This window comes from Vibrio azureus (genome assembly GCF_002849855.1).
Lineage (GTDB): Bacteria > Pseudomonadota > Gammaproteobacteria > Enterobacterales > Vibrionaceae > Vibrio > Vibrio azureus.
The window spans coordinates 1959136-2074478 of sequence record NZ_CP018616.1 but is presented as its reverse complement, the minus strand read 5'-3'; the positions used below and the strand labels follow the sequence as shown (position 1 = coordinate 2074478).

The following is a 115343-nucleotide window of genomic DNA, read 5'->3' as shown; positions in this document are numbered from 1 at the left end:
AAAAGTTTACGTGAGTTTTCTTGAAACATTGTATCAAAGGCTTCCTGTCAAAGGATATATAATGAGGCGAGTAAATTTGGTGATTAAAGAATGACCTATTTTTGCCTCAGTTTAGACGTTATCGTTAACTATAGCATTGACAGGCGCACTATTGTTACTTGGTTTTATCAAACTTTGTTTTTATGGGGGGCAATTTGTTGAATTTAGCTAAAGCTCATAAAGTGACTTCGATCTTTAAAACTTAGGGTTGTTCAGTCCTGAGGTGTTGGGTTTTGATGAAGTCGATGGAAAGAAATGTAAGGTTACTTGGGCATAGGTATATTTGGGCTGGGATGAGAGCGTTTTACTCATTGTTAGTTGGACCTCGTTGCATTTGGGACGAGAGTCCCTGTTTAAGTATGTGTTTCAAGCACTTTATATGGCTTGGACACATCTTTTCAAGCAAGGAGTAAAACGCTTATTATTTAACTTGACGGTTTGGCTAAACCCGACTTACTGCAGGACGATGGAATTAGCCTCTGAAAAAACGATTGTAAACAAACAGTAGTACGAAAGCGCCGAGTGTTGCGGTAATAATACTGCCTATATTTACGCCGTCTGCGCCACCTAAGCCGATAAAGCTACCTAAAAAACCGCCGACAAAGGCCCCCGCGATGCCGAGTAACATGGTTGCAATCCAGCCACCACCATCTTTACCTGGCATTAACCATTTTGCGAGTGCACCAGCAATTAGGCCCAGAATAATCCAAGAAAAAAATCCCATAAACTCTCCTTAAGCGAAACACGTGTCGTATTTATCTTAGTCCATTGAGCATAAATGTCGTAGCGAGCCGCTCAATAGCAACGTATTATGCGTGATTAAAATTTGTTGATTCTTCTGCATTGCTTCCATTGACCACCGGATGTTTAGCAAAAAAGTCGACGCAATGTTGTAGGTCTGAGATCAATAAATTGGCAAGGTCACGACTGAAACCGTGGCGGACTAAAATGCGCATGATGACTAAGTCTTCTCGTTCTGCTGGCATCGCGTAGGCTGCAATTTGCCACCCGCGAGAACGAATGCGATCCGATAGGTCATATAAGTTAAAGCCCGGGTTAGCTTCAGCTTTTAAACTCCAGCTCAAAGCAGGAATGCCGCCATGGCCATCATAAATAATGTTGAACATACCCATCTTGTCGACTTCTTTTGCTAAGTAGCGCGCGGTGTCGTAACAAGCTTGGTGAATCTTACGATATCCCTCTCTTCCAAGACGCAAGAAGTTATAGTATTGCGCGACGATTTGTCCCCCTGGACGCGAGAAATTAAGCGCAAAAGTGGGCATGTTACCGCCGAGGTAATTGACATTGAAAATCAAGTCTTTGTGCAGAGCATCTGCGTCTCGCCAAACCACCCAGCCAACACCAAGTGGCGAGAGGCCGAATTTATGCCCTGAAGCGTTGATGGACTTTACTCTGGGTAAGCGGAAATCCCATTCAAGATCAGGGTCACAGAAAGGAGCTAAGAAGCCGCCACTGGCTGCATCAACATGGATAGGAATATCCAGCCCAGTTTCTTGCTGTAATTTATCCAGTGCTTCATGGACCTCTTTGACGGGTTCATATTGACAAGTGAAGGTCACACCTAATGTTGGGACGACACCAATGGTATTTTCATCACAGCGCTTGATCACCTCTTCTGGCGTCATGATCAAACGATCACCTTGCATTGGTATCTCACGCAACTCAATATCCCAGTAACGGGCGAATTTGTGCCAGCAAACTTGGACAGGACCACAAATAAGATTAGGCCGGTCGGTCGGTTTACCCTGTTGCTTCATTTTCTCACGCCAAGCCCATTTCAATGCCATTCCCCCTAGCATCGCAGCTTCACTTGAGCCGGTTGTTGAGCATCCCATTGGGTTCTCTGCGTTAGGAGCATGCCAGAGGTCAGCCAACATATGAACACAGCGAGATTCTATTTCTGCTGTTTGTGGGTATTCGTCCTTATCGATCATGTTTTTATCGATGCATTCGTCCATTAATTTATGGACTTCATCTTCAACCCAAGTCTGGCAAAAAGTGGCGAGATTCTGACGAGAGTTGCCATCGAGCATTAACTCGTCATGCACAACCTGATAGGCATTGGAGGCCGAGTGTTCATTTTCTGGAATTCGGTACTTTGGCATGACAACAGAAAGGTCTTTGGAGGAGTAAATGTCGTCGTAGATAAAACCTTTTAAAGCTGACTTTTTGTGAAGCGGCATCTTCTAATCCTTTATCGAATTGGAGAGGTGATTTTTATTTGTGTGCTTTCAATGAAGTGCTTTTAATGATGCTTATTTTAATGACAAGAGTTTCAATGGATACTCTTTCACTAACGTCATTACATATCATTGGAGCGCAGAATAAACTTAGCAGCTTTTTTCGTGGTATTAGTTTGCGAGCTTGAAGATGAGCGATTTTCGTCGAATTTTGTGCACTGGCGTTGAGTTATTGTAACCATGTATGGCGTTGTTCAAAAAATGGTTGCTAAAGGTAGGTATCTATGTGATCAACCCGTGCGAGTTTGCAAAAGGGATCCTTTTTGGGCTTTAGTGCATTCACTTTACAGAATATAATCTTGGCCCGTTTCTTACGAGTAAAGTTTGTCTCCTACGAGGTCCAAATGACGATATTATCACGGTTTAAAATGCGTTCAGCGCAAGCGATGGCACTATGTTGTGTTGTTCTTTTTTCATTAAACTCGATGTCTGTGAGTGCGACAGAAGATACACAGCCGCCAAAAGTTTCACCTGCAGAGCAAGCAATTGTTCAACTCAAAAATGTGATTGCAGATCTATCGCAAAGCTTACAACAAGCAAGTGGTGAAGAGCGAGATGCCTTACAGTTACAACTTTTTCAAAAGAATGAAGAATTGAGCAACCGTATTGCGAGTGCGATTAGCCACAAGTCTATTCCTCACGAAGAACTGATCGCCTTGGTAAGAACGCAAGAACAGTATTCCGATGGGTCTGTTTCTTACCTTAATGATAAAATAAAAGTCCTCAATGAAGAGATTAATAAGGCAAAGTCAGAAGAAAAACTCACTTTATTAAATAGTTACCGTGAACTACAACAGTACTTAGACGCGAGCTATGAAGCCAGTTGGCAAAATCTCCATTGGTTGAAAACATTAGGTGTTGAAGATAAACAATCGATGGATAGCTTCAAAGAGCGTTTACATCAGCGGATGCGTTTGCTTTCGGCAAGTATTGAATATTTAAATCAGCAACGCGATATTATCGACTCTCAAGTTTCTTCAAGCCCAGAGTCAGAAAAGGCGTCACTGCAACTTAATCAGCTCATACTTAAGCAACGACTTGATATATCAACAGACAGTTTGCGCAATCTGATCACTATTGGGGACAAAGTTGGTTTAGAAACCTCTGAGTATAAACGCCAAGTATTTGAAGTCACCGGCAACATTACTCATGACTTATTAAACACTAAAGTTATCTTGTCGATTTTGAGCCATTGGTCGACCTCTGCTGTCGATTGGTTAGCTGAAAATGCGCCTCAACATATCTTCCAGCTGTTTGTATTTTTCTTTATTTTGATGATTGCCAAGTCACTCGCTAAGCTAACCAGTAAAGTGGTGAGCAAGACAGTCGCATCTAAGAATTTGAAAATGTCACACTTGATGCAGGACTTTTTTGTCTCGATGTCGGGTAAAGCGGTTTGGGTTATTGGTATTATGGTTGGCCTATCGCAAATTGGCCTCAACCTAGCACCAATACTGACTGGTTTTGGTATTGCGGGTGTGATCATCGGTTTTGCTCTACAGGATACCTTATCTAACTTTGCCGCTGGTATGATGCTACTTATCTACCGTCCATTCGATGTGGGTGATTTTGTTTATGCTGGTGGTGTTGATGGCAAGGTGAGTCATATGAGTTTGGTTAACACAACAATCCGAACTTTTGATAACCAAATCATTATCTTGCCTAACAGTAAAATCTGGGGTGATGTGATCAAGAACGTGACTCATGAGCGCATTCGTCGTGTGGATATGGTTTTTGGTATTGGCTATGCGGATGACTTACTCAAAGCGGAACAAGTATTGAATGACATTGTTACTTCACACCCATCAGTACTGCGTACACCAGAACCTAATATCAAAGTTCACACACTCAATACTTCTTCGGTTGATTTTATTGTTCGCCCTTGGGTGAAAACCGATGATTACTGGGATGTATATTGGGATGTGACTAAAGAAGTAAAATTGCGCTTTGACCGCGAAGGTATATCAATCCCATTCCCTCAACAAGATGTGCACTTACATATGGTGGAAAAGGCACAGGTATAGCGAGCTTTTGACAGATTTGTACCCCACACAGGGCACTCGATATTGAGTGCCCTTTAATTATGTCCAGATTGTAGCTCGTCTCTGTACAATCAACAGCGTTAGTGAATTTGCTGCTTTAAATACTCACCCAATTTTGAATGGTGCTGAATTCTGGACAAAGGTAAAATGACTTCAGCAGGCCCCCAAGCAAAGACATTGACAGGCGTATGGGTATGTGTGCCTGTTCCCCAGACAATATTTTGTTTTGTTGCTTGCTCACGAGCTAAGAGATTACCGCGGTCATTGTACGGATAAAAGGCATCAAAATCATTGATAGCAGGGATGGTGTCTTCACCTAAGTACTTGTGACTGGCCAATCGATAAGGATTCGGTTTACTGGCTAGTACGTGCTTGGCTTGCTCAGGTGTGATGGTAAAGTTACTGTTTTTATTAACAATTTCTGAGAATTTCTTCGGTGTCTGCTCTTTTGCATCAAGGGCTTGAAACTCACTGATCATGCCATAGTAACTTTGTTTTTGATGATATAGGCCATCAAGTATATCGAACTTACCAAAGTTGAAGTTTGGTGCGAAATCTCGCTTTGCGAATGCTTCGCCACTTCTTTTCTCTGGTTTAGGTACGTCTGAAGAGGAGTAGCTAAATCCAAAAGATCCTGTTTCATGGTCGGCAGTAACAATAACCAGTGTATCCTCGCGATCTTTTGCCCATTGATACACCGTGTTGACGGCTTCATCAAACTTGAGTAATTCATGCAACATGGTACCAGCATCGTTACTGTGTCCAGCCCAATCGATCTGGCCGCCTTCAACCATCAAGAAGAAGCCATTTTTATTTTGAGATAGTACATTGAGCGCTTTCTCGGTCATTTCAGCAAGTGAAGGCTGTGTACGTGAAGGATCATTTTTACTTTGGCTGTACGTAATACCATCGGCCATACCTGAATTGGCAAATAAGCCCAATAGTTTATTCCCTTGAGAAGACGTGAGCATGGTTCGATTGAATGCGAGGTCATAACCTTGTTGCTCTGCTTCTTTGAGCAAGTTTCGTTCATCTTTACGTTTGGATGTTAGGTAAACATCACCATGAGTTAACTGAGCTAACTCTTGGTAAGTGCTACCTTTATTATTGGTTGATTGTGGAATCCAATGGCGTAATCCTCCAGAAAGCAAGACATCTACTCCTGTGTTTAGCATGTCTACGGCAATATTATTTTCAAGAGAGCGATGTGGCTGATGGGCGGCAAAAGCAGCGGGGGTCGCATGTGTCATACGGGTATCTGACACTAAGCCAGTGGCTTTATTGGCTGCTTTGGCTTTCTCTACGATAGTCTCAATATGATTGCCTTGGCTGTCGATACCTATTACTTCAGATGCGGTTGGAATACCAGTGGCTAACATGGTTGCTGAGCAGGCTGAATCAACCACAATAGCGTCTTCTGGATTTGTCATTGAAGAGCCAATGACGCCTTGCTGAGCCAGTGTATGAATCGCCGTGGGTTTGCCTTTGTAGATAGAATTGGGTGCATGGTTCGCGTACATCTCTAGCAATCCAACTTGCTGTGGCCCCATACCGTCACCGATCATAAGAATGACATTTTTTATTTCTGCTGAGAGCGTGGTAAAGGAAAGGGTCGAAGTGACCGCTAAAGTAATCAGTGGTGTGACCAATTTTTTCATTTGCTTATCTTGTCCTAAGTGTTGAGAGCCATTGAAGTAAAGCAGAAAGGTATGACAAAAATAAGACAATTTACTTTTCAGTAGGATGTTCTGAGTGTTTAGTGAAGTGCGTGTTGATATACAAAAACACAAAAGCTGGCTCACTTTCTGGAGATTCCAGATTGCGAGCCAGCTTAAATTATTGAGTAAGCAATGGAATTAAGTTATACCGCTAAAGCGGGGGCTTGAGTCACGATTTGATTAAACTCTGCTCTGGCTTGTTGTGCTGCTTCCGAAAGCTCAAGTTTTTTATCTTTTGCTTTCATGACATTATCAAGCAAGGTTTGTAACTCATCTTGCATTTCTTGTGGTAAATGATGATCGGCAAAGTTTTGATCATCGCAATGTTCCAGTGCAAAAGCACGGATGCGCTTACGAAGTCTCATCAATTCAGCTAAGGCTTCACGTTCTTCTTCTGCAGCCTCTTGAGCGGAATCTCGTGCTTTTTCAAACTTCGCCATTGCCATTCCTTCTGTTGACCATGGATCAAACTCTGGTAATTCTTCAATATTAATCGTTGGTTCAACGTAATCTTCTTGATGACGAAGGTCGAGTGTTGCCGCGCGGACGGCTGAAACCATCAACATGATACAGATAACCAGAAGTGGTAATCCCCCAACAATGGCTGCGGTTTGTAATGTACTTAATCCACCCATAAACAACAGTACCGTTGGTAGGAAAGACAAAGTGAATGCCCAGAACATTCGGTTCCAGCGCATTGGCTCTTCTGTTACATTATTTTGTACCACAGAGGCCAAGATGTAAGAGATCGAGTCAAAGGTCGTTGCTGTGAAAATAATACACAGAATCGTAAACACAGCAATGACAAGGTAGCTCATTGGTAGTGCATCAAGCATGGCAAAAATAGCGGCGGTTGCACCTTCTGCATTCAAGATGCCGACAACATCTAACTCACCAGAGAGTTGCAGTGATAAGCCATAGTTACCAAGGATCATGAAGAATAAGAAACAGCCAAGTGAACCAAAGAAGATAGAACCCGCAACCATTTGTTTAATCGTACGTCCACGAGAGATACGTGCAACGAATAAACCCATACTTGGTGCGAATACTAACCACCATGCCCAGTAGAAGATGGTCCAATCTTGTGGGAAGTGCGTATTGTCAAATGTACCGTAGCCACCAAATGGTTCTGCCCAAGTCGCCATGACAAAGAAGTTAGACAACATGCGACCAATTGAGTCTAACCCTGTTTCTAGCATAAAAATGGTTGGTCCAACCGCTAACACAAAAGCTAACAGACCCATCGCACCCCAAAAGTTGATATTACTCAGTACTTTAATGCCTTTCTCCATACCTGCATAAGAAGAATAAGCAAAAATAGCGGTACATACTAACAGTACCAATACTTGGCTGAACGTATTCTTAGGAACGCCAAACAGATAGTTTAGTCCTTCACCAATCAATGGTGCCGCTAGGCCAAGACTGGTTGCTGCGCCGCCCAATAGACCAAATATAAACAACACATCAACGATTTTACCCGCTTTGCCTTTACTGCGCTCTTCACCAAGAACAGGCATTAGCGCACTGGATACTTTGAGAACAGGCTGCTTACGCACGTAGAAGAAATAAGCGATTGGTAATGCAGGGATCAGGTAAATTGACCAAGCAATAGGGCCCCAGTGGAATAAGCCATAGGTTGCCGCCCATCGAACCGCTTCTTCACTACCAGGCTCTAGCTGGAAAGGTGGTGATTGGTAGTAGTAAGCCCATTCAATGCATCCCCAGTAGAGAATACTTGCTCCAATACCGCCACAAAAAAGCATTGCAGCCCAAGAAGAAGTAGCAAACTCTGGTTTTTCATCAGCTTCACCGAGCTTAATTTGCCCTATATCACTGAAGATGACATAAATCATGAAAACAAAGGCAGCAAGACCAAGAGATAAGTACAAGAAACCTAGCTTATCGGTCATAAAGCTCTTCGCAACGGCAATCCATTCCGCTCCTTCAGCTGGAAATAAAATAAGGGGGAAGACAATAGAAAGAAGTAGCGCTATTGCGCCAAAAAAAGTGGGTTTGTCTATGAGAGAAAATGCATTTTTCACAGTTCATCGTCCATTAATAGAAATTACTCCATTATGAACATGAGCTGAAAAACCGTTCAAATGCGAATTCTTGTCGTGACGAAAGAAACTATGATTTGAAGTTAAAGCCTAAATGATAGCGAGTAAAATGCCTCCAACGCTTAAGGCTGCTGAGACATATTGACCTGCGGAATACGAGCCGTCTTCGTCTTGTTCCATCTTGTCTGGATGTTCGATACCTAAGGCGCCATGAGCGAAGGACTCAACTTGATCTCCAACGGATTTATCGTCATTTTTATGCGTTTTACTTTCGTGCTCTATTTGTTGCAATGCATTAAGTAGCGCTTTACCTTCTTTGGATAGAGTAACTTGATTTTGTTCAACTTTTAATGGTGACTGTTCGACCGGTGGGTGTTGTTTCGCGGCTTGAGGATGGCTAGCTTGCATTGTATTGCTTCTGCTCTTATCAACAGTATAAGTATGAGCAGATGGTGTCCCTACTGGTTTCATCGATAGCTCCTTGGTTCAAAACGCGCTTCATCTAGAGGGTAAGTGCTGGACAGCTTACTGATTCAGTATTTTGTTGTCTTTTTTATATCGACCAACTTAGGCATAACTTGAGCAAAAAAACATCAGTTTGTGTAAGTCTGTTACAGCAACATATTTAATAGATTACACATGCAACTAGAGCAATAATCAATAAACAAGCTTACTTCTTATAAATTATTGAGAAGTCGTTCACAATTACTTACATATTAGTGAGTTACTACGATGAGAGAGCTGTTTAAAAGCGGCGAGCTGATTGGTCTTTAGTCGATAGCGAGTTGGAATAGGTAAGACATGTAATAGGTAATCTGAACTCTGAGCGGCAATCTCTTTTACAGGAGAAATGATCATGACGCTTAAGTTTGGGTTTCGATCCAAAATAGATTGTTTTATCCCATGGCCTTGCTCAATATGAAAGTTACCCGCGATATGGATGATTTGAGACCCCGGAAATTGACTGAGATAGTCAGTGATCGACTCTGCCATGGTTTCATCCCAAGTGATTTGTGCGGCGTATTGACGTTCGGTTTGCTCGGTAGGACCATGGTGCATAGATGACATAAATTTATCTTTATATGGTCTACTTTGAGTATTGATAGTCCGAGCAACCCATAAGCGCTCCTTCTCATCAAGTTTGTTAAGATAGTCAATACCTTCTCGTCCTATACACCGAACAATATTTTTGGGTGCATTAGAGGCTATCACAGGGATTTGTTTATGTTTGGCCAGTTCGATAAGTGGACGATAATCACTTTCGTAATTTGGCCATGCGCGAGTTTGTTGCTTTAAAAACTGCTCTCCGATTTTGTTATCGAGATAGTGGTTGAGGGGCGTCTGTGTGTCACGACTGAATTGCTCCATTGAAAGTGCAACTTGACGTTGGGCACCAGAAACCTGGTTTAAAAGTTCTGCTTGAAATCGATGTATGCCTGGATGTGTGTGCCATTCGCCGATAAGTATGACGTCAGCTTGCTTCAATTCTGTGGGTAAAGTTTGGAGAGAAACAGCCTCACCAGTGGGTGTATAGAGCTGGTAATCGTAAAAAGTAGTCACTTGGTTTGGTGCAATGCTATGGCTTAATGGTCGAGAAGATAGGCAGCCAGTGAGTGAACCCATCACAAGTAGGCCAATGAATAACACGCGCATTACAACCTCCAAACTTAATTTTCGAACCGCTGACTTCAGGACATGGGATTGAGAGTAATATGTCCTGAAGTCATTTGGGACAAAGAATACCGAAATGGAAAAGTTGAATCAATGTAAATGAGAATTACTTTCACTAAGGTGCGAGTGAGCGCATCGATTGGTTAGTTTTTCGGTAAACACGCAGCATAAAATCGGCTTCACATGAAAAGACGGTGCAACTCTTCAGCTTATTGCGCAATTCATCGCTGGCTTTCCAAGCAAATGGTGTCATTTGAAGTAAGTCAAAAGCGGCACCATCTTTCAGTTCCATCGTGTAGTTGAGCTTTTCTTGATGCTCTAAGGTAAAACCGTCGATGATTTCTGGCTCTTCATTATGCAGGCGGACACTTTGATAAATGTGCTCACGAAGTTGATAAAGATGACGCCCTGCAGGGGTTACTGTAATCACAACACCATCTTCTTTCACCACACGCTGTAACTCTTGTGCTTTGCATGGCGCATAAATACGAAGAATGCTATCCAATGACCCCTCAGCAAATGGTAAGCGGTGACTGGAAGCCACACTGAATGCACAATTAGGGTAACGTTTAGCAGCGTAACGAATTGCCACTTTAGAGATGTCTAAGCCGTAAACAATGGCTTGATCATTTTTTGCGACCAGCGATTGTTGAATTTGTTCGGTGTAATAGCCTTCACCACAACCGATATCTAATAGTTGAGGCTGTACTCCTTGAGTGTAGTGAGCGCATAGCTGTGCCACTTTTTGGCGCATAGGATCATAGTAATTGCCCTCAAGGAATCGACGACGAGCTTGCATCATGTCTTTATTGTCACCGGGATCTTTTGAGCGTTTGTGATGAGCGGGCATCAAATTCACATAGCCTTCTTTGGCAAGGTCGAATTGATGGTTGCTTGCACATTTGAATGTTTTATCGGTCAGTTCAAGAGCCTGATGACATAAAGGGCATTGATAATTCATTGCAATCTCTAGGAGGGGAGTTGGGTTGCAAATTCTATCAAAAAGAGTCGCGTTGCGGAACATCATGAGCCGTCATTGGCGGCTCATGATGTTAAACTGATTCAATTATCGGCTCGAAATCATCGAAATGAGCTCGTGGCTTTCACCAGGTTCTAAGGTTTTGCCTTGCTCAAGGCTAGGAGCATGAACACTGGATTCAACGCAGAGCATGGTCTCGTAACCATGGTCAGTCATATCGGTCATCGCCTTTGCACCTTCAGCCCAAGGGTTCCATAACACCGCAGAATTATGCCCATGGTTAATCACGGTTAGGGTTCGGTTGAACACAGGATCTTCAACCAAAATCTGAGCTTCAGGCTGAGTGTAAACACGATCAATGGTCTCTGTCAGTATCAGAGTGTTTTCACCTTGACATGGCTTACCCGATTGTAAGTTATCAAGGTACTCGTTACCCATACCTGTTGTTTTTGTTTGTCTTACGTCCCCGATGTTAAGGTACGTATGCAGAGCACCAGAGAATGTCCAAGGTGTAGAGTCGGTATTGGTCACTTTAAGTGATAGTTTCAGTTCCTCACCGATCTCGGCAATCAAGCGTGCATCAAATTGATGAGGCCAAAGTTGATGGGTAGCTTGCGTAGCAGGTAAAGCCAGTTCAACAATGACGCCATGCTCACTTTCTCTGTGTTCGACTAATGTCCATTCTGCTGTACGTGCAAAGCCATGTGCTGGGTTAGCGATACGACCAAACCATGGCCAGCAGATTGGAATACCACCGCGCAGGGCAGTCTGATTGTCAAAGATCGCATTGTCACTCATCCAAATAAGGTCATGTTGTCCTGTTGGCTTAAATGATAAGACGTGACCGCCATGCAAAGCGATACCAGCAGTTGCTTTATCATGAATGATACGTACTACTTTGATTTGATCGATCTCTACGATACTGACATGATCGGAAAGAACGGTTAGGGTTGGGAGAGAGTGTAAATCCATCTGGTTTCCTAAGCGAAATACTCTGTTTGACCGAAGTCGAGTATAAACACGTTGATTCAATTCCAAATACAAAAAAGGCGACACAAAGGCCGCCTTTTGAACAAGATTTAGCGCTAAACGCTCATCTTAAGTAATGAATTACTTAGAGATGTGTGCGATTAGGTCTAGAACTTTGTTTGAGTAACCGATTTCGTTGTCGTACCAAGATACTACTTTAACGAAGTTGTCAGTTAGTGCGATACCAGCTTTAGCATCGAATACTGAAGTTTGAACTTCGCCGATGAAGTCTTGAGAAACAACTTGATCTTCAGTGTAACCTAGAACACCTTTTAGAGCGCCTTCAGATGCTGCTTTCATTGCTGCACAGATAGCTTCGTAAGATGCACCTTTCTTAAGGTTAACAGTTAGGTCAACAACAGAAACGTTAGCAGTTGGTACGCGGAAAGCCATACCAGTTAGTTTGCCGTTTAGTTCTGGAAGAACAACGCCTACTGCTTTAGCTGCACCAGTTGAAGATGGGATGATGTTTTGAGAAGCACCACGGCCACCACGCCAGTCTTTCACTGAAGGACCGTCAACTGTTTTTTGAGTTGCAGTTGTTGCGTGAACTGTTGTCATAAGACCAGATTCGATACCGAACTCGTCGTTAAGAACTTTAGCGATTGGCGCTAGACAGTTAGTAGTACAAGAAGCGTTAGAAACGATGTCTTGGCCTGCGTAAGTGTCTTGGTTAACGCCCATTACGAACATTGGAGTTGCGTCTTTTGAAGGACCAGTTAGAACAACTTTCTTCGCACCAGCAGTGATGTGTTTACGTGCAGTCTCGTCAGTTAGGAAAAGACCTGTTGCTTCTGCAACTACGTCAACACCGATTTCGTCCCATTTTAGGTCTTCTGGGTTACGTTCTGCAGTTACACGTACGATTTTGCCGTTAACGATTAGGTTACCGCCTTCAACTTCAACAGAACCGTTGAAACGTCCGTGAGTTGAGTCGTATTTTAGCATGTATGCCATGTATTCAACGTCGATTAGGTCATTGATACCTACAACTTCGATGTCAGCACGCTCTTGCGCTGCACGGAATACGAAACGACCGATACGGCCAAAACCGTTAATACCTACTTTGATAGTCATTATAGTTGCTCCACAACTTAATTTCTGATTAAAGATAACTGGTAGTAAAATTACAGAATCCAGTAAACATCTGCAAGAGATAATCGGACTTAACTTGTTTAAAGTCAAAAAAAAGGTAAGCTTTTTTTAACAATTTATCGCAAGTGCTCACTTTTTAAGCTCTGCAGTGGGTGTTCTTTACTCCAGTTGGCGTAATATAACTGTCGACACGAATGCTCGTATCAAATTAATTACACATGGTGTCCCGGTGAGAAAGTATGTGCTACAACTGTTACGAGAAGCAAGCTTTTTGCTCAAAAAGTCACGGTTAAAAATAAAAAATAAGGAACAGGAATTGATAGAAAAAAATGGATTGAAAATCATAAAGCCAGATGAACATTGGCGTGAACAGCTGTCAGATGAGGAATACCGAGTTTGTCGTCAGCAAGGTACAGAACCGCCTTTCTCAGGTAAGTTACTGCATAATAAAGAGGAAGGGGTTTACCTTTGTACCTGTTGTCAAACACCGTTATTTTTCTCTGATAACAAGTATGATTCAGGATGTGGTTGGCCCAGTTTTGACGCGCCAGCGAACAGTGAAGCTGTGCGATATATTGAAGATCTCAGTCACGGAATGGTGCGTACCGAGATCCGATGCATGGCTTGCGACAGTCATTTGGGCCATGTCTTTGAAGACGGTCCAGCCACAACGGGTGAGCGATATTGTGTTAATTCTGTGTCGTTAATTTTCAACAAATCTGGTCAAGATGGCCAATAATTGCTCAATACTGTTTTATCCTTTCAAAATGACACGATTGAGCTTGGTTAACGATTTTTAATGTTGAACCACGGTGTATTCGTATGACCACCAGCCTGAAAACTTGCTCGCCCTTTGGGAGCGTGTCACTGAGCCGACTTCTTGCGTCAAACAACTTGGAAAGAGCCTACTATTCCGCTTCGTTGTCTTCCTTGAATTCGACTCAGTGGCCTCGCTCTGAATCAAGCATCTTGAGGTCACTTGGGTATAATCGTGACTCTTATTTTTACTGTGGTACAACGGGCGTGTTGATGGTGTCTAAGTAAGCATTGATTTGGTCGGGGGAATATTTCCCTTTTTTGATCGATTTAGCGACGCGTTTTGCTAAATCTTCTAATTGCTCATATTTAGCGGGCTGCTTAAAAGCGAACATCCTCTCCAGTTTGTCTTTGCTGGTAATTGGCATATCGAATTGTTTGGCGACCATGGTCCATAAGTAAGCTTGCTCCTTATTTCCAAGCTCTTGATTCAAACTTGCCAAAGTGTTGAGTATTTCAGGCTTGAGGTTATTTGTGTCGGACATCGAGAGGGCATTATTAAGCAGTTCGACCGTTTTTGCAGCATCTCTTTTAGCGTAAAAGGTCGCGAGGGCATACTGCATTTCAGCAGTGTTGAGTTGTGGCGTGCCTTCCATACGTAAAAATAAACGTCGAGCTTTCATATCACCGGTTTGAGACCACAAGAAATACAAAGTTGCAGGTTGGGTAGAGCCTTGAAGTTCAGCCACGATTCGGTCAAGTTCGTTAATGCTATGGACTAATGCATCAAATCGACTTCTTTTTAATTCACTTTGATCAATAGGTGTAATTTGAGAAGCCAACTCTAAACATTTGCGGTATGCCGCTAACAAGCCATATTCTTTGATCTTACTTGCTTCTGAATGATCTTGGAGTTGTTCGTAGCGATGCCATATCAAATTAGTACGGGGAATCCGACACCGACCGTCATTGATATTGAGCTGTTTGCATTGTAATTCGGGTTGCTTCTGACACAGTTCCTCTGTGGTGACATTACCGTCAAAGCAGCCCGTTAACGTTAAACAAAAAAGTATCGGTAGTCTGTATAGGACATTGACCTTTGGAAGAACTGGGAATCTTGAAAAAGTTATGACTCTTGAAGAAGTCTTCATTAAAGCGTTTTTTCGTTTCATAGATTTTGCTTGTGATCCGTTACACCAATTTATTTTGTAAACCTTGACTCTGTCTGCAATGGCGTTATGTTCTGTGATCAAAATGTTAGTAAGGGGCACATTATGGACGCAGAGCAACTATTAAATGCGATCACACCAGAAGTCTATGAACGGTTGATCTATGCAGTAGAAACGGGCAGATGGCCAGAAGGTACACCGTTATCTCAAGAACAAAGAGATTCATGCATGCAAGCCGTTATGTTGTATCAATCAAAACATAACACGGATGCACAGCATATGACAGTTGCAGCTGGTGGAGAAATCAGTTTTAAATCCAAGCAAGAGCTTAAAAAGCAATTTAATCAAGAAGAAAGCGATATTGTTCGCGTTAACCCAAACCAACATTAATTTTTCTTGAGAGTCGCGTTTGGTCGCTTATTGCAGAGCCCAACATTCAAAATTGGGCTCTGTATCAAGTCTGAAATAGCGTTTAGAGGCTCATTTCACCGCGCAGCACTTGCTGCATGCGCTCCTTGATCTGCTCATAAGTGAGATTTTGGCTCAGCAGGTAATGCAGTTTTGCTAAAGCTGCTTCAGGCGTCATATCGAAGCCACTGATTACACCCGCATCAGCCAGCGCACACCCTGTTGCGTAGCCGCCCATGTTAACTTTTCCTGCAAGACATTGAGTTAGGTTTACCACGATGACACCACGCTCGGAAGCTTCTTTTAAGTGGTTGAGAAGATCCGGATTTTGAGGAGCATTACCCACTCCAAAGGTCAGAAGGATCATCGCATTAACAGGTTGGCGCAATGTGTTACGAATCACTTCGTGTGAAATGCCAGGATACATGGTAATCACACCAATTGGTTGCGGTGTAATATTATGGACTTTGAACTCACCTTGTGGCTTTTCATTAACCTGAATGTTATTGCTGACTTGAATATTGATCCCAGCTTCGAGAAGTGCAGGTAAATTCGGGGATGTAAATGCATTAAAGCCATCAGCGTGTGATTTAGTACTGCGGTTCCCTCGCATCAGCTGATTGTTAAAGAATAGCGTGACTTCATTGATTGGGTAGTTTGCTGCAATATGAAGAGCATTAAGGAGATTTGCTTGACCGTCAGAGCGCAGCTCAGCTAATGGGATCTGAGAGCCTGTAACGATAACAGGTTTGCCCAAGTTCTCTAACATGAATGATAAAGCAGAAGCGGTGTAGGCCATGGTATCTGTACCATGCAAGATGACAAAACCATCATACTTTTCATAGTTGACACGAATATCATCGGCGATTTGCTGCCAGTCAGCTGGCGTCATATCCGACGAGTCAATCAAAGGGTCGTATTCGTGAATGGTGTACTCTGGCATTTCAGGGCGATGGAATTCAGGCATGCTTGCCAATTGTTTTTCCATAAAACCAGCGATAGGGACATAGCCATGCGCGGATTTCTGCATACCGATGGTGCCACCAGTGTAAGCGATGTAGATGTGTTTTCTGGTCATCGTTCTACTTTTTTGTATGTAAGGGAACAGTGGCGGGGATTATAACGGAATCGCATCTAATAAAAAGGGGCATCTCAATGAGAACGCCCCTTTATTGTTTTCTTTATAAATTTTCTAACAAGACAAAGCTTGTAAACAGTCTATTGAACTTGGCAGTTCAAACAAAATGCATAGATTCCCTTTGGATCATTGAAGCTCTGAAGCAAACTTGCATCTTGGTTCAACTGTTTAGCAATCGGTTGAAGGCTCTTAGGTACCAAGCTCATCGCGTCGACACCATAAGAGACTTTCACTTGCTGCATGAACTGCTGTAGGAAGAGTTCAGCAGGTGACAGTGGCTCTTCAATCCAGTTGAGGTCGTATGATTCAAGGTTAGCTAATTGTGCTGCTGCATCAATGGCATCATCAAAATCACCCATTTGATCGACCAGATTAAACGACAATGCATCTTGACCTGTCCAAACGTGACCTTGTGCGACGTGATCGACTTCAGTTAACGGAATGTCTCGGCTAGAGCTGACTAGGGTCGTAAAGCGTTTGTAGCCGTGATTAATGCCAAGTTGGAAAGCTTGTGCTGCACCTGCCGAGAGGCCTGTTGTGATACCGTCACCAGAAAACGGCGAAGTGCCAATACCATCAGTATTGATGCCTAATTTGTGTAAGCTCTTTTCAAAGGTAGTAATCACACTGAAAATGCCAATCGATCCTGTCAGGGTCGTCGGTTGAGCGATGATTTTATCTGCGCTCATTGAAATCCAGTAACCACCTGAAGCCGCTAGGCTCGACATGGATACGACAACCGGTTTACCAGCTTCTTTGAGGGCTAATACTTCATTTCTGATCACTTCAGAAGCAAAGGCGCTACCGCCAGGGCTATCGACGCGGAGTACAACTGCCTTCACTTTATCATCATTACGAGCTTGACGAAGTTTGTTTGCAATTGTGTCACCACCGATGGTCCCTCTTGGTTGCTCACCATCTAAGATGGTACCGCTGGCAACAACCACTGCGATTTCATTGTCTGAGTTCGCTGGGTTAGAAAGTACTGTGGTGCGGTATTCATGGTAATCAATGGCATTAAAACTGTGTTTATCGTCCTGGCCAAAGACATCTATCAGCTGTTTGCGCACTTGTTCACGAGTTGCAAGCTCATCGACTAAGCCTTTGTTGAGTGCGAGTTGAGCAATATCCCCTTCAACAGCTTCTAGATCAGCGAGCAGCTCTTCCATGGTTGGATTAAGCGTGCTGTTAGCAAACTTGCGGTTAGAAGCAACATCATCGACGTAAGCACTCCAAAGTTGAGTGATCCAACGGGTGGTCGATTCTTTTGCTGCCTCAGACATATCGTCGCGAATAAAAGGCTCTATGGCAGATTTATAAGTACCAACACGGAAGACATGCGTTGATACATCGAGCTTTTCAAGCAGAGACTTATAGTACATTGAGTACGCACTGTAGCCTTTAATCATCACTCCACCATCTGGCGCAAGGAAGATTTTATCAGCATAGCTCGCTAAATAGTATTGGCTTTGGTTATAGAAGCTTCCAGTCGCATAGATCGGTTTTTCAGACGTTTTAAACTCATTGAGTGCTTTTGCAATGTAGCGCAACTTGGTTAAATTGGTTTCTTGCATGTTGCCAAGAGCCAGAACCAAACCTGATACTTTTGGGTCATCTTTAGCATGACGAATGGTGTCGACGATATCGAATAAAACGTTTTCTTCAGGTATGTCGCCACCAAAAGCAGACCCTGTAAGGGAATCCATCGCACTGATGTAGTGACTTTGCTCGACAATTGAGCCAGATAGATTCAAAACCAGCGCCGATTCTTTCTCGAGAACAGGTTGCTCAGGTGCACTGTAGGTTAATGCGAAGTAAAGAGTGGCAATGAATACCAGGAAAAGTACGTTTGCCAAGGCCAGTCTGATGAAGGTAATAACTTTCCATATTCCCTTAAAAATCAGACCAATAAGTTTGAAGATGTTTTTCATTTTTTCCCCATAACGGAATAGTGAGCCTTGTCACGAAATAATGAACCTTGTCACAATGGCGCAGTATTTAATCTTCTGAAAGGTAATAACGGTTCAGCATATCATGAGCGTAGGATAATTGGCATATTTTGTAACGAGATTGATTTGTGTTGCAAAAATGTAAACGAGTGTTTGATTTTTATGTTTGCGACGCTTAAAGTGGTCTGACCATAATAAAAATGGATGCTGAATAATGTCTGCCATGTACCCAAATATGTTAAAGCCATTGGACTTAGGTTTTACGCAGTTACGTAACCGCGTTTTGATGGGCTCAATGCACACCGGATTAGAGGAACATAAAGAAGGCCTACAAAAGCTCGCTGCTTTTTATGAGGAGCGAGCTAAAGGTGGCGTAGGCTTGATCGTTACGGGTGGCTTTTCGCCTAACCTTCGCGGTCGACTTCACCCCCTGAGTGCTGAATTTAGCAAACCCAAACACGCTAAAGCACATAAAGTAGTGACTGAAGCTGTGCACAGACAAGGTGGCAAAATTGCTTTGCAGATCTTACATGCTGGACGTTATGCAATGCATCCATTTGCTCAAAGTGCTTCGGACATTAAAGCGCCGATCGCGAAATTTGCGCCTAGTGAAATGAGTGTTCGCCAAATAAAAAAGACCATTGATGCCTTTGCAAACAGTGCAGAGTTAGCACAGCTTGCGGGCTACGATGGTGTTGAACTCATGGGCTCAGAAGGTTACTTGATTAACCAGTTTTTATGTAAGCGCACCAATGTGCGCTATGACGATTGGGGAGGCAGTTATCAAAAACGCATGCGGTTTGCGGTTGAAATTGTCAAAGCAGTGCGTAAAGCCGTCGGAGAAAAGTTTATCATTATTTTCCGGCTCTCGATGTTAGATCTTGTCGAGCAAGGCAGTACCTTTGAAGATGTGATCGAGCTTGCAACAGCGCTGGAAGATGCGGGTGTCTCACTGATTAATACGGGCATCGGCTGGCATGAGGCTCGGATCCCAACGATTGCAACGCAAGTGCCTCGCGGAGCCTTCACTTGGGTGACTGAAAAAGTGAAGCCTCATGTATCAGTACCGATCATTACGTGTAATCGTATCAATACACCAGAAGAAGCAGAACGTATTTTGAGTTCTGGACAAGCTGATATGGTTTCAATGGCACGTCCTTTCCTGGCTGACCCCTATTTTGTTTCTAAGGCTGAGCAGAAAAAATCCAAACTAATTAATACCTGCATTGGTTGTAACCAGGCCTGTTTAGATAATGTTTTTCGTGGCAAACGAGCCAGTTGTTTAGTTAACCCTCTGGCTTGTTATGAAACAGAAATTGTCGTTGAACCCGCATTTAATCAGAAAACCATTGCCGTTGTCGGAGCTGGGCCGGCTGGATTAGCATGTGCTACTACACTGGCTGAACGGGGGCACAACGTTGATTTGTTTGAGAAGAATGATCGTATCGGAGGACAATTCCGCTTAGCAATGCAGATCCCCGGTAAAGAAGAGTTCCGAGAAACAATCCGCTATTTTGCCAATAGGATCGATGAAACAGGTGTGAACCTTCATTTAGATACGGAAGCGGATTTCGATTTACTTAGTGAATATGATGAAGTGGTTATGGCCAGTGGTGTTGAGCCACGTAAGGTTCATATTGATGGCATTGATACACCTAATAAAGTTGTGGACTATCAAACTCTCATTCGTGATAAAACCATTTTGGGTGAAAAAGTCGCAATTGTTGGCGCTGGTGGTATTGGTATCGATGTCGCAACCATGATCACTGAGCCTTCTGAACAAACCTTAGATGACTGGTTGCAAGAGTGGGGGATAGATAAAGAAATGTCCCATCCGGGAGGGTTATTCCCATACCCTGAAGTGCTCAGTGATAAAGAGGTTTGGGTTTTGCAACGTCGTAAAGGAAGAGTTGGGAAAGGTCCCGGTAAAACAACTGGTTGGATTCACAAACGGACGCTTGAAAAACGTGGTGTGCACCTTATTGGTGGTGTCGCCTATGACAAAATTGATGAGCAGGGTTTGTACGTTCATGTAAACGGCCAATCTCAATTGCTAGACGCTGACAAAGTGGTCATTTGTGCTGGGCAAGAATCGGTTCGTCCTTTTGAAGATAAGTGGTCAAACTTTGGTGACAAGCTGCATATTATTGGTGGTGCGGATTACGCAGGCGAACTCGATGCCGTTCGAGCGATTCGTCAAGGGGTAAAATTAGCCGTGGCTTTATAAAGTCTTAGAGTTGGCCCAGATTATAACCCGTTAATAAAGCGCGCTGTAGGCATAGCGCGCTTTTTTATTTCTTTTGTATTTATACCCTTACAAAACCGACCGTTAATCGCAGGGCCTGATTATGCTAGAGTTAAAAAGTACGATTTTATACAGAATTCATAAAGGATATGCTCATGGAAGCTCTTGATCTTTTGCTTAATCGCCGCTCAATCGCCAAATTGTCTGAACCAGCACCAGAGGGTAAAGCATTAGAGAATATTATTCGTGCAGGCCTAAGAGCGCCTGATCATGCAGGTCTTACTCCTTGGCGTTTTGTGATTGCTCAAGGCGATGGCCTGAAAAAACTGTCTGATATTTTAGTGAAAGCAGCACAGGCAGAAAACAGTGATGATGCGATCATTGAAAAAGTAAAAAATGCACCTTTTCGCGCACCTATGGTGATCACTGTGATTGCTAAAGTGACCCCTCATGACAAAGTGCCAGCGTTGGAGCAGCACCTGTCGGCTGGTTGTGCTGTTCAAGCGATGCAAATGGCAGCGGTTGCGCAAGGCTTTCAAGGCTTTTGGCGCTCGGGTAAATGGATGTTCCATCCCGAGGTACATCAGGCCTTTGGCTTGGAAGGGGAAGATGAGATTGTCGGTTTTCTTTATCTTGGTACGCCAGGGTGTACTCCATTAAAAGTGCCAGAACGAGATCTCACTCAGTTTGTTGAGTTTATCTAACCAGTTGTAGAATAGAAGCTGTAAATCAGAGTATCTTGCGGTCAATGATGAGCGTATCTGTTTATTTATACAGTTTTTCTTGATTTACTAGGGTGACATTAGATAATGTCACCCTAATTAATTTTACGATTTGATCATTATGACTCGTCTGTTTATTGCCGAAAAACCCAGCTTAGGTCGCGCGATTGCGTCGGCATTGCCTAATCCTCAGAAGAAAGAACAAGGATTTATTCGTTGTGGCAATGGCGATATCGTCACTTGGTGTATTGGACATTTGCTGGAGCAGGTGGAGCCAGATGTTTATGACGAGCGTTATAAGAAATGGAACCTCGCCGATCTCCCTATCGTCCCAGAGCAGTGGCAATTGAGACCGAGGTCAAGTGCCAGTAAGCAGTTGACGGTTATTCGTAAGCTTCTCAAAGAAGCCTCTCAAGTGATCCATGCTGGTGACCCAGACAGGGAAGGGCAACTCCTGGTTGATGAGGTGTTAGATTACTGTAAGTTGTCTAAAGCTAAAAAAGAAGCCACCCAGCGTTTATTGATTTCAGACTTAAACCTACCAGCGGTAAAGCGAGCCATCAATACTATGCGTAGCAACCGCGACTTCATTCCTCTGTCCGTTTCTGCGCTAGCTCGTTCGCGAGCGGATTGGTTGTATGGGATGAACATGTCTAGAGCTTACACGCTGCTGGGACAGCAAGCGGGCTATCAAGGTGTGTTGTCAGTAGGACGTGTACAAACACCAGTTTTGGGCTTAGTTGTGCGGCGGGATGAAGAGATTGAACACTTTGTTCCGAAGGACTATTTTACCTTGCACGCACTGATCCCATATCAAGATCACAATGGTACATTCGACATTCGAGCTCGTTGGAAACCGAGTGAAGCGTGTAAACCTTGGCAAGATGAAGATGGCCGAGTCTTGAGCCGAAAACTGGTTGAGAACGTCGCGCAACGAATTGCTAATCAGCCCGCTACAGTAGTCGAATCTGAACAAAAGCAAACCAAGCAATCGGCCCCATTGCCTTACTCTCTGTCTTCATTACAAATTGATGCCGCAAAACGTTACGGCATGAGTGCTCAGCAAGTTTTAGATACTTGTCAGGCTTTATATGAAAGACATAAGCTGATCACCTATCCACGTTCCGACTGTCGCTATCTTCCTCAAGAGCATTTTGCTCAAGCCGCTTCCGTGACTGCCGCGATCAGCCATAATGACGCAGCGTTACAAACTGCTGTTTTTGGTGCAAACCTGAGTCTGAAATCTAAAGCTTGGAATGATAAAAAAGTCGATGCTCACCATGCAATTATTCCTACTCCTAAGCAAGTTAACCCCGCTGCGTTATCCGCTGATCAAAGCAAAGTTTACCAGTTGATTGCTCGTCAATACTTAATGCAATTTTATCCACCGGCAGTGTATGCTGAGGCGAAGTTAGTCTTTGATATTGCAGGAGGTACTTTTATTGCTAAAGGTCGACAGCTGGTTGAACCCGGTTGGAAAACCTTAATGGGTAAAACCGATAAGGAAGAAGAAGGGATCGATACGGTTCCTCCGTTAACGAAAGGGACAGTCCTTACCTGCCGTGAAGGAGAAATTAAGGATCGCAAAACTGAGCCTCCGAAGCACTTTACAGAAGCGACTTTGTTGCAAGCTATGACGGGTATCGCCAGATACGTGGCAAACAAAGAGCTGAAAAAAATACTACGTGAAACAGATGGTCTTGGCACTGAAGCGACCCGCGCAGGGATTTTGGATACTTTGTTTAAGCGTCAACTACTGACTCGGCAAGGAAAATCCATTCTCAGTTCACCAGCAGGGAGAGGCTTAATTCATGCTTTGCCAGAAGAGTCTACGTTTCCAGATATGACGGCACATTGGGAGCATCAACTGCAAGGTATGGCAGAGCGTAACCAAGCTTATTTACCATTCATGCAAGCGTTGGAGCAGCGTATTGATGGGTTAATGCAGCAAGTTAAACAGGGAGGTGTCCCAGATTCATTACGATCCTTACCTAAAGTAGAACGGCCAGCATTTAAACGTAAAAAACGCAGCTATAAGAAAAGCAAAACAACAGCGGCATCGGGAAGGCGCAAATCAACTCAGTAAGTGTTATACCTGTACCCAAGTAACCTCAAGATGCTGTGTTCAGCGAGACGTACTTAGATTTCAGGCGTGGAACGATGCTTAGATATTACATTAAGAGCCGTTAACAGCGTATGAATAAAAAACAAAGCGGCGTTGAGTGGTGCCGCTTTTGTGCTTGTAATGTATAAAACGCGTTCGTTACTCAAACATATCATCATGACTGTGAATGGCGCCTCGAACGTCATCCTGAGTCAGGACACGTTTGCCTAAATCTTGCTTGACCTGTTTGCCAAGATCAATCAGAGCATCACGATTTGCTTGGGTTTGACGTTTACCAGCACTTCTTAAGCAGTAATTGAGTTCGTGCTCTTCACTGAAGTTTACCAGATCTCTATCAGCAGCCATAACCTTCTCCTTAGTGAGTTTATTCTCAACAATAAGTCTGGTTTGAAATTGTATAAATTCAAGTTGTAACTTAGATAAAGCGCGCTGGGAAGAAGGTATTTATAAGAGCCGGTGTGTTTTTTACTATTTAACTGATTGAAATAAAGGGTTTACCAAGACCGTTCAGCTTCAGTAAAATTGAAGCCAGATTTTATCTCGCAACGAAGAAGAATTCTTATGCTTCCTCTGATCTACCATCCGATTTATTCACAACTTGATTTACCTGTGGGTCATCGTTACCCAATCATGAAATATGCCTATCTATACCAAGCTGTACTCGCAGAGCGAGAAAAAGGTCATTGGACGATCCCTGCTGTCTTTTTCCAACCAAAGCCACTTGGTATCGAAACCATAAAACAAGTGCATAGTGAAGAGTACGTCGATCTTTTGGTCAGTGGCCAGTTACCTGCTGCAAAGATGCGTCGGATAGGCTTTCCTTGGAGTGATGCACTCATTGAGCGTACGTTGACTTCTGCTGGTGGGACGGTAATGACCGCCGAAAAAGCATATGAACACGGAGTAGCTATTCATTTAAGTGGTGGCTACCATCATGCCCATCGTGATTTCGGCAGTGGCTTTTGTTTGTTTAATGATCTAGTACTTGCCGCTAAGCAGATGTTAACCATGGAAGCCATTGATAAAGTGTTGATCATTGACAGTGATGTTCATCATGGTGATGGCACTGCAACGTTATGCGCAGATGAATCGGATATCATTACTTTGTCTTTTCACTGCGATAAGAACTTCCCAGCCAGAAAGCCGGATTCCGATTTAGATATCCCGTTGGCAAGAGGGACAGACGACGCTGCCTTTTTATCGACCTTTAAAAGTGTGGTTGAAATGGCGATCAATCTGCATCGACCTGATTTAATTATTTATGATGCGGGAGTCGATATCCATACTGACGATGAGCTTGGCTTTTTAAATGTTTCAACTCAAGCTATCTATGAGAGGGATACCTTCTTGATGACATGTGCGAAACAAAACCAGATTCCCGTTGCGGCTGTTGTTGGAGGAGGTTACCGCAGTGAGCACGCTGACCTAGTTCCTATCCATATGCAGTTGATTCGTGCGGCACGAAGTGTATTTTCAGACTCCCAATAAAAATAATGTTGCCTATTGAGCGTGAAAAAACCGAGCCCATAAATAATGAGCTCGGTATGACTTATTGTGATGCTTGGATGCGGTCATCTAACCTAGGATGACTACTCAGCCATTGAGGATAGTTCATCGGCGAAGATGTAGATTGGTTCAGTAACTCAAACATCTCTACCATAGGTTTCGTCTCAGCATGTATGTTTAGCATGGCTTGCTTAGCAAAGAGGTCGGCTTCTCTTTCTGCTTCTTGGGTATATCGATTCATAAGAATAAATAGCCCCCCGGCGGCCATACTATCAATTAACATCGCATTATCGCCTGTGAGTAGCGCCATGCCTACGGAAAGCAAGCTGGAGTAAACCAGCCCTTTAAGCATATGGCGATGATAAACATGGCCAAGTTCATGGAAAAGCACACTATCCAATTGCTCAGGGGTTCTCATTAGGTTGATCATATCATCCAATATAATGATTTTTCCCCCAGGCAAAGCAAACGCATTTGCCCCAAAATCTGATGAGTAAAAAAAGATTTCTACATTGTCTAAAGGGACATTGAAGGCTGTTAGTTGATTTTTGAACCTTTGTCTTATTTGCTGTTGTTGCTCTTGGCTAATCTGAGAGGGCTGTAAACTCTCTTCCAAGGTTTGTAGAGTGATATCACCAAGTTTTTGGGTAAGCTTATGAGGTACAGCTTCGGCGATGCTATCACTGAACCAGGGCAAGATGTAGTGATAACTCCCTAAACCAAGGACAATCAACAAAAGCAGAGACGACAGCCAAATTTTTTGTTTTGACTCTAATCTACTTAGAAAGGTGGTATTCCCATATTGCTTAAGCCATTGATTGAGTTCTTGCGTTTTCTCAGGGATAAAAACCCAGCCACTTGGCAAAACAAAGCGATCGGGTAAATGTCCCATTGATTCAGATATCTCAATATGGTTTAGGTCGCAAATAAGCTTCTCATCAGCAACAGACAGTGCTACTGAATCAATTCGACTGACGTCAAGTTCTGCGTTATGTCGCACCGAAGACTTTGGTGGGAAAGCCTTTCCTTTAAATTTCATTAACCGATTCCAAGATCAATATTATAAGCTTGGGCAACTTCATCGGAGAAAGCGGATTTATCAGGTGTTGCTTGGCCAATAGCTTTGAGTTGCTCTAAATCACCGATCACCATCGTATTATTCATCACATAATGAGCAGTACGAACCATCACCCAAGGTCTGGCTAGTCCAAGAGTAAATATCTGGATAAGAATGTTGGATGCTGTTAACCAAAGGTGATCCTCTACCTTTAAGGTCGATTTAAACTGATAATTCGGTTCTTCTTGTTCTGTGATGTTGAGTTGAAGCTGAGAGAGAATATAATTTTGCGTTCTAACGGTTATGTAAGATTGGACAACTGCAACCAAGAGTAGTGCGGGGATAAAAATTAAAGCAAAAAGAGCCGTATCGAATGAACGCATTAATAGTAAATGTGATTGAGTACTCATAAAGAATGAACTGCGAACAGAAAGAATCACCATTGCAGTGATGCTCATGAGAACAGCGCTTATGGCGAAAGCTTTAAAAAATAATTGACTAAAGAAACCAGTTTCGAGTGAAGCACTGAATTTCAAATTGCCATATTGATAACCATTGACGAAATAATTCTTGACTCCTGAAAAAAGCCAAGCATAGAGAGCAATTATTACTGGCGCAATCATTACTATATAAATAATAGTGATTGCTTGCATATAATGATGGGGGAGAATTTTTACAACTACACTAAATAATATTCCCAAACCGAAAAATATAGCGAATGCGACAATGACACGACCAAGGATCACTGCATAGGCATCTGCACATGAAGCATTAAATGAAAAATGAACATTACGGTAGCTGGTCATTGCTGCATCAAATCGAGCGTTGCTCCACATAAACCAAGGAATAGCAAGATAAAAAATAAAAATTAAAATTTGACTTACAGAAGGAGAAAATAAATTAACAATAACGAACATGGTCATTATAGCTAAAGCCAATAATCTTCCTTTTAAAATTTGGTAAGGGGTGGCATGATATTCAAAGTTATCACCATTAAGAAAAGTATTACCATAAAAGTAGCGCATGGTTCTTACTTTTGCCCAAGGAGAATAAAGACCTAGAGTAATAATTGAGAGTAAAATGTTAACGATCCAAATACCAAAGAACTCGCCACTTTGGCCTTTAAAATTCATCCCGTTTGAGAGGTGTCGCTGATTCACAATTTTTCCTGACGTTTAATAAAAAAAAGATGCTAACACATCAGTAATATCAATTGAACTTGGTTTGATTGAGCTGATTTTATTATGCTTGTGGATTGAGGTAGTTAATTTTACTGGAAGCTAAAAAATTATGATTTCAAAGGCGTAAAAGTGTTTATTTTAATAGTGAAAATAAAACATGTTAGTAAGAAAAAATATTGATGTTTTTTCTCGATTATTCACACCAGTCGGGTGATGACCAGCGTAAATAATATACCCAAGTGACACGCTCCCCAAGGTCATCTCGCTGAACACAGCACCTTGAGGTTACTTGAGTATACTTATTATCTCAAATCGGGTTTGATTATTCTTCGGAAGAGTTACGTAATTTTGGATCGTCGCTGAGGTATTCGACGAATTCTATTTCAAAGCCAGCCGGATCAATAAAGTAGACATTTTTCCGATATGGATTTTCTGTCCCGGGATTATGAATCGGGTAGCCTGCAGAAGTTAAGCGTTGTATGACGCCATCAATATTGTTTGTTACATAGGCAAAATGCGCGAGCCCAACTTGATGTCCGGACAGATTTCGATTGACGCCTTCACCATGATCACTAAACGCGAGATATTGATAATCATCGCCAAAATGCAGCCAGTTTCTTGGTTTACCATGCCATTCGCCTGTCCCCTCTGCTCTTACTTTCCAATGTGGGAAGGCAACAAGATAGAATTTTAGTACTGCAGGAATGTCTTTTACGACTAAGTTTACATGCTCAAGTTGGATCATAAGTTCTCCTTGTTTTTACTCTAAAACCAACAAGCGCTAGAATAAAACCTCAGGTTAAGTTGAGGTAAAGGATAATTTTTATTTTTTATTGAGAGGTATATTGAGGTTACTTGTGTACACGAACCAGCTCATCAGAGAACCAGCAATAGCCGTTGCTATGACTGGTTCTCTACTTTAATTTATCGTTCGCCTCACTGCACTGAGCATTTTTAGGTTACTTGGGTATATCGTGTCTAATTAATGAATCCATTGTAGAGCATATATAAATGCGCCGATGACCAAGAGAAGTTGTTCGCACCTTGAACAGCACCTGTTTCGGGATTGTAGTTCTCTTGGATTGGACGATCAGCTGTTAAGCCTTCCGCATTCTGGAACAAACGGGCAACATACTCATTGGCTTGTGCTTGATAGCCATAGTTTGCCATCCCTCGGACCCCAAAATAGAATTGGTCAACCCAAACTCGGCCACGCCAATAGATATCTGCGCCATAAGCTGGGCTATCAAGTGCCGCTGTTCCTAGTGGAACATGGGTGTTGAACTTATTGATGTCCAACATGTTTTTGACTACGGCGTCAGCGTTTTCTTGTGTCGCGGCACCATTAAACAAGGGCGACCAGCCTTCCGGCCCCATGCCTCGATGGCTTAGAGGCTCCCCGGCACAGCCATTACTTAGGCTGACTGAATTGATGCTGATGTCATAATAAAAGCCACTATTGGCATCGAACATACACTGATTAATGTATTGTTTGGTTTTCTCGGCTTTCGCTTTAAACTCAAGCGCATCGTCACTAAAGCCGATGGCTTGAGCGATTTTTGCTAGATAATTGTTATCAGAATACCAATAAGAAGCTTGATCAACCGATTCCTGTTTTAGAGAATATCCTACAATTTGGCCGTTAGTGTCTTTGCTTTCAGCAAATTTTACTTGCCACTCTTTTTTAGCTAGGTTGAGCTTATCGTTATTTTCTGGTGTTGTGTTGGTGTATTCAGCGATGTAGGTCAATTTGCCATTACCGTCGACAATTTCATTGACTGTTATACTGTTATCAAAGCCGTGTTTGACTGCATAACGGCCCAGTTGGTCGATTTGTTGAGCTTGAGTAATGCTCATCGGTTCGGTACTTTTTGCATCTGCAATCGTATCAATGAAGCCAAATACGGCGGCGTCATCACGACCGGACTCCCAAGAAGCCGCAGTTTGTGCGGGGCTGCCAATATCGACATAGTTTTGTGAATCCAGCAGCGCGTTATAACCCTCAATACCCGCATCGTATGTCCATTTGTCTTCACCGAGCTTGATGTATTTATACTTCATAGCATTAATCGCTAGGCCATTCCAGTTGTTATGCATATCTCTTGGTTTGGCGGCCTCTTCTGCTGTGACATTGTGTTCAGTATCAAAAGTCGCACCATATTCAGGAATGCCATTTTTGTTGGTATCACGAGCGGTTAACCACCAATTATGGTAGGCGACTAATTTAGGGTACATCTCTTGAAGAAATGCTATCGCTTCTGCTTCACGCTGGTGTTCATTTTTAAGTGCACTGTACACTTCCCAAACTGCCCAAGAGGCTAGAGAAGGTTTGGTATCTCGCTCATTCCATGTTTGAGCATCGTTAAACTCGGTTCTATTTTCGGCTTCTGCTCTTGGTTTGCCCATATTCATACCAACGACATCAAGCAAAAATCCTTGATCCCATGGACGAAGTGCATCGCCTTCTTGGACTTGGTATTGGAAAACGGCTCGAATATTTTCCATAGCAACGTCTGGGTTAAAGTGTGCCATGGCATAAGCTTGCTTCCAGGTATCCCAAGGCCAAGTTAAGTTGCCAGAGAACCAACGTGCAGTGACAGAAGGTGTAACAGTGTGATGATCCAGAACACCTGCAGGGCTTCGCCAGTTACCGTTTAAAGTTTCAATTGCTTTAACGGCCACACGCTCATGTTCTGGGGCAACTGAATCATTACTTAGCCCTTTCTCTAGATAAGTTTCCCAACGGTTGATTGAGGCGGTTAAATAGGTTGTAGGATTAGCTAAAATATCATCAACGACTGTTTTCTCTTTGGCCCATTCTTGCGCAGTTAATGTATGGGTGAAGACAGTATAGAAAGTTTCATTGCCTGTAATACGTTTTATTGATGTGTAGGCATTGTCAGTGAGTGTCGTGATGGTAGGGATGCTGCGCGTAATATGGAACGCGGATTCACCAGTGGTTCTCACATACCAAGAGTCCCGCTCACGGCCGAAATCAACAACAACATTACCTACATTATCGCTATTGAGTGTTCGAGTATAGTCCGGTAACTTTTCTGACAGAGACGGCTGACTTTGAGCATCTCCATCTTTGGCGTAGTACCCCATGACCAGCTGGCCAGAAAGAGACAGTTCAAGAGATTGTGACGTCGGATTTAAGACTTTCGTTTCTAGCAGAGAAGAGCGATCTGAAACGAAACGTAATGTTAAATCGATCACCAAGCCATCTTGAGTGGTTAATTTCTGAATCAAAGCACCCGGAATACTGTATGCCTTGGTGGTGAAGTCCGCTTTCTTGCCGTCAAGAATGATCATCGGCTTCTCTAGGTATTTTGCCATAGAGACATTGTATTCTTCAGCAATAATTGTCGTTCCAAATCCTCCAGCTGTATTTTCGTTGCTTTGGCTTAAATCTGGTAACAAATGTCCATGCCATGCTCCATTATCATGCAATGGGGTGTAAGCCATGTGATTGCCTGCTCCAACTTCTGCTAAGTGATTAGGGGTACCTGAGCGGTCAAGAATATTACTAAATTGTGAGGCGAGAATCGGTTGGCTTTGTTCATTATTTGAGTTGTTAGAATCACTAAAACAACCAAGGAGTAGGGCACTGGTAATGGAAACGGTTAAAAAGGATTTTTTTGTATTCATATTCATCATTCAAACTTTAATTTTTACACCCTGACTAAGCAGTGGTGGGTCAACGACTGCGAGAATGTAATACGCAATGACAAATGATAATGTTGCCGTTATCACACGGAAATAATTGGTTACAACAATAAGCTTACAAAAACTAAGTGTATATTCGGTTTAATAAAAACTGTTTATTTGATGGATTTTGGTGTTTTAGGGTTAATTTTCAGCATTTTTCTCAAGAGTAGAGAAACTAAGGATGGCATGGGTAAATGAACTTAAGGTAGAACAAGCAAGTCTGCAATGATCGCCCTGCAGCGAGAGTAGACACAATAACAAGCAGGTAACAAGGACGAGCATGTTTACTATACTCTTTAATCTTGTGCTCAATGAATAAATTAAGTTGAAAAATTAATGATTAAATCAAAATTTAAACTTGGTCTTAGTGATTTATTTTCCTCGCTTCCAGTCATAGAGAAGTCTCTGCACTTTGCGATACTGTTTAGTGTCATTTGTCAGCTGATATCGAGCGGCTTTATGCATGTTCACGGTGATACTGTGCTGGCAAACATTTCCGGTGTGGCATTATTACACATCTATGGTGGCTTGCTTCTCATACCTTTGGCACTGACTTTTACGGTGAAGGTCCTGAGCAGAAGAAAATGCTGCGACCTTTATCCTTGGGCCTATGGTCGTTTTGACGTTATCAAGCAGGATATTCAATCTCTCATTAAGTTAAAAATGCCACTTGCAAAGCCATCTGGTTTAGCCGCTTGTATTGAGGGTTTGGGGATTTTTGCGCTGCTACTGGCACTGGTTACAGGAGGAGGGTGGTACTGGTTTTTAACCACGCAAGGGCCTAGTCAATTACTTCTCTCAATTCACAAGCTTTCTGTCACTTTTATTCAAGTTTATTTCTTTGGTCATGCCAGTGCAGCGCTATTGCATTTGTTCGTTTGGTGGCGTAAGTGAGCGTGTTACAACTCAATTCAACGAAAGCACGTGACTTCGCTTACATTTGTTCGTGATTCTTATAGCAAATAAACAAGAGTTTTAATGAGGCGAATATTGACACGCTATCATTGAGTTGATTCATGACCGTTTGCTGTATCGCTGCTTTTGTCTCTTTTGCCTCCGCTTTATTTACGGTTTGTGGTGCGGTATAGTTTGCAGTGTCCTCTTTATCCTTGCTGTTATACGGCAAATAAAAGACGTTCAAAAAGGAAGCTAATATGAAATACCAAGGACTTTTACTGCTGGCTACTGGTGTGCTAGCAGCCAATGTTAATGCTAATGAGTGTGGTACCGTTACCATTGCAGACATGAACTGGAACTCCGCTACGCTGATCGCCAATGTTGACCGTTTTATTCTTGAACATGGTTATGGGTGTGAGGCTGAGTTGATACCTGGTGATACCATGCCTACGGGCACTTCAATGATTGAAAAAGGTCAACCGGACGTTGCTCCAGAACTTTGGAGTAACAGTCTTAAAGATGCGCTAGATAAAGGGGTAGCTGAGAAGCGACTTCGTTATGCAGGCAAAGCCTTAGTTGATGGTGGCGAAGAAGGCTTCTGGGTTCCAGCCTACCTTGTTAAGCAATATCCAGACATCAAAACCATTGAAGGGGTGAAGAAGCACGCTAAGCTCTTTGCTCATCCGGAAGATAAAACAAAATCGGCTTTCTATAGCTGCCCTGCGGGTTGGAACTGCCAAATCAGTGCGGGTAACTTGTTTAAAGCAATGGATCTCGCGAGCGCTGGCTTTGAGATCGTCGATCCTGGTTCAAGTGCTGGCCTATCCGGTTCTATTGCCAAAGCCTACGAACGCCAGCAGCCATGGTTTGGATACTACTGGGCTCCAACAGCAGTATTGGGTAAATACGACATGGTTAAAGTGGATTTTGGTAGCGGTGTAAATGAAAAAGAGTTTGTAAGTTGTATCACACAGGCAGACTGTGAAGATCCTAAAGTGACCATGTACCCGCCTTCTCCTGTCCATACTATTACCACTGAAGAATTTGCTTCACGTTCTCCACAAGCTTACGAGTACTTCACTAAACGTGGCTTTACTAATGCCGACATGAACCAAATCTTGGCTTGGATGGAAGACAACCAAGCTGATGGTGAAGAGACCATGTACCACTTCCTAGAAAAATATCCGCAAATCTGGACGGCTTGGGTACCTCAAGACGTCGCGAAAAAAGTACAAAGTGCCCTGTAAAACAGAGGCGTTTCGTAAACGATACAGGAATAACGAACTTGTTGTATACCGAGGCTGACTTCAGCCTCGGTAAGAAAAGGAATTATATATGTCTGACTCGAACTGGTTGAGTGAATTTCCAGAAATGGATCGCTCTGACCTTAGAGCCATCCGCAAAACACTCGATGGTGCCTATCGCGATTTCTCGCGTGAATACGGCGACCTGATTGAATCTTTCTTTGACCCATTACTCTCATTTCTAGTTTGGTTTGAAAAACTTCTTATTTCAACACCTTGGTTTATCATCCTCGCGATTTGTACTGGATTAGTTTATGCCGCAAGCCGCTCTTGGAAACTTGCGGTCGCATGCTTTGGTTCCCTGATACTGATAGGTTATTTCGGTATGTGGGAAGACACCATGAGGACACTCAGTATTATCACCGTTTGTACCATGCTTGCAATAGCCCTTGGTATTCCAATCGGTATCGCTATGGCGCGTTCTAATCGAGTGCAATCAATCGTCACACCGTTACTGGATGTGATGCAAACGATGCCTGCTTTTGTTTACCTTATCCCTGTCGTTATGTTACTCGGTATAGGCAAAATACCGGGGCTCATTGCCGTTGTGATTTATGCGATTCCTCCAGTGATTCGTTTAACTAATCTTGGGATCCGCTTGGTCGACAAAGAGGTACTAGAAGCGGCGACCGCGTTTGGTGCCAGTAAAAAGCAGCGCTTAATTGGCGTGCAATTACCATTGGCTATGCCAACCATCATGGCGGGGATTAACCAAACCATTATGATGGCGCTATCTATGGTTGTTATTGCTTCAATGATTGGTGTGAAAGGGTTGGGACAGCCAGTATTAAAATCGATCACTAACCAATATTTCACACTCGGATTATTGAACGGCTTAGCGATTGTGGCCTTGGCGATTTTGTTCGACCGTGCATCACAAGCCTATGCAAAACGAACTCAAGCGCACTTAGGAGATCTGAAACATGACTAAGCCACTTATAGAAATCAGCGGCCTGTATAAGATCTTCGGCCCAAAACCTGATACGGTGATTGAACTTATAAAACAGGGACAAACTAAAGATCAAATTCTAGTAGAGACAGGCCATACAGTCGGTTTAAAAGATATCAATCTACAAATCAAAAAAGGTGAAATTTTCGTGATCATGGGGCTGTCTGGCTCGGGTAAATCAACCATGATTCGTCACTTTAACCGTTTGATTGATCCTACGATGGGGCAGATTTTGGTTGAAGGGATCGACGTGATGCAGTTATCGGCTACCGAGTTGGAAGAGTTTCGTCGACATAAGATGTCGATGGTGTTTCAACGTTTTGGTCTATTGCCTCATCGCACCGTGGTCGATAATGTTGCCTACGGTTTAGAAATCCAAGGAATTAAGAAAGAAGCACGTCTCGAAAAAGCCAATGAATGGTTAGAGACGGTTGGCCTTAAAGGTTATGAAAATCAGTATCCTGCACAACTTTCTGGTGGGCAGCAACAACGTGTTGGTTTGGCTCGTGCGCTTGCGACCGATGCTGAAATTCTCCTGATGGATGAAGCTTTCTCCGCCCTTGACCCTCTGATCCGTAGTGAGATGCAAGATCAACTGATTGAACTTCAAGAGAAGTTGCATAAAACCATTATCTTTATCACCCATGACTTAGATGAAGCGCTTCGCTTAGGCGATCGGATTGCGATCTTGAAAGATGGAGAATTGGTTCAGCAGGGGGCACCCGATGAAATCTTGCTTCAGCCTGCAGATGATTATGTTGAAGCCTTTGTAAAAGATGTGAACAGAGCTCGCGCACTGACCGTTGAAACCGTAATGCAGCCACCAGCATATCGCATCACAGCCACCACCATTGCAGAAGCCTTGAATGAAATGAAGCGTGTTAAACAAGATTACGCTTACCACGTGACGGAAGATGGTTATCAGGGAGTAGTGACTAAAGAAGGATTGTTGGATGCAGCGAAGGGAGACTGTTCACAGCAGCTTGACGAAGAGATCTATGAGGAAGTGCCGATTATCTCCCCTCATTCTGTGATTGAAGAAGTCCTCCCAGAGACCATGTCTTGTGACTATTCACTTCCTGTTGTTGATGATGACGGTAACCTTCAAGGTGAGTTAGAACGAAGTGCTGTTGCAGAAATTTTTGTAGAGAGTTCAGAAGAGCTACTTCAAGTTAAAGACACTTCAACACCTGATAAGATCAACAACAAGCCTGACGCTTCTTGATTGAACTAAATCTGTTAGCGAGGCAGCCTCCAGCCTCGCTTTTTTATCTCGCTAACCACTGTGTTCTTCCGTTTTTATTGGGAGAGGCTTTGTTATAAGGAAAGACGTTCATCTTCCTCGGTACGGTTATTTATTCCTCAATTATTATCATTTGGTATCAATATTTGTACACAGTGTCATGGTTGTTTCTGCAACTTTCTTACCTTCTATGCGATAGCAATCGGCGTAAATCAATATGCCCCATGACCTGCTCGTCAATATTTTTGATTACCAATAGCTTTCTCCATCCATGTTCACCCACTTTGTGATCGAAGCCATTGTGAAATTTAGCCATAAATAGCTCTGAGACATGGCACTCTTGTTTCGCAATGGGTTGAAACAGTGGACAATCATCGTGTGCATTTTCAGCAAGTTGCGTTCCGATATATTTGAAGAAGGATTTTAGATCGGACCGTTTTGATTCCACTATTTTTATATGCACTCATTGTCATAATAATTTGTGATGAATGTATTCATAGCAAGACTAATAATAAGCCAAAAATTTAACTTATTATTCAATAGTTTAGCAAGCTTTGTCTAGGTTGGGTTACTGTGGGAATAGGAGGGGATTTTCAGGGACAGACACAATAACTAATAGAAAATGTAATAGGACAGACGGGTTTATTTAATTTTAAAGTTTGAATACTTACCTTCAGGTAAAACAAAAATGGGAACTGATTGCTCAGTTCCCATTCTTTTGAATATGGCGGAGAGATAGGGATTTGAACCCTAGAACCGCTATTAACGGTTGCCGGTTTTCAAGACCGGTGCTTTCGACCACTCAGCCATCTCTCCTTTTGTGGTGCAGATAATATAAGGCTTTGAAAAGCTTGTAAACCCTTAAATGTATCGTTTGCCTGTTTCTTGTTCGTTTTTGTGGTGTTTCGTGCAAAAAAACAAGTCAGCGCCAAGAAGCTATTCACTGCGAGGCGCGATAAAAGCGCTATTTGGTGTAGAAACGTTGCAGCTCCGTCAACCCTTGCATCAATACTGGGAGCTTAGGTGAGTCTTTGCGTAGGCGCTGATAGTTGTTGTCATACAATTTGTAGTTACCAAATTTATCCACCACCGTTGTTTGTGCGTCTGTGATTAAAGCAATTTCACGGGTATCACCAGCAAGGATCCAACGGCGGCGGCTTTCATCAAATAAATTGCGACCGCTACTGTAATCGGTTGGGTTAGATGATACGCCGAGCATGTCTTGTAGTAAGGTTACAGACAGATCTAGATGGCTTGTGCTGTGATTAAAATCGGCAGAAAGCTTACCTGGCCAGTGAATAACCATAGGTACTTGCAGTTGGTAACGGCTATAGTTGCTGTTTGCTCCCCAACTGTTGGTTTTGGTCTCATTAAACTCACTACCGTGATTGGAGGTGATGATCACAATAGTGTTATCCAGTAACTTTTGCTCTTTTAATTGGCTTAAGATCGAGGCAACAGCACCATCCGCCGTTTTAACCGCTTGCTCATAAGCTTGTTTGAAGCGCTCACTGGCGGAAACGTTTTGATCTTTTTTGCCAACACTTGAATCAAAGTTATCAATGGCGGTAATTTCAATGTAACTGAACCAAGGTCGTTTGGCGTCGCTTTCTAGCCATTGCTGCCAAGCGAAAATGGCATCTTGATCGGTTTTAGTTTGTGTTCCGTCCAGTGTTGCTGCTAAGCCAAAGTCACGGAAGACCACCTCTGGGTACAAGTCATCTTCAAAACCACTGCCACTGAATAAACCAAAATCATAACCCTGATCTTTTAATGTGCTGAGTAAAACGGGTGAGCTGCCTTGCGCTTTAATGCTGCTAGCATAACTGCTCGGCAGGCCGTAAAAAAGGCCAAATGAACCGTAGCTATCATTACTGGAACTGTAATGGTTGTTGAAGCGCTGGTTGTCTTGCGCAAACTCATACAAGCTTGGCATTTCTTCAGCGTTCAGTGCATCCGCTCGAAGATTATTGATGTTGATCATCAAGACGTTGAGTTTGCTGCCTCGGCGGTTGAATTCTAACGTCTCAAGAGGGTATCTAACCAGATCAACATTAACTTGGTTCTCTTCGAGTCGTTTTAAATATTCTTCGCGGTCAAATAATCCGTGTTTCTCCATGAAGCTCTTTGCCGTCATTGGATAGGAAAGAGGGAAATTCGCTCGCTGGCTGGTTATTGGTGAGTAGAATTGCGCATCTGCCCACATGTAGATTAGATGGCTGGAGATAAAGCATAAGAAAAATACCGTCGCCAATGGACGGCCAATATGCTTGTGTGACAACTTGCGCTGTTTACGCCAAACCCACTCAGATAAAGCGAGTTGAGCCAGAAATATCAGCGGCATGACCACAAAGAGGTGTTGAAGATCTTTGCTGAACGCGCTGTTGCTGTCGCCAAACAGCAGTTCCCACACCACAGGGTTCAAATGTAGGTTGATCGATTGATACGTTTGAGTGTCAATCAATAAAGCTGTTTGCCCCACTGTGGCGAAGACTACCGCCACAAAGCGGAAGATTTGCTTTGTTGGCAGGATAAAGGTTAACGGAAATAGAACCAATATGTAGAGAGCGAAGACCAAAAAGCCAAAATGGCCCACCCAAGAAATCGCTAAATAAAATTGACCAAGAAAAGTTTCGGGCCAAGGTGATTGAGCGATGTAGCGTGTACCTATCAACATCGAAATAACAATGTTGAAGAATGCAAACCAATGTCCCCAACCAACTAGTCGAGATACGCGTTCGCCATATGAGTTTCCGCTGTCTACCATTTATGTGCTCTATTTTCTGTTATTAGTGGGCTTTCGGCACTTCAAGTGAAGATATCAGTGCTTGGGCAAATTTTTCAGCAATAACCTTGCGTTGTGAAGACGCAACTTTTTGATTTAAGACATTGGTTGCGATATTTCCTGCAATCATGAGTGTTAGCTCAGGTGTTGCGGCGTGTTTTTCTAAAACAGCACCTACTTCAGCAAGAATGTTTTCCACTTGTTCGTCAGTATATTTTGATGTAATCGGCATAAAGACTCTAATAATGATAGTAAAAGCTTCTTATGATAACCTACAATGCCTAACAACTTAAACCTTGTAGCAAGATAAAATCATAATGAGCCTTCACCTTTCAAACGTTATTTTGCATCAATTGTGCAAAAATGAGCAGGACGAATTGATCGTTAAACTGCGCCAAAATTCCTTAGAAAACAATCAGTCTACTGAAAGTCTTGTGGCTGAACTGCACCGTGTTTTTCATGCCAAAGCGGGTAAAGGCTTTGGCTCTTTCCAGTCAGACAGTGAATTTCAGTTTTGGCTTCAAGAAATGCGCAAAGGGGATCGAGATTTTTATGATTTCTCACAAATTAGTGCAAATCGACTGAAAGAAGAACTCATTAAGTACCCATTTGCTGACGAAGGTATCCTCGTCTTCGCTCAATACCAAAGTTTGGCCACGGATTATCTGTTTATTGGTATCTTGCCAATGAACCAAAGCCTGAAAGTCACAGAGGGCCTTGATATCAGTGCAACGGATTACCTTGATATTACCAAAATGGATATTGCAGCCCGCATTGATCTGTCGAGCTACGATACAGATCGTGATTCCAATCGCTACTTGTCTTACATCAAGGGGCGAGTAGGGCGTAAAGTTGCGGATTTCTTTTTGGACTTCTTACAAGCCGATATCGGCCTTGATACCAAATTGCAAAATCAGGTTTTGATGCAAGCAGTTGAAGATTTCTGTGCAGATTCTAAATTAGAAAAGCAAGAATCAAATGAGTATAAAAAGCAGGTCTACAATTATTGTAATGACCAAATAAAGTCAGGTGATGAAGTACAAATTGCTGAATTATCAGGTGAGTTACCGATGAGCCGAGAAGGCACAAGCTTCGTTGACTTTACTAAAGAGCAGGGTTACGACTTAGAAGATTCTTTCCCTGGTGATCGTGCTACGGTACGTAAGTTGACCAAATTTGTCGGTGCCGGTGGCGGTTTGAATATTAGCTTTGATAGTTTGTTGCTGGGAGAGCGTATTTTTTATGATCCAGAAACAGACACTTTGACTATCAAAGGCACTCCGCCAAATTTAAAAGATCAGTTAAGCCGCAGTTAAAAGCGCATACGAACTATTGAGATGAAATTAAAGAGAACGATAAGTTCTCTTTTTTATATCTATACCCAACTGACCTCAAGGTACTTGATTCAGAGCGAGGTTACTTGGGTATAACATAGAGTGATTTGTCCCTGAAAAAACGATTAACCTTCTCTCACCCTGTGTGTTCTCGTGTTATTACCTTGAAGACATCAGAGGATAGTATATTCTTATAAATGAAATAGATGGCTGAGGAATGGATGTTGCAGCAGATCAAAACAGGGATTAAAAAAAGCGTATGGCTTTTATTCATCATCTGGGGTGTGTTGACCACAGTACTTTGGTTGCAAGCTCAACAAACCATTCGCACTGTTGTGACACTTGAAGAGTTAAATCGAGCTATTGATGACGTAAGAGGCGTGTTTGTATTCGGCCTTCCTCATCGTTCGCATTATGTTGAACGAACTGATGACCAACTTCAACAAGTCAAGCAAGTACGACTTCAGTTGGAGCAAGATAACACCGAAAGTTGGGCTTCACCTGATTTAACTCAGTTGATTTATATTACGGATCGGTTTCTTGAAGGGGCTCATGATTTCGTTAGCAGTGACAAGAGTTTTGTTAACTTTACTAATCAGCTCTCCCAAAGCCGCATTCAGGATAGCAATTCTCCTTCTCTAAACATGATGTATTACCAGCTGGAGGCTTTGCTGTTGGAAGCGATGTTCAATGAATCATCGACCAATACTGATGTCTATCAGCAGCTAGACCAACTGTTTAAGACATCACAGGATCTGGCCAGCAATGAACAACAGGGTTTTCAGCGTAGACTCGCCGAAACCTCTAATGTATTGGCTACTTATGCTCAAAGTCGTCACTTGATTAGGCATTTGTTCGAGTCCGATATTTCTGAGCAGTTTGATACTGTAATGCAACAATTAGAGCAAAGATTGAAGGCTTATATCAATACATTGGTGATACTCAGTGTGCTGTTTGTGATTGGCTTGATTTTGGCTTTGATGAAACAGCCTAAACTTGATGTCCAAGCTGACTTAAAAGCAGATAGTGAGCCTGTTACGCCCCATAACGACCTGTCTTTGCAATCTCCTCAAGCTGCTAGGTCTTATCGAGCCGCTGAACAAGAACAAGTCGATAAACAACCAAAAACAACCGCAGAAAATCAATCCTCTGTAATTAGCTCGGTTTCTCCAGTCAAGCCTGCAGAGCTCGCAAAACCCTACAAAGCCACTACTCAACTTAAAGAAACAACGCAGAGAGCAGAAACAACGTTCGGCAAGGTTCAAAGTGAGGAAAATAAGTTAGCTCCTGAGGCTCAACTAGAGGCCTCTATGTCTCAATCTTTACCGTTTCAATCTGCACAAAGTGATGAACCATATATTGATATTGCCAAGATGCTTGATTCATTATCTGGTGATGAAGAAGCCGTTCAGATGTTGTTGGGAGTGTTTATTGAGGATCACGCTGATGATAGCAACAAATTTAAACAGCTTTTGCTCGTTGATCCAGAACAAGCCCAACGTATTACCCACAGCCTAAAAGGGGTTGCAGGCAGTTTGGGAGCCATGCCCTTGCAACGTATTGCTGCTAAGATTGAACTGTTGCTGAAAAATCAACAAGAAGTTACCGAAGCCCACCTTGAGAGGTTAACCCAAACGTTGGCTCATACGATCACTTATGCGGCGGGAGAGATTGAACGCGCGAATCAGTCTTAATCGGTAAGCAATCAATGTGGCTGTTCACCAGAGTGCTGTTAACCATAGTGGGATAACGGTAGGCGAAGAAAAGAGTATTAATAAAAAAGGGCCGAATCAACGGCCCTTTATGTGTAATAAGCTTATTTAGTAAAAGCGGTCTGCTGTGCTGGTGCAGTTGCAGATTGCTTGTTGATTGATGTTGGTTCACATTTATCAACAAACCAGCCGGCGTACGAAGTAATAATTGTGACAGCGATACATACGAAGCTTAACCACATGTATGGTGCGTAAGACAGAGTCGCGACACCTAGGATGCTCGCCATGTAGATACCGTTATCACTCCAAGGCACCATACCTGATGTCAACGTTCCACCAAACTCGGCATTACGAGAAAGGTTTTTACGCTTGTAGCCTAGGCGGTCATAGTTTTTAGCACAGATCTTTGGTGTTAAGATCAGTGATACATACATCGCAGAACCAAAAATGTTACCCATGAAGGCGGTCATAATGGTCGTCAGTGACAGTGAGCCCGCACTTTGTACACCTCTTTCAAACAGTTTGGCGATAGTTTCAAGTACACCGACTTTATCAAGTAAGCCACCAAAGCCTAAACCAAATACAATCACAGCAACAGAGCCAAGCATAGAAGACATGCCACCTCGGTTAAGAATTGAATCAATAAAGTCCACACCAGAGCTGATGTTGTAAGGAGCCCAAGCCGTGTTAAATGCTGTCAGAAAGTTAACATCCTGAATCATCACTGCCCAAATAATACCAAGTAGTGAGCCAAAGCTTATGACAGGGAATGATGGCATACGCATCGCGAGTAATGCCAGTACGATGATAACAGGGACAAAAGAGTATGGGGTAATGTAAAACTGTTGGTCCATGGCGTGAATGACTGAGTCAACTTGGCTCATGTCTATATTACCTGCGTAGTGAAAACCAAACGCGGTAAACATGATACCCGTGATCACGTAGCTTATCAGAGCAATAGGGAGCATGCCTTTGATGTGTTCCATAACCTCAACATTAGACATGGAAGATGCCAGAATTACAGAGTCAGATAGCGGTGACATCTTGTCTCCAAAATAACATCCCGACAGGACCGCACCCGCTGTTACTGGTGCAGGGATACCAAGGCCTTGACCAATTCCCATCATCGCGATTCCCGCAGTGCCCGCAGAGCCCCACGAAGTACCTGTTGCTAATGCAGTCAGAGAACAAATGACCATAGTGGCAAGGAGGAAGATGGAAGGATGAATGGCTTTGAGTCCATAGTAGATAATCGTTGGGACGATACCACCTGAGATCCAGGTACCAACTAGAGCACCGACGGCAAGTAGAATTAATACCGCGCCCAAACCATTAGAAATTCCATTCAAAGCTGCTTTTTCTAGATCTTTGTATTTATGTCCGAGCTTCAAGCCCAATAGCATGATAATAAACCATCCAATGTAGAGCGCGAGCTGAATAGGCAACTCTAATTCGGAAGTAAATGAAAATGCCAAAAGGAGAAACAAGCCCAGAGAGAGAAAGACTTGTATCAGACTAGGTAGGCGAGTTTTAACTTGCTGCATATATGCCTCTGTCATTTGTGGAGCTACTGAGGAGCGAGACTCCTTGTTTTAATCGGGCATAACATACATTAACACAACTTATATTTCGAACATTTGATGCGTTATCTTGATTTTAATCTACAAAATAGTCTTTTTGTAAAATTATATGAATATTTATATTACACATAATGATATTTAATGTTTGTTGATGTAAATATTATGTACTTTAAGTGTGGGTTTCAATCGGCGTCAATTGTGGCTATAAAAAACGTTGTTATGCACTCGTTTTCTTTATTGCCTTCTTTTAGTTTTATTTAGAGTCGTCTCGTTGAACACAGCACCTTGGAGTTACTTAGGTATACCTTTCTGAAAATATACCTTTCTGAAAAAGAGTTTGGTGCGACCTAGGGCATGGCATACTCGTACTTGTAGAGTGAAAATAAAGTGCAAGAATCAGAGCATAAAAAACACGCTAGGCGGATAATTGGAGATCACGCTTGAAAAGTTGTACTCAATTGTTAATTAGGGCTTGAGATTTTGTTGTGAAAAATGAACTATTGAGGGAGTTATACCCAAGTGACTTTAAGATACTGAACAAACTATCCATTATCTTGAGGTTATTTGGGTATATTTTAAAATAAACATGGAGAGTTAATCCGATGAAAGTAGGTTTAGTTGGTTGGCGTGGTATGGTTGGCTCCGTTCTCATGCAACGTATGGTGGAAGAAAAAGACTTTGATTTAATTGAACCTGTCTTCTTTAGTACGTCACAAGTAGGCATTCCTGCTCCACAATTTTCAACAACTCAGCAAAGCCAAGATGTTGGTTTACTTCAAGATGCTTTCGACATTGATAGCCTGAAAAAACTTGATGCTGTCATTACCTGTCAAGGTGGTAGCTATACCGAGAAAGTGTACCCAGCCTTGAGACAAGCAGGATGGAAAGGATATTGGATTGATGCAGCTTCAACATTGCGTATGGATGAGAAAGCCATCATTACGCTCGACCCGGTTAATCTCGCTCAAATTCAGCAAGGTATCGATACAGGTACGAATACTTTTGTAGGTGGTAACTGCACCGTGAGTCTGATGCTAATGGCATTAGGCGGTTTATTCGAGAAAGGGCTGGTGGAATGGACCAGTGCTATGACTTACCAAGCTGCTTCGGGTGCTGGTGCGCAAAATATGCGTGAGCTGATTGCACAAATGGGCGTGATTAATGACTCCGTCAGTTCCAGATTAGCCAATCCTGCTAGCTCGATTCTTGACATCGATAAAAGAGTGGCAGAGACCATGCGCTGTACTTCTTTTCCTACTGATAAGTTTGGCGTGCCTCTAGCGGGATCTTTGATTCCATGGATTGATGTGAAGCGTGACAATGGTCAAAGTAAGGAAGAATGGAAAGCGGGTGTAGAAGCCAACAAGATTCTGGGGTTCCAAGATTCGCCTGTACCAATTGATGGAACCTGTGTACGTATCGGTGCAATGCGCTGTCATTCCCAAGCTTTGACGATTAAGCTCAAGCAAAATGTACCAATGGATGAGATTGAAGAGATCATTGCTACTCACAACGATTGGGTGAAATTGATTCCAAATGATCGTGATATTACAGCGCAAGAGCTGACCCCAACAAAAGTAACGGGGACTTTATCTATCCCAGTTGGCCGTTTACGTAAAATGGCGATGGGGGACGATTTCCTTAACGCGTTTACCGTAGGCGATCAATTGTTATGGGGTGCGGCAGAGCCATTGCGTCGTACATTGCGTATCATTCTTGCCCAGAAAGCGTAAGCATCAATACACTCAGGGTCTTTCCAAGCTCCTGAAGTTACTTGGTGCAGGATAGAGGCGCTGAATCAGTAAATTAGCTTAACGCTTTAATTAGGCGCTCTTTTGGGAGCGCCTTAATTTATTCTTGTGGTTATTTTTTGAGATTACTTGGGTGTCACTTTAAAACTACTAGGTATAACGCAACACTGATAATTACTCTTCATTGACACTGACGATACGCTTGTCAGGATCAGATAATTCTCCACCACAGTGTTTACAATACAGAGCATCAGACTCGTGGCCAGCACGATTACAGTTTGGGCATTTTACCAATGTCTTATGAGCATTCATTTCATGGCTTAATTCTGCGGTAATGATACCTGTTGGCACCGCCAGAATTGAATAGCCGAGTAGCATGGTCAGAGACGCGATCGCTTTACCTAAATCGGTTTGTGGCACCATGTCACCATAGCCGACGGTGGTGATGGTCACGATAGCCCAATAGATACTTTTAGGTATGCTGGTAAAGCCGTTATATGGCCCTTCAATGACAAAGATAACGGCACCCAAAATCGTGACTAAAATGCCTACTGTACTAAAGAATATAAAGATTTTTCTGCGCGCCATAAGTAGTGAGCGCAGTAGAATATTAGAATCTTGAAGGTAACGGACTAACTTTAGGATACGGAATATACGCATTACGCGCAGTAAGCGCACCACGCCCATAAAAGAAGCACCAGGGAAGAACAGGGCAATGTAGGTCGGTAAAATTGCCAGTAAATCGACGACACCGTAAAAGCTGGTCGCGTAGGCTTTGGGTTTTGGCGAGCAATACAGGCGAAGGAAGTATTCAATCGTAAATAACGCGGTAAAAGTGTACTCGGTGTATCTTAGTTGGGTCGACCATTCAGCCATAACAGAAGGCAGTGATTCCAGAGTAAGAATCACGAGTGAGGCGATGATGGCGAAGATTAATCCGATATCAAATGCACGTCCTGCACGAGTGTGCGTACCGAAAATGATGACGTATAGATGATGTTTAAGTGATTTGGAAGGCATGATGTTGCATAGTCAAAGTTAAATAAATGAGTAACAACATCATACCAGATTTACACCAGAAATTTAGGCTAATCCTGGAAATAGATTACGTAAGCCATTGGCAATAAACTCAATCCCTAATGCGCCAAGTATCAAACCCATGATACGAGTAATGACGTTGATTCCTGTTTGACCTAGGAAACGAACAATTAAAGGCGCAGAGCGGAACAGCATCCACGAACAAAAACAAAATACGACGATAGTAATGCTAATGCCAACAGTATCAAACGCACTAGGGTAACGAGCACCGTAAACGATGGTTGAACTGATGGCACCAGGCCCTGCCATCAATGGCATTGCAAGTGGCACGACCCCAATTTGCTCTCGACTCACATACTCGGTCTTTTCTTGTTTATTCTGTTTATCCTCACCGAGCTTACCGCTCATCATTGAGAAAGCGATACTCAATAACAGCAAACCACCAGCAACTCTAAAAGAGTCTAAAGAAATGCTGAACATATCTAGCAATATTTGACCAGCAAATAGGGAGATGATCAGGATGACAGCCACTGCAATATTGGCGGTAGTGGCCGTTTTACGTTTCTCTTCCGGTGTCATGTGGCCTGTTAATGACACAAAAACTGGCATAATGCCTACGGGGTTAACCGCGGCTACCAAGCCTAAAAAGAATTGAAGAAAGATAGCTAACTCTAAAGTTTGCATGTGGTTTACTCGTTAATATTCAGCATAGAAAAGTGGGGTAATTTGGCTGGCTAATGTAAGACAAAATGGCCAAAGTAGAAAGTGAAAAAAACTAAAGTATAGGGGCCATTCTTAGTAAGAAAAACTAATCCTAAGATATTTTAATACCCAATTAATCTCATATTTGTGGGTTTTCGTATCACACTATGTCTTCATGTAACCGTTTTGTATTCGCATGAGAGCTATGTGCTTGCAGAAAACTATATATTTGCATGAAAATTATGTGTTTGTATAACAGCGATTAGCGCATATCTGGAGGTGGTTTATCGCTAGGAGGCGTTGGCCTTTTAAGCTAATTTTTTAGTACAGAACTTTCCCAAACGTTAGCATCAGCACGTTTTTTAAAAATAAAAACTCCTCACATTGAGTAAGGTTTAACTTGATATACAATTTGTTGGGTATCTTGCTTGGGTCTTTTGTAATTTTTATAAATGAAATTGAAATTTTATTACAGTTTTTGGGTGTTGCATTTGTTTGAAAGCTCGACTTAACTTTTGGGTTGAGGATGTTAAAAGATATTAAGTTTATATTTTTAGTTATTTGTGTTTTGTTCTCAGTAGTTTGTCGTACTTTGAGTTTGCTTCAAGAATCAGACCTGATCCAAGTCAATATTTTACATCCCATGAAATATTATAATCAGTTCTGAAAGCAGTTTACTAAGAAAGTCGCTGGTTTAGATACTGATTAGCAGTAGGAAATACAAGCAATCGCCTTAATAAAAAGTTTTTAATATTTATTAAATTTAGGAGAATCCTATGCCTGTAACGAATATGGCTGAACTAGATGCAATGATCGCTCGCGTTAAGAAAGCGCAAGCTGAGTTCGCAACATACTCTCAAGAGCAAGTAGATAAAATCTTCCGTGCAGCATCTCTTGCTGCTAACCAAGCTCGTATCCCACTAGCACAACAAGCGGTTGAAGAATCGGGCATGGGTATTGTCGAAGATAAAGTGATTAAGAACCACTTTGCTTCTGAATTCATCTACAACAAATACAAAGACGAAAAGACCTGTGGCATTCTTGAAGAAGACGAAAACCTAGGTACAATGACTATTGCTGAGCCAGTAGGAATCATCTGTGGTATCGTACCAACAACGAACCCAACTTCTACGGCTATCTTTAAGTCTCTAATCTCTCTTAAGACACGTAACGGTATCATCTTCTCACCACACCCACGTGCTAAGAATTCTACCAACGATGCAGCGAAACTTGTTCTAGATGCTGCGGTTGCCGCAGGGGCACCAAAAGACATCATCGGTTGGATTGACCAACCATCAGTTGAACTTTCAAACGCTCTAATGAAGCATGATGATATCGCGCTTATCCTTGCTACTGGTGGTCCAGGTATGGTGAAAGCGGCGTACTCCTCTGGTAAACCTGCCATTGGCGTAGGTGCGGGTAACGTTCCTGTTGTTATTGATGAAACGGCAGACATTAAACGTGCTGTTGCTTCTATCCTCATGTCTAAAACGTTTGATAACGGTGTTGTTTGTGCTTCTGAGCAAGCGGCTATCGTTGTTGATGAAGTTTATGACGAAGTAAAAGAGCGTTTTGCTTCTCACAAAGCTTACGTATTGAGCAAAGCTGAAGCTGAGAAAGTTCGTAAAGTACTTCTTATCGATGGCGCACTAAACGCGAAGATTGTTGGCCAACCAGCTCCAGCTATCGCTGAAATGGCAGGCGTAAAAGTGCCAGCAGACACTAAAGTTCTGGTTGGTGAAGGCTTGGGTAAAGTTTCGTTTGATGACGCATTTGCACACGAGAAACTATCTCCAACTCTAGGTTTGTTCCGTGCTGACAACTTCGAAGATGCTGTTGCTCAAGCGGTAACTATGGTTGAGATTGGTGGGATCGGTCACACGTCTGGCTTATACACTAACCAAGACGTTAACGCAGACCGCATCCGTTACTTCGGTGACAAGATGAAGACTGCTCGTATCCTTATCAACATCCCTACTACTCACGGTGGTATCGGTGACTTGTATAACTTTAACGTTGCACCTTCTCTAACTCTAGGTTGTGGTTCATGGGGTGGTAACTCTATCTCTGAGAACGTAGGTCCTAAGCACCTAATCAACAAGAAAACTGTAGCGAAGCGAGCTGAAAACATGTTGTGGCACAAACTACCTAAGTCTATCTACTTCCGTCGTGGTAGCCTTCCAATTGCACTTAGCGACCTAGAAGGTAAAAAGCGCGCATTCCTAGTGACTGACCGTTTCCTATTCAACAACGGCTACGCTGATGACGTAGTGAGTTTGCTTAAAGCTCAAGGTATGGAAGTGCAAACATTCTTTGATGTAGAAGCGGATCCAACACTATCGGTTGTAGAGAAAGGTGCCGAAGCGATGAAGAGCTTCCAGCCAGACACTATCATTGCGTTGGGTGGTGGTTCTCCAATGGATGCTGCGAAAATTATGTGGGTAATGTATGAGCACCCAGATACGCACTTCGAAGAACTGGCTATGCGCTTTATGGATATCCGTAAACGTATCTACAAGTTCCCTAAAATGGGTCAAAAAGCAGAGCTTGTGTGTATCACTACAACATCGGGTACAGGTTCAGAAGTTACACCATTCGCTGTTGTTACAGACGACAAGACAGGGGCTAAGTACCCACTTGCTGACTACGAGATCACGCCAAACATGGCTATCGTTGATGCTAACCTTGTAATGAACATGCCTAAGTCTTTAACCGCATTTGGTGGTTACGATGCAGTCACTCACGCTCTAGAAGCTTACGTATCCGTTCTTGCTAACGAGTACTCAGACGGTCAAGCTCTACAAGCGCTTAAGATGCTTAAAGAGTACCTACCTTCAAGCTATGCGAACGGTGCAAACGACCCAATCGCTCGTGAGAAAGTACACAACGCGGCAACTATCGCTGGTATCGCGTTTGCAAACGCATTCCTAGGTGTTTGTCACTCTATGGCGCACAAGATTGGTGCTGAGTTCCACTTACCACACGGTTTGGCGAATGCATTGCTGATTGCTAACGTTGTTCGTTACAACGCGAACGATAACCCAACTAAGCAAACTGCGTTTTCACAATACGACCGCCCACAAGCACGCCGTCGTTATGCGGAAATCGCTGATCACCTAGGTCTAAGCTTACCGGGTGACCGTACCGCTCAGAAGATCGAGCGTCTACTAGGTTGGTTGGAAGAGCTGAAGCTAAACCTAGACATCCCAGCTTCTATCCAAGCAGCTGGTGTTGCGGAAGCCGATTTCGTTGCTAAGCTTGATGAACTTGCGGTTGAAGCGTTTGATGACCAGTGTACTGGTGCAAACCCTCGTTACCCATTAATCTCTGAGCTTAAAGAAGTGCTTCGTGCTTCTTACTACGGCAAGCCATTTGTTGAAGGTGAAACGTTCGAAGGTACTACTGTTATCAAGAAGAAAGCAGACCAAGAAGCACCAGCAACTAAAAAAGAAAAGATGGACGCATAAGCTGAGTTTTTAAGACAAGCAGATTGTTCAAATTAAACCTAAGCCCCGGCTCATTTGTCCGGGGCTTTTTCTTTGGTTTGAAAGATAAAGCATGCAGCGTTCAGTGGATGTGCCAATACCTTTGCTATGCCATTATAGGTATAGAACGTTATAAAGACAGATGTTAAAGCGACAGGAAAATTTGCAAGGACAGACCATGCTAAAAGTGTTTATATGGTCGTTATTGAGTCTTATAGCTATTGTTGAATCGCTATTAGAAAAATCGCTCTTGGGACAGACACACCAAAATGCTGAAAACGAAGCTTAAAAAGACGTTTGATTAGAAAGCATCAACGCCTAGCGCTTTAGACTTCAGTTGTGACTACTCGGCCACTAAAGTAATCATTCGAGATAATATAAGCAGTATTGCGTACGAGTTCGTCCTGCACTTGAGCCCAGTGTCGTGCGTTAATGCTCTCTTCAGAGTGATGAGTCGCTGGAATGACGCCTCCTACACGAATATTGAACTCAGATAACTCTTTTGCCCAACTGTGGGTTAAGCCAGATACCAGGGCGGTCATGCTCTCAACCCCAGTTAAGTCATCATGATTATCATGAGAAATCACATTGACAATCACGCCTTTTTTCTTGTTGGTGTGAAAGCGCTCCGCACTTACTTGCCCATAAGTATAAAGAAAACGGGTTGCATCGGTAAAATGATGTAGGTAAGTGCTGGTGGGTTCAGGGGCCATCAAGCTAGGCATAGGAGAGCTTGTCCAGCAATTAATAATGACATCGGGTGTTTCCCCTAATTCGAATTCTATTCGATCGAAGAGTAGCTTAATAGAAGTGGTACTGTGACTGCACACCTTTATGGCATAGGCTTTGTTTGAAGCAGTACAAACTTGATCATAAGTGGTTTGTAGGGCACACAAGCTTTGATCGCAAAGAATCAACGTCGCGCCAAGGTGTGCAAAGTGATTGGCACAAGTGCGACCAATGAGGGAACCTGCGGATGTGATGATGATCGTTGATTCTTTAATGTCCATAGTATCTTTATTCTTGTTGCATAATAAGTTTCAATGGATACAGCATGGATGCATTTGCGTTATTTCAGTGTGAAAAACCTCTAATAAACACTGTTCGGTATGAATTATTATTATGGACTTTGTAAAGCGTCACACTTAAGCGTTTACTAAAATGCAAAGTGATGAGTAAAAACCGATCTCTATGCTTGCATTTGGATTTGTTGTTTACGCTGCGCAGTAATCAATTTCTCATGTAATCCTGTATAAGGAAGGGGATTTTTCTTTGGTTGACTTAGAGAGCGTCGCTCATGGCCCGATAGGTTATGATAAACCTCCTCTGGCAAGTCAAACGTATCTTCAGGCTGGTAGGTAAGGGCATCGGGTTTTAAATAGTGACTCAGTTTGGCAGAAGAAAGCCCAGCTTGGTGGAATTGTTTAGACTGTTCTGCAGCGATGTCATAACTACTACTCTCCGAACGAAGTGTTTGTGGTTGAGGCACACCCAACTGAGATCTGAGAAGTTGATCATCGCTCTCGATTGTTTCAACTTCTTCAAGAGGAACAACATCTCTAATATCACTTGAGAACATAGATAAAATGAGAGCAAAATCAGAGCGGCGACCTTCTTGAATGGCATGGCTGATGCCACTTCCAAACTGAAGCTCATTAATGATTGCTGCTTTATCTAATTTATGGATTTGCATGGGATTCCTCACTTGATATCTTAGTAACGGCATCAATCAGAAGAACTTTAGTAAAAACAGAAATTAAATGCTTCCAAGTAATAAAAAAGCCCACTAAAAGTGAGCTTTTAAAATGAGACTAAATTGAATCGGGGGAAAGCCGAATTACTTTGCTAGGTTGTCAGCAACAAAGTTCCAGTTTACAAGAGCCCAGAAGCCGTTCATGTAATCTGGACGCACGTTACGGTAGTCGATGTAGTATGCGTGTTCCCATAGGTCAACAGTAAGAAGCGGCGTTGTGCCTTCTTCTGTTAGAGGTGTTGCTGCGTTAGAAGTATTAACGATTTCTAGAGAACCATCAGCTTTCTTCACAAGCCAAGTCCATGATGAACCGAAGTTGTTGATTGCTGCGTCAGTGAACTTTGCTTTGAACTCTTCGAAAGAGCCAAATGCTGCGTTGATTGCATCAGCAACCGCACCTGTTGGTTCGCCACCAGCGTTTGGAGCTAGACAGTGCCAGTAGAAAGTATGGTTCCAAATTTGTGCTGCGTTGTTGAATACACCACCAGTAGAAGTCTTGATGATCTCTTCTAGAGTTTTGCCTTCGAACTCAGTACCAGGAATAAGACCATTTAGTTTAACAACGTAAGTGTTGTGGTGCTTACCGTGGTGAAAATCTAGAGTCTCAGCAGAGATGTGTGGTTCTAGTGCGTCTTTCGCGTAAGGAAGAGCTGGTAATTCAAATGCCATTGCTCAATTCTCCATATATATGAAAGGGTTAACTTTCTATTGCTTCCAGTGTTTTATTTATATCGCCGATAAGGCTGGCTTGTAGCTATTTTAGCAAGTTTTTACTTTATTAAAACCCTGATATCGAAAATTTTTAGACCAGTATTCACTAAGTCTTAGCAATTATATGGTTTTTATTCTGTGGTTATTGAGTAAAATGAGGCGATACTGAAATGACAAAGCAATGAATCGAGGAAGCAATGGAAACTATCGATAAAATTAAGCAGCAGATCGCAGAAAACACGATTTTGTTGTACATGAAAGGCTCACCGAAACTGCCAAGCTGTGGTTTTTCTTCTCAAGCCTCACAAGCTTTGATGGCATGTGGTGAAAAGTTTGCTTACGTAGATATTCTACAAAATCCAGATATCCGTGCCGAACTGCCAAAATACGCACAGTGGCCAACATTCCCACAGCTTTGGGTTGAAGGCGAGTTGATTGGCGGTTGCGATATCATTTTGGAAATGTTCCAAAAAGGTGAGCTACAACCTTTAATTAAGGAAGCAGCTGCTCGCAATGAAGGTGATGCTGAGTAATTCAGTTGCCTTTCTAGAGATATAGCAAAAGGAGTCACTAGGTGGCTCCTTTTTTACACCATCTGGTCTTGTAACCTAACTTACAGAGCATGCTTCACTATCTGAGTGATGTAACCTTGAGACTATTTGGCATAGAGCATATCGCGTAAAATGCTTTGCTTAAATTTGTGTCATTGAGAGGCAGATAATTTCTGGGAGCAATTGAGGCTAAATAACAGGTGCTGGAATAAAAGCTTTATCTATCCACTGCAGCACTTGTTAATGTTGTACAACATAGATTGGTTGGGGAGCTTCAGTCGCTCCCCCTAAACGTCTTATCATATTGTTTTACACGCTGTGTTGACATTGAGATATTATCTCTGATGAAAGGTCGATGTCATCGCTGACTATTCTAGGCTGGCATTGTGTCCAGCTGATGCTGCTAAATTAGTCCTTATGGCTGTTCTTTCTCCGAGTAAGTGAGTGATTGCTCCTCCTATTGCCGCTGATACAAGCGCCAGCGATTCTTGGCTAAGATACAGAGATGCCGCAGCTAAGGCGCCAATTAGCATTATCGTAAACACAATATTGTATCTGATTATATTTGTGTGTAATTTTCTCCTTGTTTCTGTTTGTATTTTCAGCTGACGTTTGTTGTCAAAAGTACTGCTTTTATCAATTTCTTGCGAAATGTCGATATACACAGATTCTGCAGGTGGAAGCCTAGCATAAACTAAATCTGGATTTTCGGCTAAAGCCCTGAGAACGCAGCCAATGTCTTGAGTAGAGTGGCCTACAACATAGGTTGATATTAACGATGAGGCAACTTGTTTTCTTAGAATATCACTATCAAACGGTGACGTTGAAAATACAGAAGCATATATCGTTGGTGCATAAATTCTTAGAGCATCTTTTGCTGTGTTGTAGTCGCTTACAACATGAGGCTCTATTTCCTTTACTTTTACGGAAGTTTCCATAACACGCTCAATATTACTTTGGTTGCATATCTTTTTTATTATTAACCAATATATGAAAAGTGCAATATGTTATCTTTAAGTTATTGTTAAAAAGGGATTTATAGTTTGTTTTTGATGATTAAGGTTGGCGGTTAGCTGAGGTTAGTGGCACAGAGTGGAGGTTAGTAGGAGAGAAGTTCGTGGGACAGACACAATTGAAGCTTTCCAATCACATAGTGGCGAGCGTTATGTCGTAAAATCTTTGAGAAGGCAAGTAAAGCAACATCTAACGACCCACGTTTTATATAAACATGTTCGTTCTTGTCGCCTGTCCTTTCTGTTATCAGTTTTGGTTTGTGTTTTCCGATTTAAAGAAGCGTCTTGCAGTCCATTAAGATATACTCAACTTTATCGCGGTAAAGAAGTACTAAATTTGTCGCCACTTTGCTGTCATTTTAATGCGGAGTTTGCTGCAAGTTTATAAGTTTAATGGGTTTGGTTTTAAAATGAGCATAAAGCTTTATTATGTGCATGATCCTATGTGCAGTTGGTGTTGGGGCTACAAGCCTACGATAGATAAACTGAAGCAGCAGTTACCAGGTGTGATTCAGTTTGAATATGTGCTGGGGGGCCTTGCTCCGGATTCAAATTTACCAATGCCGCCAGAAATGCAGCATAGAATTGAGAATATTTGGAAACAAATTGAGCGACAGTTGGGAACCAAATTTAACTATGATTTTTGGACGTTATGCACACCGGTTAGGAGCACTTATCAGTCTTGTCGAGCTGTAGTTGCTGCAGGTTTTCAAGACTCCTATGAGCAGATGCTTGAAGCGATCCAACATGCTTATTACCTACGAGCATTACCTCCACATGAAGAAGCCACTTTACTGCAATTAGCGAAAGAAATTGGGCTCAATGTACAGCAGTTTAAAAACGATATGGATGGTAGCTTGTTGGAAGGGGTATTTGAAGACCAACTGAGTTTTGCTAAAAGCTTGGGTGTTAGTACTTACCCAAGTTTGGTGCTACAGATAAATGACGCCTATTTTCCTATCGAAGTTGATTACTTATCGACTGAGACTACGTTGAAAGCAATTCGTGAGTGTATCGTGAATAATATGCCTTCTCAGTAGTTTCTAAATGATCCTCAAGAAAAAGCCACTCTCGATAGAGTGGCTTTTTTGTTATTGGTTACGATGTAGTGAGGCGCTGATAGGTTGATACTGGAGAGCGAGCTCTAAAGCACCATTGCGGCAATCCAACCGAAAACAATCAGCGGGATGTTGTAGTGGATAAAAGTTGGTACAACGGTATCCCAAATGTGCTCATGTTGGCCATCTGCATTCAATCCAGAAGTGGGACCAAGTGTTGAATCCGAAGCCGGTGAACCTGCATCACCCAGGGCTGCAGCTGTTCCTACAAGGGCGATTGTTGCCATAGGAGAGAAGCCAAATGCAAGAGCCAGTGGCACGTAAATCGTTGCTAAAATTGGGATGGTTGAGAACGAAGAGCCAATACCCATGGTCACTAAAAGCCCGACGACAAGCATTAATAAGGCGGCTAATGGTTTATTGTCCCCGATACTGGTAGACAAGGACTCAACCAAAGTTTCAACACCACCGGTTTGTTTCATGACGGCTGCGAAGCCTGCGGCTGCAATCATGATAAATCCGATCATGGCCATCATGTTGACACCTTTGGTGAACACATCATGAGTTTCTTTCCAAGCAATGACGCCACCAAAGGTAAACACCATAAAGCCAGCAAGGGCACCGATGATCATTGAACCGGTATAAAGTTGCACACTGAGCGCTGCAATAATGCCAGCAACGGCAACAGCGAGGTGCTTTTTATTCAGCTTGTCATCAGATTGGTCGACAGCGGTTAATTCTGTTTCTTTGTATTGGCGAGGTTTACGGTAGCTCACAAATATAGCGGTTGCTAGGCCAAATAACATACCTGCAGCTGGCAGTAACATAGCAGTGGGGACTTGACTTGCCACCACGTTCTCAAGACCGTTTTCGTGTAAGTTTTTTAGCAGGATGTTATTAAGGAAAATACCCCCAAAACCAATGGGTAAGACCATATATGGTGTAATAAGACCAAAGGTCAGCACACAAGCCACCAGACGGCGGTCCAGCTTTAGTTTTGCAAACACGCCCAAAAGAGGTGGAATTAAAATTGGAATAAAGGCGATATGTACCGGAATGACATTCTGAGATGACATGGTGACTAAAACTAAGCAAATTAATACTAAGTATTTAAGACCAGTAGCAGATGCAGCATTCTCTTTGCCGTTTAGACGTTTAATCACGGCGTTAGCAAGTAAATCTGTAATACCAGAGCGAGAGATGGCAACAGCAAACGTACCCAACATAGCATAGCTTAGAGCAATGGTAGCACCACCACCTAGGCCGCTTTCAAATGCAGTGACGGTATCACCTAGGCTCATTCCGGCCACAAGGCCACCAATAATTGCACTAAATGTAAGTGCAACAACGACATTTACACGCATTAACGCTAATACAAGCATTACGCATACGGATATAACGACAGGATTCATACTTTTCCTAATATGTTGTGTTTATTTTATTATTCTTCGTCAACCAGCGGCCAACCGCCTAAGGCCTTCCATTTGTTGACGATGCCACAGAATAATTCTGCAGTTTTTTGTGTATCATAAAGAGCAGAATGCGCTTCTCGATTATCAAAGGCCATTCCGGCTGTTTTACAGGCTTTCGCAAGAACAGTTTGTCCATAAGCTAGGCCACTGAGGGTTGCGGTATCAAAAGTTGCAAAGGGGTGAAAAGGAACTCTTTTCAATTTACAGCGCTCGTTAGCGGCATTAACGAAGCCTAAGTCAAAGGCGGCATTGTGTGCCACCATAATGGCTCGAGAGCAGTCTGCTGCTTTTTGTTCTTTGCGGATAAGCTTATAGATTTCTTTCAATGCTTCTTGTTCCGCTACGGCTCCTCGTAACGGGCTGAAAGGGTCACGTATCCCATTGAACTCTAACGCTTCTTTTTCGAGGTTGGCCCCTTCAAAAGGCTCGATATGAAAATGAATTGTTGAAGCTGGATGGAGTTCGCCATTTTCATCCATACGCAAAGTGACGGCACAGATCTCAAGCAGTGCGTCTGTTTTGGCATTAAACCCCGCGGTTTCTACATCCACAACAACAGGGAAATAGCCGCGAAATCGTTTCTTCAAGGTTAAGGCTTCATTTTCTAATATCATATTAGCTTAATTTTGTGTGACCAAGCTGGCATTATTACAGATTCTCTCAATGAGAAAAACCGCAATTTAAGAGAAATGCTCAATTGCCTTTTCTGCATATCTTTATGCCACTAAGGCAGCGCTTTATGCGATGAGCAGATTATATGCTTTTATAGTGCAAGAGCCTGATGTTGGCTTGAATATTGCTTGTTAGAATGATCTTAAGGTGTTACATCGCGTTGCTCTTGGGCATGGCTAATTTCTCGGAGCTGGCTTTCCGAGGTCATTTGAGTATTCGCTGCATTAAATGTGAATAAGCGGCAAATTACTGCCACTTGATAAATAGGATTGAAATGAACAATTGGTCTCTCATTCGTATTGTTTTCTTCTCTGTTCTCAGTGGAAGCTGTCTTGCTTCTACGGGCCAGCACTATGTTGCAACTCCACAACAATCCGAGTGGGAGATGGTTAAAAATACCCCACTGGAATGTCAGTTAGTCCACCCTATTCCAGGATTTGGAGATGCTGTTTTTTCGTCTCATGCTAGTAAGAAAATTAACTTAGACTTTGAATTGAAAATGCGTCGACCAATGGGGGAAACACGTAACGTCAGTCTCATTTCTATGCCACCGCCATGGCGTCCTGGTGATCATGCTGATCGAATGAGCAGTTTGAAGTTTTTCAAACAGTTTGATGGTTATGTCGGAGGGCAAACGGCTTGGGGAATGCTAGCAGAATTAGAAAAAGGTCGATACCCAACATTCAGTTATCAAGATTGGCAGAGTAGAGATCAGCGAATAGAAGTAGCGCTGTCTTCTGTGCTGTTTCAGCAAAAATACCAAGTCTTCAGTGACTGCATTTCTAACCTATTGAAATACAGCTTTGAGGATATCTCATTTACTATCCTTCACTACGAACGCCAAGGCGATCAACTCACGAAAGCGTCTAAGAAGCGTTTGACGCAGATTGCTGACTATATTAAACATAATCAAGATATTGATCTCGTGCTGGTGGCTTCGTATACCGACGCAACGGAAAGCAAAAGCGTGAGCCAAAATCTTTCGGAAAGGCGGGCAGAAACGTTACGTGAGTATTTCCAATCATTAGGGTTGGCAGAAGATAGGATACGGGTTCACGGTTATGGTAAACGTAGACCGATTGCGGATAATGCTTCGCCGATAGGTAAAGATAAGAACCGTAGAGTGGTGATATCTTTGGGGCGTTCTTCGATATAACGTTTTCTGGGGGGAAGGGGGAATGGGTTAAATGAGGAGTGGGTTAAATAATGCAACTCATGTAGCCGAGTTTGTCTTGTTGAACCGCGCCTTTTGAGGTTTTCCTCTATGAAAGCTCTGTAAAATTAAGGCAAGCCATCATTAGCCTGCCTAACTTATTGATCTATCGAGCGGTTTTTTCAGCGAATGGTGCTTTTTTCGCTAAGAGATTTTACTAAGTTTATAGCTTTTTTATTAAGCTAATGGGCTCAGCCTTCTAATCCCGCACTGGCTTGTTTATTTTGAATAAGCTCTATCATGTAATTGTCTGGATCTTTAACGAAAGCGATATGGGTACTGCCACCTTTTACTGGACCTGGCTCTCGAGTCACATTGCCACCAGCCGCTTTGATTGCGTCACAAGTTGAGTAAATATCATCAACCCCAATGGCAATATGCCCGAAAGCATTGCCAAGATCATATTCTGTCGTTCCCCAGTTATAGGTAAGTTCAATCACTGCTCCCTGAGACTCATCACCATAGCCTAAGAATGCAAGAGTGTATTCATAGGCTTGATTTTCGTTAGTGCGGAGGAGGTTCATTCCCATCACTTCAGTGTAAAATTTAATTGATTTTTCTAAATCACCCACGCGTAGCATAGTGTGAAGAATTCGACCGTTTGACATAGTGTTGCTCCCAACGATGGTAGTTAATTAGGTTTTATCTCTGGTTAGGGTCAGCAGCCCCTAGTTATCTGGATAAATTTTTTCTTTGAACTCGCATAGATCTTCAATGATACAACTGCCACAGCGCGGTTTTCTTGCTACACAGGTGTAACGACCGTGAAGAATAAGCCAGTGATGCACATCAAGTTTAAACTCTTTTGGGACGACTTTTAGCAGCTTTTCTTCCACATCGTCAACGGTTTTACCCATAGCGAATTTTGTTCGATTTGAAACACGATAGATGTGGGTGTCGACCGCGATAGTTGGCCAACCAAATGCTGTATTGAGAACGACATTCGCAGTTTTTCGGCCAACTCCAGGTAAAGCTTCTAGAGCTTCCCGATTTTCAGGTACTTGCCCGTCGTGTTTATCGAGTAAGATACGGCAAGTTTTGATGGTATTTTCAGCTTTCGAGTTAAATAAGCCGATGGTTTTAATATACTCTTTGAGACCATCAACACCTAAATCAAAAATAGCTTGCGGCGTATTGGCGACAGGGTAGAGCTTATCTGTGGCTTTGTTAACACTGACATCGGTTGCTTGTGCAGATAACAGTACAGCGATTAAAAGCTCAAAAGGTGTTTCCCAGTTTAGCTCGGTTTGAGGGTTAGGGTTGTTCTCTCTTAATCGCTCAAGGATTTCAATTCTTTTTGTTTTATTCATTGTCGGCTTCCAATTTCACTAACCATTTACAGGCTGATGAAAGGTGCTCCCTAGACAAGAGAGCCTTTGCATTAGGGTTAATTAAGCGTTTGTTACGCGAGCTCTTTCGATTGATGGCTTATCTTTTTTTGGTTGGCGAGCTTTGAAAGAGTTATCAATCATATTCTTAAAGGCGATTAAAAATCCAACAAAGATGAAAGCGCCAGGTGGTAGTAATGCCAGTAAAAAGCTGTTATCAAACTGAAAAACTTGCAGGCGAAGTACTGAAGCCCATTCACCCATTAAAAGGTCTGCACCATCAAACAGTGTTCCATTGCCTAATAATTCTCGTACCGCACCGAGTACAACCAACACTGAGGTCATACCTAAACCCATCCACAGACCATCTAGGGCAGCAGGAAGGACCGCATTTTTGGATGCGTATGCTTCTGCTCGACCAATGATGATGCAGTTAGTCACAATGAGGGGAATGAATATACCAAGTGACAAGTAGAGACCATATGTGTAGGCGTTCATCAACAGTTGTACGCAGGTCACTAATGCGGCAATAATCATGACAAAGACAGGTATTCTGATCTCTTTTGGCACAAAATTACGAATTAAAGAGACGCTTACATTAGAGCCAACCAGAACGAGTAGGGTTGCAATACCTAATCCTAGAGCGTTGGTAACGGTTGATGACACGGCTAATAAGGGGCACAAGCCGAGTAATTGCACTAAGGCTGGGTTATTACTCCACAAGCCATTTTTCATCAGTTGCTTATTTTCACTCATGGTTTTCTCCATAACAGTCTGATGACTGACGGTTGATTTCATCACGGTGTTTGTTCACGTAATCTACCGTATTTCTTACGGCTTTGACGACCGCACGTGGAGTAATCGTGGCACCGGTAAACTGATCAAAATCGCCACCATCCTTACGTACATGCCAGCTATTCCAGTTATTTTCTGTGACTTGTTTTCCGGTAAAGCTTAAGATCCAATCTGTAATCCGCAGGTCGATTTTGTCACCAAGCCCTGGTGTCTCTTGATGGTTTAAAACTCGAGTACCGAGGATTTTCCCTTGGTTATTAATGCCCGTTAGGATTTTAATCTGTCCGTTATAGCCATTAGGAGCAATGGATTCAATCGCTAGTGCTACAGGTTGACCATTTTTGGTCGCGAGGTAAGCGGGCATCGAGTGTGTCGTCCCTAACTCCAGCGCAGACACTAATCGACAAGAGGTTACCAAGTTATTATCGTGGATACTTTCTGGAATAACCTGATTGAGCAACGATAGTAACTGCTTTTGCTCTTGGAGTTTAATTTGGTCTTTAGTCAGGTATTGGGTTAATGCGACAACTCCTGTTGTAGCACAAGCGAAGATCGCTAGCGTTACCCCATTTTTTCTAATAGCGTTTAACATGTTTGCCTCAATGACCGTAAGTTCTTGGTTTAGTGTAATAATCGATTAGAGGAACACACATATTAGCGATAAGCACAGCAAATGCGACGCCATCTGGGAAACCTCCCCAACTGCGAATAATAAAGACTAACCCGCCAATAAGGGCACCAAAAATGAGTCTGCCTTTGACCGTGGTGGAAGCAGATACTGGGTCCGTTGCAATAAAGAAAGCGCCTAGCATTGTGGCACCGGATAGAAGGTGTAGGAGAGGCGATGCCGTTTCACCTGGAGTAATGAGGCTAAAAATGGTGCTAAATAATGTTAGGCTAACGAGGAAGCCAACGGGAATATACCACTGGATTATGCGCTTTTTGAGCATAATGACGCCGCCGATAAAGTAAGCAATATTAACCCATTGCCAACCGACACCAGCTAAGCCATCAAAGATAGGTTGTGTGAGAACCTCGCTCGGTGTTGAGCCACTCATGAGTCCTGTTTTAAAGGTGTCCAGTGGTGTTGCCATCGTAAACCCGTCAACGCCCGAACGAACTTGCTGTAGTGAGAGGCCATCAAAGTTATAACCGGTAAAAATCAGTGAAAAAGTATCAATAAACCCTGTATGTTGAGTGATCAACGATACGGGCGCACTCCAACTGGTCATTTGAACGGGAAATGAGATCAGTAAGACGACATAAGCCACCATCGCCGGGTTAAATAGGTTTTGGCCAATGCCACCATAGAGGTGTTTAGCAACTATGATCGCAAAAAATAAACCAATGACAATGAGCCACCAAGGTGACCAAGGTGGGATTGAAATCGCGAGTAACCAAGCGGTTACTATAGCGCTATTATCTCGAAGTGCACGCATTGGAGAGCGTTTACGAATCAGCATCACGGTGAATTCAAGTGATACCGCAACGATGATAGCGAATACTAGTTGAATCAACGTTCCCCAACCGAAGAAATAACTTTGGGCGATTAAACCTGGTATGGCACACAAAGCTACCCATTTCATCAGATCAGCCGTATTTCGGCGATTATGAGCATGCGGTGAACTGGCAATAAAGAACGACATTACTTGTTCTCCTCAATATTATTTTTATTCGCGTCTTGCTTAGCCTTACGCGCTTTGGCGCGAGCGATAGCAGCAGCGACTGCGGCTTTTTTCGGGTCATCGCTTGATGCAGCCGCTGGTGTAGCTTCGGTCGATTCAGCAGGAGTATCTTGCTGAGCTTTACGCGCTTTGGCACGAGCGATGGCAGCAGCGACTGCGGCTTTTTTCGGGTCATTGCTTGATGCAGCCGTTGGTGTAGCTTCGGTCGATTCAGCAGGTGCGTCTTGCTGAGCTTTACGCGCTTTGGCACGAGCGATGGCAGCAGCGACTGCGGCTTTTTTCGGGTCATCGCTTGATGCAGCCGTTGATGCTGTGTCGGTAGATTCAGCAGGTGCGTCTTGCTGAGTTTTGCGCGCTTTAGCACGAGCGATGGCAGCAGCGACTGCGGCTTTTTTCGGGTCATCGCTTGATGCAGCCGTTGATGCTGTGTCGGTCGATTCAGCAGGCGCGTCTTGCTGAGCTTTACGCGCTTTGGCGCGAGCGATAGCAGCAGCGACTGCGGCTTTTTTCGGGTCATCGCTTGATGCAGCCGTTGATGCTGTGTAAGTCGATTCAGCAGGTGCGTCTTGCTGAGTTTTGCGCGCTTTAGCACGAGCGATGGCAGCAGCGACTGCGGCTTTTTTCGGGTCATCGTTTGATGCAGCCGCTGGTGCAGCTTCGTTTGGTTCAGCAGGTGCGTCTTGCTGAGCTTTACGCGCTTTGGCACGAGCGATGGCAGCAGCGACTGCGGCTTTTTTCGGGTCATCGTTTGATGCAGCCGTTGATGCAGTGTCGGTCGATTCAGCAGGTGCGTCTTGCTGAGTTTTGCGCGCTTTAGCACGAGCGATGGCAGCAGCGACTGCGGCTTTTTTCGGGTCATCGTTTGATGCGACTGATGGCGAAGGGTCAATGGCTTCAGAAGAGGCATCTTGTTTTTCTTTCAATGCTTTACGTTCGCGAGCCAATCGTTTACGTTCTTCCCTCAGCTTGCTCATTTCTTCGTTGTCAGGCTCCGTCTGTCCAGCTTCTTTGGCAGCGGCCTGTTTTGCTTTGGCTTTGGCAATTGCAGCCGCTACAGCCGGTTTAACGGTAGGCTCTATATTGGTTTCAGAAGCGTCTTTTTGTGCTTTGACTCTCGCGATTGCCGCTGCAACGGCGTCATCTCCCCCTGATGCCTTCATGTCTTTACGGCGTTCATCGGCTGCTTTTTTGAACCGGTTTTCACGTTCAGCTTTTTCTCGCTCCATACGGGCTTGTTTTTCTTCGAAGCGGGCTCTTGCTCTTTCAGCCGCCGCCGCTTCTTGAGCTTGAGCGCGTATTTCTGCTTTCGCTTGGCGGTAATACTCAACCAATGGAATTTCACTCGGGCAAACAAAGGCACAAGCTCCACACTCAATACAATCTTTGAGGTTGAGCTCTTCGAGCTTTTCGTACTCTTGGCTTTTTGCATACCATTGCAATTGCTGAGGGAGTAACGTGGCAGGACACACTTCAGCGCAGGCTCCACAGCGAATGCATTCCATTTCATCTTTTGAAATAGCGATTTCACGTCTTTTCGGTGCCAGAATACAGTTTGCGGTTTTTGTAATGGGCACTTGTGCATGAGGGAGGGTAAAGCCCATCATCGGGCCACCCATAATCAGGCGCTGCAGCTTTCGTTCAGCTTTATAACCAAACTCATCCAGAAGCGCTTGTACCGGAGTCCCGAGTAAGGCCCAAACATTGCGAGGTTGTTTAAAGGTATCACCTGTCAGCGTGACAATACGGTTAATCATAGGCTCACCGTTAATGACAGCACGCTTAATTGAGAAGAGTGAACCTACGTTTTGTACTAAAACACCAATATCAGCAGGAATGGCACCACTGGGGATTTCTTTGTTGGTTAAAATCTTGATAAGCTGCTTTTCTCCACCAGAGGGATACTTGGTTGGAATCACGCGGATAAGAATGTTCTTCTCTTTTGCTGCGTGCTCAAGCGCTTTTATTGCATCAGGCTTATTATCTTCGATACCAATGATTGTCAGTTTGGGATTGAGAATATGTTCAACTATTTCGATCCCTTGTAAAAGCTCGTCCGCATGCTCCTGCATGAGTTTATCATCGGCGGTAATATAGGGCTCGCACTCTGCTGCGTTAACAATGAGTATCTCTGTTCGTGCAAGACCTGATTGGAGTTTTTTTGCCGTTGGAAAGCCTGCACCACCCATTCCAGAAATACCCGCCAGACGAATGACATCGATAAGAGATTCCTTAGACATTTTGGTATAGTCTTCAATCGGTGTTCTTGGACACCAAGTCTCATTACCATCAGGAATAATAACTGCGCAAAGCTCGGACAGTCCAGAAGGGTGGGCAACAGTCCTAGACTCTATGGCTCGTATATGTCCTGAAGTCGGTGCATGAACAGGAATCGTAAAACCGGTATCAGAAGCGGTCAGTGGTTGACCTTTTAAGACGTAATCTCCAGTAGCAACCAGTAAGTTACCCGATTTGCCAATGTGCTGTTTTAATGGGAGCACAATTTCTGATGGGATCGATGCATGTACTAATGACATCTTGTTGGATTGCTTTTTATTTTCTGCTGGATGTACTCCACCAGGAAAGTCCCATAACGAGCCAGCACGAATTTGTTCAATCAAAGACAACATATCAAACCTTAATTAATCGAATTGCTTCGGTGAGCTGAATCAGCAGCATCCGTAATGTTTGTCACAGGAATAGCATTCAATTGCCATTTCCAGCTATCGGTGGTCGTTTCTAATGGGATCATCTCAATACAGTCTGTTGGGCATGGTGCGACGCATAAGTCACAGCCAGTACATTCATCTTTAATCACTGTGTGTAGTGCTTTAGTTCCACCGACGATGGCATCAACGGGGCAAGCTTGAATACATTTTGTGCAACCAATACACATGTCTTCATGAATGAAAGCAACCGTTTTGACGTTATTAACGAGGTCATGTGCAGATTCTTCTGCCTCAACTCCCATGAGGTCGGCGAGTTTCTCAATGGTCGTTTGGCCACCTGGAGGACATTTATTAATTTTGTCACCGTTAGCAATTGCTTCTGCATAAGGTCTACAGCCAGGGTATCCGCATTGCCCACATTGAGTTTGAGGCAATAATGAATCAATTTGGTCAACGATTGGATCTGCTTCTACTTTAAAGCGTATAGAAGCAAAGCCAAGTACAGCGCCGAAAATGGCGGCAAGTAGGGCGATGGCAATGATAGCGATAAATATAGTATTCATCTTTTTTATTTCACCAATCCAGTAAAGCCCATAAAGGCTAGAGACATGAGACCTGCAGTGATCATCGCGATTGAAGCGCCTTTAAAAGGGACAGGTACATCCGCCGCAGCAATACGCTCACGCATCGAAGCAAATAAGATCAGTACAAGAGAGAAGCCAACAGCGGCTCCAAAACCATAAATAATAGATTCTATAAAATTATGATTTTCATTGATATTCAGTAAAGCCACACCTAAAACAGCACAATTTGTTGTAATTAAAGGTAAAAAGATCCCAAGCAAGCGGTATAACGTTGGGCTAGTCTTGTGAACGACCATTTCAGTGAACTGAACCACGACGGCGATGACCAAAATAAAACTCATGGTCCTTAAGTACTCAATCCCTAATGGACGCAGGATGTAACTTTCCACTAGGTATGCTGAGACTGAAGCTAGAGTGAGGACAAAAGTGGTGGCCAGCCCCATACCAATTGCTGTCTCAAGCTTCTTAGAGACTCCCATAAAAGGACAGAGGCCAAGAAATTTGACCAGCACAAAATTATTAACCAAAACTGTTCCAACTAACAGCAGCATATATTCGGTCATAGCTAACACATTCATTGTAATCCGATATCCCTATTATCGTGCTTTGTGACATCAATAACAACCAGTGAAAGATAAGGTTTTCAGCATTTAGGTTGATAACTGCCCAAGTAGCCTCATGATGCTTGATTCAGAACAGCTTGAAGTTATTTGGGTATGAACCTCAAGACAGAGACAAGACCTTAGAGCTCATAACCTTTACTTCCCGAACTATTTCAATATAAGAAGTTTTACGATGGAGAAAAGGCAATAGATCCTAGTACGGTTTACTTAAAAAGTGGATGTCTAGCATTGAACTCCACTTTATTAACCATAAAGAAAATAGGTGAAATTCCAATTCTTTGGAAATGTAAGATGTGCCTTTAATAATTAGAATTATTACTCAAATTAAAATTTATCTTACATTTTTTTAACCCTTTTATTGATATGTCTAATCGTATAGTGGAAAAATTTGTAATGTTTTCTGAATTTTGACGTTTAAAGCTTTCTTGTTTTATTAACATTTTTATTTTTTTTTAATCAATAATTCATGAAATCACATTTTATTTATGATTTTTAAGGTGTACTGGTTTTACACCATTTAGATTTATTATTTTTTATTTTGAGTAAATTAATAAGTTACTTATAGTGAGTTTTTTGGTTATCGGTCTATCAATTGACGGTGCCCGGGGTTACTGATTTTTTTAGGGGCAAATTCAAATAAAACAAACGTATACATTTTCCTGTTGGATGTGTCTGAAATGAATGGTACGGCCCGTTTTTGGGTTTTAATGGAAGTAAAGAAAGGGTTAACGCCAGGCTAGAAAATTATGTATAGAATTAAAAATTGGTTGATAGATTTAGAGCACCCTTTAGCTAAAAACATACTTACCGACGAAGAGCGTCGTATAGGTTACCATGATCACCTCGTGATACTCATTTTGTGTAAAAATGCTGGAAAGGTGACAACTAAAGAAGAGTTGTTAACGGGAGCATGGCCAGGAAAGCATGTTTCTGAGGGTTCTCTCACCCAATCGATTCGTTCGATTAGGCAGCTTTTAGAAGATAGCGGTAAGGAACAAAAGTACCTCAAGACGGTTGCGAAAATAGGCTACAAGTTTGAGAGTGATGCTGTTTTTAATAGTGAAGTGAAAGAGGTTGAGCTCAGTTCAAAAAATATATCAGACTCTATTGAACCAGAAAGTAAAGAGACGTCTTTTAACACACCTCAAGAAGCATCTTTGGAGGTAGAGACAAAGGTAAAGAAAAATCACAACGTCAAAAATTATCTTTGTATTGTTTTGGGTATAGCGTCTCTTTTGGTTGCTGCCAGTGTACCGTTTATCTACTCTCAGCCAAAATTTGAAGCAAGCTCCTGGACCTCGATGCACAAAGTTGAAGTATCAGATGTGTTGACCATCTATGTTGAACCAGATCTCAATGTTGATGATATATCGGAAAGCTTGAATTCTTACATATTAGAACTTAAACAAAACGGTATCGTTAGTAGGGTTGTTATGCTGTACACGCGTGAGACTTTTTCACTTGTTACTATCCGGGATTCAGATGCACCACAAAACGTAGTGATCATATTGAAAAAAACAGATACTGGTCAAAAGTTAGTCTCTCTAATTAAGGAAGAATTACACCACCATGTTCACTGATAATAAAAAAAGTCTAGCATTTCTTATTGCTAGTATTCTAATAATGGTCATATCTTTCGTGATAAATGTAGGACTTGCTTCTGATAAAGAAGCAACATTCAGTGTTACGACTAACTATGTTTCTTCAACGCATGATTACGTTGCAACAGAACATGTCGAAGCTTTCTTAAGAGATCAGAATTTTGAGTCACTCACTATTTTAAAAGAAACGGGTATGGAAGATATGCTGAAAATGCATACGTACGGCTATATTACAACAAATTATAAGGGGCTTTACCATGCGACTATTACCAGTGAAGAAATTCATAATGTTGACCTAGATTTGAAAGAAACTAAAGGTTTGCTCTTGTTTAAAAAATACATCAGTGCGAAACGTAAACGGGCATTTATGAAATCAATCCAAATTGTTGAAGAGTTACCGGGTGGGTATCTATTGTTAATTTCAGATAAACCCATAAAGAAAATGACGCTTGGAAAGTTTGATTGGTTGTAACGTTTTATTTATTAAATGTGTTGCCTTATTACACCTACTTTAGTTTGAGTTAGACGCAGAGGTTTAGTTGTCTGATTTTGTTTTAAATAGTTGACTTATAATGATTTTAACTCATTTTTATTGGTTTAAATTACGCAGTTGAGGTCACTTGGGTATATAAAGAGAAATAAACAATATTAAGTCATAATTAGTCACAAGCATTTATAATATCACAAATTAATAAGTGCTTTTTAACTGAAATTTTATTGATAGTTCTGTCACTTTTGGGATGATGTTTTGTATCCAAAAAGTGGGGGGATTATAGTGAAATATTTTGTCATTTTATTTTCTGTGTTGATGCAATTTCAAGTCAATGCAAGCAGCACAACCGATGTTCCAAGGCTAATGAACTACAACGTTTATATGCTAGAACGTATTTTAAGTCCTGTTGTTGGGAAAACAAACCCTGACAAGCGAGCAAACTTAATTGCCAAATCGTCAATCTTTGATAACACCGATGTGGTCGTGTTTAATGAGGTATTCGATAATCAAGCCAGTGAAATACTTTTAGATGGCTTATCAGATAAGTTTAAGTATCGAACCCCTGTTCTTGGTCGAACTCAAGAAGGATGGGATAAAACGGAAGGATGGCGAACCATGGCTGCAGATGATGGCGGTGTCGTTATCCTAAGTAAGTATCCAATCGAGTACCAAGCTCAGGTGATATTTGGCTCGAGTTGTGGTGCTGATAAAGCATCGCAGAAAGGTTTCATCCATACCGTTATTAATAAAGGTGGTGAACTTTATAATATCATTGGTACCCATGTTCAAGCTGATGATAGCCTCTGCACGGTTTCACCTGAAGTCATTCGAAGTGAGCAATTTAAAGATATTCAAAGCTATGTTGCTAGATCGGGTCGTTCAAAAGATGAAATGGTTTTTATTGCAGGTGACTTAAATGTTGCTAAGCAATCATCTGAGTTTCAGTCGATGCTGGATGACTTAAACGTTGTTGAACCGACAAATTATGCTGGAGCGCCGTACTCTTGGGATCCTGCAGCGAATGGTTTTACGAATGATAGTTATCCAGGTTTTCAAGGACAGCTCCTTGACTACATTCTTGTTGAACGCAGCCATAAGCAGCCGGAGAATTGGCACAATCAAATTCTAGACCCTATTTCAGAGAGGGTTGAAGTGTCAGGAAGTCAAGAAAGTTTCTATTTTTACGAATACTCTGATCATTTTCCAGTTGTAGCATTTGATTATGCAAACGAACAAACACAAACTCAAAGCTCTCGACCAATTAATAAACCTTATAACTCAATCAAGTTGAAGCATCAGTCAACTGGGCAATACGTTTACGCAGATGCCAACAGAGATAATGGTTGGCTAGGTTACGGTATGGATGGCTCTGTTACGAATGCCACCTTTAAACTCGATAATTGGCGTCCTTACAATGGCTTTTGTATTCGAGATAATGACTATGTTCAGATCTCGAGAATGGATAATTATAAAGACTATTACTGGACTTGGCAGGGTAATAGCTACTACACAAGATTCGATAACTCGGCAGACTTTATGAGGATCAGTCGTAAGCATCAATCTGATGATTGTATACAAAATGGTGATGTTGTTTTCCTGTACGATCATTCACACTTTATTACTCAATCAGAAGATAAATATTTAGAGCCTCATGACTCATACATTCAGACTCTCAGTGAGCTTCCTGTAAGTGATAATGGCCTGTTCATTATTGAAATGCCGGAGTTTGAATACTCAGATTGGAAGTCTAACTTGACTTATAATTAGGCTATACCCAAGTAACCTCGCTCTAAATCGAGCATATTGAAGTCACTTGGGCATATCAATGCATGAATTAGGTTACCAGTGCATAAAGCCAGTAGCGAACAAGCTGTTGGTTTTTTTATTGAAGGTAGAACGGCTGTTCTGTTGATGTGCTGATTGTTCTGTTGATGTGCTGATTGTTCTATTGAGGTGATAAGCTTTGAAGCGCTCATAAGTGTCTAAACCAAGCACCTTGTCGTCACTTAGGGATAAAAGATTTATGAAAGAGGTAGGTTTTAATAATTTAAAAAAATCTTTACTTTCTCAGAGGCTTTGAGGATAAAGGCCTCGGAGTAGTTATCCACCAAATTTGTGGATAACTGTGTTAATGAAAATTGAGTAAGGATAAATCTCTATCTTGTTGATCTTTCACATCGCTTTCCAATTGCTTACTCTATATTTATATACTCAAGTATCTTGAGGTCACTTGTGTATAAGTGATTTAATTTGGTCCATTGCTTTTTCTTGAATGACTTAGGCAGGTAATCCCTAACTCAATAATTAGGGTACAAATAGAGGCAAATACTTTGCACTGACTTGAGTATCGCAGTAGCATTCGAAAGGTTTGAAAAGTTAAGGAACGTTATGAGCAAAGTGTACGAATTAGTATCCGACTATCGCCCCTCTGGAGATCAGCCCACGGCTATCCTGCAGTTACTGGACGGTTTGGATTCAGGTTTGGCCCACCAAACTCTTTTAGGTGTTACGGGCTCAGGTAAAACGTTTACCCTCGCAAATGTTATCGCACAGGCACAAAGGCCCGCAATTCTTCTTGCTCCTAACAAAACACTTGCAGCCCAACTTTATGGAGAAATGAAGGCATTTTTTCCAAATAATGCTGTTGAGTATTTCGTTTCTTATTATGATTATTACCAGCCAGAAGCTTACGTTCCGACGACGGATACTTTTATTGAAAAAGATGCTTCTGTTAATGCACATATAGAGCAGATGCGCCTGTCTGCCACAAAAGCCTTACTAGAACGTAAAGATGCCATTATTGTCGCCTCAGTATCAGCGATCTATGGTCTTGGTGACCCTGAATCTTATCTAAAAATGATGCTGCATGTTCGGCGAGGTGACGTGATAGATCAGCGTGATATGCTCAGGCGTCTTGCTGAATTACAGTATTCCCGCAACGACGTATCGTTTGAACGAGGACAGTTTCGAGTTCGTGGTGAAGTGATTGATATTTTTCCCGCAGAATCGGATCAAGATGCGGTTAGAATTGAGATGTTCGATGATGAAATCGACAGTATCAGTGTGTTTGACCCACTCACTGGTGTGGTTAAACAACGAGATTTGCCACGTTATACTATTTATCCAAAGACCCACTATGTGACGCCTCGTGATCGAGTGTTAGAGGCGATTGAGAAGATTAAAGTTGAATTAGAAATACGCAAAAAGCAACTGCTTGACGATAATAAATTGCTGGAAGAGCAGCGTATTTCTCAGCGAACTCAATTTGATATTGAAATGATGAATGAACTTGGTTTTTGTTCTGGAATTGAAAACTACTCACGTTATCTGAGTGGCCGCGCCGAGGGAGAGCCACCGCCTACGCTATTTGATTACTTGCCTCATGACGGTTTATTAATTATCGATGAGTCACACGTGACGGTGCCTCAAATCGGGGCGATGTATAAAGGCGATCGATCGCGCAAGGAAACGCTGGTTGAATTTGGTTTCCGTCTGCCTTCTGCTCTTGATAATAGACCGATGAAGTTTGAGGAGTTTGAAGCAATTTCACCACAGACTATCTTTGTTTCCGCGACGCCTGGAAACTATGAATTGGAGAAATCAGCTGGGGAAATCGCCGATCAAGTTGTTCGTCCAACGGGTTTACTCGATCCTGAATTAGAAGTACGTCCAGTCGCGACTCAGGTTGATGACTTATTGTCTGAAATCCGTATTCGTAGTGCCATTAATGAGCGAGTACTTGTCACCACCTTGACCAAGCGTATGGCAGAAGATTTAACCGAGTACCTTCATGAACATGACGTAAAAGTTCGATACTTGCACTCAGACATCGATACTGTAGAGCGAGTCGAGATTATACGAGATCTTCGTTTGGGTGAGTTTGATGTTTTGGTTGGCATCAACCTACTACGTGAAGGTTTAGATATGCCAGAGGTCTCTTTAGTGGCGATTCTGGATGCGGATAAGGAAGGTTTTTTACGTTCCGAACGTTCTCTTATTCAGACAATTGGTCGAGCGGCGAGAAATATTAACGGTAAAGCAATTTTATATGGTGATTCGATTACTAAGTCGATGAAAAAAGCCATGGATGAAACCGAAAGGCGTCGTGAAAAGCAGCATACTTACAATATAGAAATGGGCATTATCCCCCAAGCTTTAAAACGTAATGTCAAAGATATTATGGAGTTGGGTGATATCACTAAGTCTAAACGTCAACGAACTCAGCAGACTGTACCACTATCCAAAGTTGCCGAACCTTCGAAAGTTTATACTGCTATGACTCCCCAGCAACTAGAGAAAGAGATCAGTAAACTAGAGACAGAAATGTATCAACACGCACAGAATCTTGAATTTGAATTAGCAGCGCAAAAGCGTGACGAAATTGAGCAACTGCGCTCTCAATTTATTGCTAATAGCTAAGGTCTAGAGTATCTGAAGTGACTTTGGGTATTTTAATACAGAGCTTTGAGGGTATTTTGTTGAAACTTGAAACTTGAAACTTGATACTTTATAGGCTCGATTATTGAAAATAACGTGATTTATTCCAACCTATAGTGGGCCAAAAATTGCAAAGTGCAATGCGTAATGCGATTATTGTGTAAAATACAAAACAAACTGTTTATCGTATGCAATCAACACCACATAGCCCTAAATCACGTTATCTTTTGATGGTAGAAGATACAGCGTCTGTTGCCGCTTTATACCGTTCTTATCTTACCCCACTTGGCATCGACATTAATATTGTTGGTACAGGTAGGGATGCGATCGAAAGCCTCAAAAATCGAACGCCAGATTTGATACTTCTCGATTTACGCTTGCCTGACATGACGGGTATGGACGTTTTACATGCTGTAAAGAAGAATAACCCAGATGTTCCAATTATCTTCATGACTGCTCACGGCTCGATTGATACGGCAGTTGAAGCCATGCGACATGGTTCGCAAGACTTTTTGATTAAGCCCTGTGAAGCTGACCGTCTGCGAGTAACGGTAAATAATGCGATTCGCAAAGCTACGAAACTGAAAAACGAAGCAGATAATCCTGGTGAGCAAAATTACCAAGGCTTTATTGGAAGTAGCCAAACAATGCAGCAGGTTTATCGAACCATTGACTCCGCAGCAAGCAGTAAAGCAAGTATCTTTATCACTGGTGAAAGCGGGACAGGTAAAGAAGTTTGTGCTGAAGCCATCCATGCTGCGAGTAAGCGTGGCGATAAACCTTTTATTGCGATTAACTGTGCTGCAATACCTAAAGATCTGATTGAAAGTGAACTTTTTGGGCATGTAAAAGGGGCGTTTACGGGAGCCGCAAATGATCGCCAAGGTGCGGCAGAGCTCGCCGATGGTGGAACCCTCTTTCTTGATGAATTGTGCGAAATGGATTTGGATCTTCAAACCAAGCTATTACGTTTCATCCAGACGGGTACTTTTCAAAAAGTAGGCTCGTCGAAAATGAAAAGTGTCGATGTACGTTTTGTCTGTGCAACCAATAGAGATCCTTGGAAAGAAGTACAGGAAGGGCGCTTTCGTGAAGATTTGTATTACCGTCTCTATGTTATCCCTCTCCATCTACCACCTTTACGTGAGCGTGGAGAAGATGTGATTGAGATAGCGTATTCTTTGCTTGGTTACATGTCTAAAGAAGAAGGAAAAAACTTTGTTCGCTTCGCTGCTGAAGTTATTGAACGATTTAATCATTATGAGTGGCCTGGTAATGTAAGACAGTTACAAAACGTACTAAGAAATATTGTGGTTTTGAATAACGGTAAAGAAATCACACTAGACATGCTGCCACCTCCACTCAATCATCCGATCGCAAGAAAGGCTGAAATAACATCGTTACAAAGCCAGTCTTTGAAAGCTTCTGATATCCTTCCTTTATGGATGACAGAGAAGATAGCCATTGAGCAAGCGATTAAAGCATGTGATGGTAATATTCCACGTGCTTCAGGTTATTTAGATGTAAGTCCGTCCACCCTGTATAGGAAATTACAGGCATGGAACAATAAGGAAGAAAAACAGAGCGTATGAGTACTGATATTTTAAACCGTAGTGATATTGAGTCTTTATCGCAGGAAATTGGGAGTGAAAATGTTCCAATATTATTAGAAATTTTCATCACTGAGTTAGACAGCTACATCTCTAATTTACCTGAACTGCAAGGCCATGAGCTGATCGAGTATTTAACTGAGGTGAGTCATGCCCTTAAAAGTAGTGCTGCCAGCTTCGGAGCTGCTCAACTATGTCAGCTTGCGATCATGATTGATAAAAAAGCGAAAGCCCAAACGCTTAACGATGAACAAATAGAGGCGGCTAGATTATTAGATTGTCTTAAGCAAACTCGCGAAGTGTACCGCTGTTGGGTTCAATGAGATAAAAGATCGACAATATCTCTAAGTTATCTCACTCTGAATCAGGCACCTTGAGGTCACTTGGGTATATTGCTTAAGAGTCTCTAAGCTTGATAACGTGGATCATATCAGGTGAGTCGTTTCACCTGACACGTTTTATTGATGTTTTGGCTTTGACTGTATCGCTTTTAATCAAACATCTTGAAGTCTCAGTAAATATGCTTAACTGATTTCATTTTCGATTGCTGACTTTAACCGCTCTCTATCATGGCGCCAGTCACGGTTTGTAGATGCGAGCGGTTGAGTGACCACGTGCCAGCTATCGAGTACTTCTTGTTCTGCTTGCTCAGTGAGAACCACGTCAATTTTTCTACCATGGCAAGCGCGTTCGCACCACTCCAGTTTTTGTTTCATTGACATATGGCCGGCAGGTCCATGTTCCGGGCTTAAATTGGCAACAAAAATAACTTTCGCTGTAGGGTTATTTGCAATGGCTTTACCTAATTCAGGTAAGAGCAATGGCGGCATGATGCTTGTTAGAAAGCTACCAGGCCCAAGGATTATAGCGTCGGCTTCTTTAATTGCTGAAAGTGTTTCTTTTGTTGCAGGAACTTCTGGTGACAAATCTAAGCGACGCAGTGTAGAGGTCATATCGTCGATATTGGTTTCACCTGTAATCCATGTGCCATCTGTTGATAAAGCGGTAAGATCAGAAGGGTGCTCTGACATTGGAATAATATTCACATCGACTTTAAGCATGTTTCTAATAAGATCGATGGCTTCTAGGGGGCGAACCGATAGGTTATCCAAGGCTGTTAGCATCAGGTTACCCAAGTTATGTCCATCGAGTTCACCTGCACCTTTAAACCGATACTCGAACATCATCGAACTGACCGAAGGTTCTGTAATCAATTGGTTGATGCAGTTTCGGGTATCTCCCCAAGCGATCCCACCTTGGCAATGTCGTATCCTACCTGTCGAACCGCCGTTATCGGTTGTTGCGACAATACCTGTTGCGTTACTGCCAAAGTCTTTTAAAGCCGCTAAAATTCGGCCTAATCCGTGGCCACCACCAACGGCTACGATTTTCTTTGTCGAGTATATATCCATCAAGCTTTTCTAATGTTTGTGTCAACCATGAATAATTTACCTGAAAGCTCATACGAGAGGTACTGAATTCATCATAAATTGTGCGGATGGTGACTTTTTAACTGGCTTCTTAAGCTAATATTAAGTATTTTACTGCACAGCTGTTAGAGAGTCACTTTCTCTGACTGCCATAACTCCGAGCTCACTGTGCTAAGTCAAAAATATTGATGTAGATCAAAAAGATCCGAAAATTATTTAGATAAGCACTTTGAGCCAGTGACGTGTTGTCACAAGGGTAAAATTGGAAATGATTTTGCCTCCCATACTTGGAAAGGTGTTCCGTGGCACAACAATTAGAAGATAAATTTCATCGTAAGTTTTATTACTTGCGCCTGTCAGTGACGGACGTATGTAATTTCAAATGTACTTATTGTCTTCCTGATGGCTATCAACCGTCGGGAAAGAAAAACTCATCCTTTTTATCTCTTCCTGAGATCAATCGTATATCGAAGGCGTTTGCAGGTTGTGGCACGTCAAAAGTGCGCATCACCGGTGGGGAACCGAGCTTGCGTAAAGATTTTACTCAGATTATCGAGACGGTTGCTGGTACATCAGGCATTAATCAGGTTGCAACCACGACAAACGGTTACCGAATGGCTAAGCATGTTGCTGATTGGCGTTCTGCCGGTTTGACTCATATTAATGTGAGTGTAGATAGCCTTGATCCGCGTATGTTCCAGCAAATTACTGGTGAAAATAAGTTTGCACAAGTGATGAGCGGCATTGACCGAGCCTTCGAGGTTGGCTACGAGCAAGTCAAAGTGAACGTGGTTTTAATGAAAAATTTGAACCATCGTGAATTGCCTGCCTTTCTTCAATGGATAAAAGAACGTCCCATTCAATTACGTTTTATTGAATTAATGCAAACGGGTGATATGGATGAATTATTTGCAAACCATCATGTTTCTGGTGTCGCGATCCGCAACCAGTTAATGGCTGATGGTTGGCTATTAAAAACTCGCTCTCAACAAGATGGGCCTGCTCAAGTATTTTTTCACCCAGACTATAAAGGTGAAATTGGTTTGATCATGCCCTATGAGAAAGGTTTTTGCGAAAGCTGTAATCGATTGCGTATCTCAGCAACAGGAAAGTTACACCTGTGTTTATTTGGAGATCATGGCATTGAACTGCGAGATTTGTTGCAGCATGACGAACAAGAAAACGAATTAGTTTCAAGAATTCAATCACAATTACAAACAAAGTCCATCAGTCATTCGTTGCACGATGGTCATACAGGAATGACGCCACATCTTGCCTCAATTGGCGGGTAACGGAAAAGGTTTGCTCTTATACTCAGTGACCTTGCTCTGAATCAAGTATCTTGAGGTCAACAGAACATAAGGCAACCGAGAGTGATTTCAATAATGGTTTAAGTCAATTTAAGAATAGGTGAATAAATGGGACATGCAGAAAGTCAATTTCAAGCCGCATCGATAGCGGTTTTGACCGTATCTGATACTCGCACTGAAGAAAATGATACGTCAGGCGGCTACCTTGTGGAACAAGCAAAACAAGCGGGCCATCATGTAGTCGATAAAAAAATTGTGATTGACGACAGATACAAAATTCGTGCGATTGTTTCTCAATGGATTGCAGATGAAAATATTCAAGCAATCCTAGTAACAGGTGGTACAGGTTTTACTTCTCGTGATAGCACTCCTGAAGCTCTGAAGCCACTTTTTGATAAAGAAGTCGAAGGTTTTGGTGAGTTGTTCCGCATGGTCTCTTATGAAGAGATCGGTACATCAACGATTCAATCACGTGCTATTGCGGGTTTTGCCAACCATACGGTTATCTTTGCTATGCCAGGTTCTACAGGTGCTTGTAGAACAGGTTGGACGAGAATTATCCAACAGCAACTCGATGCCAGTCATCGCCCATGCAATTTTATGCCTCATTTATAATTGACCTTTGCACCAAGAGAAAACAATGACGCAACTTACACATATTAATGCTTCTGGTGAAGCAAACATGGTTGATGTATCTATGAAAGCCGAAACCGTACGAGAAGCTCGTGCGGAGGCTTTCGTTGATATGGAACCAGAGACATTAAAGCTGATCGTGTCTGGCCAACACCATAAAGGCGATGTTTTTGCTACTGCACGTTTGGCAGGCATTCAGGCCGCAAAAAAAACATGGGACTTAATTCCACTTTGTCACCCCTTGTTACTTTCTAAAGTTGAAGTACAGCTAGAAGCTCTCGAAGAAACAAGTCAAGTGCGCATCGAGTCGACCTGTAAACTTGCAGGGAAAACCGGAGTTGAAATGGAAGCCCTTACTGCGGCTTCTGTTGCGGCGCTAACGATATATGACATGTGTAAAGCAGTACAAAAAGACATGGTTATCAGTCAAGTTCGTTTATTGGAAAAAACAGGTGGTAAATCAGGACACTTTAAGGCGGAACTATGATTAAAGTCCTTTTCTTTGCTCAGACACGTGAGCTCGTTGGTGTAGAGAGTATCGAACTCGAAGGTGAATTTGACTGTGTGGAAGCCATTAGAGCCCACTTGGTTAAAGAGGCGCCATCGGCATCAAATAAATGGGATTTAGCGCTACAACCTGGGAAGTTATTGGTTGCGGTGAATCAAGAAATTGTGCCATTAGATACAAAAGTTAATTTCGGCGATGAGATCGCTTTTTTTCCTCCTGTGACTGGAGGGTGAAATGGATACGAGGGTAAGTGTACAGCTGGAAGACTTTTCTTTGGAGCTCGAACATCAACGTTTGTCAGCGGCTCATGCAGCAGGGGCGGTGGTTACTTTTACTGGTAAAGTCAGAGATACAAATCTTGGTACTGATGTTACTGGGTTACATTTAGAACATTACCCAGGCATGACAGAAAAAAGCCTTATTGATATTTGCAATCAAGCGGAATCGCGTTGGCCTTTACTAGGAGTGCGTATTGTTCACCGAATTGGGGACCTGGATATAGGCGAGCAAATTGTGTTCGTCGGCGTATCAAGCGCTCATCGAGCTGCAGCATTTGAAGCGTGTGAATTTATCATGGATTACCTCAAAACAAAGGCACCATTTTGGAAGAAGGAACGAACGCGCACTGAAAGTCGTTGGATTGAATCTCGTCAATCTGATCAGCAAGCAGCTCTACGCTGGAAATAATCAGTCTCCCATAATTACTGCTCATATATAGTGAGCAGTAAGCGGGCGAGCCTAGGCAATGTAGGGGGCCTCGTTCATTTATTCTCACTCCTTGCTTATCCACTTCACCTTAATATACCCAACTGCATTCAAGTAACCTCAATATGCATAAAGGTTGAATAAATGACTTTATTCCGCTTCGTTGCCTTCCTTGAATTCGACTCAGTGACCTCGCTCTGAATCAAGCATCTTGAGGTCATGTGGGTATATGCTTAGTTTTATTCTAAAAACAACATTTTATTCCTAATGAAAATGCTTCCCTTTTTAATGGATTTGTTTGTTGAATGTCTTGGTTCAATTTAATTACAAATTGGATGTTAGATGGCTTACCACTTAGCGAGTTTCCTCACAAGATAAACCAAAATTACAACAAGTTGCATAAAATATAATCGCAATAATGTTTAATTAATGTTAATTTTAGGTTGCGTTTTGGTTTAAGTTGATGAGCTTTAAGTTATTTACATTGATATCAACATATCTGTCTCAATAAAGTTAATTTTCTTGATTAAAAAACTAAATCTGTCACTTTAACTAGTGTTTATTGCTGAATGTGCAGGAATGTTACGGAATTATTGTTTTTTTTGTAATATGTTTATGGCAAATTAGTTCAATGGTTGCTAATGTGTGCCAAAGTCTTCGCAAGAAATTAGAATATTGTGCTTATAACTTGTACATCCCCAATCTAATATGCTGATTTAGTCAGTTTCTTGCAGGCGAGTCATGGATGCTAATGAAAAACTTGGAGTTTTACGCATGTATAAAAATAAAATCACGAAAGCCCTTCTTTTAAGCGCTGGCCTTGCAGTGGCCTCTACTTCTTCTCTAACTTTTGCTGCTGATGTGCCAGCCGGAACCAAACTTGCTGAAAAACAAGAACTCGTTCGCGGTAACGGTACCGAAGTTGCGACCATTGACCCGCACAAATCTCAAGGTGTTCCAGAATCACATGTTATCCGTGATTTATTAGAGGGTCTGGTTAACCAAGATGCAGATGGAAATACCATTCCAGGTGTAGCAGAAAGTTGGGAAACGGCAGATAACAAAACGTTTACTTTCCACCTTCGTAAAGACGCTAAATGGTCGAACGGCGATCCTGTTACCGCCGATGACTTTGTATACAGCTGGCAGCGTGCTGTCGATCCAGCAACGGCTTCTCCTTACTCTTGGTACATGGAATACACCAAGATGAAGAATGCTAAAGAAATTGTTGCGGGTAAAAAAGACAAAAGCCAACTGGGTGTAAAAGCACTTGATGCACATACGTTAGTCGTTGAGCTAGATTCTCCTGTACCGTATTTCATCATGATGTCAGGGCACACCACCATGAAGCCGGTACATAAAGCGACCGTTGAGAAGTTTGGTGATCAATGGACAAAACCAGAGCATTTTGTTGGTAATGGTGCATATTCACTGGATAGATGGGTAGTGAATGAGCGTCTAGTATTGAAGCGAAATAAGCAATACTGGGACAACGATAAAACTGTCTTAGAGCAAGTGACTTACTTACCTATTGAAAACCAAGTAACAGAAATGAACCGCTTCTTATCCGGTGAAATTGATTTCACTAATGAAGTACCACTGGAGCACTTTAAACGCCTTAAAAAAGAATATCCAGAATCGGTGTCTGTAGTGGGTAATTTATGTACTTACTACTATCTATTTAATACGAAAAAAGCACCATTTGATGATGCACGTGTACGTAAAGCGATTTCTTACACCATAGATCGAGATATTGTTGCTAATGCTATTTTAGGGCAAGGGCAAAAGCCGGCATACTTTTTAACCCCTGAAATCACAGCACATTTTAACCCTGAGCTTCCAGCCTACGGTAAAATGACCCAAAAAGAGCGTAATGCTGAGGCGATACGACTATTGGAAGAAGCAGGTTATGGCAAAGATAACCCACTAAAATTCTCATTGCTTTACAACACGTCAGAAAACCACAAAAAGCTGGCGATTGCATTGGCTTCAATGTGGAAGAAAAGCCTTGGTTTGAATGTGACACTGGAAAACCAAGAGTGGAAGTCCTACCTATCCACTAAAGATTCAGGTAACTTTGAAGTTGCACGTGCAGGGTGGTGTGGTGATTATAACGAGGCTTCATCTTTCCTAACCTTAATGAAGAGCGGCAATAATACTGGTGGTATTCACTACGGCAGCAAAGAGTACGATGCGATCATGGAAAAAGCGATCACGTCCACATCTGATGAAGAACGTGAAGCATTGTACAACCAAGCGGAAGCATTGATGGCAAAAGACATGCCAATCGCACCCATTTATCAATACGTAAAACCACGTTTACTTTCACCTGCGGTGGGTGGCTTCCCAGTTAACAACCCAGAAGAAAGAATCTACTCAAAAGATCTTTATATCAAAGCTCAGTAATCATTTAGCTTCAAGACTATAAAAAATGGCCTGCACGCACTTATCTAAGCGCGTGTAAGGCTCTCTGTAATTAATTTTTAACTGTCACAGACTGGAAGAGTGAGTTTATGCTTAAATTCATCGCAAAAAGGATATTTGAGGCGATCCCAACCATGTTGGTTTTGATAACAATATCGTTCTTTCTTATGCGCTTTGCTCCTGGTAACCCTTTTTCGAGCGAGCGTCCGTTACCGCCAGAAGTTATGGCCAACATTGAAGCCAAGTACGGTTTAGATAAACCTGTATTTGAGCAATATACAACCTATTTAATGAATGTGATTCAAGGTGACTTTGGACCTTCGTTCAAATACTTGGATTACACTGTGAATGAATTGATCTCAGTGGCACTGCCAGTATCAGCAACGATTGGTAGTATCGCTTTTGTGTTTACCTTATTACTTGGTGTGACCGTGGGGACGATCGCGGCGCTGAAGCACAACACGTGGATTGATTATGCCATTATGTCCACAGCCATGGTTGGGGTAGTGATGCCTTCCTTTGTATTGGCACCTGCGCTCATTTACCTTTTCTCATTGCAATGGCAACTTTTCCCTGCGGGTGGCTGGCAAGATGGTGGCTGGCAATACCTAGTGCTGCCTGTCATTGGTATGTCACTTCTTTACGTCGCGACCTTTGCGCGTATCACTCGTGGCTCTATGATCGAAACCTTGAACAGTAACTTTATTCGAACGGCACGTGCGAAGGGCTTAAGCTACCGCTATATCATCTTGAAACACGCCTTAAAGCCAGCCTTGTTACCTGTTGTCTCATACATGGGGCCAGCATTTGTCGGTATTATTACTGGCTCTGTTGTGATTGAGACCATCTTTGGTCTGCCAGGTATCGGTAAACTGTTTGTTAATGCTGCATTTAACCGTGATTACTCGCTAGTAATGGGGGTGACCATCTTAATTGGCTTCCTGTTTATTTTATTCAACGCGGTCGTTGATATTCTACTAGCAATGATTGACCCGAAAATTCGCTACTAACAAGGAAGTATGGTTATGTTAACGAAAAAAGAAAACCTTGAAGCGGTCGAGAAATTTGCAGAGAACCTGGAAGTGGAAGGTCGCAGTTTATGGCAAGATGCTCGTATTCGCTTCATGCGTAATAAAGCGGCAATGGTGAGCCTATTTATTCTGACGCTAATGACTCTTGCGGTGATTATTTTACCTATGATTGCCCCTTATGCGTTTGATGATACTGACTGGTATGCAATGCATGTTGGACCTAGTGGCGAGCACTGGTTTGGTACCGATAGTCTTGGACGAGACCTGTATGTTCGTACTTTGATTGGTGGCCGAATTTCATTGATGGTCGGTATATTGGGGGCATTGGTTGCTGTTGTGATAGGGACACTCTACGGTGCAGCTTCAGGCTTTATCGGTGGTAAAGTAGACCGTATCATGATGCGTATTTTGGAAATCCTTTACGCTGTACCTTTTATGTTCCTTGTGATCGTATTGGTGACCTTCTTTGGCCGTAATATCATCCTGATCTTTGTTGCGATAGGTGCCATTGCTTGGTTAGATATGGCGCGTATAGTCCGTGGCCAGACGTTGAGTTTGCGTAGTAAAGAGTTTATCGAAGCGGCACACGTTTGTGGTGTCAGTAAGTGGAAAATCATCACTCGCCATATCGTACCAAACGTTTTAGGTATTGTGGCAGTGTATTCCACACTCCTTATTCCGAGTATGATTTTGACGGAATCATTTCTTTCATTCCTTGGTCTTGGTGTACAAGAGCCAATGACAAGCTGGGGCGCACTCCTTCAAGAAGGTTCGCAAACGATGGAAGTCGCGATTTGGCAACTTGCCTTCCCAGCAGCCTTCATGGTCGTCACGCTCTTCTGCTTTAACTATGTTGGCGATGGTCTGCGCGACGCGCTTGATCCTAAAGACAGATAAGTACAAAAAAGAATGTAAGGAATTGATTATGAGTTTATTAGATGTCAAAGATCTGCGTGTCGAGTTTACAACCCAAGATGGTATTGTTACCGCAGTTAATGATTTGAACTTCTCACTGAACCAAGGTGAAACATTAGGTATTGTAGGTGAGTCAGGTTCTGGTAAGTCGCAAACTGTATTTGCAATCATGGGTCTATTGGCCAAAAACGGCATTATTTCAGGCAGTGCGAAATTTGAAGGCAAAGAGATTCTTAACCTTCCAGAGAAAGAATTAAACCGGGTTCGTGCTGAACAAATCGCTATGATTTTCCAAGACCCGATGACTTCTCTCAACCCATACATGAAAGTCAGTGACCAGCTTATGGAAGTTCTGATGTTACACAAAGGTATGGGTAAAGCAGAAGCATTCGAAGAGTCTGTTCGTATGCTTGAAGCGGTAAAAATTCCAGAAGCTCGTAAGCGTATGACCATGTATCCACACGAGTTCTCAGGTGGCATGCGCCAGCGTGTGATGATTGCTATGGCGTTGCTATGCCGACCAAAGCTGTTGATTGCTGACGAGCCAACAACTGCGTTGGATGTGACTGTTCAAGCACAGATTATGGATTTGCTTAACGAGCTGAAGTCGGAATTTAATACTGCAATTATTATGATCACTCACGATTTGGGAGTGGTTGCTGGCTCTTGTGACAAAGTATTAGTCATGTATGCCGGTCGTACCATGGAGTACGGTACTGTTAACGAAATCTTCTATCAACCAAGCCACCCATACGCTGAAGGGCTATTGAAGGCGATTCCTCGTCTCGATACAGAAGGGGAAATTCTACCGACGATACCGGGTAATCCACCAAACTTACTGCGTTTGCCTCCGGGTTGTCCTTATCAAGATCGCTGCCATCGTGTAGAAGATCGTTGTAAGAGTGAAGCGCCGATATTAACGCCTTTTGGAAATGGGCGTCAGCGAGCATGTTTTTCTGAATGGGAGGCTTGGAACAAATGAGTGTAGATAAAAAATTAATTCTTGATGTATCTGAGTTGAAAGTTCACTTCAGTATCGCAGCAAAATCAGCATGGCCATGGTCAAAACCAGCAACACTAAAAGCGGTTGATGGTGTTAATGTTCGCCTGTATGAAGGTGAGACACTTGGTGTCGTTGGTGAGTCTGGTTGTGGAAAATCAACGTTTGCACGAGCGATCATTGGCTTAGTTGAAGCAACGGATGGCGAAGTGGTTTGGTTAGGCCAAGACCTCACTAAAATGAAAGAAGTTCAGCGTCGAGAGACACGCAAAGAGATCCAAATGATTTTCCAAGATCCGTTGGCATCTTTGAACCCACGTATGACAGTTGGTGACATCATTGCTGAACCTCTAGAAACGTTTTATCCAGAACTTTCTAAGCAAGAAGTGAAGGATCGTGTTAAGGAAATGATGGCGAAAGTCGGTCTTTTACCTAATGTGATCAACCGCTATCCACATGAATTTTCAGGCGGCCAGTGTCAACGTATCGGTATCGCACGTGCACTTATCCTGAAGCCTAAGATGATCATTTGTGATGAACCGGTTTCTGCCTTGGATGTTTCCATTCAGGCTCAGGTGGTCAACCTGCTTAAAGAACTGCAGAAAGAGTTGGGTCTTTCATTAGTGTTTATTGCACACGATCTTTCGGTTGTGAAGCACATTTCAGATCGTGTATTGGTGATGTATTTGGGTAATGCGGTGGAACTCGGGGAATCGGAAGCACTATTTGCTGATCCTAAACACCCTTATACGCGCGCCTTGATGTCAGCTGTCCCAATTCCAGATCCAGAACTTGAGCGCAATAAAACAATTCAAATGTTGGAAGGGGATTTACCTTCTCCGATCAGTCCTCCTTCAGGTTGTGTTTTCCGCACACGTTGCCCACAGGCAACCGAGGAATGTGCGAGGACCAAACCAACACTGCAAGGTTCGGATGTTCATGCAGCCTCTTGCCTTCATGTAACGGTTTAATACGATTCAGCCTGTGACGGGCTTAAGCGCGGCTTGTTATTCGAGTCGCGCTTTTTTTATATTCAGTTTTAAACAATGCCCAAATGACTTCCAGATGCTTGATTCATAGAGAGGTTGCTTGGGTATTTCTGCCTCAGTTATTCGTTTTCCGCCATTCTGTTAAGTCTTAAATATTGAAAATGGGATATAAAAAGAGTCGTAATAAAAAACCTCGCACATGGCGAGGTTTCTATTGATAGCTTGTTAGGTATAGCTACAAAAGCAATATCGTTAACCGAGTTGGGTTAGTTAATTACTTTTTCTTTTGCTTGGTCAGCTTGATCTGCCTGAATCGCAGTTAGAGCAACGGTGTACACGATATCGTCTACTAGCGCACCACGAGATAGGTCGTTTACAGGCTTACGCATACCCTGGAGCATTGGACCGATAGATACTAGGTCAGCTGAACGTTGTACCGCTTTGTAAGTCGTGTTACCTGTGTTTAGGTCTGGGAATACGAATACTGTCGCTTTACCTGCTACTGGAGAGTTAGGTGCTTTAGAAGCGGCCACGTTCTCCATGATCGCTGCGTCGTACTGTAGAGGACCGTCGATGACTAGATCTGGACGTTTCTCTTGAGCAATCTTAGTTGCTTCACGTACTTTATCTACGTCTGCACCCTTACCAGATTCACCAGTAGAGTAAGAGATCATAGCAACGCGAGGGTCGATACCGAAGGCTGCTGCAGAGTCAGCAGATTGGATAGCGATTTCAGCAAGCTGTTCAGCTGTTGGATCTGGGTTGATCGCACAGTCACCGTAAACCAATACTTGGTCAGGTAGCAGCATGAAGAATACAGAAGATACGATAGACGCATCAGGTGCCGTTTTGATGATTTGGAACGGAGGAACGATAGTGTTTGCTGTGGTGTGAACCGCACCAGAAACGAGACCGTCTACTTCGTCGTTCTCAAGCATCATTGTGCCAAGGAATACTGAATCTTGTAGTTTCTCGCGAGCAACAACTTCAGTCATGCCTTTCGCACCACGTAGCTCAACGAGACGAGCCACGTAGTTTTCACGAACTTCATCAGAGTTGATGATCGTTACGCCAGCACCTAGCTCAACGCCTTGTTGTGCAGCAACGCGACGGATTTCGTCTGGGTTACCTAGAAGCACACATTCAGCGATGCCGCGCTCAGCACAGATAGCCGCAGCTTTAACAGTACGTGGTTCGTCACCTTCAGGAAGAACGATACGCTTGCCTGCTTTACGAGCGAACTCAGTGAGCTGGTAACGGAAGGCTGGTGGGCTTAGGCGACGAGACTTCTGAGTACCTTCAGTCATAGACTCGATCCAGTTACCGTCGATGTGACCAGCAACGTGCTCGTTGATGAACTCGATACGCTCTTTATCGTCTGCAGGCACTTCGATAGAGAAGCTCTGTAGGTTTAAAGAAGTCTGCCAAGTGTTACCTTGTGCTTTGAAGATCGGTAGACCCGTTTCAAACGCAGGTTTACACAGATTAGCAATCTCGGCAGGAATGTCATAACCGCCGGTGAGCAAGACCGCACCGATATCAACACCATTCATTGCTGCAAGTGCTGCTGCAACGATAACGTCCGGACGGTCTGCAGAAGTAACCAGTAGAGAGCCAGGTTTGAAGTGCTCAATCATGTTTGGCAGAGAGCGTGCACAGAAAGTGATGCTCTTAATACGGCGAGTATTGATATCACCTTCGTTGATGATGTCAGCGCTTAGGTGCTTGGCCATATCGATCGCACGAGTGGCGATTAGGTCGATACTCCATGGTACACAACCTAATACACGAATTGGAGAAGTGTTGAAGATTTCCATCACTTTCATTTCGTTTTGTTGTGCGCTGTCTGCATCGTCAAAGATTTCAGATAGGTCAGGGCGAGTACGGCCAGCTTCGTCAACAGGCGCATTAAGCTTATTGATGATAACGCCAGAGATGTTTTTGTTCTTAGTACCACCGAAGTTAGAGCATGCGACTTCGATGCGCTCTTTAAGTTGAGCTGGGTTATCTGTTCCCGGAGTTGCAACAAGCACAATTTCTGCACCAAGTGTCGCCGCAATTTCTGCGTTTACTTGGTTAGCGAATGGGTGCTTACGAGTGGGTACGAGACCTTCGATCAGCGTTACATCAGCATCTTTATTAATCTGGTTGTAACGTTCAACGACAGTTTCTAGCAGCTCGTCCATATTGTCATGGCCGATCAGGCTTTCAGCAACAGACATTGCCATTGGTTTGCCGATCTTCATATCGCTGTTATAACCAACGATCGTTGAAGTCAAATCCGGTTGATCACCACCAGAACGTGGCTGAGCAATCGGTTTGTAGAAAGAAACTTTAACGCCTTTGCGCTCCATTGCGCGAAGAACACCCATGCTTACGCTAGTTAAACCAACACCAGCACTTGCAGGGATAAGCATAATAGTACGAGACATTCGTAGAGTACCTTTAGCTATTTAGGAGAGAAAGCACAATTCATATTCCATGATACTCAAAGAATAGGAGTTGAGCTCCAAAAATTGTGTAAAAAACTGGCTAGCCATTGGGCTAGCCAGTTAAATTCAATTAAAGACCTGCTAGGCGCGCAGTGTCTTCAGCAATAACGAGTTCTTCGTTAGTCGAGATAACCATCGCTGGGATACGGCTATTAGCAGTAGTGATTGTACCTTCACCACCGAAGCGAGCTTTAAGGTTAGCTTCGCTGTCTACTTCAATGCCGAAGATAGCAAGACGGTTTAGAACCATTTCACGGATAGGACCAGAGTTTTCACCGATACCACCAGTGAACGTGATCGCGTCTAGACGACCTTCCATAGACGCAGTGTAACCTGCAACGTATTTAGCTAGACGGTGACAGAACACGTCCATTGCACGTGTTGCTTCTTCTTTCTCACCGTAATTGTCTTCAACGAAACGACAGTCAGAAGTCACTTCAGTTAGACCAGCAAGACCAGACTCTTTAGTTAGCATGTTGTTGATTTGTTCAACAGAGTAACCTAGAGCGTCGTGTAGGTGGAAGACGATAGCTGGGTCGATATCACCACAACGCGTACCCATTACTAGCCCTTCAAGCGGCGTTAGACCCATAGAAGTGTCTACAGATTGACCGTTCTTGATTGCACATACAGAAGCGCCGTTGCCTAGGTGACAGTTGATGATGTTCACTTCTTCAATTGGCTTCTCAAGAAGGTTAGCCACTTCACGAGTGATAAATAGGTGTGAAGTACCGTGCATGCCGTAACGACGGATACCGTGCTCTTTGTATAGGTTGTATGGTAGAGCGTATAGGTAAGACTCTTCTGGCATAGTTTGGTGGAACGCCGTGTCAAAAACAGCAACGTTTTGTAGACCAGGGAAGTTTACTTTAGCCGCTTCGATTCCGATTAAGTGCGCTGGGTTATGAAGAGGTGCAAAAGTCGCAGCGTCTTGGATGCCCTTTAGAACTTCGTCAGTAATAAGTGCAGATTGCGTAAATTGCTCGCCACCGTGAACGATACGGTGACCGATAGCGCCAAGGTTAGCTTTAAGCTCTGGCTTTGAAGCGAGGATAGTTTCTACCATGAAAGATAGTGCTTCTACGTGAGCTGCGCCTGCGCCCAGTTGAGCTTCGTGCTTACCATCAAGCTTCCATTTCATACGAGCTTCTGGAAGACCAAGACACTCAGCAAGGCCGGTAAGGTGTTCTGCACCTGTTTCTGCATCAACAACAGCAAATTTAAGAGAAGAACTACCGCAGTTTAAAACTAAAACTAGCTTAGACATGTGTGACTACCTGTTATTCGTCTGATCAAAATCAGTTAAGGATGAAAAATTAATCACAAGAATAGACGATACCAGCAATGCTGCGTACTATTCGTGGTCAAAAATTGTTCTAATTCCATCTAATATATAAGAGTGATAGAAACTGTCCATCACCACTGTGCGGTCCGTGCATCAAACTTGCCAAAGTTGCTTAAATCGAAAATAACGGCAACAATGAGACAAAAGTTTGCAAAGGATAGCGATAATGGGCAATGATAACAAAAAAAATTGAATTAATATTAGTTTCCATCAATTTTTTGTATCTCTAGTTGAAAAATTCAACTATTTTTTAGTGAGAGAGCGGTATGAATGACAAAGTTGGTTTGGTTCATAGTTTAAAAAATGGACAACAATACATGGAGATTTGGCCAGTTCGTAAAGAGCTTAATGCCATTTTCCCGGAACAACGCATTATCAAAGCGACCCGTTTTGGCATCAAAGTAATGCCTGCAGTCGCTGCAATCAGCGTGTTGACTCAAATGGCGTTCAATAATTACGGAGCACTGCCGCAAGCAATCATTGTCGCGCTATTTGCTATTAGCATGCCGTTGCAAGGGATGTGGTGGTTAGGCACACGAGCTAATTCGACATTGCCTCCTGCACTTGCATCATGGTATCGCGAATTGCATCAAAAAATCTTGGATACAGGATGTGCATTAGAACCAATGAAAACCAAGCCAAGGTATAAAGAATTGGCCATCATTTTAAATCGAGCTTTCCGTCAGCTTGACAAGCATACCTTAGAGCGCTGGTTCTAGAGAGTGTACTAACTGAAGCCCTATAACACTTGTGGCTTTTACCGTAGATGCAGCTAAAATTTTTTGAGTTGAGTTGAGTTGAGTTGAGTTGAGTTGAGTTGAGTTGAGTTGAGTTGAGTTGAGTTGAGTTGAGTTGAGTTGATTCGCTTTCAGAGCGTAACGCGCAGAAGGAATGAGCGACATTCCCTCTGCAGGAAGTTGACTACCCTTGAGTATTGAGACGATCTCGGTATCTTTCTATGTAGTCAACAATGGGAGCGGCTTTGTTGAACGTTCTGATTTCAGTAAACAAAGCTTTTGCTTCAGGGTAGGCCTGCCTTAAATAAGAGAACCATTGCTTCACTCGGTTAGGGTAATAAAGCCCTTTGTCGCCTTTCATTTCGAATTGTGAGTAATAGATCAGCAAATCGACAACCTCGGCCCAAGGCATTGGCGGCTGGTCGTGTTTCACCATATTGCCCAGGTTCGGAATATTAAATGCCCCTCGGCAGACCATCAAGTTATCAACACCCGTTGTGTCAATACAACGTTGGCCGTCTTGATAATTCCATATTTCGCCATTGGCAATTAAGGGTATGTCAAAGCGTTCGCGAATTTTTGTAATGTATTGCCACTTAATTTCCGAAGCTTTATAGCCCCCTTCTTTGGTACGAGCATGGACGGTGAGCTCATTAGCACCAGCAGATTGAATTGCATCGACGATCTCAAAGCAGTCTTCAGGGTTAGACCACCCAAGTCGGATCTTGGCGCTGACTGGAATGTTGCTAGGTACCGCATCACGGCAGGCTTTGACAATATTGTATATAAATTCTGGATGCTGAAGTAAAGCCGCTCCCCCTTTACTTTTGTTGACCAGTTTAGCGGGACAGCCAAAGTTTAAATCAACCCCACGAGCACCAAGCTCTGCGGCTTTTACTGCATTTTCCGCCATCCAGTTTGGCTCTTGACCTAAAAGTTGGACATGAACAGGAACACCAGAGGCTGTTTGAGAACCTTGCAATAATTCGGGGCATAAGCGGTAAAAGACATGATCTGGAAGGAGTTGATCGACGACGCGAACAAACTCTGTGACGCACAAATCATAGTCATTTATTTCAGTGAGGATTTGGCGCATTAAATGGTCCAAAACGCCTTCCATTGGACCTAATACAACTCGCATACTCTGCCTAATACCGTTTAGTAAAAAAAGAGCCAGATTGTAACGGTATAAGGCCAACTTGTCATTAAAAGAGTCGTTATACCCAAGTGACCTCAAGATGCTTGATTCAGTGACACGTTCCCAAAACCTGAGAGTTAAGGTTATCTCGCTGAACACAGTATCTTGAGCTTACTTGGGTTCATAGCCTCGGGGTAGGTGTATTGCTCAATCGAGAATGTCTGCATCTGTCTATGTATTCGCAACTTGCAATGATTTGGGTATCTTGGCGCTATTTAGGTATAATGCAGCCCAAAATTATGGGGACAAAATAACATGCAATATACATTAATTGATAAAGGTGAAGCACAGGTTGAGCCATCTGCATTGTTCTTAGAAGGCACGGTATTAGCCGCTAATTTAATGATCAAACCAATGGCACCTGAAGTTTGGTTAGAACCTTTGTTAGGGGATGGGTTTAAGAGCATTCAAAAGAGCATTGAGGAACAAATTCATAAACAGCATAATTATCTTTTACGCAATGAATATTCGATTCTAACGTTGCTTGGTGATGATTCAGAATCTCTGGCGGATTTTGCTGAAGGCTTTATGTCAGTATGGCCAGTAATCGAAGAGCAGTGGCAAGAAGTAGGTTTGAATGACGGCCTTGAACGTATGCTACAGGCACTTCTCACTACGATGATGTTAGCGATCGATGAAAAGCAAACCCAGCAATTGATGTTGGAAGCGGGCGTGTCGAACCCACCCATATTAGCAGAACTAAAGAGTCAGCTTGACTTAATGGTGAATGAAGTTGCACTCGGTGCCGATGAATTGATGGCGGGTAAGAAGTCAAAAAGTGTGAATCCTTTTAAAGAAGTTGGAAGAAATGACCTTTGTCCGTGTGGCAGTGGTAAAAAGTTCAAGCAATGCTGCGGCCAATAATGTCTTTGGCTATATACCCAAGTGTTTTGTTGTGACTTGGGTATATAAATAGTAACTTGGGTATATAAGCTAACTTTTCGTTAGAACTTCGCCTTTATTGAACCGCTTCGATACGTTTTGTATTGAAAAACTGTGATAAAGCTACAAAACCAAACGCAATCAAATTACCTGCAAATATCACAACCAACCACTGTGGCATTGAAAGTCCAAAGAACTGCCAAACGACTTCAGCACAATCACCATAGGCTTCAAACATCCACGGAGCCCACTGGTTGAGTGGTGCCCAATCTGGGAAAGAAACAAATAAGTCACAAGTAGCAAATGGGGAAGGATTAAATTGGTAGTCGACGTGTTGCAGCGCTAACGTTAATCCCTTATATGCACTTGCTCCCCAGGCTGCTAGGGCAAGCCAACGTACGATAGGGTTATGAGGTGCGAGAAGGCCAATCAGTGCAGCTCCTCCGATTGCCATCATGGCGACGCGTTCATAAATGCACATTACGCAAGGGGCCAACGTCATTACATGCTGGAAAAAAAGGGCACAGGCTTCAAAAAATACGATCGCCAAAAGTAAGGTCAGCCATGATAGTCGGCTTTTAGAAAATTGGTTAAGTGATGCAAACATAGTCACGAATTCAGTCCTGTTGAAAGTGAAAAAGCTCTGATAGTCAGAGCTTTTTATCGCGTATAAGTTTCGTTAGCAACTTAAAATTTTAATGTCCATGCGAAATTACGTTGGTTTCGACACCAGAGCTTTCTGAAATCCACCCCGCATCGTGGAAAAATGCAGTTGCTGGCTCTAGGAAGAACATGATGCCCATTAAACCAACTAAAGCCAGTACCACAGTATATGGCAGCGCCATAAATACCATTCTACCGTAAGACAGTCGAACTAATGGTGCAAGGGCAGAAGTGAGTAGGAATAAGAATGCAGCTTGGCCGTTTGGCGTTGCAACAGAGGGTAAGTTCGTTCCTGTGTTAATCGCAACAGCAAGCAAATCGAATTGCTCACGAGTAATTGTGCCTTGAACCAGCGCAGCCTTTACTTCGTTAATGTAGACGGTGCCAACAAACACATTATCAGAGACCATTGAAAGTAAGCCATTCGCAATGTAGAACAGAGCCAGTTGTAGACCTTTATCTTCAACAGCCAGCACGGCGTCAATAACAGGTTTGAAGAGTTCTTGATCGATAATGACAGCAACAACGGCAAAGAAAACCGCCAATAAAGCCGTAAAGGGAAGGGCTTCTTCAAAGGCTTTACCCATTGAATGCTCTTCGATAACGCCCGTAAATGAGGTTGCAAGTACGATGACCGATAAACCAATTAAACCGACAGCGGCTAAATGAAGTGCCAAAGCCGCAATTAACCAAACTGCGATAAAGCCTTGTACCCATAACTTGGCAACATCTTGCTTCGTTCGAGTTTTACGTTCTTCTTGGTCAAAATCGACAAGGATTCTGCGTACATTGTCAGGTAACTCAGTGCCGTAACCAAACACTTTAAGCTTTTCTACTAGCGCACAGGTTATCAAACCACAGATGAATACAGGTAAGGTAATCGGTGACATTCGAATTAAAAATTCACCAAAGAACCAGCCTGCTTGATCGGCGATGATCAAGTTTTGTGGTTCACCTACCATCGTCGTCACGCCACCCAATGCAGTTCCGACACCTGCGTGCATCAAAAGTGAACGTAAGAAAGCACGGTAGTTTTCTAAATCGTCACGAGTTAATTCGGTAATAGTATCGTCTTGCGTATGGTCATGATCGCCAATAGAACTGCCGGATGCGACTTTGTGGTAGATGGAGTAAAAGCCTACAGCCACACTGATCACAACGGCGATGACGGTCAAAGCATCTAAAAACGCTGAAAGGAAAGCTGCAGCAAAGCAAAAAGCTACCGATAGTAGAATTTTTGAACGAATCCCCAATAAAATTTTGGTGAATATAAACAGTAAAAGCTGCTTCATGAAGTAGATGCCAGCAACCATAAAGACAAGTAGCAATAATACTTCAATGTTAGCAACCAGCTCATGCTTGACTTTATCTGGGCTAGTCATACCAATGGCAACAGCTTCAATTGCTAAGAGGCCTCCAGGTTGCAATGGATAACACTTTAGAGCCATTGCAAGAGTGAAAATAAATTCACCAACAAGCATCCAACCCGCAACAAACGGGTCGACGAAGAAGAAAACAATCGGGTTAATGATCAAAAAGGCAATAATGGCAACTTTGTACCAATCCGGTGCTTTCCCAAGAAAATTCTTGATAAAAGCATTTCCGAGCGACATCGGCATAATAAATCTCTTTATTACAGTTAATAAGATTAGACACGTTCGCAGTGATTATGTGCCTATTGGCTTAAAGGCATCGTTCAGCTTTAAAAGCAGCCAATTAGAAAAACAACAAAGCATTATTTTGATTGAAGTTTTGCCAAATTGCTTCCCTTGGGCTTAAACACTACGTAATTATTGAACGCAACTCTACACCTCAGGTTACATTAGTCAATAACAAAAAGTGATGGTTTGAGTCAAAATGATATTTTAATTGAAATAACGCGATCAAAATAGCGTTAAGTGGTGATTGAATAAAGTGGATTTATATTTATAAATTCATTCTAAGTATGTGATACGGAATGGCTTAATAAGAAATAATGCAAATTGCATAAGCTAAGGTTAATTTGTATATCTTAAAGTAAAAAAGTAAAGAAATCACCTTTATATTCTGTAGGTTATAGTCATATTTATGGTAAATATTTCAAATTATACTAATGATGCGTCCACTTGCCTGTAAAAGTCTATAAAATTAAAGTTAGAGTATTGACTCTATTGCGGAAATTTGTTTTATTTTCCAAATCACGTATTTTCGCAATGCCTGAAGTAGTGGTATGATGAGTGTATCTCCTCATGGATTTCAATATTGGATACACACAGAATGGTCATTAAGGCTAAAAGCCCAGCTGGTTTTGCAGAAAAATATATCATTGAAAGTATTTGGAACGGTCGCTTCCCACCAGGCTCTATTTTACCTGCAGAGCGAGAACTCTCTGAATTGATTGGCGTGACCAGAACCACTTTGCGTGAAGTATTACAGCGTTTGGCTCGTGATGGTTGGTTGACGATTCAGCATGGTAAACCAACGAAGGTAAACCAATTTATGGAGACTTCAGGTCTACATATATTGGACACATTGATGACACTTGATGTAGACAATGCTTCTAACATTGTCGAGGATCTTCTTGCTGCTCGTACAAACATCAGCCCTATCTTCATGCGTTATGCGTTCAAAGCAAACAAAGAAGCCTCAGAGCGTACTATTCAAAATGTCATTGAGTCTTGCCAAGCATTAGTCGATGCTCCTTCGTGGGACGATTTCATTGCAGCTTCACCTTATGCTGAGAAGATTCTACAAAACGTAAAAGAAGAGGCAGAAAAAGACGAAGCGAGACGTCAGGAGATTCTTCTGGCCAAGACGTTTAATTATTATGACTACATGCTGTTTCAGCGTTTAGCTTTCCATTCTGGTAATCAGATCTACGGTCTGATTTTTAACGGTCTAAGAAAACTCTACGATCGTGTTGGTAGCTATTACTTTTCTAATCCAGCATCTCGTGAGCTTGCGCTTAACTTTTATCGTCAGTTACTGGATACCTGCATGACGGGCCAGCGTGATCAACTTCCTATTGTGATTCGTCATTACGGTATGGAAAGTGCCCAGATTTGGAATGAGATGAAGCAAGAGTTACCCACTAACTTTACAGAAGATGATAGCTAGTAAAGTGCAGCTCTGGTGGTAAAGCCCTTGTATTTTAAATCTCTTAGCGAGAGTTTAAGAAGAAATAAAAAACCCTACCATACGGTAGGGTTTTTTTGTTGCGCTTGAATTACATTACGCGCATACCTGGTTGAGCCCCTTCGTGTGGCTCAAGAATCCATAGGTCACTGCCACCTGGGCCAGCAGCTAGAATCATGCCTTCAGACATACCAAACTTCATCTTACGAGGTTTTAGGTTTGCCACCATGACAGTAAGTTTTCCTTCTAGTTCTTCAGGTTTGTACGCTGATTTAATGCCAGAGAAAACCTGACGAGTTTCACCGCCGATGTCTAGTTGGAACTTAAGCAGTTTGTTTGCTTTTGGCACTTCTTCACACGAGATGATGCGAGCAATACGCATATCAACGGCTGCGAAAGCATCGAACTCAATCTCGTCAGCGATTGGATCTTTGTCTAGCTCAGTTTGGCTCGCTTTGTTCTTTTCCGCTTCTGCTTTTTCTTTTGCTGCCATTTCGGCTGCTGCATCTTCTTTTGATGCTTCGATCATCGCTTCGATGTTCTTAGGATCGATACGGTTAAACAGCGCTTTGAACTTAGTGATATCGTGATCAGTAAGCGGCGTCGCAATGCCTTCCCAAGTGAGTTCTTCGTTAAGGAAAGCTTCAGTACGTGCTGCTAGTGCAGGCATCACTGGTTTCAGGTAAGTCATCAGAACGCGGAACAAGTTGATACCGACAGAACAGATTTCTTGCAGTTCCTGATCTTTGCCTTCTTCTTTTGCGACAACCCAAGGTGCTTTTTCATCAACGTATTGGTTCGCTTTATCTGCTAGCGCCGTGATCTCACGGATTGCGCGACCAAACTCACGAGTCTCAAAAAGCTCTGCGATGCGGTCTGCTGCAGCAACGAACTCGTTGTATAGTTCAGGCTCCGCAAAGTTTTCAGCAAGCTTGCCTTCAAAACGTTTAGAGATGAAGCCAGCGTTACGAGAAGCTAGGTTAACAATCTTGTTGACTACGTCAGCGTTAACACGTTGAGTGAAGTCTTCAAGGTTAAGGTCTAGGTCGTCAATACGGCTGTTGAGTTTTGCAGCGTAGTAGTAACGCAGACACTCTGGGTCTAGGTGGTTTAGATAAGTGCTTGCTTTAACAAACGTACCTTTAGACTTAGACATCTTCGCGCCGTTTACCGTTACGTAGCCGTGTACGAATACGTTGTTTGGCTTACGGAAACCGCTGCCTTCTAGCATTGCTGGCCAGAATAGCGAGTGGAAGTAAACGATGTCTTTACCGATGAAGTGGTAGAGTTCAGTTGAGCTGTCTTTCTTCCAGTACTCGTCGAAGTCTAGGCCTTCAGTTTTGTCACATAGATTCTTGAAAGAAGCCATGTAGCCAACAGGTGCGTCTAGCCATACGTAGAAGAACTTGTTTTTCTCGCCTGGGATCTCGAAGCCGAAGTAAGGCGCATCACGTGAAATATCCCACTGTTGCAGGCCTGATTCGAACCACTCTTGCATCTTGTTCGCGGTTTCAGATTGTAGAGAGCCTGAACGAGTCCACTCTCTAAGCATGCTTTCGAATTGAGGTAGGTCGAAGAAGAAGTGCTCAGAATCTTTCATGACTGGAGTTGCGCCGGAAACCGCTGATTTTGGATCGATCAGCTCAGTTGGGCTGTACGTCTCACCACAGTTATCACAGTTGTCACCGTATTGGTCTTCTGACTTACACTTAGGACAAGTACCTTTTACGAAACGATCCGGTAGAAACATTTCTTTCTCAGGATCGAACAACTGAGAGATGGTGCGGCTAGAAATAAAACCATTTTTTTTCAGCTCAAGGTAGATATGAGAAGCGAGTTCACGGTTTTCTTCTGAGTGTGTGCTGTGATAATTATTAAAGCTAATATCAAAGCCAGCAAAATCTTTTTGATGTTCTTCACTTACAGCAGCGATCATCTCTTCTGGTGTAATTCCCATCTGTTGTGCTTTTAGCATGATTGGTGTGCCGTGAGCATCGTCTGCACAGATGAAGTTTACAGTGTTGCCACGTAGGCGTTGGTAGCGAACCCAGATGTCAGCCTGAATGTGCTCAAGCATGTGGCCTAGGTGAATCGAACCATTAGCGTACGGAAGGGCACAAGTTACCAATAATTTCCTTGGAGTAGAGAGTCTTGGATCGTTTGCCATACTTAATATTCGCTTATTCAGAGGTAGAAAAAATTTTGATGGATAATACTACCGCATCAATAGGCTAACTCCAAGGCATCAAACCGTGGATTTCCCCAGTTTTTTGGGGTTCTTAATCCCAGCATAGGGTGTTACGATTACTTGAGTTATTGAGGAGAGAACTATGCATCCATTGATTTCACAACAAGATATTTGCCTATGGTTGAACCAATTTCATCATCCACAATTAGTGGAAGGATGGGCAAATGTGCATGGTATCGTCAGCGTGGTGGAAAATAGGGTGAATATTGCTTTGCCTTTTGCCAGTAATGACGTGCAAATATTACTCAAGCAGTGGATTAAACAACAGCAGTCTACTCAGCAAGTACCTAAAATCGATTATCATGTAGGGCTGGATGTCAAATCACTTGAGACTCCAGTAGCGACGGCAGTGAAAGGAGTGAAAAATATCATTGCCGTTAGCTCTGCAAAAGGAGGCGTAGGCAAATCAACTACGGCGGTTAACCTCGCTTTAGCCATGGCAGATTCTGGTGCAAAAGTGGGCTTACTGGATGCGGATATTTATGGGCCATCAGTGCCGATGATGCTTGGTCAAACGCAAGCGAAGCCGACAGTCAGAGAAGACAAATGGATGTCCCCCATTGTCGCTCATGGTATTTATACACACTCTATTGGTTACTTAGTTGATAAATCAGAAGCGGCGATTTGGCGTGGTCCTATGGCATCTAGGGCATTATCACAGCTACTTAATGAAACCGATTGGCCGGATCTTGATTATCTGGTTATCGATATGCCACCAGGCACTGGCGACATACAATTAACCCTTTCCCAACAAATACCTGTCACTGGCAGCGTGTTAATTACGACGCCACAAGATCTCGCTTTGGCTGACGCACGTAAAGGTGCAGCGATGTTTGACAAGGTTAATGTCCCCGTTGTCGGCGTAATTGAAAATATGAGCTATCATGTCTGTGGCCAATGCGGTGCTGTGGAGCATATTTTTGGTGTAGGAGGGGCTGAGAAAATGTCGCTAGAGTTTGGTCTTATGTTACTGGGGCAAATTCCTCTGCATATTTCAATGCGAGAAGATATTGATGCTGGTATCCCTACCGTAGCTAGACGCACAGAAAGTGAGCATGCTGCGAACTACAGGCAGTTGGCTGATCGTATATGCAGCAGCATGTATTGGCAGGGTAAACCTAAACCAGATACCATCAGTTTTACTATGGTGAATTAATCTTGTTTGTTCAACAGACCTATTCGGAAGCTTTTATTTATTTTGAAACTTCCAATAGAGAGCAGCTTGGATCACCATTTAAACCTTAATAATGCTCGAGGTTATTGAGTCGTCTGCTGGTTAGAACAAAGCGACTGGTTGGAATTTAACCACAGAAACCGTTTGCTTAGAGAGAAGCAGGTGTAATGGTAAGAATTTATAATTAAACCTTAATTCTAGCTAGTATCTGAGGGGGTAACTCCCTATAATCGTGCGGTTTATCTTTTTATGTGACTCAAAATCATCATCGGGTGCAAAATAATGTCTGATATTAATCAATGCGTCATCGTCGGTATAGCTGGCGCTTCTGCTTCTGGAAAAAGTCTTATCGCTAGCACAATCTACAATGAGCTACGCGAAAAAGTAGGCGATCATCAAATCGGTGTTATCACGGAAGATTGTTACTACAATGACCAAAGCCAATTAAGCATGGAAGAACGTGTAAAGACTAACTATGACCACCCGAGCGCGTTAGATCACGATTTATTATGTGAGCATTTGAAGCAGCTTGTATGTGGACAAGCGGTTGAAGTACCAGAATACAGTTACTCAGAACATACCCGCACAAGCAATACCACGACAATGACACCTAAGAAAGTGATTATTCTTGAAGGTATCTTGCTTTTAACTGATCCACGCCTTCGTGACCTGATGCATGCGACAGTCTTTATGGATACGCCTCTTGATATCTGCCTATTGCGTCGAGTGAGACGCGATGTGGAAGAGCGCGGCCGTTCGATGGAATCTGTATTGAAGCAATACCAACAGACCGTGCGCCCAATGTTTTTACAATTTATTGAACCCTCTAAACAGCATGCCGACATTATTGTTCCTCGTGGAGGGAAAAACCGCATTGCGATTGATGTACTGAAAGCACACATCACCAAATTGCTTAAAGCATAATCACTTAGGTTGTGATTGCTTTATTTGTTTAAAAAGAAGTGGCATTTTATATGCCACTTTTTTATTGTCAGCGTTAAGCGACCAATTTTAGTGAATGTTCGTTTTCGCTATTGATTAAATTGGGTTAGGCCTGTTTTGTAATGTAAGCAACAGCACCACAGGTTAATCGGTAGCAAAACGTAACTGAGTCTTCGGGCTAAGTTATCAATGCTTAGCATAAGAGGCTCGGTTTAGAATCTCGCATATTAAAGTCTCTTGGGTATACTTGAGAGTACAGTTGTCACTAAACATCAAGCAAGGAAAAACAAATGAAGAAACTGCTCTTATTTATTGCGGTTCCGATCATAGCTGTTCTAGGCGTGATACTAGCACTTGTCCTTTTTATCAATCCGAATCAATTCAAACCGCTGATTGTTGAACAAGCACACAAACAAACGGGATTAGAATTAGTGATTGATGGTGATATCAGTTGGACATTCTTTCCATCTTTGGGCCTTGAGCTTGGTAAAACAGAATTGAACAATCCACCTGGCTTTAATCAAGCTAACTTGTTTAGTGTTGATAGAGTGAGTGTCGATGTTTCGGTTATGCCGCTGCTAAGCAAGCAACTGCAAATCGGCAATGTGACGCTTGATGGAGCAAACTTTTATCTCGAAACATTAAAAGACGGTCGTAAGAACCTAGACTCATTGACCAAAGCACAGAGTAAGCAAGCTGAACTGGCTAAAACTGATGCGAAATTAGAGCCACAAGCAGAAACAAATCCTGAGCCTAAAAATAGCGGTGATGGTTGGACTATCGAGCTGGCTGGTGTCACGATCTCAAATGGCTCTGTTGAGTTGGTTGATCAACAGACCGGAAGTAATATTGAACTGGATAACATTTCTCTAAACCTCTCTCAGTTTGCTTTTGAAAAATGGGCGAGTCTTGATTTTGGCTTCAACGGGAAAATGAATGATCAATCGTTCTCTGCTCAAGGTTCAACAGAATTTAACCTTACTCAGCGGCTTACCCACTACGAGTTGAAAAATACCGAAGTTGAGGCAACATATGCTGAACCCAAAAATCGGTTCGAATCTTTATCTCTGCGTTTAGAGACCTTTGACTTTGATAAGGCAAATCGGCTTACTTACGCTATCAAAGGTCAAGCCAATGATATGACCATAGATATGCAAGGCACGGGCGATTTAACGATAGATAAAGCAGTAAGCACCATCCTATTGAAACAGTTAACGCTTAAATCACGCTTCGATGGTAAAGCATTGCCTCAGTCACCAATGAATGTGGCGATGGACTCTGATTTATCCTTTGATTTAAACAAAAATCACCTTAGCTTTGTTTTGGATAAACTCACCGCCAATGCCATTTCGTTGGATGGAAAAGCGGACGTCACTCTGGGTGATATTCCCCAAATCCGTTTCACTCTACACAGCCCAAATATCAATCTGGATGAATTTCTTGGCCATGAGAAACCACAGTCTAAAGCAAATAATTCATCGGAAGAAAAGTCTAAGTCAGTAGCTAATAATCAAACTTCTCCAGAGGTAGAGCCCGATTTATCGGCTTTAAAAGCCCTGGATGTGAAAGGCAGTATTGCTATCGACCAATTTAAAGCTGCAAATGCCTCCATGTCAGCAGTGAAAACAAGCTTTTCTATTCAGCGTGGTATTGCTGAGTTGACGTCCTTTAGCTCAAAGCTTTATCAGGGTTCGATTAATGCGACAGCTAAGCTTGATGCGACACGGTCACCAGCACGTTATCAAGCGAAATCTTCAATTAAAAATATCCATGTTCAACCACTACTTAAAGATGTGGCTGACAATGATAAGTTGGAGGGTACAGGCAGCATTGATCTCAATGTGAATGGCCGTAGTTTGACATCCACTGGTATTAAAAAGAATTTGGTTGGTACTGTAGCGATTAACTTTGCTGACGGCGCGGTAAACGGCATTAATATTGCGCAACTCATCCGAGAAAATTATGCTCGGTTTAAGGGTGAAGTATTAGATACAAGTAATGTAGTGAAAAAAACCGACTTTAGTGCAATGACGGCGACGTTATCACTCAACAAAGGCACGGTTTCGACAAATAACTTAAAGGCCCAGTCACCACTATTACGTGTACAAGGTAAGGGTAAAGCCAATTATCTGAATGAAACCGTGGATTTTACTATCAGTACCTCTATCGTTGGTTCTCTTGAAGGGCAGGGTGGTCAAAGTATCGATGAACTGAAAGATCTTACGATTCCGATCAATGTATCTGGAAAGTGGAGTGACCCGAAATTTAAGTTAGTCTTTGATGATATTCTTAAACAAAAAGCACAAAAAGAAATTGATCGTGGTTTGGATAAACTGACCGACAAGATCAAAGATGAAAAAGTGAAAGATGCCGTAGATGGTATTTTAAATAACTTTTTTAAATGATCCACAGGTCTAGGTTCTGCAGAGCTTTTGTGTCAAGGGTTGGATTTTCCAACCCTTTTTATTGAGCTGAGTTTACCAATCGATACCTTTTAGGGCTTTTACACCGGATTCGAAGGCGTGCTTAACGTTCTTCACTTCGGAAACGGTATCAGCCATCTCAATCAAGGTGCGGTGTGCACCGCGACCAGTAATTACGACAGATTGCATTTTCGGGCGGTTGTTCAGCGCTTCGACCACTTCGTCTAAGTCGATATAGCCATAACTCACCATGTACGTCAGCTCATCAAACAGAATCACATCAATCGATTCGTCCTTAAGCATTCGCTTACACTCTTGCCAAACGGACTGTGCGGCTTCAGTATCGGTTGTTTTATTTTGCGTTTCCCAGGTAAAACCTGTTGCCATGACTTGGAACTCTACGCCAAGCTTTTCAAGTAAATTTCGCTCACCGTTATCCCATGTTCCTTTGATAAATTGAGCAACTGCACATGTTTGGCCATGACCTAGTGCACGAGTCACCATACCAAACCCAGATGTCGACTTACCTTTGCCATTACCCGTAATGACCAATAATAAGCCTTTCTCTTCTTGTGCAGCGGCGATTTGGGCATCAACTTGTTGCTTCACTTTCTGCTGGCGGGCCTTATGGCGTGCTTCTTTGCTATTTTCAATAGACATTATGTTTCCTTTAATGGTGTCTGTATCTCGGCAAGGTGCGCGGAATGATCTGTTAGAGCGTATGATAGATCAACCTATATAGAAGAAAAATCGTGATTAATAGACAAGAAAAAGGGATAAGCAATGCCTATCCCTTATGATTATCTTTAAGCTTAACTTACCGTATTTAATTTGGACTTATTGACTCAGCCCGCAAGTAAATCGGTTGCAACCTTGTAGCTAGGGTCTTCTTTCACATTAATTTCAACTAGGCTTCCGGCTTTATCTAACAGTTTTCGGCAATCAGGGCTTAAATGACGTAGGTGCAAAGTCTTGCCTAAGGCTGAATAGCGCTCCGCCAATGTTTCGATGGCTTCGATGGCAGAGTGGTCCGTTACACGAGAGTCGGCAAAGTCGACAATGATGTCTTTAGGATCGTCTTGAGCAGTAAAGAGCTCTAAAAAATTTGCCGCAGAACCAAAGAAGATAGGGCCATGGACTTTATATTCTTTCGACCCCTCTTCGTTGATATGGGTGTCAGCATAAATGTGTTTTGCATGTTGCCAAGCGAACATTAAAGCAGAAGCAATAACCCCGACAGCGACGGCAATAGCAAGATCGGTTAGAACAGTGACAACAGTCACCAAGATGATGACGAAGAAATCTTGCTTAGGTACGCGACGCGCAAGTTTGAACGTTGCCCATTCGAATGTACCAATGACGACCATAAACATTACGCCAACAAGAGCTGCAAGTGGGATCATTTCAATCAAAGAGGATGCAAACAAAATAAACATCAGCAGAGCAACAGCGGCAACAATACCAGATAAACGGCCACGGCCACCTGAATTAACATTAATCATTGATTGGCCAATCATGGCACAGCCACCCATTGCACCAAAGACAGAACAAGTCATGTTCGCCATGCCTTGCCCAATGCATTCACGATTCGACTGACCACGAGTGTTGGTCATTTCATCAAGAACGGTCAGAGTCAGAAGGGATTCAATGAGGCCAATAGCCGCTAATATGATAGCGTAAGGGAAAATGATTTGTAATGTTTCAAGGGTGAACGGTACGCTTGGAATCGAGAAAGAAGGCAGAGAACCCGCTAAAGTGGCTGCTTCATTGCCTGACATAGCGCGAAGAAAATCAACAACAGTACGCGTTTCTAAATCCAAACCGATAACCAGAGCTGACACAGTAACGATAGCAACTAAAGAGGAGGGGACCGCTGTGGTTAATTTAGGTAAGAAATAAATAATGGCCATGGTCAAAGCAACCAGACCAAGCATCAGCATCATTTGATCTTGAGGAAGCCAAGCTAAAGTACCATTGATATCTGGGGCTTTAAATTGACCCAATTGAGCTAGGAAAATGACAATGGCTAAGCCATTAACAAACCCGATCATCACAGGGTGAGGGACAATTCGAATAAACTTCCCGAGCTTAAATAGACCTGCAGCGACTTGCAAAATGCCAGCAAGCATAATGGCGGCAAATAAATATTGTACGCCGTGAGAGGCAACCAGAGAGACCATAACCACAGCCATTGCTCCAGTAGCACCAGAGATCATGCCTGGGCGACCACCAAAGATAGAAGTGATCAATCCGACGATAAAGGCAGCATAAAGGCCAACCATAGGATCGACACCAGCAACAAAAGCAAAGGCAACCGCTTCCGGTACAAGAGCTAAAGCTACGGTTAAACCAGAAAGTACATCGTTTTTCACGGAGTGTGTAGAAAATTGGGGGAATTCGAACATATGAGGTATTGAGTTCTCTTGATATTGGGTCTCTCTTATCTTGTTACCGAACTGGTGATATGACAGAGAAACAGTTAGCACTTAATGTCAATTAGGACGAATGCCATTCAGACAGCACAAAAAGTGTCTTCAGAGGCGAAAAAGTGTCGGAAAATATGATTGGCGAATGCTACCGAAAAGTGTGATTAAGTTCAATGATGATAGAAGGAATGACCGACTATCTGCGATCCATCATTCAAATTCATCAAACTGAGGCTGAGCTGTATTCACTATTTGTATCTTGAGGTCATTTGGCAACATAAGGTGAACTTAAATTACATAGGATGAACTTAAATTGAGGCGAATAAAAAGGCTACCAGTGCGGTAGCCTTTTTGCTGTTAGATACAACATTATGATGGATTGATTACATAATGTTTGGTTTTGTCATGCCAGATGAAGCACGGTTAGTTGCGACTTGGCTACCTGCCCCTTTTGGCGTGTAACGCTCAGACCTAAACGGTGCAGCATTGACAGTAATCTCACGCAGTTCTTGCGGCCCAGGTGCTTTAGTCATGGGTGCTTGAGCACTCAATTTGGCGTTGACGTTAGCACCATTGACTTTACTAGTCGTTTGAGATGCCACAGTGTCAAGCGCAACTGGGTTAACAGACTCAGGCTGTTGAGGTACAACATGACTTTCAGGCACAGCCTCAACCGCTACCTTGGTTTCAACGCACTGTTGCTCAGCAATATCGTCTTGCGTATTTTCTGTAACTTCAGTTAGGTTGTGCTGTTCAGAAATGGTATTCACACTTTGGTCTTCTTGTGTAACAACCGTGTTTGCAAGTGTTGTGGTCAGAGCATCATTTGTTACAGCATTCTGTATTTCATGATTTTCAGCTGTAGGTGCTGACTGAGGCACGATTTCTTGCTTACTAACAGGTTGTTGTTCAGTCGATACGACATCACGATGAACAATCACTTTACCCATCGCCATTTCTGGACAAGCAACCCCACCTTGTTGAGAAACAGGTGCAGAATAAGCGACTGCTGCAACATTACTGTTCTCTTGAGATGACTCTTCCTTCACAACCACATCTTGCTTGTGATTGTGTTTTGGAATGTAGCGAGGCATCACTTTACCCATTGCCATCTCAGGAGAGGCAACGCCACCTTTACGAAGGCGGAATGGGTTTGGACGGCGGTCGCGACCACGGCGACGACGTTGACCACTTGCTCGTAGGTGACGAGGAGAGCGGCGATTACGGCGTTGTTTAGGCTCGTTTCTATCTTCCTGTACTTCTTGAATAGTGTTGTCAACTGGCACTTCATGAAGGGCTTTCACTGGTTCGACCGCTTTCACTTCAGCATCTTGAACCTTGTTATTGACTTCTTCACTCACGCTTTCAGTCTGCTGTTGGTTTTTAACACGAACAGATTTATTCATTTTACGACGCTGACGACGCTCTTTGATTTTTTCTGCTTTCGCGTTTGGTTTGGCTTTACTCTCATCTGTTTTTGCTTCAGAACGAGCTTCAGCCGCCAACATTAACCCTTTTTCAGCAACTTTTTCGTTAACCTTTGTCTCTTGTGCTTTGTCTGCTTGTTGAGGTCTTGGTTTACGTTTCTGATTACGGTTTTGTGATTTATTCGTCTGCTGTTGAGTTTCATTTTGCTCGGCAGCTTGCTCTTCACGTGGTTTGCGACGACGTTTGTTATCACGATCATTGCGGTTATCACGACTATCGCGGTTATCACGGTTGCTATTACGACGACGATCGTTACGCTTGTGGCGTTTATTATCGCGATTTGGCTTATCTGCTTCTTGAACTGTTTCTTTAGCTTCGGATTCAGAGTTTCCAAATAGGAAGCTACTCAGAGCTTTAAAGAAACGGCTAAATAGACCTGTTTTTTGCTCTTGTTGAGTTGCCTCTTGTTTTACTTGAGGGGCCGGTTTTTGAGTGGGTTTAGGAGCACTTTGGGTTGGCGCTGCAAAACCTTTTAGAACTGGCTCTTCAATGCGACGAGGCTTAATTGCGTTTTCTGCTGGTTCTTTACCTTCTGCTTCTTTTAATGCATCCAGCTTTTGTGGCAGCAGGTAAGAAAGCAGGTCGAATTCTTCACCCTCACGCACTCGAATCACTTCAAAATGCGGCGTTTCCATATCAGAGTTTGGAACGATAGTAATTTTTATGCCCTGAGTCTTCTCGATAAGATTAACAGAGCGACGTTTCTCGTTTAAAAGGTAAGAAGCAATGGGTACTGGTACAACGGCGAGCACTTGTGACGTATTGTCTTTTAACGCTTCATCTTCAAGCATGCGAAGTACGGAAAGAGCAAGTGATTCATTATCGCGAACCACACCGGTACCTGTACAACGAGGACAAATATGATGACTTGCTTCAGCCAAGGAAGGGCTCAGACGTTGGCGAGACATTTCCAATAAGCCAAAGCGGGAAATTCGGCCAATCTGCACACGAGCTCTGTCTAAACGCACTGCTTCACGTAAACGATTTTCAACTTCACGCTGGTGGCGAACTGGGCTCATATCAATAAAGTCGATAACGACCAAACCACCGAGATCACGAAGGCGAAGCTGACGAGCAATTTCGTCTGCTGCTTCTAAGTTCGTGTTCAGTGCTGTTTCTTCAATGTCGCCGCCTTTCGTTGCGCGGGCAGAGTTGATATCGATAGAAGTTAGTGCTTCTGTCGGGTCAATAACAATTGAGCCACCAGAAGGAAGGCGCACTTCACGTTGAAAGGCCGATTCAATTTGGCTTTCAATTTGGTAGTGACTAAATAGCGGTACTTCAGCAGTATAATGATTTACTCGGTTCGCAAAGTCTGGGCGAACCAGCTCAATATGCTGTTGAGCACGTTCAAATACGGTTGGATTATCGATCCAGATTTCACCAATATCACGACGCAAATAATCGCGAATGGCACGGACAATGACATTGCTCTCTTGGTGAATCAAAAATGGTGCAGGGCTTGAATCTGCGGCATCTTTTATCGCAGCCCAATGGGTTAATAAGACCTTGAGATCGAACTCAAGCTCGTCAGCACTTTTGCCTACGCCAGCTGTACGGACAATAAGTCCCATACTATCAGGAAGCTTTAGAGTACTTAACGCGGCTTTAAGTTGTGTACGCTCATCCCCTTCGATACGACGTGAAATACCGCCTGCACGAGGGTTATTTGGCATGAGAACTAAGTAGCTACCAGCAAGGGAAATAAACGTTGTAAGTGCAGCTCCTTTACTACCACGCTCTTCTTTTTCCACTTGAACAATGACTTCTTGACCTTCGGTCAGGACTTCCTTGATGCTTGGTCGACCTTGATAAGTGTAACCCGTTGGAAAGTATTCACGTGCAATTTCTTTGAGGGGAAGGAAACCATGGCGTTCAGCACCGTAATCAACAAATGCTGCTTCTAAACTTGGTTCGATGCGTGTGATACGCCCTTTGTAGATATTCGCTTTTTTTGATTCATGTCCTGGACTTTCGATATCGAGATCGAACAGTCGCTGGCCATCAACCAGAGCGACACGCAGCTCTTCTTTCTGAGTTGCGTTAATTAACATTCTTTTCATTAAATTTTCTCGTTGTCTTTTCTTTGCCTCTCTTGTCACTGATTTATCGCTGTTTCACGGTGCCAGGTCCCATGGCTAATCATTTGCAGCCTCCCGGCTGGAAGGGGACGCTCTGGGGCACTTCAGTTATCACAAGTTTGTTTTGTACTTCATTGGAAGCTCAAGCCTGTGACCCGTTATTTCGACGGTAATACTCAACATGAATATGCGAGGAGTAGAGTGACAAGCGTGATGTATCCAGAGTGTCTTACGCTAATTCCGCACCTGGCTTTCATCTTTCTACTCGATTTGCTAAAGGTAAGTAATAAGCACTGAATAAAATGTAACCTACTTTACCTTAGCAGCAGTGAACTATAGCAGTGCTGCTTGATATCAGCAATCTGCTTTAGCTCAAACTGTGGAAAATTTAGTGCTAAATTCAAGTTTTGTAACTTATAACTGCTTGTTTACAAGGTGTTTGGTCAAGGATTGTTGGAAAAGTCCTTATCTAATCAAAAAATTCATCGGTTACTTTTTATAATTTAAACAAAACATTGGCTTGTTTTGTGATAGCGATAGGAGATATTTCTATGCACATTCACTAGGCGCGAGGTTTTAAAGGGGACCAATGTTCTGTTTTTATAGAATTGGCATTTTTCTATAATCCGTTCTATTTGTTTGCGTTTCTATTCATATCCGTATCTTTATCGACCTTTGTTGTTTTTAGCTGCGTGAGCATTTTTTATCTGAATTAATACTTTTTATCTACGTTAACAGTGTGAAGTCGAATACGTTTGGGTTTACAATGGAGCGCATGAGCGAAATAAAAACACAAGTCCAATTCGTCGACATCGATGAAGATATGGCCGGTCAACGTATTGATAACTTCTTACGTAACCAATTAAAAGATATCCCTAAGAGCATGATTTACCGAATCGTGCGTAAGGGCGAAGTACGCGTTAATAAAAAGCGTATCAAAGCGGAATATAAACTCAAAGCTGGTGACTTGGTTCGTATTCCTCCTGTCACAATTGAGAAAAAAGAGGATGATGTTGCCCCCAGCACTAAGTTGAACAAGGTGGCAGAGCTTGAAAGCAAGATCATCTTCGAAGACGATCATCTTCTTATTCTTAATAAACCTTCTGGCACAGCGGTACATGGCGGGAGCGGTCTAAAGTTTGGCGCGATCGAAGCATTACGTGCTTTAAGACCTGAGGCGCGCTTTCTAGAACTCGTTCATCGTATTGATCGTGATACATCAGGGATACTGCTCGTCGCCAAGAAACGCTCGGCATTGCGTCATCTCCAAGCTCAGTTTCGTGAAAAAACGGTGAAAAAATTCTATTTTGCATTGGTAATGGGGCAATGGAAGAGCAGTTGTAAAGTGGTTAATGCGCCTTTGCTTAAAAATGAAGTCAATAGTATCGTGCGGGTCAACCCGAATGGAAAGCCTTCCGAGACTCGGTTTAAGATTTTAGAAAAATTTGAGCAAGCAACTTTGGTGCAAGCAAGTCCTATCACTGGGCGTACTCATCAAATTCGTGTGCATACTCAGTATACAGGCCATCCTATTGCGTGGGATGATCGCTATGGTGACCGTCGTTTCGATGCTTACACAGGCAAAGTTGGCTTGAACCGCTTGTTCTTACATGCAGCAAATATCAAGTTCCAGCACCCATCTAACGACGAATGGATGGAAATCAATGCCCCGCTGGAGTCCAAGTTACAAAATGTACTTGCTCATTTAAGGCAAAAATAGCACTCATTGATAAGGGGGCCTTGAGCCCCCTAAATATCAAAGAACCTCAAAACCTTGGCGATTAAGCATGTCAATCAGATCGATAAGTGGTAAACCGACCAAAGTATTTGGGTCCTTGCCAACGAGCTTAGTGAACAAACAGATCCCCATTCCTTCGCTTTTAAAACTGCCAGCACAGTAGAATGGTTCTTCTTTATCGACATAAGCCTCGATTTGCTGACGGTTTAAATCTCGGAAATGCACTTCAAAGGTGTCGATGCCGACTTCGGTATGGCCTGTTTTGGTGTTGTGAACGGCAAGACCAGTATAAAAAGTAATCGCTTGTCCACTTTGTGCCATGAGTTGTTTTATAGCATTTTCGCGGTTCAATGGCTTGCCGACGATCTTGCCGTTAATCACACAAACTTGATCACTGCCAATGACAAGGCTGTATTTATCAGGATGGCAAGCCTTGGCTTTATTTACCGCAAGTCGTTTGACCAAATCAATGGGCTGCTCTTCAGTTAGAGGTGTTTCATCACATTGAGGAGAGAGGCAAATAAATGGAATGGAGAGTTTTTCCAGCAGTTGGCGACGAAATGGGGAAGTTGAGGCTAAAACAAGTTGGTAATTTTTCATTTTGAATTACAATTCGATTATGCATGACCAATAGGATAATCGATCAAAAACGATTTTGGCTAATGCTTTGATACCTCAAGTAAGCTTAAGATATGATGTTCAGTGAGTTAAGCAAAGAGCATTGATCTTTCGTGCTGATTTTTTCTCGAACGAAATTTAATCAGTAAAGTTCAACAGACCCAAGGTATTCGTGCAAAAAAGTATAACTTTTTTGCCTTTTTCTTTGACTAATTTTGATTTGGAAGATAAGATTCGCGCCCTATGCAAAAGGTAAAAATACCGCGAACAGTTGACCCAGCAAAAGCTGCACAAAAACGATTAGACTTTGATGGCATCATCCAAGCTAGTCTTTTCAAGCGCTTAGCCGAAACAACTGAAGGCGTTAAACGCGACGCAGATGTCTCATTGTCATTTGAGATAGATGAACAGCGACTCGTAGTTATCTCTGGTAAAGCTAACATCGAAGTCGACTTAGAATGTCAGCGTTGTAATGAGGTCTTCACACATTGCTGTGAAGTTGAATTTCTCTACACTCCTTACTATGGTGAGAAGACGGAAGAGGAAGCACCGGAAATCTATGATTTGGTAGATCTTAATGATTACGGTGAACTGGATCTCATTCAACTTGTTGAAGACGAGTTCATCTTAACATTGCCTCAAATAGCGATGCACGATGAAGCGGATTGTAGCGTTGATTCAAATAACATGGTTTTTGGTGAAATTCCTGAAGAAATTGAGGAAGAAAAGCCGAATCCATTCGATGTTTTGAAAAATCTGAAAAACGATTGATGTGGTAGTCAAGTCGATTCAGTTTTTTTAACCCAATAGTATAGGAGTAGGGTCAATGGCCGTACAAAAAAACCGTAAAACTCGTTCTAAGCGCGGTATGCGTCGTTCACACGATGCGCTAACTACAGCTGCACTTTCTGTAGACGCGACTTCTGGTGAAACTCACCTACGCCACAACGTAACTGCTGAAGGTTACTACCGTGGTAACAAGGTTATCAACAAGTAAGGTTGAACCTTTGCAAACGATTACCGTTGCACTTGATGCAATGGGCGGGGACTTCGGTCCACGCGTAACAGTGCCTGCCGCCGTGCAGGCACTGTCTCATTTCCCAGAGCTAAAAGTGATCCTAGTAGGTGATCAGGTTTCGATCACGTCTCAACTCACACAACTTAATGCCTTAAACCATTCTCGGCTTGTGATTCAGCACAGCGAGAAAGTCATCTCAAACTCAGAAAAACCCTCATTAGCGTTACGCAATAGCCAAAATAGCTCAATGCGCGCAGCAATCGAACTCGTTGCAGAAAATGAAGCCGATGCCTGTGTCAGCGGGGGAAATACCGGCGCCTTGATGGCCTTATCCCGTTATATCATCAAATTATTACCCGGAATTGAGCGACCTGCTTTAGTATCAGCACTCCCTACCATTCAAGGGCAACGAACTTGGATGTTGGACTTGGGGGCGAATGTCTCTTGCGATGCAGACAGCTTATTTCAGTTTGCGGTTATGGGCAGCGCGCTCGCACAAGAGCATCTAGAACAACCTGCGCGTGTTGCTATACTTAATATCGGCTCAGAAGAGATTAAGGGAAATGATCTAGTAAAACGCTGTGCTGAGATGCTTTCTCAAACTGACTCAATCAATTTTGTCGGTTATATTGAAGGCGATCAAATTTTTTATGATGTCGCTGATGTGATCGTTTGTGACGGTTTCGTCGGTAACGTATGCTTAAAAGCTTGTGAAGGGACAGCCCAACTCTTTATCGATAAAATGAAAGCCAATCTCATGACATCATCGATTAAGGGTTGGATTGCTAGAAAGTTGTTTTCTGGGCTATTTAATGACCTAAAAACACTGAACCCCGACCAGTATAATGGTGCAAGTTTGCTAGGATTGCGTAATATTGTCATCAAAAGCCATGGAAGTGCGGATATATCTGCGGTTGTCAATGCACTTGGCGAAGCAGTACACGAAGTCAAACGACAAGTACCAAGCCGTATTAGCGATCGCCTAGAAGCGGTTTTACTCGAGAGGCATTATTAGTCTTCATGCATAGCAAAATTTTAGGTACTGGCAGCTACCTGCCATCTCAGGTGCGTACTAACGCAGATTTAGAGAAAATGGTAGAAACCAGTGATGAGTGGATCGTCACTCGCACTGGAATAAAAGAACGTCGCATCGCAGCTGATAACGAGACCGTCGCAGATATGGCGTTCTTTGCAGCTGAAAACGCCATAGACATGGCCGGCATTGATAAACATGATATCGACTTAATCATAGTTGCAACCACCAGCGGCAGCCACGCTTTTCCTTCATCTGCATGTCAGGTACAAGCAAAGCTCGGTCTTAAAGGGTGCCCAGCATTTGACATCGCTGCAGCTTGTTCTGGCTTTGTCTATGCTTTGTCGGTTGCTGACCAACATGTCAAATCAGGCATGTGTAAAAATGTCTTGGTGATTGGTGCAGATACGTTATCTAAAACCTGTGACCCAACAGACCGTTCAACCATCATTTTATTTGGAGATGGAGCAGGTGCGGTTGTGGTGAGTGCGAGCGAAGAGCCGGGCATTTTGTCAACTCATATCTACGCAGATGGTCAATTTGGTGAATTACTCAGCCTTGAAGCACCTACACGTGGACAAGATGCTGATAAGTGGTTACACATGGCAGGTAACGAAGTCTTCAAAGTTGCAGTAACGCAGTTGTCCAAACTTGTTAAAGATACACTTGCTGCTAATGGCATGCATAAATCGGAACTTGACTGGTTGGTACCACACCAAGCCAACTACCGTATTATCTCAGCGACAGCGAAGAAACTCTCTATGTCATTAGATCAAGTTGTTATTACACTTGATAAGCATGGCAATACTTCTGCTGCAACGGTACCAACTGCCTTGGATGAAGCTGTCCGTGATGGCCGGATTAAACGTGGTCAGACTCTTCTTTTAGAAGCTTTTGGTGGTGGTTTCACTTGGGGTTCTGCGCTCGTTAAATTCTAACGTTATTTTAAGCATTTCTTTTTAAGGTGCGCCACGATGGGCGCATCTTATTCTTTTACTTTTCTAAAGGGAAAAATCATGAGCAAGTTTGCTATCGTATTTCCGGGACAGGGTTCTCAAGCTGTAGGTATGCTTGCAGAACTAGGCGAACAATATGACGTAGTAAAACAAACCTTTGCAGAAGCATCAGATGCTTTAGGTTATGACTTATGGGCGCTTGTTCAGAGTGGGCCTGCGGAAGATTTAAATCAGACTTTCCGTACACAACCTGCTCTACTTGCATCTTCTGTTGCTATTTGGCGTGTTTGGCAAGAACTTGGCCTAGAACAACCTGCTAACCTTGCAGGTCATAGTTTGGGTGAGTATTCTGCACTGGTATGTGCGGGTGTTATTGATTTTAAAGAAGCAATTAAACTGGTCGAACTGCGTGGTCAGCTTATGCAAGAAGCGGTTCCTGCAGGGACTGGCGCTATGTATGCGATCATCGGCCTTGATGATGCAGCCATTGCAAAAGCCTGTGAAGAAGCCGCTCAAGGTGATGTTGTGTCTCCAGTTAACTTTAACTCTCCTGGCCAAGTTGTGATTGCGGGCAATAAAGATGCTGTCGAGCGTGCTGGTGCCCTATGTAAAGAAGCAGGTGCTAAACGTGCACTGCCTCTACCAGTATCAGTACCATCACACTGTGCCTTAATGAAGCCAGCAGCAGAAAAGTTAGCGGTTGCACTAGAGTCTATTGAATTCAACGCTCCTCAGCTTCCAATCATCAACAACGTTGATGTGGCGGCAGAAACGGATCCCGCAAAAATCAAAGACGCCCTTGTTCGTCAGTTACACAGCCCAGTTCGTTGGACTGAGAGCGTGCAGTTAATGCATGAACAAGGTGTGGAAACTCTGCTTGAATTTGGACCTGGTAAAGTCCTTACTGGTCTAACAAAACGTATCGTGAAAACACTAAGTGCAGCAGCAGTTAATGATGTTGCTTCACTAGAAGCGGCGAAATAACCCATTCACGATCTGAAAAGGAAAAGACAACATGATGAATCTTGAAGGTAAGATTGCGTTAGTAACAGGCGCAAGCCGTGGCATCGGCCGTGCGATTGCAGAGCTATTGGTTGAACGTGGCGCAACCGTAATTGGTACAGCGACATCTGAAAATGGTGCGGCTTCAATTAGTGAATATTTAGGTGAGAACGGTAAAGGCCTTGCTTTGAACGTCACCGATGTTGAGTCTGTTGAAGCGACTTTAAAAACGATCAATGATGAATTCGGCGCCATTGATGTTTTAGTTAATAACGCAGGCATCACTCGCGATAATTTGCTAATGCGCATGAAAGATGACGAGTGGAACGACATTATTAACACCAACCTTACTCCGATTTATCGCATGTCAAAAGCGGTACTTCGTGGCATGATGAAAAAACGTGCGGGCCGTATTATCAATGTTGGCTCTGTTGTGGGCACAATGGGTAACGCAGGTCAGGCGAACTATGCGGCAGCGAAAGCCGGCGTAATTGGCTTCACTAAATCGATGGCTCGTGAAGTTGCGTCGAGAGGTGTGACGGTAAACACGGTTGCGCCTGGTTTTATTGAAACTGACATGACGAAAGCACTCAATGATGAGCAACGAGCAGCGACACTGTCGAATGTACCAGCAGGCCGTCTTGGTGATCCACGCGAGATTGCATCTGCCGTTGCGTTTTTAGCATCACCTGAAGCAGCTTACATTACAGGTGAAACTTTGCATGTTAATGGCGGCATGTATATGGTTTAATGCACAGAACTGCACATTAGGTCGTTTTAATTTGTTGAAAATGACCTATAGTTGCAGTTTAATGTCGTTAATGTTTTATGTCTCTGCACAACAATTGTGCAGGAATTCAGTTAAAAATGTATTGAATTTCGGTTAATTTCACTAAAATTGTGGTTTGACCAGC

The 115343-nt window shown here is 42.8% G+C and carries 96 protein-coding genes, 1 tRNA gene, 1 pseudogene and 1 riboswitch (1 of these 99 running past the window's edge); of the genes and pseudogenes, 47 read left to right on the top strand and 51 right to left on the bottom strand.

Features of this window, described 5'->3' with window-relative positions; all coding sequences use genetic code 11:
• The 3 genes from BS333_RS09380 to BS333_RS09370 form a co-directional block, all read right to left on the bottom strand.
• Window positions 1-29, bottom strand: partial view of an LTA synthase family protein gene (locus BS333_RS09380; protein ID WP_021707961.1) — the 5' end (the start) only. 2002 nt of this gene lie to the left of the window's left edge; only the first 29 of its 2031 coding nucleotides appear in the window; the start codon lies at window positions 27-29; its stop codon lies off the left edge, out of view.
• 482 nt (window positions 30-511) lie between these two features.
• On the bottom strand, window positions 512-763 hold the full coding sequence (locus tag BS333_RS09375) for a GlsB/YeaQ/YmgE family stress response membrane protein (RefSeq protein ID WP_021707960.1): 252 nt from the start codon (window positions 761-763) through the stop codon (window positions 512-514).
• An 85-nt stretch (window positions 764-848) separates the two neighbouring features.
• Entirely contained in the window at window positions 849-2243 is a 1395-nt protein-coding gene (locus BS333_RS09370) for a glutamate decarboxylase (protein ID WP_021707959.1), read from the bottom strand.
• Window positions 2244-2644: 401 nt separating this feature from the next.
• Between BS333_RS09370 and BS333_RS09365 the strand changes: the two genes are divergently transcribed.
• Window positions 2645-4324, top strand: coding sequence for a mechanosensitive ion channel family protein (locus BS333_RS09365; protein ID WP_021707958.1), 1680 nt, complete (start codon window positions 2645-2647; stop codon window positions 4322-4324).
• Between the two features lie 98 nt (window positions 4325-4422).
• Here the strand turns inward: BS333_RS09365 and BS333_RS09360 are convergent, their stop codons facing one another.
• The 7 genes from BS333_RS09360 to gap form a co-directional block, all read right to left on the bottom strand.
• Window positions 4423-6000 carry an alkaline phosphatase gene (locus BS333_RS09360; RefSeq protein ID WP_021707957.1) on the bottom strand — a complete coding sequence of 526 codons (1578 nt, stop codon included), beginning with the start codon at window positions 5998-6000 and terminating at the stop codon, window positions 4423-4425.
• Window positions 6001-6203: 203 nt separating this feature from the next.
• Window positions 6204-8102 carry a BCCT family transporter gene (locus BS333_RS09355; RefSeq protein ID WP_021707956.1) on the bottom strand — a complete coding sequence of 633 codons (1899 nt, stop codon included), beginning with the start codon at window positions 8100-8102 and terminating at the stop codon, window positions 6204-6206.
• A 108-nt stretch (window positions 8103-8210) separates the two neighbouring features.
• The gene (locus BS333_RS09350; RefSeq protein WP_050567959.1) at window positions 8211-8528 is read right to left on the bottom strand and encodes a hypothetical protein; all 318 of its coding nucleotides are present in this window, start codon (window positions 8526-8528) and stop codon (window positions 8211-8213) included.
• Between the two features lie 297 nt (window positions 8529-8825).
• Complete coding sequence (locus BS333_RS09345; protein WP_021707954.1) at window positions 8826-9773, bottom strand: ChaN family lipoprotein; 948 nt, start codon at window positions 9771-9773, stop codon at window positions 8826-8828.
• Window positions 9774-9906: 133 nt separating this feature from the next.
• Window positions 9907-10752 carry a 23S rRNA (guanine(745)-N(1))-methyltransferase gene (rlmA, locus tag BS333_RS09340; RefSeq protein ID WP_021707953.1) on the bottom strand — a complete coding sequence of 282 codons (846 nt, stop codon included), beginning with the start codon at window positions 10750-10752 and terminating at the stop codon, window positions 9907-9909.
• A 105-nt stretch (window positions 10753-10857) separates the two neighbouring features.
• Window positions 10858-11742, bottom strand: a complete 885-nt coding sequence (locus tag BS333_RS09335) for a D-hexose-6-phosphate mutarotase (protein WP_021707952.1) — start codon at window positions 11740-11742, stop codon at window positions 10858-10860.
• A 138-nt stretch (window positions 11743-11880) separates the two neighbouring features.
• Complete coding sequence (gene gap / locus BS333_RS09330) at window positions 11881-12876, bottom strand: type I glyceraldehyde-3-phosphate dehydrogenase (protein ID WP_021707951.1); 996 nt, start codon at window positions 12874-12876, stop codon at window positions 11881-11883.
• Window positions 12877-13213: 337 nt separating this feature from the next.
• Between gap and msrB the strand changes: the two genes are divergently transcribed.
• Window positions 13214-13633 (top strand): peptide-methionine (R)-S-oxide reductase MsrB, encoded by a 420-nt coding sequence (gene msrB / locus BS333_RS09325; protein ID WP_033003113.1) that lies wholly within the window; start codon window positions 13214-13216, stop codon window positions 13631-13633.
• A 265-nt stretch (window positions 13634-13898) separates the two neighbouring features.
• On the opposite strand, the gene BS333_RS09315 is transcribed toward msrB, so the two are convergent.
• Entirely contained in the window at window positions 13899-14822 is a 924-nt protein-coding gene (locus BS333_RS09315; protein WP_227739108.1) for a DUF2989 domain-containing protein, read from the bottom strand.
• Window positions 14823-14924: 102 nt separating this feature from the next.
• Between BS333_RS09315 and BS333_RS09310 the strand changes: the two genes are divergently transcribed.
• The gene (locus tag BS333_RS09310) at window positions 14925-15209 is read left to right on the top strand and encodes a YeaC family protein (protein WP_021707948.1); all 285 of its coding nucleotides are present in this window, start codon (window positions 14925-14927) and stop codon (window positions 15207-15209) included.
• Between the two features lie 82 nt (window positions 15210-15291).
• Here the strand turns inward: BS333_RS09310 and ansA are convergent, their stop codons facing one another.
• Window positions 15292-16305 (bottom strand): asparaginase, encoded by a 1014-nt coding sequence (ansA, locus tag BS333_RS09305; protein WP_021707947.1) that lies wholly within the window; start codon window positions 16303-16305, stop codon window positions 15292-15294.
• 140 nt (window positions 16306-16445) lie between these two features.
• A complete protein-coding gene (sppA, locus tag BS333_RS09300; RefSeq protein WP_021707946.1) occupies window positions 16446-18296 on the bottom strand; it encodes a signal peptide peptidase SppA in 1851 nt (616 codons plus the stop codon).
• Between the two features lie 232 nt (window positions 18297-18528).
• Here sppA and BS333_RS09295 point away from each other — a divergent pair, with 232 nt between their 5' ends.
• From BS333_RS09295 to BS333_RS09285, 3 genes are all read left to right on the top strand, one after another.
• The gene (locus tag BS333_RS09295) at window positions 18529-20541 is read left to right on the top strand and encodes an FAD-dependent oxidoreductase (RefSeq protein ID WP_021707945.1); all 2013 of its coding nucleotides are present in this window, start codon (window positions 18529-18531) and stop codon (window positions 20539-20541) included.
• Between the two features lie 173 nt (window positions 20542-20714).
• Complete coding sequence (locus tag BS333_RS09290) at window positions 20715-21263, top strand: NAD(P)H nitroreductase (RefSeq protein ID WP_021707944.1); 549 nt, start codon at window positions 20715-20717, stop codon at window positions 21261-21263.
• A 139-nt stretch (window positions 21264-21402) separates the two neighbouring features.
• Window positions 21403-23367 carry a DNA topoisomerase III gene (locus BS333_RS09285; protein WP_021707943.1) on the top strand — a complete coding sequence of 655 codons (1965 nt, stop codon included), beginning with the start codon at window positions 21403-21405 and terminating at the stop codon, window positions 23365-23367.
• 177 nt (window positions 23368-23544) lie between these two features.
• On the opposite strand, the gene BS333_RS09280 is transcribed toward BS333_RS09285, so the two are convergent.
• On the bottom strand, window positions 23545-23751 hold the full coding sequence (locus BS333_RS09280; RefSeq protein ID WP_021707942.1) for a hypothetical protein: 207 nt from the start codon (window positions 23749-23751) through the stop codon (window positions 23545-23547).
• A 216-nt stretch (window positions 23752-23967) separates the two neighbouring features.
• Here BS333_RS09280 and BS333_RS09275 point away from each other — a divergent pair, with 216 nt between their 5' ends.
• The gene (locus tag BS333_RS09275) at window positions 23968-24894 is read left to right on the top strand and encodes a histone deacetylase family protein (protein ID WP_021707941.1); all 927 of its coding nucleotides are present in this window, start codon (window positions 23968-23970) and stop codon (window positions 24892-24894) included.
• 61 nt (window positions 24895-24955) lie between these two features.
• Here BS333_RS09275 and BS333_RS09270 read toward each other — a convergent pair whose 3' ends face one another.
• The 4 genes from BS333_RS09270 to ygjK all read right to left on the bottom strand — a co-directional run bounded on the left by BS333_RS09270 (window position 24956) and on the right by ygjK (window position 30801).
• Window positions 24956-25951, bottom strand: coding sequence for a M48 family metallopeptidase (locus BS333_RS09270; protein ID WP_021707940.1), 996 nt, complete (start codon window positions 25949-25951; stop codon window positions 24956-24958).
• On the bottom strand, window positions 25951-27129 hold the full coding sequence (locus BS333_RS09265; protein WP_021707939.1) for a YjgN family protein: 1179 nt from the start codon (window positions 27127-27129) through the stop codon (window positions 25951-25953). Before BS333_RS09265 ends, BS333_RS09270 begins: the two co-directional genes overlap by 1 nt.
• 343 nt (window positions 27130-27472) lie before the next feature.
• On the bottom strand, window positions 27473-27895 hold the full coding sequence (locus BS333_RS09260) for a VOC family protein (RefSeq protein ID WP_021707938.1): 423 nt from the start codon (window positions 27893-27895) through the stop codon (window positions 27473-27475).
• A gap of 233 nt (window positions 27896-28128) precedes the next feature.
• Window positions 28129-30801 carry an alpha-glucosidase gene (ygjK, locus tag BS333_RS09255; RefSeq protein ID WP_033003110.1) on the bottom strand — a complete coding sequence of 891 codons (2673 nt, stop codon included), beginning with the start codon at window positions 30799-30801 and terminating at the stop codon, window positions 28129-28131.
• Between the two features lie 396 nt (window positions 30802-31197).
• Between ygjK and BS333_RS09250 the strand changes: the two genes are divergently transcribed.
• The 4 genes from BS333_RS09250 to BS333_RS09230 all read left to right on the top strand — a co-directional run bounded on the left by BS333_RS09250 (window position 31198) and on the right by BS333_RS09230 (window position 35236).
• Window positions 31198-31755 carry a cytochrome b/b6 domain-containing protein gene (locus BS333_RS09250; protein WP_021707936.1) on the top strand — a complete coding sequence of 186 codons (558 nt, stop codon included), beginning with the start codon at window positions 31198-31200 and terminating at the stop codon, window positions 31753-31755.
• Between the two features lie 260 nt (window positions 31756-32015).
• On the top strand, window positions 32016-33005 hold the full coding sequence (locus BS333_RS09240; RefSeq protein ID WP_021707935.1) for an ABC transporter substrate-binding protein: 990 nt from the start codon (window positions 32016-32018) through the stop codon (window positions 33003-33005).
• Window positions 33006-33093: 88 nt separating this feature from the next.
• Entirely contained in the window at window positions 33094-33993 is a 900-nt protein-coding gene (locus BS333_RS09235) for an ABC transporter permease (RefSeq protein WP_021707934.1), read from the top strand.
• Entirely contained in the window at window positions 33986-35236 is a 1251-nt protein-coding gene (locus BS333_RS09230; protein WP_021707933.1) for a quaternary amine ABC transporter ATP-binding protein, read from the top strand. Before BS333_RS09235 ends, BS333_RS09230 begins: the two co-directional genes overlap by 8 nt.
• A 199-nt stretch (window positions 35237-35435) precedes the next feature.
• Here the strand turns inward: BS333_RS09230 and BS333_RS09225 are convergent, their stop codons facing one another.
• The 4 genes from BS333_RS09225 to BS333_RS09210 form a co-directional block, all read right to left on the bottom strand.
• The gene (locus BS333_RS09225) at window positions 35436-35702 is read right to left on the bottom strand and encodes a hypothetical protein (RefSeq protein ID WP_050567958.1); all 267 of its coding nucleotides are present in this window, start codon (window positions 35700-35702) and stop codon (window positions 35436-35438) included.
• Window positions 35703-35979: 277 nt separating this feature from the next.
• A tRNA-Ser gene (locus BS333_RS09220) sits at window positions 35980-36070 on the bottom strand.
• Window positions 36071-36218: 148 nt separating this feature from the next.
• Window positions 36219-38021: a DUF3413 domain-containing protein gene (locus BS333_RS09215; RefSeq protein WP_021707931.1), complete on the bottom strand. Its 1803-nt coding sequence runs from the start codon at window positions 38019-38021 to the stop codon at window positions 36219-36221.
• Between the two features lie 22 nt (window positions 38022-38043).
• Complete coding sequence (locus BS333_RS09210) at window positions 38044-38271, bottom strand: YejL family protein (RefSeq protein WP_021707930.1); 228 nt, start codon at window positions 38269-38271, stop codon at window positions 38044-38046.
• An 85-nt stretch (window positions 38272-38356) separates the two neighbouring features.
• On the opposite strand from BS333_RS09210, the gene yejK reads away from it, so the two are divergent.
• Both yejK and BS333_RS09200 read left to right on the top strand, forming a co-directional pair.
• Entirely contained in the window at window positions 38357-39355 is a 999-nt protein-coding gene (gene yejK, locus BS333_RS09205; protein WP_033003090.1) for a nucleoid-associated protein YejK, read from the top strand.
• 224 nt (window positions 39356-39579) lie between these two features.
• Window positions 39580-41067 carry an Hpt domain-containing protein gene (locus BS333_RS09200; protein ID WP_081638492.1) on the top strand — a complete coding sequence of 496 codons (1488 nt, stop codon included), beginning with the start codon at window positions 39580-39582 and terminating at the stop codon, window positions 41065-41067.
• A 122-nt stretch (window positions 41068-41189) separates the two neighbouring features.
• Here BS333_RS09200 and nhaC read toward each other — a convergent pair whose 3' ends face one another.
• Window positions 41190-42629, bottom strand: coding sequence for a Na+/H+ antiporter NhaC (gene nhaC, locus BS333_RS09195; protein ID WP_021707927.1), 1440 nt, complete (start codon window positions 42627-42629; stop codon window positions 41190-41192).
• 638 nt (window positions 42630-43267) lie between these two features.
• On the opposite strand from nhaC, the gene asd reads away from it, so the two are divergent.
• Window positions 43268-44398 (top strand): aspartate-semialdehyde dehydrogenase, encoded by a 1131-nt coding sequence (gene asd / locus BS333_RS09190; protein ID WP_021707926.1) that lies wholly within the window; start codon window positions 43268-43270, stop codon window positions 44396-44398.
• A gap of 192 nt (window positions 44399-44590) precedes the next feature.
• Here the strand turns inward: asd and BS333_RS09185 are convergent, their stop codons facing one another.
• Complete coding sequence (locus BS333_RS09185; protein ID WP_021707925.1) at window positions 44591-45436, bottom strand: ion transporter; 846 nt, start codon at window positions 45434-45436, stop codon at window positions 44591-44593.
• Window positions 45437-45499: 63 nt separating this feature from the next.
• Window positions 45500-46138 (bottom strand): YchE family NAAT transporter, encoded by a 639-nt coding sequence (locus BS333_RS09180; RefSeq protein WP_021707924.1) that lies wholly within the window; start codon window positions 46136-46138, stop codon window positions 45500-45502.
• A 794-nt stretch (window positions 46139-46932) separates the two neighbouring features.
• Between BS333_RS09180 and adhE the strand changes: the two genes are divergently transcribed.
• The gene (gene adhE / locus BS333_RS09175; RefSeq protein WP_021707923.1) at window positions 46933-49623 is read left to right on the top strand and encodes a bifunctional acetaldehyde-CoA/alcohol dehydrogenase; all 2691 of its coding nucleotides are present in this window, start codon (window positions 46933-46935) and stop codon (window positions 49621-49623) included.
• Between the two features lie 344 nt (window positions 49624-49967).
• Here adhE and BS333_RS09170 read toward each other — a convergent pair whose 3' ends face one another.
• The 3 genes from BS333_RS09170 to sodB all read right to left on the bottom strand — a co-directional run bounded on the left by BS333_RS09170 (window position 49968) and on the right by sodB (window position 52063).
• Entirely contained in the window at window positions 49968-50651 is a 684-nt protein-coding gene (locus tag BS333_RS09170; protein ID WP_021707922.1) for an SDR family oxidoreductase, read from the bottom strand.
• 179 nt (window positions 50652-50830) lie between these two features.
• On the bottom strand, window positions 50831-51334 hold the full coding sequence (locus tag BS333_RS09165) for a VC2046/SO_2500 family protein (RefSeq protein WP_021707921.1): 504 nt from the start codon (window positions 51332-51334) through the stop codon (window positions 50831-50833).
• Window positions 51335-51478: 144 nt separating this feature from the next.
• Window positions 51479-52063: a superoxide dismutase [Fe] gene (gene sodB / locus BS333_RS09160; RefSeq protein WP_021707920.1), complete on the bottom strand. Its 585-nt coding sequence runs from the start codon at window positions 52061-52063 to the stop codon at window positions 51479-51481.
• Window positions 52064-52302: 239 nt separating this feature from the next.
• On the opposite strand from sodB, the gene BS333_RS09155 reads away from it, so the two are divergent.
• Window positions 52303-52638, top strand: a complete 336-nt coding sequence (locus BS333_RS09155) for a Grx4 family monothiol glutaredoxin (RefSeq protein ID WP_021707919.1) — start codon at window positions 52303-52305, stop codon at window positions 52636-52638.
• 386 nt (window positions 52639-53024) lie between these two features.
• On the opposite strand, the gene BS333_RS09150 is transcribed toward BS333_RS09155, so the two are convergent.
• A complete protein-coding gene (locus tag BS333_RS09150; RefSeq protein ID WP_021707918.1) occupies window positions 53025-53594 on the bottom strand; it encodes a hypothetical protein in 570 nt (189 codons plus the stop codon).
• Window positions 53595-54079: 485 nt separating this feature from the next.
• On the opposite strand from BS333_RS09150, the gene BS333_RS09145 reads away from it, so the two are divergent.
• Window positions 54080-54709 carry a DsbA family protein gene (locus BS333_RS09145; protein WP_033003106.1) on the top strand — a complete coding sequence of 210 codons (630 nt, stop codon included), beginning with the start codon at window positions 54080-54082 and terminating at the stop codon, window positions 54707-54709.
• 104 nt (window positions 54710-54813) lie between these two features.
• Here the strand turns inward: BS333_RS09145 and BS333_RS09140 are convergent, their stop codons facing one another.
• Window positions 54814-56139, bottom strand: a complete 1326-nt coding sequence (locus BS333_RS09140) for a Na+/H+ antiporter family protein (RefSeq protein ID WP_021707916.1) — start codon at window positions 56137-56139, stop codon at window positions 54814-54816.
• Between the two features lie 29 nt (window positions 56140-56168).
• Window positions 56169-56813, bottom strand: a complete 645-nt coding sequence (gene rnt / locus BS333_RS09135) for a ribonuclease T (protein ID WP_021707915.1) — start codon at window positions 56811-56813, stop codon at window positions 56169-56171.
• Between the two features lie 407 nt (window positions 56814-57220).
• Here rnt and motY point away from each other — a divergent pair.
• Window positions 57221-58027, top strand: a pseudogene (motY, locus tag BS333_RS09130) (flagellar protein MotY); the annotation flags it as partial.
• 248 nt (window positions 58028-58275) lie between these two features.
• On the opposite strand, the gene gloA reads toward motY, so the two are convergent.
• The 8 genes from gloA to rsxA all read right to left on the bottom strand — a co-directional run bounded on the left by gloA (window position 58276) and on the right by rsxA (window position 65705).
• Window positions 58276-58692: a lactoylglutathione lyase gene (gloA, locus tag BS333_RS09125; RefSeq protein ID WP_021707913.1), complete on the bottom strand. Its 417-nt coding sequence runs from the start codon at window positions 58690-58692 to the stop codon at window positions 58276-58278.
• Between the two features lie 60 nt (window positions 58693-58752).
• On the bottom strand, window positions 58753-59394 hold the full coding sequence (gene nth, locus BS333_RS09120; protein WP_021707912.1) for an endonuclease III: 642 nt from the start codon (window positions 59392-59394) through the stop codon (window positions 58753-58755).
• An 81-nt stretch (window positions 59395-59475) separates the two neighbouring features.
• Window positions 59476-60168, bottom strand: a complete 693-nt coding sequence (locus BS333_RS09115; RefSeq protein ID WP_021707911.1) for an electron transport complex subunit E — start codon at window positions 60166-60168, stop codon at window positions 59476-59478.
• A complete protein-coding gene (gene rsxG / locus BS333_RS09110; RefSeq protein WP_021707910.1) occupies window positions 60161-60799 on the bottom strand; it encodes an electron transport complex subunit RsxG in 639 nt (212 codons plus the stop codon). Before rsxG ends, BS333_RS09115 begins: the two co-directional genes overlap by 8 nt.
• A gap of 7 nt (window positions 60800-60806) precedes the next feature.
• The gene (gene rsxD, locus BS333_RS09105; RefSeq protein ID WP_021707909.1) at window positions 60807-61853 is read right to left on the bottom strand and encodes an electron transport complex subunit RsxD; all 1047 of its coding nucleotides are present in this window, start codon (window positions 61851-61853) and stop codon (window positions 60807-60809) included.
• Window positions 61853-64519, bottom strand: a complete 2667-nt coding sequence (rsxC, locus tag BS333_RS09100) for an electron transport complex subunit RsxC (protein WP_101903880.1) — start codon at window positions 64517-64519, stop codon at window positions 61853-61855. The genes rsxD and rsxC overlap by 1 nt, the downstream gene beginning before the upstream one ends.
• 8 nt (window positions 64520-64527) lie before the next feature.
• On the bottom strand, window positions 64528-65121 hold the full coding sequence (gene rsxB / locus BS333_RS09095) for an electron transport complex subunit RsxB (RefSeq protein WP_021707907.1): 594 nt from the start codon (window positions 65119-65121) through the stop codon (window positions 64528-64530).
• Window positions 65122-65126: 5 nt separating this feature from the next.
• Window positions 65127-65705: an electron transport complex subunit RsxA gene (gene rsxA, locus BS333_RS09090; RefSeq protein ID WP_033003078.1), complete on the bottom strand. Its 579-nt coding sequence runs from the start codon at window positions 65703-65705 to the stop codon at window positions 65127-65129.
• 806 nt (window positions 65706-66511) lie between these two features.
• Here rsxA and BS333_RS09085 point away from each other — a divergent pair.
• The 3 genes from BS333_RS09085 (at window position 66512) to sph (ending at window position 69626) form a co-directional block, all read left to right on the top strand.
• A complete protein-coding gene (locus BS333_RS09085) occupies window positions 66512-67345 on the top strand; it encodes a winged helix-turn-helix domain-containing protein (protein ID WP_021707905.1) in 834 nt (277 codons plus the stop codon).
• Window positions 67335-67838 (top strand): hypothetical protein, encoded by a 504-nt coding sequence (locus BS333_RS09080; protein ID WP_021707904.1) that lies wholly within the window; start codon window positions 67335-67337, stop codon window positions 67836-67838. The genes BS333_RS09085 and BS333_RS09080 overlap by 11 nt, the downstream gene beginning before the upstream one ends.
• Before the next feature lie 303 nt (window positions 67839-68141).
• Window positions 68142-69626, top strand: coding sequence for a sphingomyelin phosphodiesterase (gene sph / locus BS333_RS09075; RefSeq protein ID WP_227739109.1), 1485 nt, complete (start codon window positions 68142-68144; stop codon window positions 69624-69626).
• Here the strand turns inward: sph and BS333_RS09070 are convergent.
• Complete coding sequence (locus tag BS333_RS09070; protein ID WP_033003075.1) at window positions 69623-69835, bottom strand: hypothetical protein; 213 nt, start codon at window positions 69833-69835, stop codon at window positions 69623-69625. The genes sph and BS333_RS09070 overlap by 4 nt on opposite strands.
• A 412-nt stretch (window positions 69836-70247) precedes the next feature.
• Here BS333_RS09070 and uvrB point away from each other — a divergent pair, with 412 nt between their 5' ends.
• The 3 genes from uvrB to luxU all read left to right on the top strand — a co-directional run bounded on the left by uvrB (window position 70248) and on the right by luxU (window position 74229).
• Window positions 70248-72278, top strand: a complete 2031-nt coding sequence (gene uvrB / locus BS333_RS09065) for an excinuclease ABC subunit UvrB (protein WP_021707902.1) — start codon at window positions 70248-70250, stop codon at window positions 72276-72278.
• Window positions 72279-72484: 206 nt separating this feature from the next.
• Window positions 72485-73888: a quorum-sensing sigma-54 dependent transcriptional regulator LuxO gene (luxO, locus tag BS333_RS09060; RefSeq protein ID WP_021707901.1), complete on the top strand. Its 1404-nt coding sequence runs from the start codon at window positions 72485-72487 to the stop codon at window positions 73886-73888.
• The gene (gene luxU, locus BS333_RS09055) at window positions 73885-74229 is read left to right on the top strand and encodes a quorum-sensing phosphorelay protein LuxU (RefSeq protein WP_021707900.1); all 345 of its coding nucleotides are present in this window, start codon (window positions 73885-73887) and stop codon (window positions 74227-74229) included. The genes luxO and luxU overlap by 4 nt, the downstream gene beginning before the upstream one ends.
• Window positions 74230-74430: 201 nt before the next feature.
• Here luxU and BS333_RS09050 read toward each other — a convergent pair whose 3' ends face one another.
• Complete coding sequence (locus BS333_RS09050; RefSeq protein ID WP_021707899.1) at window positions 74431-75318, bottom strand: YvcK family protein; 888 nt, start codon at window positions 75316-75318, stop codon at window positions 74431-74433.
• Window positions 75319-75481: 163 nt separating this feature from the next.
• A riboswitch (molybdenum cofactor riboswitch) is annotated at window positions 75482-75650 on the top strand.
• Here BS333_RS09050 and moaA point away from each other — a divergent pair.
• The 10 genes from moaA (at window position 75639) to oppF (ending at window position 84833) form a co-directional block, all read left to right on the top strand.
• Window positions 75639-76628, top strand: coding sequence for a GTP 3',8-cyclase MoaA (gene moaA / locus BS333_RS09045; protein WP_021707898.1), 990 nt, complete (start codon window positions 75639-75641; stop codon window positions 76626-76628). It overlaps the preceding riboswitch by 12 nt.
• A gap of 126 nt (window positions 76629-76754) precedes the next feature.
• On the top strand, window positions 76755-77261 hold the full coding sequence (gene moaB, locus BS333_RS09040; RefSeq protein ID WP_021707897.1) for a molybdenum cofactor biosynthesis protein B: 507 nt from the start codon (window positions 76755-76757) through the stop codon (window positions 77259-77261).
• A gap of 25 nt (window positions 77262-77286) precedes the next feature.
• Window positions 77287-77766, top strand: coding sequence for a cyclic pyranopterin monophosphate synthase MoaC (moaC, locus tag BS333_RS09035; RefSeq protein ID WP_021707896.1), 480 nt, complete (start codon window positions 77287-77289; stop codon window positions 77764-77766).
• A complete protein-coding gene (gene moaD, locus BS333_RS09030; protein ID WP_021707895.1) occupies window positions 77763-78020 on the top strand; it encodes a molybdopterin synthase sulfur carrier subunit in 258 nt (85 codons plus the stop codon). The genes moaC and moaD overlap by 4 nt, the downstream gene beginning before the upstream one ends.
• Before the next feature lies 1 nt (window position 78021).
• A complete protein-coding gene (moaE, locus tag BS333_RS09025; RefSeq protein ID WP_021707894.1) occupies window positions 78022-78474 on the top strand; it encodes a molybdopterin synthase catalytic subunit MoaE in 453 nt (150 codons plus the stop codon).
• A gap of 792 nt (window positions 78475-79266) precedes the next feature.
• Window positions 79267-80898: an ABC transporter substrate-binding protein gene (locus BS333_RS09020; protein ID WP_021707893.1), complete on the top strand. Its 1632-nt coding sequence runs from the start codon at window positions 79267-79269 to the stop codon at window positions 80896-80898.
• 107 nt (window positions 80899-81005) lie between these two features.
• Entirely contained in the window at window positions 81006-81926 is a 921-nt protein-coding gene (gene oppB / locus BS333_RS09015) for an oligopeptide ABC transporter permease OppB (protein WP_021707892.1), read from the top strand.
• A gap of 15 nt (window positions 81927-81941) precedes the next feature.
• Window positions 81942-82844: an oligopeptide ABC transporter permease OppC gene (gene oppC / locus BS333_RS09010; RefSeq protein WP_021707891.1), complete on the top strand. Its 903-nt coding sequence runs from the start codon at window positions 81942-81944 to the stop codon at window positions 82842-82844.
• Window positions 82845-82872: 28 nt separating this feature from the next.
• The gene (oppD, locus tag BS333_RS09005; RefSeq protein ID WP_021707890.1) at window positions 82873-83844 is read left to right on the top strand and encodes an ABC transporter ATP-binding protein; all 972 of its coding nucleotides are present in this window, start codon (window positions 82873-82875) and stop codon (window positions 83842-83844) included.
• Entirely contained in the window at window positions 83841-84833 is a 993-nt protein-coding gene (gene oppF / locus BS333_RS09000; protein ID WP_021707889.1) for a murein tripeptide/oligopeptide ABC transporter ATP binding protein OppF, read from the top strand. Before oppD ends, oppF begins: the two co-directional genes overlap by 4 nt.
• 284 nt (window positions 84834-85117) lie before the next feature.
• Here oppF and pta read toward each other — a convergent pair whose 3' ends face one another.
• Window positions 85118-87283 carry a phosphate acetyltransferase gene (pta, locus tag BS333_RS08995; protein WP_021707888.1) on the bottom strand — a complete coding sequence of 722 codons (2166 nt, stop codon included), beginning with the start codon at window positions 87281-87283 and terminating at the stop codon, window positions 85118-85120.
• Window positions 87284-87413: 130 nt separating this feature from the next.
• Window positions 87414-88610 (bottom strand): acetate kinase, encoded by a 1197-nt coding sequence (locus BS333_RS08990; RefSeq protein WP_021707887.1) that lies wholly within the window; start codon window positions 88608-88610, stop codon window positions 87414-87416.
• A 344-nt stretch (window positions 88611-88954) separates the two neighbouring features.
• On the opposite strand from BS333_RS08990, the gene yfbV reads away from it, so the two are divergent.
• Entirely contained in the window at window positions 88955-89407 is a 453-nt protein-coding gene (gene yfbV / locus BS333_RS08985; RefSeq protein WP_021707886.1) for a terminus macrodomain insulation protein YfbV, read from the top strand.
• Window positions 89408-89609: 202 nt separating this feature from the next.
• Here the strand turns inward: yfbV and dusC are convergent, their stop codons facing one another.
• Window positions 89610-90566, bottom strand: coding sequence for a tRNA dihydrouridine(16) synthase DusC (gene dusC / locus BS333_RS08975; protein WP_021707884.1), 957 nt, complete (start codon window positions 90564-90566; stop codon window positions 89610-89612).
• 312 nt (window positions 90567-90878) lie between these two features.
• Here dusC and BS333_RS08970 point away from each other — a divergent pair, with 312 nt between their 5' ends.
• Window positions 90879-91487: an SEC-C metal-binding domain-containing protein gene (locus BS333_RS08970; protein WP_021707883.1), complete on the top strand. Its 609-nt coding sequence runs from the start codon at window positions 90879-90881 to the stop codon at window positions 91485-91487.
• Window positions 91488-91581: 94 nt separating this feature from the next.
• Here BS333_RS08970 and dsbB read toward each other — a convergent pair whose 3' ends face one another.
• Both dsbB and nhaB read right to left on the bottom strand, forming a co-directional pair.
• Window positions 91582-92118 (bottom strand): disulfide bond formation protein DsbB, encoded by a 537-nt coding sequence (gene dsbB, locus BS333_RS08965; protein WP_021707882.1) that lies wholly within the window; start codon window positions 92116-92118, stop codon window positions 91582-91584.
• A gap of 82 nt (window positions 92119-92200) precedes the next feature.
• Complete coding sequence (gene nhaB, locus BS333_RS08960) at window positions 92201-93787, bottom strand: Na(+)/H(+) antiporter NhaB (RefSeq protein ID WP_021707881.1); 1587 nt, start codon at window positions 93785-93787, stop codon at window positions 92201-92203.
• 637 nt (window positions 93788-94424) lie between these two features.
• On the opposite strand from nhaB, the gene fadR reads away from it, so the two are divergent.
• Window positions 94425-95264 (top strand): fatty acid metabolism transcriptional regulator FadR, encoded by an 840-nt coding sequence (gene fadR, locus BS333_RS08955; RefSeq protein WP_021707880.1) that lies wholly within the window; start codon window positions 94425-94427, stop codon window positions 95262-95264.
• 109 nt (window positions 95265-95373) lie between these two features.
• Here the strand turns inward: fadR and metG are convergent, their stop codons facing one another.
• Complete coding sequence (metG, locus tag BS333_RS08950) at window positions 95374-97449, bottom strand: methionine--tRNA ligase (RefSeq protein ID WP_033003069.1); 2076 nt, start codon at window positions 97447-97449, stop codon at window positions 95374-95376.
• Between the two features lie 163 nt (window positions 97450-97612).
• Between metG and apbC the strand changes: the two genes are divergently transcribed.
• The 3 genes from apbC to BS333_RS08935 all read left to right on the top strand — a co-directional run bounded on the left by apbC (window position 97613) and on the right by BS333_RS08935 (window position 102051).
• On the top strand, window positions 97613-98686 hold the full coding sequence (gene apbC, locus BS333_RS08945; protein WP_021707878.1) for an iron-sulfur cluster carrier protein ApbC: 1074 nt from the start codon (window positions 97613-97615) through the stop codon (window positions 98684-98686).
• A 300-nt stretch (window positions 98687-98986) separates the two neighbouring features.
• Window positions 98987-99628: a uridine kinase gene (gene udk, locus BS333_RS08940; RefSeq protein WP_021707877.1), complete on the top strand. Its 642-nt coding sequence runs from the start codon at window positions 98987-98989 to the stop codon at window positions 99626-99628.
• Between the two features lie 308 nt (window positions 99629-99936).
• Complete coding sequence (locus tag BS333_RS08935) at window positions 99937-102051, top strand: AsmA family protein (RefSeq protein WP_021707876.1); 2115 nt, start codon at window positions 99937-99939, stop codon at window positions 102049-102051.
• Window positions 102052-102123: 72 nt separating this feature from the next.
• On the opposite strand, the gene cobO is transcribed toward BS333_RS08935, so the two are convergent.
• The 3 genes from cobO to rne all read right to left on the bottom strand — a co-directional run bounded on the left by cobO (window position 102124) and on the right by rne (window position 108046).
• Window positions 102124-102729, bottom strand: coding sequence for a cob(I)yrinic acid a,c-diamide adenosyltransferase (gene cobO / locus BS333_RS08930; protein WP_021707875.1), 606 nt, complete (start codon window positions 102727-102729; stop codon window positions 102124-102126).
• A gap of 185 nt (window positions 102730-102914) precedes the next feature.
• Complete coding sequence (locus tag BS333_RS08925) at window positions 102915-104474, bottom strand: SulP family inorganic anion transporter (RefSeq protein WP_021707874.1); 1560 nt, start codon at window positions 104472-104474, stop codon at window positions 102915-102917.
• Between the two features lie 404 nt (window positions 104475-104878).
• Window positions 104879-108046 carry a ribonuclease E gene (rne, locus tag BS333_RS08920; protein WP_021707873.1) on the bottom strand — a complete coding sequence of 1056 codons (3168 nt, stop codon included), beginning with the start codon at window positions 108044-108046 and terminating at the stop codon, window positions 104879-104881.
• 793 nt (window positions 108047-108839) lie between these two features.
• Here rne and rluC point away from each other — a divergent pair.
• Window positions 108840-109784, top strand: coding sequence for a 23S rRNA pseudouridine(955/2504/2580) synthase RluC (gene rluC, locus BS333_RS08910; RefSeq protein WP_021707872.1), 945 nt, complete (start codon window positions 108840-108842; stop codon window positions 109782-109784).
• A gap of 36 nt (window positions 109785-109820) precedes the next feature.
• Here the strand turns inward: rluC and BS333_RS08905 are convergent, their stop codons facing one another.
• Window positions 109821-110402: a Maf family protein gene (locus tag BS333_RS08905; RefSeq protein WP_021707871.1), complete on the bottom strand. Its 582-nt coding sequence runs from the start codon at window positions 110400-110402 to the stop codon at window positions 109821-109823.
• 261 nt (window positions 110403-110663) lie between these two features.
• Here BS333_RS08905 and yceD point away from each other — a divergent pair, with 261 nt between their 5' ends.
• The 6 genes from yceD (at window position 110664) to fabG (ending at window position 115180) form a co-directional block, all read left to right on the top strand.
• Window positions 110664-111191, top strand: a complete 528-nt coding sequence (gene yceD, locus BS333_RS08900) for a 23S rRNA accumulation protein YceD (RefSeq protein WP_021707870.1) — start codon at window positions 110664-110666, stop codon at window positions 111189-111191.
• A 55-nt stretch (window positions 111192-111246) separates the two neighbouring features.
• On the top strand, window positions 111247-111417 hold the full coding sequence (gene rpmF, locus BS333_RS08895; protein WP_021707869.1) for a 50S ribosomal protein L32: 171 nt from the start codon (window positions 111247-111249) through the stop codon (window positions 111415-111417).
• A 10-nt stretch (window positions 111418-111427) separates the two neighbouring features.
• Window positions 111428-112453: a phosphate acyltransferase PlsX gene (gene plsX / locus BS333_RS08890; RefSeq protein ID WP_021707868.1), complete on the top strand. Its 1026-nt coding sequence runs from the start codon at window positions 111428-111430 to the stop codon at window positions 112451-112453.
• A gap of 5 nt (window positions 112454-112458) precedes the next feature.
• Window positions 112459-113409, top strand: coding sequence for a beta-ketoacyl-ACP synthase III (locus BS333_RS08885; protein ID WP_021707867.1), 951 nt, complete (start codon window positions 112459-112461; stop codon window positions 113407-113409).
• Window positions 113410-113487: 78 nt separating this feature from the next.
• Complete coding sequence (gene fabD / locus BS333_RS08880; protein ID WP_021707866.1) at window positions 113488-114411, top strand: ACP S-malonyltransferase; 924 nt, start codon at window positions 113488-113490, stop codon at window positions 114409-114411.
• 34 nt (window positions 114412-114445) lie between these two features.
• Window positions 114446-115180, top strand: a complete 735-nt coding sequence (fabG, locus tag BS333_RS08875) for a 3-oxoacyl-ACP reductase FabG (RefSeq protein ID WP_033003071.1) — start codon at window positions 114446-114448, stop codon at window positions 115178-115180.
• The last annotated feature ends 163 nt before the right edge of the window (window positions 115181-115343 follow it).

Bases quoted from the DNA above. Each gene is read 5' to 3' on its own strand.
- fabD (WP_021707866.1), top strand. From the start codon at position 113,488: ATGAGCAAGTTTGCTATCGTATTTCCGGGACAGGGTTCTCAAGCTGTA.
- BS333_RS09240 (WP_021707935.1), top strand. From the start codon at position 32,016: ATGAAATACCAAGGACTTTTACTGCTGGCTACTGGTGTGCTAGCAGCC.
- BS333_RS09210 (WP_021707930.1), bottom strand. From the start codon at position 38,271: ATGCCGATTACATCAAAATATACTGACGAACAAGTGGAAAACATTCTT.
- oppC (WP_021707891.1), top strand. From the start codon at position 81,942: ATGTTAACGAAAAAAGAAAACCTTGAAGCGGTCGAGAAATTTGCAGAG.
- oppF (WP_021707889.1), top strand. From the start codon at position 83,841: ATGAGTGTAGATAAAAAATTAATTCTTGATGTATCTGAGTTGAAAGTT.
- BS333_RS09310 (WP_021707948.1), top strand. From the start codon at position 14,925: ATGGACGCAGAGCAACTATTAAATGCGATCACACCAGAAGTCTATGAA.
- BS333_RS09155 (WP_021707919.1), top strand. From the start codon at position 52,303: ATGGAAACTATCGATAAAATTAAGCAGCAGATCGCAGAAAACACGATT.
- rnt (WP_021707915.1), bottom strand. From the start codon at position 56,813: ATGATATTAGAAAATGAAGCCTTAACCTTGAAGAAACGATTTCGCGGC.
- rsxB (WP_021707907.1), bottom strand. From the start codon at position 65,121: ATGAATACTATATTTATCGCTATCATTGCCATCGCCCTACTTGCCGCC.
- yceD (WP_021707870.1), top strand. From the start codon at position 110,664: ATGCAAAAGGTAAAAATACCGCGAACAGTTGACCCAGCAAAAGCTGCA.
- BS333_RS09180 (WP_021707924.1), bottom strand. From the start codon at position 46,138: ATGCAAACTTTAGAGTTAGCTATCTTTCTTCAATTCTTTTTAGGCTTG.
- BS333_RS09350 (WP_050567959.1), bottom strand. From the start codon at position 8,528: ATGCAAGCTAGCCATCCTCAAGCCGCGAAACAACACCCACCGGTCGAA.
- rsxG (WP_021707910.1), bottom strand. From the start codon at position 60,799: ATGTTAAACGCTATTAGAAAAAATGGGGTAACGCTAGCGATCTTCGCT.
- moaB (WP_021707897.1), top strand. From the start codon at position 76,755: ATGGGACATGCAGAAAGTCAATTTCAAGCCGCATCGATAGCGGTTTTG.
- pta (WP_021707888.1), bottom strand. From the start codon at position 87,283: ATGTCTCGTACTATTATGCTTATCCCTGCAAGTGCTGGTGTTGGTTTA.
- dusC (WP_021707884.1), bottom strand. From the start codon at position 90,566: ATGCGAGTTGTATTAGGTCCAATGGAAGGCGTTTTGGACCATTTAATG.
- yfbV (WP_021707886.1), top strand. From the start codon at position 88,955: ATGAATGACAAAGTTGGTTTGGTTCATAGTTTAAAAAATGGACAACAA.
- BS333_RS09295 (WP_021707945.1), top strand. From the start codon at position 18,529: ATGTCTGCCATGTACCCAAATATGTTAAAGCCATTGGACTTAGGTTTT.
- metG (WP_033003069.1), bottom strand. From the start codon at position 97,449: ATGGCAAACGATCCAAGACTCTCTACTCCAAGGAAATTATTGGTAACT.
- BS333_RS09020 (WP_021707893.1), top strand. From the start codon at position 79,267: ATGTATAAAAATAAAATCACGAAAGCCCTTCTTTTAAGCGCTGGCCTT.
- rsxC (WP_101903880.1), bottom strand. From the start codon at position 64,519: ATGTTGTCTTTGATTGAACAAATTCGTGCTGGCTCGTTATGGGACTTT.
- BS333_RS08925 (WP_021707874.1), bottom strand. From the start codon at position 104,474: ATGTTCGAATTCCCCCAATTTTCTACACACTCCGTGAAAAACGATGTA.
- gap (WP_021707951.1), bottom strand. From the start codon at position 12,876: ATGACTATCAAAGTAGGTATTAACGGTTTTGGCCGTATCGGTCGTTTC.
- BS333_RS09050 (WP_021707899.1), bottom strand. From the start codon at position 75,318: ATGGATATATACTCGACAAAGAAAATCGTAGCCGTTGGTGGTGGCCAC.
- fabG (WP_033003071.1), top strand. From the start codon at position 114,446: ATGAATCTTGAAGGTAAGATTGCGTTAGTAACAGGCGCAAGCCGTGGC.
- BS333_RS09375 (WP_021707960.1), bottom strand. From the start codon at position 763: ATGGGATTTTTTTCTTGGATTATTCTGGGCCTAATTGCTGGTGCACTC.
- rsxA (WP_033003078.1), bottom strand. From the start codon at position 65,705: ATGACCGAATATATGCTGCTGTTAGTTGGAACAGTTTTGGTTAATAAT.
- BS333_RS09080 (WP_021707904.1), top strand. From the start codon at position 67,335: ATGTTCACTGATAATAAAAAAAGTCTAGCATTTCTTATTGCTAGTATT.
- rpmF (WP_021707869.1), top strand. From the start codon at position 111,247: ATGGCCGTACAAAAAAACCGTAAAACTCGTTCTAAGCGCGGTATGCGT.
- rlmA (WP_021707953.1), bottom strand. From the start codon at position 10,752: ATGAATTATCAATGCCCTTTATGTCATCAGGCTCTTGAACTGACCGAT.
- cobO (WP_021707875.1), bottom strand. From the start codon at position 102,729: ATGTCTATTGAAAATAGCAAAGAAGCACGCCATAAGGCCCGCCAGCAG.
- udk (WP_021707877.1), top strand. From the start codon at position 98,987: ATGTCTGATATTAATCAATGCGTCATCGTCGGTATAGCTGGCGCTTCT.
- BS333_RS09140 (WP_021707916.1), bottom strand. From the start codon at position 56,139: ATGAATCCTGTCGTTATATCCGTATGCGTAATGCTTGTATTAGCGTTA.
- BS333_RS09235 (WP_021707934.1), top strand. From the start codon at position 33,094: ATGTCTGACTCGAACTGGTTGAGTGAATTTCCAGAAATGGATCGCTCT.
- moaC (WP_021707896.1), top strand. From the start codon at position 77,287: ATGACGCAACTTACACATATTAATGCTTCTGGTGAAGCAAACATGGTT.
- BS333_RS09085 (WP_021707905.1), top strand. From the start codon at position 66,512: ATGTATAGAATTAAAAATTGGTTGATAGATTTAGAGCACCCTTTAGCT.
- BS333_RS09185 (WP_021707925.1), bottom strand. From the start codon at position 45,436: ATGCCTTCCAAATCACTTAAACATCATCTATACGTCATCATTTTCGGT.
- BS333_RS08970 (WP_021707883.1), top strand. From the start codon at position 90,879: ATGCAATATACATTAATTGATAAAGGTGAAGCACAGGTTGAGCCATCT.
- BS333_RS09275 (WP_021707941.1), top strand. From the start codon at position 23,968: ATGCTTCCTCTGATCTACCATCCGATTTATTCACAACTTGATTTACCT.
- sodB (WP_021707920.1), bottom strand. From the start codon at position 52,063: ATGGCATTTGAATTACCAGCTCTTCCTTACGCGAAAGACGCACTAGAA.
- BS333_RS09270 (WP_021707940.1), bottom strand. From the start codon at position 25,951: ATGAAATTTAAAGGAAAGGCTTTCCCACCAAAGTCTTCGGTGCGACAT.
- luxO (WP_021707901.1), top strand. From the start codon at position 72,485: ATGCAATCAACACCACATAGCCCTAAATCACGTTATCTTTTGATGGTA.
- BS333_RS09215 (WP_021707931.1), bottom strand. From the start codon at position 38,021: ATGGTAGACAGCGGAAACTCATATGGCGAACGCGTATCTCGACTAGTT.
- asd (WP_021707926.1), top strand. From the start codon at position 43,268: ATGAAAGTAGGTTTAGTTGGTTGGCGTGGTATGGTTGGCTCCGTTCTC.
- rsxD (WP_021707909.1), bottom strand. From the start codon at position 61,853: ATGTCGTTCTTTATTGCCAGTTCACCGCATGCTCATAATCGCCGAAAT.
- nhaB (WP_021707881.1), bottom strand. From the start codon at position 93,787: ATGCCGATGTCGCTCGGAAATGCTTTTATCAAGAATTTTCTTGGGAAA.
- luxU (WP_021707900.1), top strand. From the start codon at position 73,885: ATGAGTACTGATATTTTAAACCGTAGTGATATTGAGTCTTTATCGCAG.
- oppD (WP_021707890.1), top strand. From the start codon at position 82,873: ATGAGTTTATTAGATGTCAAAGATCTGCGTGTCGAGTTTACAACCCAA.
- sppA (WP_021707946.1), bottom strand. From the start codon at position 18,296: ATGAAAAACATCTTCAAACTTATTGGTCTGATTTTTAAGGGAATATGG.
- BS333_RS09290 (WP_021707944.1), top strand. From the start codon at position 20,715: ATGGAAGCTCTTGATCTTTTGCTTAATCGCCGCTCAATCGCCAAATTG.
- BS333_RS09280 (WP_021707942.1), bottom strand. From the start codon at position 23,751: ATGGCTGCTGATAGAGATCTGGTAAACTTCAGTGAAGAGCACGAACTC.
- BS333_RS09145 (WP_033003106.1), top strand. From the start codon at position 54,080: ATGAGCATAAAGCTTTATTATGTGCATGATCCTATGTGCAGTTGGTGT.
- BS333_RS09335 (WP_021707952.1), bottom strand. From the start codon at position 11,742: ATGGATTTACACTCTCTCCCAACCCTAACCGTTCTTTCCGATCATGTC.
- BS333_RS09370 (WP_021707959.1), bottom strand. From the start codon at position 2,243: ATGCCGCTTCACAAAAAGTCAGCTTTAAAAGGTTTTATCTACGACGAC.
- apbC (WP_021707878.1), top strand. From the start codon at position 97,613: ATGCATCCATTGATTTCACAACAAGATATTTGCCTATGGTTGAACCAA.
- BS333_RS09285 (WP_021707943.1), top strand. From the start codon at position 21,403: ATGACTCGTCTGTTTATTGCCGAAAAACCCAGCTTAGGTCGCGCGATT.
- BS333_RS08885 (WP_021707867.1), top strand. From the start codon at position 112,459: ATGCATAGCAAAATTTTAGGTACTGGCAGCTACCTGCCATCTCAGGTG.
- BS333_RS09200 (WP_081638492.1), top strand. From the start codon at position 39,580: ATGGCTGAGGAATGGATGTTGCAGCAGATCAAAACAGGGATTAAAAAA.
- BS333_RS09360 (WP_021707957.1), bottom strand. From the start codon at position 6,000: ATGAAAAAATTGGTCACACCACTGATTACTTTAGCGGTCACTTCGACC.
- BS333_RS08990 (WP_021707887.1), bottom strand. From the start codon at position 88,610: ATGTCTAAGCTAGTTTTAGTTTTAAACTGCGGTAGTTCTTCTCTTAAA.
- BS333_RS09260 (WP_021707938.1), bottom strand. From the start codon at position 27,895: ATGATCCAACTTGAGCATGTAAACTTAGTCGTAAAAGACATTCCTGCA.
- BS333_RS09250 (WP_021707936.1), top strand. From the start codon at position 31,198: ATGATTAAATCAAAATTTAAACTTGGTCTTAGTGATTTATTTTCCTCG.
- rne (WP_021707873.1), bottom strand. From the start codon at position 108,046: ATGAAAAGAATGTTAATTAACGCAACTCAGAAAGAAGAGCTGCGTGTC.
- oppB (WP_021707892.1), top strand. From the start codon at position 81,006: ATGCTTAAATTCATCGCAAAAAGGATATTTGAGGCGATCCCAACCATG.
- BS333_RS09150 (WP_021707918.1), bottom strand. From the start codon at position 53,594: ATGGAAACTTCCGTAAAAGTAAAGGAAATAGAGCCTCATGTTGTAAGC.
- BS333_RS09345 (WP_021707954.1), bottom strand. From the start codon at position 9,773: ATGCGCGTGTTATTCATTGGCCTACTTGTGATGGGTTCACTCACTGGC.
- moaD (WP_021707895.1), top strand. From the start codon at position 77,763: ATGATTAAAGTCCTTTTCTTTGCTCAGACACGTGAGCTCGTTGGTGTA.
- BS333_RS09365 (WP_021707958.1), top strand. From the start codon at position 2,645: ATGACGATATTATCACGGTTTAAAATGCGTTCAGCGCAAGCGATGGCA.
- ansA (WP_021707947.1), bottom strand. From the start codon at position 16,305: ATGACCAGAAAACACATCTACATCGCTTACACTGGTGGCACCATCGGT.
- BS333_RS09115 (WP_021707911.1), bottom strand. From the start codon at position 60,168: ATGAGTGAAAATAAGCAACTGATGAAAAATGGCTTGTGGAGTAATAAC.
- BS333_RS09165 (WP_021707921.1), bottom strand. From the start codon at position 51,334: ATGCAAATCCATAAATTAGATAAAGCAGCAATCATTAATGAGCTTCAG.
- yejK (WP_033003090.1), top strand. From the start codon at position 38,357: ATGAGCCTTCACCTTTCAAACGTTATTTTGCATCAATTGTGCAAAAAT.
- BS333_RS09070 (WP_033003075.1), bottom strand. From the start codon at position 69,835: ATGAGCGCTTCAAAGCTTATCACCTCAATAGAACAATCAGCACATCAA.
- BS333_RS09230 (WP_021707933.1), top strand. From the start codon at position 33,986: ATGACTAAGCCACTTATAGAAATCAGCGGCCTGTATAAGATCTTCGGC.
- BS333_RS08905 (WP_021707871.1), bottom strand. From the start codon at position 110,402: ATGAAAAATTACCAACTTGTTTTAGCCTCAACTTCCCCATTTCGTCGC.
- nhaC (WP_021707927.1), bottom strand. From the start codon at position 42,629: ATGCAGCAAGTTAAAACTCGCCTACCTAGTCTGATACAAGTCTTTCTC.
- gloA (WP_021707913.1), bottom strand. From the start codon at position 58,692: ATGTCAAACGGTCGAATTCTTCACACTATGCTACGCGTGGGTGATTTA.
- uvrB (WP_021707902.1), top strand. From the start codon at position 70,248: ATGAGCAAAGTGTACGAATTAGTATCCGACTATCGCCCCTCTGGAGAT.
- fadR (WP_021707880.1), top strand. From the start codon at position 94,425: ATGGTCATTAAGGCTAAAAGCCCAGCTGGTTTTGCAGAAAAATATATC.
- BS333_RS08935 (WP_021707876.1), top strand. From the start codon at position 99,937: ATGAAGAAACTGCTCTTATTTATTGCGGTTCCGATCATAGCTGTTCTA.
- moaE (WP_021707894.1), top strand. From the start codon at position 78,022: ATGGATACGAGGGTAAGTGTACAGCTGGAAGACTTTTCTTTGGAGCTC.
- BS333_RS09170 (WP_021707922.1), bottom strand. From the start codon at position 50,651: ATGGACATTAAAGAATCAACGATCATCATCACATCCGCAGGTTCCCTC.
- adhE (WP_021707923.1), top strand. From the start codon at position 46,933: ATGCCTGTAACGAATATGGCTGAACTAGATGCAATGATCGCTCGCGTT.
- nth (WP_021707912.1), bottom strand. From the start codon at position 59,394: ATGAATAAAACAAAAAGAATTGAAATCCTTGAGCGATTAAGAGAGAAC.
- BS333_RS09315 (WP_227739108.1), bottom strand. From the start codon at position 14,822: ATGAAACGAAAAAACGCTTTAATGAAGACTTCTTCAAGAGTCATAACT.
- ygjK (WP_033003110.1), bottom strand. From the start codon at position 30,801: ATGAATACAAAAAAATCCTTTTTAACCGTTTCCATTACCAGTGCCCTA.
- rluC (WP_021707872.1), top strand. From the start codon at position 108,840: ATGAGCGAAATAAAAACACAAGTCCAATTCGTCGACATCGATGAAGAT.